The organism is Chryseobacterium sp. WG23, assembly GCF_024586575.1.
Taxonomy (GTDB): domain Bacteria; phylum Bacteroidota; class Bacteroidia; order Flavobacteriales; family Weeksellaceae; genus Chryseobacterium.
The window spans coordinates 288,358-403,700 of the sequence record NZ_JALCZE010000002.1; the positions used below are offsets into that span (position 1 = coordinate 288,358).

The 115,343-nt window shown below is 37.0% G+C and carries 100 protein-coding genes and 2 pseudogenes (2 of these 102 only partly in view); 33 read left to right on the forward strand and 69 right to left on the reverse strand.

Annotation, left to right across the window (positions count from 1 at the left end):
• The 3 genes from MP477_RS04040 to MP477_RS04050 form a co-directional block, all read right to left on the reverse strand.
• Positions 1 to 2,586 carry the 5' portion of a hypothetical protein gene (locus MP477_RS04040; protein ID WP_257189239.1) on the reverse strand. The gene continues 1,689 nt to the left of window position 1, outside the view, so the window shows 2,586 of its 4,275 coding nt (coding positions 1-2,586); its start codon is at positions 2,584 to 2,586; its stop codon lies beyond the left edge, outside the window.
• 243 nt (positions 2,587 to 2,829) lie between these two features.
• The gene (locus MP477_RS04045) at positions 2,830 to 3,720 is read right to left on the reverse strand and encodes a hypothetical protein (RefSeq protein WP_306552709.1); all 891 of its coding nucleotides are present in this window, start codon (positions 3,718 to 3,720) and stop codon (positions 2,830 to 2,832) included.
• A 204-nt stretch (positions 3,721 to 3,924) separates the two neighbouring features.
• Positions 3,925 to 4,569 (reverse strand): hypothetical protein, encoded by a 645-nt coding sequence (locus MP477_RS04050; protein ID WP_257189241.1) that lies wholly within the window; start codon positions 4,567 to 4,569, stop codon positions 3,925 to 3,927.
• Between the two features lie 891 nt (positions 4,570 to 5,460).
• Between MP477_RS04050 and MP477_RS04055 the strand changes: the two genes are divergently transcribed.
• The 13 genes from MP477_RS04055 to MP477_RS04115 are packed head-to-tail and all read left to right on the forward strand — an operon-like array spanning position 5,461 to position 12,765.
• The gene (locus tag MP477_RS04055; RefSeq protein ID WP_257189242.1) at positions 5,461 to 5,853 is read left to right on the forward strand and encodes a single-stranded DNA-binding protein; all 393 of its coding nucleotides are present in this window, start codon (positions 5,461 to 5,463) and stop codon (positions 5,851 to 5,853) included.
• A 40-nt stretch (positions 5,854 to 5,893) separates the two neighbouring features.
• Entirely contained in the window at positions 5,894 to 6,967 is a 1,074-nt protein-coding gene (locus MP477_RS04060) for a DUF932 domain-containing protein (protein WP_257189243.1), read from the forward strand.
• A gap of 54 nt (positions 6,968 to 7,021) precedes the next feature.
• Complete coding sequence (locus MP477_RS04065) at positions 7,022 to 7,432, forward strand: hypothetical protein (RefSeq protein WP_257189244.1); 411 nt, start codon at positions 7,022 to 7,024, stop codon at positions 7,430 to 7,432.
• Positions 7,433 to 7,482: 50 nt separating this feature from the next.
• Entirely contained in the window at positions 7,483 to 7,893 is a 411-nt protein-coding gene (locus MP477_RS04070) for a hypothetical protein (RefSeq protein ID WP_257189245.1), read from the forward strand.
• The gene (locus MP477_RS04075; RefSeq protein WP_257189246.1) at positions 7,890 to 8,336 is read left to right on the forward strand and encodes a hypothetical protein; all 447 of its coding nucleotides are present in this window, start codon (positions 7,890 to 7,892) and stop codon (positions 8,334 to 8,336) included. The genes MP477_RS04070 and MP477_RS04075 overlap by 4 nt, the downstream gene beginning before the upstream one ends.
• 5 nt (positions 8,337 to 8,341) lie before the next feature.
• A complete protein-coding gene (locus MP477_RS04080) occupies positions 8,342 to 8,692 on the forward strand; it encodes a penicillin-binding protein (protein WP_257189247.1) in 351 nt (116 codons plus the stop codon).
• Positions 8,682 to 8,891 (forward strand): hypothetical protein, encoded by a 210-nt coding sequence (locus MP477_RS04085; RefSeq protein ID WP_257189248.1) that lies wholly within the window; start codon positions 8,682 to 8,684, stop codon positions 8,889 to 8,891. Before MP477_RS04080 ends, MP477_RS04085 begins: the two co-directional genes overlap by 11 nt.
• A 3-nt stretch (positions 8,892 to 8,894) precedes the next feature.
• The gene (locus MP477_RS04090) at positions 8,895 to 9,260 is read left to right on the forward strand and encodes a hypothetical protein (RefSeq protein ID WP_257189249.1); all 366 of its coding nucleotides are present in this window, start codon (positions 8,895 to 8,897) and stop codon (positions 9,258 to 9,260) included.
• On the forward strand, positions 9,247 to 9,831 hold the full coding sequence (locus MP477_RS04095) for a prtrc system protein e (RefSeq protein WP_257189250.1): 585 nt from the start codon (positions 9,247 to 9,249) through the stop codon (positions 9,829 to 9,831). Before MP477_RS04090 ends, MP477_RS04095 begins: the two co-directional genes overlap by 14 nt.
• Before the next feature lie 16 nt (positions 9,832 to 9,847).
• Positions 9,848 to 10,066: a PRTRC system protein C gene (locus tag MP477_RS04100; protein ID WP_257189251.1), complete on the forward strand. Its 219-nt coding sequence runs from the start codon at positions 9,848 to 9,850 to the stop codon at positions 10,064 to 10,066.
• Between the two features lie 17 nt (positions 10,067 to 10,083).
• Entirely contained in the window at positions 10,084 to 11,235 is a 1,152-nt protein-coding gene (locus MP477_RS04105) for a hypothetical protein (RefSeq protein WP_257189252.1), read from the forward strand.
• Between the two features lie 10 nt (positions 11,236 to 11,245).
• On the forward strand, positions 11,246 to 11,956 hold the full coding sequence (locus tag MP477_RS04110) for a prokaryotic E2 ligase family D protein (protein ID WP_257189253.1): 711 nt from the start codon (positions 11,246 to 11,248) through the stop codon (positions 11,954 to 11,956).
• On the forward strand, positions 11,953 to 12,765 hold the full coding sequence (locus MP477_RS04115) for a PRTRC system ThiF family protein (RefSeq protein ID WP_257189254.1): 813 nt from the start codon (positions 11,953 to 11,955) through the stop codon (positions 12,763 to 12,765). The genes MP477_RS04110 and MP477_RS04115 overlap by 4 nt, the downstream gene beginning before the upstream one ends.
• Positions 12,766 to 13,072: 307 nt before the next feature.
• On the opposite strand, the gene MP477_RS04120 is transcribed toward MP477_RS04115, so the two are convergent.
• From MP477_RS04120 to MP477_RS04155, 8 genes are all read right to left on the reverse strand, one after another.
• Entirely contained in the window at positions 13,073 to 13,975 is a 903-nt protein-coding gene (locus MP477_RS04120; protein WP_257189255.1) for a hypothetical protein, read from the reverse strand.
• Positions 13,976 to 14,013: 38 nt separating this feature from the next.
• On the reverse strand, positions 14,014 to 14,793 hold the full coding sequence (locus MP477_RS04125; RefSeq protein ID WP_257189256.1) for a lipopolysaccharide assembly protein LapB: 780 nt from the start codon (positions 14,791 to 14,793) through the stop codon (positions 14,014 to 14,016).
• Positions 14,794 to 14,820: 27 nt separating this feature from the next.
• The gene (locus MP477_RS04130; RefSeq protein WP_156118463.1) at positions 14,821 to 15,540 is read right to left on the reverse strand and encodes a hypothetical protein; all 720 of its coding nucleotides are present in this window, start codon (positions 15,538 to 15,540) and stop codon (positions 14,821 to 14,823) included.
• Between the two features lie 15 nt (positions 15,541 to 15,555).
• Positions 15,556 to 15,888 carry a DUF4280 domain-containing protein gene (locus MP477_RS04135; RefSeq protein ID WP_257189257.1) on the reverse strand — a complete coding sequence of 111 codons (333 nt, stop codon included), beginning with the start codon at positions 15,886 to 15,888 and terminating at the stop codon, positions 15,556 to 15,558.
• 1 nt (position 15,889) lies between these two features.
• Positions 15,890 to 17,998 (reverse strand): type VI secretion system Vgr family protein, encoded by a 2,109-nt coding sequence (locus MP477_RS04140; protein WP_257189258.1) that lies wholly within the window; start codon positions 17,996 to 17,998, stop codon positions 15,890 to 15,892.
• 476 nt (positions 17,999 to 18,474) lie between these two features.
• Complete coding sequence (ligD, locus tag MP477_RS04145) at positions 18,475 to 21,174, reverse strand: DNA ligase D (RefSeq protein WP_257189259.1); 2,700 nt, start codon at positions 21,172 to 21,174, stop codon at positions 18,475 to 18,477.
• A 98-nt stretch (positions 21,175 to 21,272) separates the two neighbouring features.
• Entirely contained in the window at positions 21,273 to 21,464 is a 192-nt protein-coding gene (locus MP477_RS04150) for a DUF3606 domain-containing protein (protein WP_257189260.1), read from the reverse strand.
• A gap of 128 nt (positions 21,465 to 21,592) precedes the next feature.
• Entirely contained in the window at positions 21,593 to 23,332 is a 1,740-nt protein-coding gene (locus MP477_RS04155; RefSeq protein ID WP_257189261.1) for an AraC family transcriptional regulator, read from the reverse strand.
• A 251-nt stretch (positions 23,333 to 23,583) separates the two neighbouring features.
• On the opposite strand from MP477_RS04155, the gene MP477_RS04160 reads away from it, so the two are divergent.
• Both MP477_RS04160 and MP477_RS22805 read left to right on the forward strand, forming a co-directional pair.
• The gene (locus MP477_RS04160; RefSeq protein WP_257189262.1) at positions 23,584 to 23,832 is read left to right on the forward strand and encodes a hypothetical protein; all 249 of its coding nucleotides are present in this window, start codon (positions 23,584 to 23,586) and stop codon (positions 23,830 to 23,832) included.
• 59 nt (positions 23,833 to 23,891) lie between these two features.
• Positions 23,892 to 24,338 (forward strand): MauE/DoxX family redox-associated membrane protein, encoded by a 447-nt coding sequence (locus tag MP477_RS22805; RefSeq protein WP_373567401.1) that lies wholly within the window; start codon positions 23,892 to 23,894, stop codon positions 24,336 to 24,338.
• Positions 24,339 to 24,735: 397 nt separating this feature from the next.
• Here MP477_RS22805 and MP477_RS04165 read toward each other — a convergent pair whose 3' ends face one another.
• The 5 genes from MP477_RS04165 to MP477_RS04185 form a co-directional block, all read right to left on the reverse strand.
• Positions 24,736 to 26,166 (reverse strand): peroxiredoxin, encoded by a 1,431-nt coding sequence (locus tag MP477_RS04165; protein WP_257189263.1) that lies wholly within the window; start codon positions 26,164 to 26,166, stop codon positions 24,736 to 24,738.
• An 11-nt stretch (positions 26,167 to 26,177) separates the two neighbouring features.
• Positions 26,178 to 27,539: a RagB/SusD family nutrient uptake outer membrane protein gene (locus MP477_RS04170; RefSeq protein WP_257189264.1), complete on the reverse strand. Its 1,362-nt coding sequence runs from the start codon at positions 27,537 to 27,539 to the stop codon at positions 26,178 to 26,180.
• Positions 27,540 to 27,548: 9 nt separating this feature from the next.
• A complete protein-coding gene (locus tag MP477_RS04175) occupies positions 27,549 to 31,082 on the reverse strand; it encodes a SusC/RagA family TonB-linked outer membrane protein (protein WP_257189265.1) in 3,534 nt (1,177 codons plus the stop codon).
• A gap of 113 nt (positions 31,083 to 31,195) precedes the next feature.
• Positions 31,196 to 32,371, reverse strand: a complete 1,176-nt coding sequence (locus MP477_RS04180) for a FecR family protein (RefSeq protein ID WP_257189266.1) — start codon at positions 32,369 to 32,371, stop codon at positions 31,196 to 31,198.
• Positions 32,372 to 32,432: 61 nt separating this feature from the next.
• A complete protein-coding gene (locus tag MP477_RS04185; RefSeq protein WP_257189267.1) occupies positions 32,433 to 33,017 on the reverse strand; it encodes a sigma-70 family RNA polymerase sigma factor in 585 nt (194 codons plus the stop codon).
• 279 nt (positions 33,018 to 33,296) lie between these two features.
• Between MP477_RS04185 and MP477_RS04190 the strand changes: the two genes are divergently transcribed.
• Positions 33,297 to 34,082: a hypothetical protein gene (locus tag MP477_RS04190; protein ID WP_257189268.1), complete on the forward strand. Its 786-nt coding sequence runs from the start codon at positions 33,297 to 33,299 to the stop codon at positions 34,080 to 34,082.
• Positions 34,083 to 34,102: 20 nt separating this feature from the next.
• Here MP477_RS04190 and MP477_RS04195 read toward each other — a convergent pair whose 3' ends face one another.
• Positions 34,103 to 37,150: a DNA polymerase III subunit alpha gene (locus MP477_RS04195; protein ID WP_257189269.1), complete on the reverse strand. Its 3,048-nt coding sequence runs from the start codon at positions 37,148 to 37,150 to the stop codon at positions 34,103 to 34,105.
• Between the two features lie 12 nt (positions 37,151 to 37,162).
• Positions 37,163 to 38,311: a DNA polymerase IV gene (dinB, locus tag MP477_RS04200; protein ID WP_257189270.1), complete on the reverse strand. Its 1,149-nt coding sequence runs from the start codon at positions 38,309 to 38,311 to the stop codon at positions 37,163 to 37,165.
• Positions 38,312 to 38,388: 77 nt separating this feature from the next.
• Between dinB and MP477_RS04205 the strand changes: the two genes are divergently transcribed.
• Positions 38,389 to 39,171: a LexA family transcriptional regulator gene (locus MP477_RS04205; RefSeq protein ID WP_257189271.1), complete on the forward strand. Its 783-nt coding sequence runs from the start codon at positions 38,389 to 38,391 to the stop codon at positions 39,169 to 39,171.
• Between the two features lie 96 nt (positions 39,172 to 39,267).
• On the opposite strand, the gene MP477_RS04210 is transcribed toward MP477_RS04205, so the two are convergent.
• From MP477_RS04210 to MP477_RS04255, 10 genes are all read right to left on the reverse strand, one after another.
• Positions 39,268 to 39,450 carry a hypothetical protein gene (locus MP477_RS04210; protein ID WP_257189272.1) on the reverse strand — a complete coding sequence of 61 codons (183 nt, stop codon included), beginning with the start codon at positions 39,448 to 39,450 and terminating at the stop codon, positions 39,268 to 39,270.
• 70 nt (positions 39,451 to 39,520) lie between these two features.
• Positions 39,521 to 40,156, reverse strand: coding sequence for a hypothetical protein (locus MP477_RS04215; protein WP_257189273.1), 636 nt, complete (start codon positions 40,154 to 40,156; stop codon positions 39,521 to 39,523).
• Between the two features lie 138 nt (positions 40,157 to 40,294).
• Positions 40,295 to 41,320 carry a hypothetical protein gene (locus tag MP477_RS04220; RefSeq protein ID WP_257189274.1) on the reverse strand — a complete coding sequence of 342 codons (1,026 nt, stop codon included), beginning with the start codon at positions 41,318 to 41,320 and terminating at the stop codon, positions 40,295 to 40,297.
• Between the two features lie 25 nt (positions 41,321 to 41,345).
• Entirely contained in the window at positions 41,346 to 41,666 is a 321-nt protein-coding gene (locus tag MP477_RS04225) for a hypothetical protein (RefSeq protein ID WP_257189275.1), read from the reverse strand.
• A gap of 20 nt (positions 41,667 to 41,686) precedes the next feature.
• Positions 41,687 to 42,460: a DUF2314 domain-containing protein gene (locus tag MP477_RS04230; RefSeq protein WP_257189276.1), complete on the reverse strand. Its 774-nt coding sequence runs from the start codon at positions 42,458 to 42,460 to the stop codon at positions 41,687 to 41,689.
• A gap of 139 nt (positions 42,461 to 42,599) precedes the next feature.
• Positions 42,600 to 43,574 (reverse strand): hypothetical protein, encoded by a 975-nt coding sequence (locus MP477_RS04235; protein ID WP_257189277.1) that lies wholly within the window; start codon positions 43,572 to 43,574, stop codon positions 42,600 to 42,602.
• Positions 43,575 to 43,600: 26 nt separating this feature from the next.
• On the reverse strand, positions 43,601 to 44,110 hold the full coding sequence (locus MP477_RS04240; RefSeq protein WP_257189278.1) for a hypothetical protein: 510 nt from the start codon (positions 44,108 to 44,110) through the stop codon (positions 43,601 to 43,603).
• 30 nt (positions 44,111 to 44,140) lie between these two features.
• The gene (locus tag MP477_RS04245) at positions 44,141 to 44,506 is read right to left on the reverse strand and encodes a DUF2185 domain-containing protein (protein ID WP_257189279.1); all 366 of its coding nucleotides are present in this window, start codon (positions 44,504 to 44,506) and stop codon (positions 44,141 to 44,143) included.
• A complete protein-coding gene (locus tag MP477_RS04250; RefSeq protein ID WP_257189280.1) occupies positions 44,496 to 45,764 on the reverse strand; it encodes an RHS repeat domain-containing protein in 1,269 nt (422 codons plus the stop codon). The genes MP477_RS04245 and MP477_RS04250 overlap by 11 nt, the downstream gene beginning before the upstream one ends.
• A 25-nt stretch (positions 45,765 to 45,789) precedes the next feature.
• Positions 45,790 to 46,902: a transglutaminase family protein gene (locus tag MP477_RS04255; protein WP_257189281.1), complete on the reverse strand. Its 1,113-nt coding sequence runs from the start codon at positions 46,900 to 46,902 to the stop codon at positions 45,790 to 45,792.
• Between the two features lie 908 nt (positions 46,903 to 47,810).
• Here MP477_RS04255 and MP477_RS04260 point away from each other — a divergent pair.
• From MP477_RS04260 to MP477_RS04280, 5 genes are all read left to right on the forward strand, one after another.
• Complete coding sequence (locus MP477_RS04260) at positions 47,811 to 48,335, forward strand: RNA polymerase sigma factor (RefSeq protein ID WP_257189282.1); 525 nt, start codon at positions 47,811 to 47,813, stop codon at positions 48,333 to 48,335.
• Positions 48,336 to 48,428: 93 nt separating this feature from the next.
• Positions 48,429 to 49,259 (forward strand): FecR family protein, encoded by an 831-nt coding sequence (locus MP477_RS04265; RefSeq protein ID WP_257189283.1) that lies wholly within the window; start codon positions 48,429 to 48,431, stop codon positions 49,257 to 49,259.
• 150 nt (positions 49,260 to 49,409) lie between these two features.
• A complete protein-coding gene (locus MP477_RS04270) occupies positions 49,410 to 52,487 on the forward strand; it encodes a SusC/RagA family TonB-linked outer membrane protein (RefSeq protein WP_257189284.1) in 3,078 nt (1,025 codons plus the stop codon).
• Between the two features lie 10 nt (positions 52,488 to 52,497).
• Entirely contained in the window at positions 52,498 to 53,874 is a 1,377-nt protein-coding gene (locus tag MP477_RS04275; protein WP_257189285.1) for a RagB/SusD family nutrient uptake outer membrane protein, read from the forward strand.
• Positions 53,875 to 56,397, forward strand: coding sequence for a S9 family peptidase (locus MP477_RS04280; RefSeq protein WP_257189286.1), 2,523 nt, complete (start codon positions 53,875 to 53,877; stop codon positions 56,395 to 56,397).
• Positions 56,398 to 56,429: 32 nt separating this feature from the next.
• Here the strand turns inward: MP477_RS04280 and MP477_RS04285 are convergent, their stop codons facing one another.
• From MP477_RS04285 to MP477_RS04380, 20 genes and pseudogenes are all read right to left on the reverse strand, one after another.
• Complete coding sequence (locus MP477_RS04285) at positions 56,430 to 56,699, reverse strand: DUF6520 family protein (protein ID WP_257189287.1); 270 nt, start codon at positions 56,697 to 56,699, stop codon at positions 56,430 to 56,432.
• A gap of 24 nt (positions 56,700 to 56,723) precedes the next feature.
• On the reverse strand, positions 56,724 to 58,262 hold the full coding sequence (locus tag MP477_RS04290; protein WP_257189288.1) for a MauE/DoxX family redox-associated membrane protein: 1,539 nt from the start codon (positions 58,260 to 58,262) through the stop codon (positions 56,724 to 56,726).
• Between the two features lie 123 nt (positions 58,263 to 58,385).
• A complete protein-coding gene (locus MP477_RS04295; protein ID WP_257189289.1) occupies positions 58,386 to 59,144 on the reverse strand; it encodes a helix-turn-helix domain-containing protein in 759 nt (252 codons plus the stop codon).
• 285 nt (positions 59,145 to 59,429) lie between these two features.
• Positions 59,430 to 59,906, reverse strand: a complete 477-nt coding sequence (locus tag MP477_RS04300) for a DUF3872 domain-containing protein (RefSeq protein WP_373567402.1) — start codon at positions 59,904 to 59,906, stop codon at positions 59,430 to 59,432.
• Positions 59,907 to 59,919: 13 nt separating this feature from the next.
• A complete protein-coding gene (locus tag MP477_RS04305; protein ID WP_257189290.1) occupies positions 59,920 to 60,477 on the reverse strand; it encodes a conjugal transfer protein TraO in 558 nt (185 codons plus the stop codon).
• 11 nt (positions 60,478 to 60,488) lie between these two features.
• Positions 60,489 to 61,376: a conjugative transposon protein TraN gene (gene traN, locus MP477_RS04310; RefSeq protein WP_257189291.1), complete on the reverse strand. Its 888-nt coding sequence runs from the start codon at positions 61,374 to 61,376 to the stop codon at positions 60,489 to 60,491.
• A gap of 14 nt (positions 61,377 to 61,390) precedes the next feature.
• A complete protein-coding gene (gene traM / locus MP477_RS04315) occupies positions 61,391 to 62,749 on the reverse strand; it encodes a conjugative transposon protein TraM (RefSeq protein WP_257189292.1) in 1,359 nt (452 codons plus the stop codon).
• The gene (locus tag MP477_RS04320; protein WP_257189293.1) at positions 62,730 to 63,017 is read right to left on the reverse strand and encodes a nitrogen regulatory IIA protein; all 288 of its coding nucleotides are present in this window, start codon (positions 63,015 to 63,017) and stop codon (positions 62,730 to 62,732) included. The genes traM and MP477_RS04320 overlap by 20 nt, the downstream gene beginning before the upstream one ends.
• 87 nt (positions 63,018 to 63,104) lie before the next feature.
• Positions 63,105 to 63,728 carry a conjugative transposon protein TraK gene (traK, locus tag MP477_RS04325; protein WP_257189294.1) on the reverse strand — a complete coding sequence of 208 codons (624 nt, stop codon included), beginning with the start codon at positions 63,726 to 63,728 and terminating at the stop codon, positions 63,105 to 63,107.
• Between the two features lie 2 nt (positions 63,729 to 63,730).
• Entirely contained in the window at positions 63,731 to 64,750 is a 1,020-nt protein-coding gene (gene traJ, locus MP477_RS04330; protein ID WP_257189295.1) for a conjugative transposon protein TraJ, read from the reverse strand.
• Between the two features lie 15 nt (positions 64,751 to 64,765).
• Positions 64,766 to 65,371: a DUF4141 domain-containing protein gene (locus tag MP477_RS04335; RefSeq protein WP_373567406.1), complete on the reverse strand. Its 606-nt coding sequence runs from the start codon at positions 65,369 to 65,371 to the stop codon at positions 64,766 to 64,768.
• Between the two features lie 59 nt (positions 65,372 to 65,430).
• Positions 65,431 to 67,998, reverse strand: a pseudogene (locus MP477_RS04340) (TraG family conjugative transposon ATPase).
• 33 nt (positions 67,999 to 68,031) lie between these two features.
• Positions 68,032 to 68,670 carry a hypothetical protein gene (locus MP477_RS04345; RefSeq protein WP_257189297.1) on the reverse strand — a complete coding sequence of 213 codons (639 nt, stop codon included), beginning with the start codon at positions 68,668 to 68,670 and terminating at the stop codon, positions 68,032 to 68,034.
• Positions 68,654 to 69,004 (reverse strand): DUF4133 domain-containing protein, encoded by a 351-nt coding sequence (locus tag MP477_RS04350; protein WP_257189298.1) that lies wholly within the window; start codon positions 69,002 to 69,004, stop codon positions 68,654 to 68,656. The genes MP477_RS04345 and MP477_RS04350 overlap by 17 nt, the downstream gene beginning before the upstream one ends.
• Positions 69,005 to 69,081: 77 nt before the next feature.
• On the reverse strand, positions 69,082 to 69,393 hold the full coding sequence (locus tag MP477_RS04355) for a DUF4134 domain-containing protein (protein ID WP_115970893.1): 312 nt from the start codon (positions 69,391 to 69,393) through the stop codon (positions 69,082 to 69,084).
• A 189-nt stretch (positions 69,394 to 69,582) separates the two neighbouring features.
• Positions 69,583 to 70,380, reverse strand: a complete 798-nt coding sequence (locus MP477_RS04360) for a hypothetical protein (protein WP_257189299.1) — start codon at positions 70,378 to 70,380, stop codon at positions 69,583 to 69,585.
• A 208-nt stretch (positions 70,381 to 70,588) separates the two neighbouring features.
• On the reverse strand, positions 70,589 to 71,194 hold the full coding sequence (locus MP477_RS04365) for a hypothetical protein (RefSeq protein ID WP_257189300.1): 606 nt from the start codon (positions 71,192 to 71,194) through the stop codon (positions 70,589 to 70,591).
• Between the two features lie 6 nt (positions 71,195 to 71,200).
• Positions 71,201 to 71,497 carry a DUF3408 domain-containing protein gene (locus MP477_RS04370; RefSeq protein ID WP_257189301.1) on the reverse strand — a complete coding sequence of 99 codons (297 nt, stop codon included), beginning with the start codon at positions 71,495 to 71,497 and terminating at the stop codon, positions 71,201 to 71,203.
• Positions 71,498 to 71,503: 6 nt separating this feature from the next.
• The gene (locus tag MP477_RS04375; protein ID WP_257189302.1) at positions 71,504 to 71,905 is read right to left on the reverse strand and encodes a DUF3408 domain-containing protein; all 402 of its coding nucleotides are present in this window, start codon (positions 71,903 to 71,905) and stop codon (positions 71,504 to 71,506) included.
• A gap of 12 nt (positions 71,906 to 71,917) precedes the next feature.
• Positions 71,918 to 72,685, reverse strand: coding sequence for a ParA family protein (locus MP477_RS04380; RefSeq protein WP_257189303.1), 768 nt, complete (start codon positions 72,683 to 72,685; stop codon positions 71,918 to 71,920).
• 676 nt (positions 72,686 to 73,361) lie between these two features.
• Here MP477_RS04380 and mobA point away from each other — a divergent pair.
• Together mobA and MP477_RS04390 are read left to right on the forward strand one after the other, a co-directional pair.
• The gene (gene mobA / locus MP477_RS04385; RefSeq protein ID WP_257189304.1) at positions 73,362 to 73,787 is read left to right on the forward strand and encodes a conjugal transfer protein MobA; all 426 of its coding nucleotides are present in this window, start codon (positions 73,362 to 73,364) and stop codon (positions 73,785 to 73,787) included.
• Complete coding sequence (locus MP477_RS04390; protein ID WP_257189305.1) at positions 73,787 to 75,073, forward strand: relaxase/mobilization nuclease domain-containing protein; 1,287 nt, start codon at positions 73,787 to 73,789, stop codon at positions 75,071 to 75,073. The genes mobA and MP477_RS04390 overlap by 1 nt, the downstream gene beginning before the upstream one ends.
• A gap of 45 nt (positions 75,074 to 75,118) precedes the next feature.
• Here MP477_RS04390 and MP477_RS04395 read toward each other — a convergent pair whose 3' ends face one another.
• The 5 genes from MP477_RS04395 to MP477_RS04415 form a co-directional block, all read right to left on the reverse strand.
• Complete coding sequence (locus MP477_RS04395; RefSeq protein WP_257189306.1) at positions 75,119 to 76,027, reverse strand: hypothetical protein; 909 nt, start codon at positions 76,025 to 76,027, stop codon at positions 75,119 to 75,121.
• A gap of 2 nt (positions 76,028 to 76,029) precedes the next feature.
• A complete protein-coding gene (locus MP477_RS04400) occupies positions 76,030 to 77,127 on the reverse strand; it encodes a DUF3696 domain-containing protein (RefSeq protein WP_257189307.1) in 1,098 nt (365 codons plus the stop codon).
• Complete coding sequence (locus MP477_RS04405) at positions 77,124 to 78,191, reverse strand: DUF262 domain-containing protein (RefSeq protein ID WP_257189308.1); 1,068 nt, start codon at positions 78,189 to 78,191, stop codon at positions 77,124 to 77,126. The genes MP477_RS04400 and MP477_RS04405 overlap by 4 nt, the downstream gene beginning before the upstream one ends.
• Positions 78,192 to 78,457: 266 nt before the next feature.
• Positions 78,458 to 79,144 carry a hypothetical protein gene (locus tag MP477_RS04410; RefSeq protein WP_257189309.1) on the reverse strand — a complete coding sequence of 229 codons (687 nt, stop codon included), beginning with the start codon at positions 79,142 to 79,144 and terminating at the stop codon, positions 78,458 to 78,460.
• A gap of 547 nt (positions 79,145 to 79,691) precedes the next feature.
• Positions 79,692 to 79,946, reverse strand: coding sequence for a hypothetical protein (locus MP477_RS04415; protein WP_257189310.1), 255 nt, complete (start codon positions 79,944 to 79,946; stop codon positions 79,692 to 79,694).
• Between the two features lie 232 nt (positions 79,947 to 80,178).
• Between MP477_RS04415 and mobC the strand changes: the two are divergent.
• A pseudogene (gene mobC / locus MP477_RS04420) lies at positions 80,179 to 82,217 on the forward strand (conjugal transfer protein MobC).
• 165 nt (positions 82,218 to 82,382) lie between these two features.
• Positions 82,383 to 83,222: a hypothetical protein gene (locus MP477_RS04425; RefSeq protein ID WP_257189311.1), complete on the forward strand. Its 840-nt coding sequence runs from the start codon at positions 82,383 to 82,385 to the stop codon at positions 83,220 to 83,222.
• Between the two features lie 72 nt (positions 83,223 to 83,294).
• Here the strand turns inward: MP477_RS04425 and MP477_RS04430 are convergent, their stop codons facing one another.
• From MP477_RS04430 to MP477_RS04455, 6 genes are all read right to left on the reverse strand, one after another.
• Positions 83,295 to 88,628, reverse strand: coding sequence for an N-6 DNA methylase (locus MP477_RS04430; RefSeq protein WP_257189312.1), 5,334 nt, complete (start codon positions 88,626 to 88,628; stop codon positions 83,295 to 83,297).
• A complete protein-coding gene (locus tag MP477_RS04435) occupies positions 88,615 to 89,052 on the reverse strand; it encodes a DUF1896 domain-containing protein (RefSeq protein WP_257189313.1) in 438 nt (145 codons plus the stop codon). The genes MP477_RS04430 and MP477_RS04435 overlap by 14 nt, the downstream gene beginning before the upstream one ends.
• 172 nt (positions 89,053 to 89,224) lie before the next feature.
• On the reverse strand, positions 89,225 to 91,309 hold the full coding sequence (locus tag MP477_RS04440) for a type IA DNA topoisomerase (protein ID WP_257189314.1): 2,085 nt from the start codon (positions 91,307 to 91,309) through the stop codon (positions 89,225 to 89,227).
• A gap of 11 nt (positions 91,310 to 91,320) precedes the next feature.
• A complete protein-coding gene (locus MP477_RS04445; RefSeq protein WP_257189315.1) occupies positions 91,321 to 92,727 on the reverse strand; it encodes a DUF3945 domain-containing protein in 1,407 nt (468 codons plus the stop codon).
• A gap of 72 nt (positions 92,728 to 92,799) precedes the next feature.
• Complete coding sequence (locus MP477_RS04450; protein ID WP_062648270.1) at positions 92,800 to 93,099, reverse strand: helix-turn-helix domain-containing protein; 300 nt, start codon at positions 93,097 to 93,099, stop codon at positions 92,800 to 92,802.
• Positions 93,100 to 93,391: 292 nt separating this feature from the next.
• On the reverse strand, positions 93,392 to 94,234 hold the full coding sequence (locus MP477_RS04455; RefSeq protein WP_257189316.1) for an RteC domain-containing protein: 843 nt from the start codon (positions 94,232 to 94,234) through the stop codon (positions 93,392 to 93,394).
• Between the two features lie 487 nt (positions 94,235 to 94,721).
• On the opposite strand from MP477_RS04455, the gene MP477_RS04460 reads away from it, so the two are divergent.
• On the forward strand, positions 94,722 to 94,928 hold the full coding sequence (locus MP477_RS04460; protein WP_257189317.1) for a hypothetical protein: 207 nt from the start codon (positions 94,722 to 94,724) through the stop codon (positions 94,926 to 94,928).
• Positions 94,929 to 95,808: 880 nt separating this feature from the next.
• Positions 95,809 to 96,168: a nuclear transport factor 2 family protein gene (locus tag MP477_RS04465; RefSeq protein WP_257189318.1), complete on the forward strand. Its 360-nt coding sequence runs from the start codon at positions 95,809 to 95,811 to the stop codon at positions 96,166 to 96,168.
• 479 nt (positions 96,169 to 96,647) lie between these two features.
• Here MP477_RS04465 and MP477_RS04470 read toward each other — a convergent pair whose 3' ends face one another.
• From MP477_RS04470 to MP477_RS04480, 3 genes are all read right to left on the reverse strand, one after another.
• On the reverse strand, positions 96,648 to 96,866 hold the full coding sequence (locus tag MP477_RS04470) for a PTS sugar transporter subunit IIBC (RefSeq protein ID WP_257189319.1): 219 nt from the start codon (positions 96,864 to 96,866) through the stop codon (positions 96,648 to 96,650).
• A gap of 355 nt (positions 96,867 to 97,221) precedes the next feature.
• A complete protein-coding gene (locus tag MP477_RS04475) occupies positions 97,222 to 98,328 on the reverse strand; it encodes a tail fiber domain-containing protein (protein WP_257189320.1) in 1,107 nt (368 codons plus the stop codon).
• Positions 98,329 to 98,383: 55 nt separating this feature from the next.
• Positions 98,384 to 99,499 (reverse strand): tail fiber domain-containing protein, encoded by a 1,116-nt coding sequence (locus tag MP477_RS04480; RefSeq protein WP_257189321.1) that lies wholly within the window; start codon positions 99,497 to 99,499, stop codon positions 98,384 to 98,386.
• A gap of 227 nt (positions 99,500 to 99,726) precedes the next feature.
• On the opposite strand from MP477_RS04480, the gene MP477_RS04485 reads away from it, so the two are divergent.
• The 3 genes from MP477_RS04485 to MP477_RS04495 all read left to right on the forward strand — a co-directional run bounded on the left by MP477_RS04485 (position 99,727) and on the right by MP477_RS04495 (position 105,457).
• Complete coding sequence (locus tag MP477_RS04485) at positions 99,727 to 102,702, forward strand: ATP-binding protein (protein WP_257189322.1); 2,976 nt, start codon at positions 99,727 to 99,729, stop codon at positions 102,700 to 102,702.
• A 7-nt stretch (positions 102,703 to 102,709) separates the two neighbouring features.
• The gene (locus MP477_RS04490) at positions 102,710 to 103,324 is read left to right on the forward strand and encodes a response regulator transcription factor (protein WP_257189323.1); all 615 of its coding nucleotides are present in this window, start codon (positions 102,710 to 102,712) and stop codon (positions 103,322 to 103,324) included.
• 504 nt (positions 103,325 to 103,828) lie between these two features.
• On the forward strand, positions 103,829 to 105,457 hold the full coding sequence (locus tag MP477_RS04495; RefSeq protein ID WP_257189324.1) for an AraC family transcriptional regulator: 1,629 nt from the start codon (positions 103,829 to 103,831) through the stop codon (positions 105,455 to 105,457).
• A gap of 121 nt (positions 105,458 to 105,578) precedes the next feature.
• Here the strand turns inward: MP477_RS04495 and MP477_RS04500 are convergent, their stop codons facing one another.
• The 3 genes from MP477_RS04500 to MP477_RS04510 all read right to left on the reverse strand — a co-directional run bounded on the left by MP477_RS04500 (position 105,579) and on the right by MP477_RS04510 (position 110,418).
• Entirely contained in the window at positions 105,579 to 106,097 is a 519-nt protein-coding gene (locus MP477_RS04500) for a DUF2911 domain-containing protein (RefSeq protein WP_257189325.1), read from the reverse strand.
• Between the two features lie 24 nt (positions 106,098 to 106,121).
• Complete coding sequence (locus tag MP477_RS04505) at positions 106,122 to 107,813, reverse strand: sodium:solute symporter (protein WP_257189326.1); 1,692 nt, start codon at positions 107,811 to 107,813, stop codon at positions 106,122 to 106,124.
• A 100-nt stretch (positions 107,814 to 107,913) separates the two neighbouring features.
• Positions 107,914 to 110,418: a PIG-L family deacetylase gene (locus tag MP477_RS04510; RefSeq protein ID WP_257189327.1), complete on the reverse strand. Its 2,505-nt coding sequence runs from the start codon at positions 110,416 to 110,418 to the stop codon at positions 107,914 to 107,916.
• Between the two features lie 211 nt (positions 110,419 to 110,629).
• Here MP477_RS04510 and MP477_RS04515 point away from each other — a divergent pair, with 211 nt between their 5' ends.
• Complete coding sequence (locus MP477_RS04515) at positions 110,630 to 111,487, forward strand: LysR family transcriptional regulator (RefSeq protein ID WP_257189328.1); 858 nt, start codon at positions 110,630 to 110,632, stop codon at positions 111,485 to 111,487.
• On the opposite strand, the gene MP477_RS22740 is transcribed toward MP477_RS04515, so the two are convergent.
• The 4 genes from MP477_RS22740 to MP477_RS04540 all read right to left on the reverse strand — a co-directional run bounded on the left by MP477_RS22740 (position 111,479) and on the right by MP477_RS04540 (position 114,800).
• Positions 111,479 to 112,450: a GNAT family N-acetyltransferase gene (locus tag MP477_RS22740; protein ID WP_306552710.1), complete on the reverse strand. Its 972-nt coding sequence runs from the start codon at positions 112,448 to 112,450 to the stop codon at positions 111,479 to 111,481. The genes MP477_RS04515 and MP477_RS22740 overlap by 9 nt on opposite strands.
• A gap of 3 nt (positions 112,451 to 112,453) precedes the next feature.
• On the reverse strand, positions 112,454 to 112,915 hold the full coding sequence (locus MP477_RS04530; protein WP_257189329.1) for a GNAT family N-acetyltransferase: 462 nt from the start codon (positions 112,913 to 112,915) through the stop codon (positions 112,454 to 112,456).
• A 407-nt stretch (positions 112,916 to 113,322) separates the two neighbouring features.
• The gene (locus tag MP477_RS04535) at positions 113,323 to 113,871 is read right to left on the reverse strand and encodes a hypothetical protein (RefSeq protein WP_257189330.1); all 549 of its coding nucleotides are present in this window, start codon (positions 113,869 to 113,871) and stop codon (positions 113,323 to 113,325) included.
• 257 nt (positions 113,872 to 114,128) lie between these two features.
• The gene (locus MP477_RS04540) at positions 114,129 to 114,800 is read right to left on the reverse strand and encodes a hypothetical protein (RefSeq protein ID WP_257189331.1); all 672 of its coding nucleotides are present in this window, start codon (positions 114,798 to 114,800) and stop codon (positions 114,129 to 114,131) included.
• A 148-nt stretch (positions 114,801 to 114,948) separates the two neighbouring features.
• Between MP477_RS04540 and MP477_RS04545 the strand changes: the two genes are divergently transcribed.
• On the forward strand, positions 114,949 to 115,343 hold the 5' portion of the coding sequence (locus tag MP477_RS04545) for an ATP-binding protein (RefSeq protein WP_257189332.1). 118 nt of this gene lie beyond the right edge of the window; the window shows 395 of its 513 coding nt (coding positions 1-395); its start codon is at positions 114,949 to 114,951; its stop codon lies off the right edge, out of view.

Genomic DNA, 115,343 nt, shown 5'->3' on the forward strand with positions numbered 1-115,343 from the left:
ACCAAAGACCAATGGTGTTTCATCATACAAGGAATATGGAGAAAGGTCTAAATATTCACCAGCAAAAGCAATAAGAGCGTCCTTTACTGAATACGAGCCACCATCTTTTACTTTTAAAATAAATTCTTCATGGTGATCTAATCCAGACCATTTTTTATCTCGTTCAAAGGTGGTACTCCGCTCTTTTAAAACATTATGAAGAAAGAGTCCACCGAATGGATTTCCATTAAAACGACTCGCAGGCATAATTAAATTAGTAAGGACATTAAATTGATTTTCTCCAGGACTTAATAGCATTTCTTCGACCTCCGCCTTATATTTTTCCACCTGTTCGCCCTTAGCATTGACAAGTGCTGTTAAACGCAAGGAACTAATTTTTTCCTGTGCGACCCCATCAGTCAGAAATCCATCATCACCAATTAGCTTATTCTGTGAAATAAAAAGACGGTCGACCGTAGACTGTAAAATTAATTGGGCAGAAATTGTTTCTTCACCCCCCAATTCCTGACCTATATTTTTAAATTCAGTTGGAATATTAGATATTGTACCATTTGAAATGTCGCTGGCAAGTCTTCCTGCAATAATCATTTCAATTACAGAATTACTAAGCATTCGGTAGACCCATCTTTTCTTTTTCATCCCAATTCCCTGATCAATTACCTCCGAACGGATTACCATTCCATTATTAACTAGAAAATCAATTAGAACCTCAAAGGAAGACAAATATTCACCCACATTCGGTTTTAAGACATTACTCAATTCAGTATGATCCAGCTCACTTTTTGTACAAAAGGCATCTGAGACCGCCTCAAGGGCATCCCTGACGGGAGTACGGCCCTGACTGAATTGTTGTTCACTAATTGATTTAAAAGTCTCCTCTATGCGGTCGATTTTTCTTTCAAGTAGATCCATTGTTGCAGTAAGGATATCTTCCTCCTTTTCAATAGTCTGACCTTGATACTCTTCACAAAAGAGCCTCAAAGCAAATAATGAATCAATTCCACGTACTTTTGTGAATGAGTCGATCCGGATATTAAAATGCTCTTCACTAAAATATTCTTCAGCAACACTCCATACTGGTACATCACCCTCTCTAGGCAGAAAAACAGTTGCAAAACCTTTCCCTTTTGGAATTTTCGTTTTCTGATAAAAGTAACTTCTAGCAGAAAAAACAAACTTAAGCCTTGGATAAGTACGCATAAAAACTTCTGCCTCTCGCATACGGGCATACCATATACCCTCCTTGCCGAAATCTTCTTCTAGTCCATCAATACAGATCAATATCTTTGTGTGCTCAAAGTCTGGGTCTGATTTATTTGTTGCCCGCTTATGTTCAGATTGTATTGCGAGTGCCTGAAATGCAGAAAACATTTGATCCTTCGTCCATCCCGGCAGGGAAAGAGATGAACTTAACAGACTTGTCCAGTCATTGGACTTTGCTCCTTTGGCTTGGATAATAATAGCTGGAAAACCTTTCTTAATATGAATGTCAACAGCATTTGTCAATCCGTGTGTTTTCCCTGTTCCCGGATCACCTAGGATAAGACGCATTGTGGCTGAAAAGGAAGATTCGATGTCTTGCTCCTTAAAATCAGTATATTTTACAATTAGGTCTATCAAATCAGAAACAACTCCATTTTGTCCGTTTAAAGGAACGATGCGCTTAAGTTTGCTCAATATTCCATCAACATCATAATTATTTTGACCTTCTACTTTAAATAGATCATTCCCCATATCAAGGGCATCAATCATTGCTTTTAAATGCGAGATTTCCTTTTCAAGATGTAAAATAAAATTTGTTAATAGGTCTTGCTCTATTGATACACTTGCTTTATTTTTTATAAATGCTTGTATTCTTTTTATGATCTGGTTAAGTAAGTCCTTAAATTCAGCGAGATCAGCTGTAAAAGCATTTCGAAATTCCTGTGAAAAAGATAATTCCTGAATGGTCTTATGGATTACACCCTGTGCATGTAGTTCTGGTATATAGCGTTGTTCCAGCCATCCTACCCTGCTTAATTCAAAAAGTTCTTTTAGATAATCAAGTGAAACGACTTCCTTTTCAAACCAGAACTTATACATTCCCTCATTTCCAAATTGTACAATCTGGAAATCCAGATCATGGTCAAACCACCATGTAATCTTTAATTTAGGATACTTTTCTTGCATTTCTTTAGTAAATGCTTCTACTAAATTATCTTCATGTTCTTTTGCAGGTTGCTTAGGTTCACCTTTTTTGCCTCTTACAAATTTTAAGGAAGAAAGATCCCTCGGGATACATACAATATATTCAGTTATTTCAGGACGCAGTGTCAATGCTGTTCTAACAGATTCTTCAATTTGATTAAACTGTGTTTTAGTCAATGGCGCTCTGAACCACTTTGCCTGCACCGCTAAAATACGTCCGTCTTTCAAAATTCCGTAAGCCTCAATACCTCCGTCCCCTGCAGCGCCATTTACAGCCCTAAATTTAATGAGGTCATCCCCATAATTACGTTTTAGATAGCTTTCAAATAGTTGATTACAGAGCATTTCAAAGGCCGCATCATTATTGTTTCCGTACGTCAGAAAGTTATTCCAATTCATATTTCAGTTAATAGTTTCAATTTTGATCTTTGGACTTGGGTATTCCTTGGATCTAAACAATCAATAGTTCTCCTTAAATATATAAAAAATCAAGAAATTTACTTGCCATTTTTCCCTCAATTTACAATCATCAATATCAATAATACAGTAGAACGAGCACAATCAATTATTAATATTTCCAGAAAACAGTCTTAAGCAATAATCCTTTTGTATTGAATTATTAAAACTTTAGTTTGTCATTTCTTAAAATCCCTTATTCTTAAGTTTAGTGTAAGTATTTATTGAATTTAATAAGGTGTAGAACACCCACTCCAGTTGTTCAGCATGTAAAAGATCTTTTGTTGTTTCCTTGTTATGTCTGATATCAAAATTGTTGACAATCTGGAAGAAATCGGATACATCTCGCGCAGCAAGAAAGGTTGTTAGTTCCTTTCTTAAGGGCTCCAAAACATAACTTAGTGTTTCACAAGCTGAACGCATCTTATCCATTGACTGTGGTTCATCAAAAAATAATTGACGTGCATGGTTTATTTTTTTATCAATTTCAATATTTCCAGTAGATATTTCTTGACTCACAAGCCCAAACAATGGCATTTTGGGTAGTCTTTTTCTTACTTTTTCTTTTCCCTCGTTTGTAAGCTTCACTCCCCGATACAAATTCCTTCTTTGAGAAAGATTATTCGTTGCTCTTATTTTTAGAAAATTATCTTGCACCAGCTGATCCATAATTCTTTTAAATTCCTCAGGATCTGCAAAGGCTAGAGTAAAATCCTTACTGGAATAAAACTCAAATTCTTTGTTTTCCATGCCACCAGCCTGATATAGATACATAAGGAAGGAAGCGCATTTTTCCTCAAACGCTGTGGGTGGATTTAATTTTTTATAACCCTCCCTAATAAAGTTGCTGTCAATTAAGATTGGATCTTCACCTTTCAGTGTCCTATCCTTACATATTCCAGCAATTAGATAACGTTCGAAATCTCCCTTAAGAAGTTCATCATAGGCCGGCAACGTTATTTTTACCCGCCCAACTATCTCTGTTTCATATTCCATAAAAGGCCCAGTTACAGGTTTCAAATTTTCCTCTGTCAGAGCATACCCTGTAAGTGCACATCGGTCAAATGTCATGTTCATATTTATTTGTACTTTTTGTTAATATATTAGCCCTAGTCTATCAAAAAAAATGATTAAGGTCATTTATCTTTCTACATAGCAAAACTATATGACATCTGCGCAGTCTTTTTGCGCAATAATTAGGTCAATCCGAAATAGTGAGTTTTTATTTCATGTTAGATGAGAAGAGATATGAGCTGTATAAATTTAACGAAATATTTCTACCTAATGCATCCGTCTCCTCTTACTATTGGTTGCCTTTATTTTATAATAAGCATTCTTTAGAGCATTTCGCAACTTTTTCGTTATTTCAGACATTTTTACAAATGTGAAATGTGGGGGAAATGTACCCTCACGTTGAAATTGCCGCACCTCCTGTACCATTGCGGCACAGCCTAACTGACGGTCGAAATAGCATCCATATTCACCATTTCTGTTAAACCACATATTTGGTCTGTTCAACACATTGTATGGATTGTCCTTTTCCCTGAACAGACGATAGTCCTGGTCATACATATATTTTATCCCCTCAATCGCCACCTCTACCGTTATTGATCGCATAAATGGTTCACCTTCATACTCCCACAGAAGTTTGGCTCCCTCACGATCATAAATTTCAAGATGATGCATGTAAATTTGTAGGTACCTGTCGGGTCTGGCTTTAAACTTTCCTGGATTTCCCAAAGCCAGATTTCTTGTATATCTGTCAAAGACAGCCTCTAAGCTATCTTCATCATGATTCATTTTTCGTGCATCGATTATATTGCTATGATTCTGTGTATCTATCAGGATTTGGTTTACTGCGTCCACATAGAAATCAGCATCACGGTCAACTTTAATGACCGGCAATTTTCTAATATCTCGTTCCATTTTTCTATTTATTTTTTTTCTAACAGCATATTCATGTCCTAAAGCACACATAGTCTAAGTAAGATCTGAATTCGATCCCACAACGCTTTTTACGACCGCTTCGCTTACTTCTTTTTTGTAACACTACATGTAAATGGTCAAATAAATACATTTCGGGTAGATAAAACATGTGAGCGTAGTAGGATGCGTATTTAAGCCTATTGTTTCCAAATTGAACTTAAGCCGCTAGTTCAAATACATAGTAATTGTATAAGATAGCGTGCCCCGTCAAGTACTTCTTCATTCCTTTTCCAAAGCACTTACGGGCCGTGCTATTCGCAATATCTGTTGCCCTGCAAAAAGATTCCGCTACTGGCCCTCACACAGGAGATATCTTTCACGAATAATCAATCTTTTTAAACAGGTATATTCTTCCTTTCCCATCACAGGCAAAGCACATTTACCACCTCTCTGTGGTCAGCACAGTAAAAGAGCTTTATGCTTCCCAACCATAGAAGATTGGCAAATGGAAATCCAGTGCTAGTACCCTATTCCATTCCCCAATCCCCTATCGAATTTATAATTACTTGTACAGCTATAAGCTTTCTCTTATATCAATGATTTTTCACACTTGGATGTTTTTCTGAATTAACTGCTGTTAATCATTTCCCCAAAGAAAAAGGACTAAAAGGCAGCCAAAGTAGTGTAAAACCGCTTATTTCCGAGTGCATAATGATCCGCTACGCGTATCACCCTTCGGGACTTATAACTCTCCAAACGCGCTTTTCCCCTAATTGTCTGCTTTCTTTTTTTCCTTTTTTTCTTTTGAAAAAATGATTCGGGGCCGAGCCTCGGGAGGACTGGAAGACGGACAAACGTAACAGGATTGTACAACAACTAAAACAAAAAGTTATGAACATCACAGGGAGACTGACAGCAGATGCGAAAGTCAGCAAAACAACAAAAGGTAAAGAGGTCGTGAACTTCTCCATCGCTGTCAATGACAGCTACAAAAAGGACGGACAGCGTGTAGAACATACCGCATATTTTGACTGTGCATACTGGCGCGCAACAAAGGCAGTGGCGTGGCTTCAAAAGGGGTTACTGGTCGAATTAACAGGACAGATAAGCGTAAGGGCATGGAATTCCAAGGACGGGACTGCAAAGGCAGGAATAAATTTTTATACCGTCACCATTAAACCCCTAGCAAGGAGCGCAAAGAATAACGATTCCGTACAGGACAGTACAGAAAGCAAAAGTGGCAGGACTATGACAGGTCAAGACGAGGACGATCTACCATTCTAAACCAAATCAAAAAATCAGTAAAACCTTAAAATTTAACATCATGGCACACAATCTTAATTTCAACAACAGAACAGGTAAATATTCATTTTTCAGCGTAAAAGAGAAAGCATGGCACGGCTTAGGGCAGATCGTAGAAGACTACCCGACAAGTGCAGAAGCCATCAAACACGCAGGACTGGATTATGAGGTCGAAAAAAGTCCCCTATTTACCAAGGGATCAGGAATCGTACAGATTTCAGAGGGCATTGTCATACAGGACACCGAAATCGAAGTTCCAAACTACTTTGCCAATGTCCGTACAGATAACAATACCGTACTTGGTGTGGTGGGTAAGGATTATCATATCGTTCAAAATAAGGACGCATTTACATTTTTTGATTCCATTGTAGGTGGTGGAAGTGGCATATTGTACGAAACAGCGGGCGCACTTGGGCAGGGAGAACGTATTTTTATTACTGCCAAACTCCCGAATTATATCCGAATTGGCAATTCCGATGATGTGATTGAAAAATATATCTTCCTGACAACCTCCCATGATGGAAGCGGAAGCATAACGGCAGCCTTTACCCCTATCCGAATCGTTTGTCAAAACACGCTAAACGCTTCACTCCGTAACATGAGCAATGTTGTCAGGATCAAGCATACCGCTGGGGCAAAACAACGCCTGAACGATGCACATAAAGTTATGGGACTGGCAAACAGCATGACAATGCAACTGGACGGCATTTTCAACAACTGGACTAAGGTAAAAGTCAAAGACAGTGAAATTCGCAAACTCATACAGGTTGCTCTTTGCCCGAATAAGGAAACATTTGACCTATTGAAAAAAGGTGCGGAGGACGAAATTTCAACGATGTTCAAAAATACCGTTGACGATGCATTTGCATACGCTATGATCAACGATACCCAACAGCTCGAAACAACAAAGGGAACATTGTTCGGAGCCTATAATGCCGTAACCGGATATTTTCAGAACGTACGGAACTACAAGGATTCAGAAGCCAAATTACAGAGTATCGTTTTGGGCGGTACTGCGCAACAGAAAAGTCAAAAGGCGTTTGACCTCTGTACCTCTTACGAAAAGGTGGGAGCAGATATTTTCCAGTTTAATTAATCTCAACTTCAAAAGTGGCAGTGTCACCACTGCCACTTATTAAACTTTATCAAGATGAAACCATTACACGAAATGAATACCACGGAGAGAGCCTTTACACTCGCTCAGATGTTTCCCCAACACTTGGAGGAACTTGTAAACTTTATCAAAAAGGAAATTGAACATCTTAGGGAAAAAGAGCAAGGTATAAGACTTGTTTGGCAAAGCACCCAAATAACTGTCGACCATTGGTACAACGTGATCGATGATGTTGAACAGGTCATAAGGAAATTTAATGTTACCCTGTACCGAAGCCCCCGAATTTTTTCGGATCAGCTTTTCTACGGTCATCATGCAATGTTCATGATCCATTGCCTGATTAGATATTACGCCTACAGTCCACGACAACAGCTCTCCGTTGCAATCAAACTCCTGTTTGGAGATGAAAAAGTAGTCACCATGCAATTTTCAACCGAGCAGATTTGAAACATCGAGAAAATAGAATCATAAACGGATAAAAGTAAAAACGTATCAAAATGAAAACACTGGATAAAATGTCAAACTTAGATAGGGCCTACCTGCTCGCACAGTTATTTCCCGATGAGCTTAAGCAATTAACAGAGTTCATCAGAAAGGACGCAGAACGCTATACTGACAAAAGAGAATATGTCTATTCACAATGGACGGACGGACTGATAACCGCAGAATTTTGGTACAGGTTGGTGGAAAACTGCAAGCGTGCCTGTATCAACAACGGTTCAAGACTGTACAGAAACCCAAGGGTTTTTCGGGATCAGTTTTTTGACGGTTACGATGCGCTATTCAGCATCAATGCCCTAATCCATTTTACGGAGCAGGCAGAATGTAGTAGAAAGCTAAAATATGCGATCTACTTCCTGTTTGGAGAAAGTAAGCTTGTCATGATCGAACTAAAATCTGAACCATGAAACCAACAGCGAAAATAACAGACTTTCTGTTTCTAAAGGTTTACAGTGAAATAGGACGGAGCAATTTTGAAATTGCAATCGTCAACCTGACTAAAGAGTGGATCACGAGAACGAAAGAGACAATGGAACTTGTAGAAATGCTAGATATCAATCCCATTGCGGGCTATATCGCAAGGAAAGAACATACAGTCCAATTCCTGGTTCATAAGACCACGCAGATACCTTTTTATGAGCGATGGTTCGGTGAAAATGAACTGACTTTTGTACAAGCTACCCCGCACGAAATCGAATGGCTCTGTAATCAGAACGGCTCTGTAAAAAGTGATGTCCTGCTAGTCCATTCCAATGGAATGGCTCGGTATCAAGCGTTTGAGGATATGCATTTCAGGACATCCGAGTTCGACCTGAAACTGATTCAGGAAATATTAACCTTTCAAAATTAATTATTATGACACGTTCAAATCTTCATATCACTTTAAGCAACGGCGAAGAAATAATTTGCGTCGCTGATAGCTCAAGCGCACCAGAACAGGGCTATATCGTAGAGGAAATTCTTTCGCCATTACTAGCACTCAGCAATAGCAAAAGGGAGCTTTCATTAATCAAAAAGCACTGCACAATGGATGAAAGACGGGCAAACGCATCGTATAGATACTACATCAACCTTGTCACTAAAACAGTTACCATGTTCGAGGAAAATTTTAACTATCGTACAGAGCGATTTAGAAAAGGTAAAGATTTAACGGAACGCTATACAAGCTACGTAGAAACACTAAATGTACAGGATCATGAAAAATAACATTGATACAGAATATCAGGCTTTGTGCATCATTTCAGAAATGATAAAAAAATTCGGGTTACTTCATGTTCTGAACATTTCAGAACATGACAGAATCACCCTGCAAACCGTAAGGGAGGATCTCGAAAAAATCATTCAGGCTAATGGCTACCGAATGAATTATGACAAAAATATAAAGAACACAATCATCAAATTATAAGCAATGGATATTCTAGCAAAATACAAGTTTGCAGATTGGTTATATAATCGATTTGTAGAACACTACAGAAAATCAGAAATCGCAGAAGCTTTTATGTATCTCGATGTTTTGACACGGTACAAAAATTTCGCACTAGAAATACGTAAACTTTCAGACCAACGCAGACATATCAAAGAACTGCATTCAAAAATTACGAAAGCGTTGAAAGCTGAAACTGTACATAAGCTATTACTCGCAGGTGATGAGGGTATAGCGGAATTTAACAGGGAAATGAAGGAATTTGAAGACTACTTAAGAAAAATCGGTCTTTCCGAAGAATATATAACTGAAGCTGTTAGCGATAAAAAGATGAATTATGGAACCAACTAATTTTTTCACACAACTTGCGCAATTGGACATCAACGGACAGATTGTGCTAACAATAGCAAAGGGAGCAGAAAACAATCTGATAGTTTCGACATTGATCCGTCCCTTATCCCCTGCTGATGCAAATAAAAGCCCAATCATACCCTATAACCTGACAGCTACAGCAGAGGAACTGAATAACTGCTATTTCGAGCGAGTAACAACTCCGCTCACAAAGGCAGGGGAAATTATCGACAATATGGACGAGTACATGAAATCACTGGAAAATCTCACCACCACGTCCCACAGGGAAAAAGCCAAAACGGGAAAACCACAGGGCGGAACGGACAAAAGGGTTCAAAAATATGAAGAAGCAATGAAAAAGGCGGATGATCTCGAAAAACAGGGGAAATATAGCGATGCATGGTCAGCACTTCCAAAAGCGTCCGAATACCCTGAACATGCTGAACTCATCAAAAATAGGCAGTCCTATTTTGAACAGCAGATCTGGCCTGACCTGTTCGGAAACAATAATACCGATAGCACCAGTAATGCTGGGAACGAAGTCGATAATTCGGAAACTGAAAATGTTTAACTAAAATTTGATAACAATGCTACTAGCAACACAACTAAAAAGAGTATTCATACTCGTAGATAAGGGAAACGAAATCACTCTATCTGACCCCGAACCAAAATGGGCAGAGCAGGATGTTTTATTTTTTTATTCCAATATGTACCCGATTCTAACAACTGCAAAAATCTCTGCTCCTGTTATTCAGGATGATCAGGTTGTTTACAGATTTGAAACCGTTATCGGAACAAAGGGCTAACTAAAAATTTTAATACAATGAGTCATGCAAAAACAATATGCCGACACGGTAAAACTACCGAGAAAAGAACAGCAACGTCAACTGCATCGGACGTTGGGGGAATACCAAAATTGGCTAAAACGCACAAAGGATGCAGGCGAAATACGCAAGGACAAGCGTCAGTCAGTGCCCCCTGCCATGTTACCAATGCCTTTTTAAGAATGCAGTTCTTACCTCGATTGCAGGAAACAGAAGTAGTGCAGGATTGTGACAAAACTAAATTAGAAAGGGAATTTTATAATTCCCTTTCCATAGTCACCAAGAAATACGGTATAACTATACAGGAAAATAAAGCCATGCCTTTCCCCTATAATATTTCTGCTTCATTAGCTGAGTTAAGAGAGAAGCTAAAAAAAACAACAGAAGATTGGAGGGAAATCAGATTGATACATTACAGAAATAGGACATTCTTTGCCCGTGAAGACAGATTCAGCACAGGTATGACTTTATACTACATTCCCGTAGTGCCACTTCATACTATACTGGAGGATAATCAAAACTCACAAACTGGCTTACTGATATTGTCTATTTACTCCTATCTATATCAGGTTTTGGGGATTCCTTACTACAGAAATGACGATTGCTATCTCAATTCAACTTATGAGTCCTATGAGGAAATGATAGTTGATGAGGAAAATGAAGACGAGGACATCTTGACCGAACTTAAAAATGCCAAAATCGTAGGGGATTTAATGAAAACTAAAATCGCTGACCCCAAAAATTTAGACCTATTTGGAACTCGGCTAAAAAGCTTTAAGCCCAACAATGATTTTGATAAAAAAGCATTTAAAATAGCGAAACAGGTTTACAAGATTCATACAAAATATCCAAAGGAACGCATTGATCGTAAATATTACCCCTTACGGTTCAGGGAAGATGTAACACATGATAGTTACTTCGTAACTATGGATAATTATGTTTCTTTCTGCGCATCAATTAAGGGAAATCTGTTTGAGTGTATGTGTCAGTTCATCAATGAGGATTTACAGGAATACGGTGATATAGATGAACCAACACGCTTTTTGCCTTACGACGAAAGTGTAATTAAAGGAAACAATTTTGATTTTGAAAAACAGGTTTTCGACAGACTTGACGACTTGATAGAACTTTGGCAATGTTCAACCTTATAAATATAACATCATGAAAGATATTACAAGCAATTTCGCAACCTACTATCATCCTAAATCAGCCCTGATCTTTTATCAGGCCGATGGGGATGCCAGTAAATCCTATGTTGAGCATTACGACATGGACAAGGGGGGTACTCCAATAAATGCTCATCCCCTGACAGTTCGTGAAGCCAGAAAACTGGCGGAGTCTCTTCATATTGATGAAGAAAAGGACAGACTATTAAAATCTGACGGGATTTTGGATAGCAGTATTTTATCCTTTGACGCCAAACTTGGTAAGGTCATTTGGTTCACAAAAGCACAGTACCGTCCGCTACATTTCAATAAGGGGTTAGGTATCGTATCGGGCAACGCCCACACTCCTGCCCTGTTATGGGTCGCTGACAGGGAATCACTTTCTCTATTTGCGTTATCTTCAAACAGAAGACCAACACCCAATACAGAACTTTATCATGCGCCTTTCTTTAATGTGTATCAAAATGGAAACGTCTGCATGGGTACAGTGGAGATCGAAGCAAACGAAACATCATCCATAAGGGAACTAACAAGATTATGGGAAGCATATTTTTTCAATAGTTACTTTTCACACCTAATGTCTGAACACAACCCTATCAAAGGAAACTGCGTTATGCTGTGGGAAAGTTTGGTCAATGCAGATAAATTGTTTCCTAATGAGGTTCTTCTTAAAAACAATCAAAAACTTAAAGATATATTGCTATGAAAACGGTAAAAAAGAATGTTCATTTTCTTCACAATGAATTATTACGCCCAGCAAATCCTATCCTCGTCAATGTAATTGGCGCAGGTGGAACAGGCTCCAAGTTTATGACCGCCCTAATGGAGATTAATCATAGCTTACTGGAACTCGGACACAGTGGTTTGGATGTGCATCTATGGGATGATGATATCGTAACACCTGCGAACGTTGGTCGCCAACGATTCGCAGAATCTGAAAAAGGTCTTTACAAATCAATTGCGATTATCAACCGTTTAAACAGATGGTCAGGATTTAACTGGAAAGCGGAAACCCAAAAATTTGAACGGGATAGCCTCGGTAATATTCCTGAAAATGCCTTGGCAACAATTTACATATCCTGTACGGATAATGTAAGATCGAGATTTGAAATTGCTGATATAGCACGCACGCTAAAAAAACAGTACTCTTATCTCAGGGATTCGCCAAAGTATTGGCTAGATTTTGGGAACAGTAAATTTTCAGGACAGGTCGTAATGTCCACAATTGGCAAAATTGAACAACCCAGGTCAAGAATGTTTACCACAGTAGCAGAACTTCCATTTGTTACGGATGAATTTTCTGACCTGCTAAGAGCATCCGAAAAAACTGATGATACACCAAGTTGCTCACTTGCCGAATCTCTTGACAAACAGGATCTTTTTATTAATGCAACATTAGCACAAATGGGGGCATCCCTCTTATGGAATCTCTTAAAGTCAGGTATGACCGAACATCGGGGGATGTTCCTTAATCTTGAAAACTTTAGAACCCAACCCATCACCGTCGGCAGTTGAAAAATTGCCGGCGGCCAAAAGCCGTTGGCTTTTGGCGCAAAAATCGGCTGCAAAGGCTGTCCCCATTTCCCTATCCTATGCTTTGACAGCCATTGCGGGCTATTTGTGGGATACACAGTATCCCAGAATGCTTCGCAGAAAAGTTTTAATCGCTTTTACAAATCTTGAAAACCTTTATTCTGATGAAGGCTAATTATCAAAAATCAGTCATTTATCATTCTTTATATCTTTTATGAATTAGTTTGTACTCTCACAAATTCTACATCATTTCTGCTTTTAAAAAACTTAATTTTCCGAGTTCAAAAGGCTATTCGACATTGTCCCAATCCAAATTGGAGAAATTTCGCCCGGGCTTTCTCTGCTCACGCATGTACTGCTCCCAATCTTCCAAAGTGTACTTTTTGCCATCGTGGATTTTATGAATATCACCGCGATAACTGTCAAAATCTGAATCTACCATGTAAAAGATTTCCTCGGAAAGATCCTGTTCACCTTTAATGGAGGATTTAAATGTGATATGCTTTATGACATTAGCAGCATTGTCAATGATAACTGTAATTTTTGAATCAATCGAGAAATCACGTGATATATGATAATCTTTAGCCTTACCCCTAAATCCCTGATCCGTAAGCAATCTATCCAGATCTGCCTCTTTTAAAGTGACCCAGCCCTCAAGGTGAGTTTCTTTTTCATTATGTTTCCTACACTCAAAAATAGTTTCTAATGGCAGATCCAAAGGCATTGCGAGGTAATCAAGCCCCTTATAATGCATTCCCACCTGATAAGTACCATCAGAGTCTATAAAGAACGGCAAGTAAACACCATTTGAAAAAGTATCATGCTCCATACCTAATGGTGTATTAAAATATAATTTCTCAATGACCATCAATAGAACCCTGTTAGATGGATTGCGATACTTATCCCTAAAACGATTCCACTTAGGTTTAAAATTCTTTTTATTGGTAATTGCAGCAATCCCTATATCACGAACATATTTCCACTCAACCGGACTGAACAATAAAGGATCGTTGGTGTTGCTGCTCTTATAGCTCAAATTGGTAAACGTAAAGTTTTGTTCGTCAGCATTCGCACCCACTTTTTCTAAAGTGAATGTACCGCTGGATTCTATGTTAAATAGCGATTTACCTTTGTAGGAACTCTTCTTGTGAAATGAGAATCTATATTCTACAGGGTCTAAAAGTTCAGACATGTTTTAACAATGGATGAAAATCATCCGATTTATACGGTTTATACAGTATAGTTATCTGGGTTAGCACTTTCTATATAACCCTGCTCAACATCTTTCTTCATCGACTCAACTACGTCTAATGGAACCATATAATGGTTTAGCATTTTTTCTTCTGATTCCTTCATCTTTTCGGTTTCTTTCGCAGCATGGTATAACTTGAACAATAACTCATCTTCAGAAAGAAACTGATACGGGTCTTTAACGTAATTACTTCTGAATGCAACATACTCGTTTATTTTGTCAGCTGCTTTTTCAAATTGCCCAGTCCGTATCAGTGATGAATAAAGTCTGTTGTACGCAAAAGATAGCCATTGCGCAAAGATTTTCCTTTGATCTTCTGCAGGGTATTCATTTCGGCTCTTATCAAAATTAGCAAGAAGGTATTCAGCCTGCTCAATTGCCTCATCATACCGTTCAAGCTTATAGTATAACAGTACAAGTCGCAAATACCCCATTTTGAATGGCTTCTCCTTGGAAACTGATTCTTTATAGTATTTTTCAGCCAGCTCATTATCGCCCTTCTTTTCAGCGATAAGACCTTTAATTTCATGCGCTTCCGCGTAATCAGGATCGATTTCCAAAGCCTTTGTACAATATTCTTCGGCCGTATCCATAGAATCCGCATCAAAATATGCACTTGCCAAAAGAGCTAAATACTTCTTCTCTTTTGGGAACTCGTTATTTAAAATATGTAAGTTGGCGATAGCTTTCTCTGTCTCACCAAACATCTTTTGATTACTTATTTTCTGCAATAATTTATCTACTTCTTGCTCTGTCATTATTCTAAATTTAAATTATAAACAATACTATCCTCTAAAAGTGTTACCGGGAGGAAATTTGCCATGTGTTGCTACATAGCTATCGATCAAAGAAACTTCTTCGGCATTTGCAGTGGCATAGTTCACATTTTGTACATACCATTCTTTCGGTAACAATTTTCCAGAAGATAGACTATTTAAGATATATTCATCTTTGTCTCCATTATATAATTGGAAAATTACTAAATATCGCGCATATACAGATTTAAAAGATGTTAATCCATATTTCCATATTGCACCGCTCATCATAAACTGATTTACAAATCCTGCTCCATAAGTGTAATTTCGTAGTAGACCAGGAGTACCGACGTGGAGATCATAAACATTATATATGTCTTTTTCCCTTCTTCTTGTCCTTGGTTTTGTCTGCGGTACCGTGATCGGCGGTGCTATCGGAACTGTAATAGGCTCTTCGATTGGTATATCTGCGGGAGGAGCGACGGGCTTGGGCAGCTCTTCATCTACCGTCGGCGGCGGTGCTGTCACAGGAGGTGCAGTGACAAACTCCCACACCACCTTTGCAGCAGCAGCAATACCACTGCCCACCGATGAGAAAAAGTCACATATATCATCCCAAAAATACCATATTGCAGCAATCGCCACAACAGCTAATATGATCCATCCAATAGGATTCCATGACATTGAAGTGCCTGCTGTTGTTGCGCTTGCAAAAAATCCAGTGGCTCCGCCTGCTATTGCTAATTCCATAATTTCATTTTTCGTTTATAGTTGCCCCGAGTTTTTACAGCTGATAACACCACCGTAAGGACAGATGCATTTTGACGCATCAGATAATGGCTTTTGATCCAAAACTTTGATCTTTGGTACTGTCTTGACCCATGTGAGTGGAACTCCCGACAATTCTAGGTTAAGCCTACAGATCCCTTTCAAACCACAAAGCCCGAAATGGGGAATATTTAATCCGGCGATATTGTCCTTGTCAGTCGCAAACTTTCCTTCCCGGAGTTTGATCTTTGGATTGGAAGTAACAATTAATGTGGAAGTCAATAGTCCCTTATCACAATCCAGTATTGCTTGGTCTTTAAGATATTCCATTTTATGTCAATTTTACCTCTATTCCACCTTTCACGTGTATATTCTGGTCATTACTGATCGTAATATCACCGCCTTTGGATGTGATAGCTATAGTTCCTGCACCTCCTCCCTTTTCTGATGGAGTTGCATGCATTGCCAGATTGTTACTTCCAGTTACAGTTATATCTTTTCCTGAAAGGCTGATCGTCCCATCATCCTTCATCGTAAATGAACTATTACCGATCGTAATAGTAAGACTCTTTTTCCCCTTAAAGCTTATATTGCCCTCTTCATCCATATCAAAGACTGACGTAGCGGGACTGTTTTCTTTCGCCCCAACATTGATTGAACTCTTACTTCCGGCGTTCACAACATGGTTTAAATTTGCATCTGTAGTTGCATTTCCGGCGCCATCAAAATGCATTTTTGCCCCTCCTTTGTCTTTCAGGTTCATGGAACCTGAACCATTGTCATATTTTAGTTCGGCTCCGCTACGTCCACTAAAAGACATCACATTATTGCCCGTTCCGCCACCAGCTCCGATCTTCCCATGAAACATTCCACCCATCACAAAAGGACGGTCAGGATGTTGATGCACAAAATTTACGATGACTTGATCACCTACCTCAGGAACAGACATAAAACCTCTATTCGTTTTTACGTCCTCACTACTGCCAGCATCAGGAGTCATAACTCGGATAAATTCAGAAACGTTCTTAGCACTTTGCCAGTCAAATTGAACTTGTACACGGCCCTGGTTTAAAGGATCAGTATTTGAAACTACCTTAGCGAACTGAGGTTCTGCTTTTGGGATTGTAAATTCAGGTCTTGGGATGTAACCGGAGTCAGCAGCTATTGCTTCAAAACTTCCATTGTAGTAACCTCTTGCGTCAACTTCATGTATTACTTCCGTCAATAAAAGTCTGGTAAAATAGGACGTTTCATTGCTATCTGTCTTTCTCATTTCTATATCTGCAATACATCCCGGATATAAGAATGGAACCGTAGAAATACCAGTAGTCACAAACACCTCAGCGGCTTTACTTCCTGCTGTACCTTTCTCTGAGGCTTGAACATCCAAAAAAGAATTAACCTTTATGGGAGCAATTCGTAGGGATGGAGTTTTAAATGTACTTTCCGAAATTTCATAAGCTCTGCGGGCAATATCCGATGTATGTTTAATATCCGGATTTCCACCTGCAAATTTCTCATTTTTACGACTATTATAACCATAGAATGAAGGCTTAACATGTTGTGCTTTCATCCGTATTTTCACGTCACTTAAATTTCTTCCGTAAACCAGTTTCACCGGATTTTCTGATGGTGGGAGTTGTCCAAAATGCAATACCTCACCATCGTAGTAGAATTGTTCACCGTAAGCCTCCGCGATTCGGGCTAAATAATTGTAATGGGTTTCTTCATACTGCGAGCTATAAGCCAGATTACCGTAATTTGCATCTACCCTGAAATCAAACTTACTTGAATCCAGACCTTCACCGATCACCTGTGAAGCTATGCTGTTTAGACTTATTTCCTGTGACCCTCCAAAACTTTGAACATGTGGAGCAGCATCCAGCAGAACCGTTGGACTAGAACCGATAAGTACAATGTTTCCGAGGTTTCCGTTGTCCTGGCTAAAGCCGACTTCCGTCACTACCCCAACAAAATTTCTTTCAGGGCTTTCATCTACGTCCTTATATTTGAAAACGACAGTAATCCTTTTACCAAGAAAGTTTTGAGCCTTCTCCAAATTATGGTTTTCTGCCTCCCCCAACGTATCGTGGGCCAGGATAAGCTCAAAAGTATGATGTTTGACGGCGCTTTGTTGCAGCTTAAAATGCTTAAAAAAACGAATCGGTTTACCCTCAATAACTATTTCAAGCTTAACCAGTCTATTGATTCCGTTGACTTCATTTTCTGAAATCCCCGCAGCGTTAAATATTTTTGAGGTTGGCTGGTTATTCCATAACCGATCTTCGGTGACGGATTTAGTATTGGATACAACTGGTTTATCGAACATTTTACCAGTTGTATTAGCTCCCTGAAAAGAAGATTCAAGTGAAGTAGCTGTTTCTATACCCTTCTTATCATTGTTTGTAGAATCTAAATGATCCATATCTTTTTGAAACATGCATAATTATTTTTTTCATTTATGTAATTGCTTTGATAATCCACCGATAAATGGTGATACTAATATTTCAGGGGAACAGTCGCTGGGTTCCAATATCTAATGAAGTCAAAAAATGTTGGTGACTGCTTCTGAGAATGGTCGATCAAATTTCTATGGAACTGAAATTCTTCTTATAGCGCTGAAATACGCTACTTAATATGGGGTTGTTTTTTATTTTTTTTCATAAGGTCTTTAGTGATTTTGGTTTTGCAATATAATACCTTAGAAATTCACAGCAAAATGAATTAGGTACTTTTTTAAAATTTGTAGTAATTCTACGAATCAATACTTTACCTAGTTCTTAACAGAAAATTATGTATCTAGCCATTCAAAATGAATGCGCTAAAATGAAAAATTTAATAGCTAATGGTTAGGCAAAGTACTGATCTTTTCAGACTAAACTAGATAATGTACGGATTTAGTACTGTGTACGTCTTTTATTTTGCGCCATAATTCTCAATTACTTTTTTTAAATCTATACCTTTGCCAAGCACAGGCTTAAAGATATCCCCTACACTTTCTATCCGCTCTATCGCATTAAAAATTGTAAAATCACTCATTTTAAGCCCTTTTTTTACTTCCTCCCAGTGCAAGGGCATTGAAACTGTAGCGCCCGGTTTCGGACGAACAGAATAAGCTGCCGCAATAGTAGCATGAGGTCTATTTTGAAGAAAATCAAGATACATTTTACCTTTACGATCCTTAATGGCCCTTTCAAGACTAGTATATGCAGGAAGTTCATTATGTACCAATGTAACGATAACCCGCGCAAATTCTTTGGATTGTTCATAAGTATACTTGTTACCCAAAGGAATATAAATGTGTAGTCCTGTTGATCCGCTTGTTTTGCAATAAGACTCTACACCCATATCATCCAAAATCTGTTTCGTTACCTGAGCAGTCTCGATCACCTGGTCAAAGGAATTCTTATCAGGATCTAGATCAATAATGCAAAAAGTCGGATGTTCCGGCTTTTTGATTGTACTGCTCCACGGATTCATTTCAATGCATCCAAGGTTAGCCATGTAAAGCAATGTTGCATCATCTTTCCCCACTAAATAATGTTTGTCTTTATTATCTGAATCACTTTTATAAAGGTAAGTTGTAGCCCAATCTGGAGCAGTATCCGTTACGTTTTTAAAGTAAAAGCCCTCTCCTTCTATTCCGTTAGGAAAGCGGTTCATGCTCTGTGGTCTATCTTTTAAATATGGTAGTATAAACGGTGCAACTTGATAATAATAATTGATCAAATCACGCTTTGTAATTTTATCCTTCGGCCAGAACAGCTTATCAAGATTTGTAAATTTTAGTTCCGTCCCCTTGATCTTTTTGACCTGTGTTTTATCGTTTGGATTCAGCAACGTTTTTCTTTTCGCCTGACCCTGCGGAGATATTATGTCGTCGTCAGAGCTGGAAACAATATTTGCGGTTGACACCTCTTTTTCAAGAACGATATTTTTTGGATTTTTATCTTCACGCATACCATCAAACGAAGGATGGCGCATCACTCCGTCCGTTGTCATCTCCGTAAAACTTACTTCACAGATGAGTTTTGGCTTTAGCCAAGTTGCGTTTGCGTGTGGAGGATTCGGTCGGAACCGCGAAGGTTTGTTTACGTCAGGCTCGTTGCTGAATGGAGATTTATCAGTTATTAATTCCTTAAACTGTTCCATCATTTCCTTTTGCATTCTATCATTAAAACCAGTACCTACCTTCCCGGTATAGACCAATTTTTTTCCTTCGTAAACTCCAACAAGTATGCTGCTGAATAATTTACTGGAGCCTTCGTTTTTGGTAAAACCACCGATGACAACTTCCTGTCTTTTGTTTGCTTTAATTTTAAGCCAGTCCTTCGTTCTATTCTTCGTATGATATAAGCTATCCTTCCTTTTCGCCATGATACCTTCAAGCCCCATTTTTTTTGCAGCTTCCAAAAACCGGATGCCGGAAGTAAAAAATGACGTACTTATCTTAATACTGTCGCTATCTGGCAATACCTCTTTCAAAATTTCTTTTCGTTTACACAATTCAAGGTTAGTAAGATCCTTCCCCTTATACCACAGGATATCAAAAACAAAGTATAATAGGATACCATCAGCTTCACTACGCCAATTTTGCAACGCGCCGAAATTAGCCTGACCATTCTCTCCAACCACTACTATTTCGCCGTCTAAGATAGCATCTAGATCCATTGTTTTCAGCTCATCAAAAATCGGATAGAATTTATCGTTAAAGCTTTTATCATTTCTGGATTTTATCTCAACCTTATGTCCTTTTAAAAAGGAGACAGCCCTGTAACCATCCCACTTGACTTCATAAAGCCAATCATCACTGTCAAACGGCTCATCCACAAGGGTGGCAAGCATCGGTTCGACATTGTCATAGAATGTCTGCTTGGGAGCCTGTTTCAGTATCTTTGCAATATCTTGTTTAGGCCCAGCTTTTTCTTCAGAAGCTGCAAGTTGCTCATCAATTACTGCTACAGCTTTATTCTTAGCCGCAGGCTTATCCTTAACTGTACTTTCTTTCCGTATAATCTTTTCGCCGTAAACTTTATCAGGGGACTTCTCCATCTGCGCAATACTCTTTTTTGAAATCACAGATTTGTCTTTCAATGTTATGTCGTCCTTGCTGGCATACTTATCATCCAACTTCATTAATAACCAGCCATTCTCGCCCCTTCCATAAGCCTTTACCAATGCAAATTCTCCTTTCAACTTCTTCCCGTTGAGTTTGAACTTTAATTTACCTGAATATAACTGATGTATTAGGTTTTTCTCCTGCTTTTTCAAATCACCGTCAACTGGATCAGCTGGTTCATAAGTACCTTCGTCCCAGACGATCACAGTTCCCCCTCCATATTGACCCTTGGGAATGATACCTTCAAAATCTCTATAATCATACGGATGGTCTTCGACCATCATCGCCAGGCGTTTGATATCCGGATCGAGAGACGGACCTTTTGGAACCGCCCAGCTTTTGAGCACTCCATCCATTTCCAGACGGAAATCATAATGCAGATGCGACGCATCATGCTTTTGCACCACGAATCTCAACTCTTTTCCCGAAGATTTACCACCAAAAGGTTCAGGTGTTTTGTCTTCAGACCGTTTTTCACGATATTGTTCTAAAGCCATAATTCAAAGTTTTTACAGGATTGGAATGACATTGCAGAAATAAAACACTAGGCTAATCACAAGGAGAAGCCTTAGAAACAACAGAACACTGTTCAATTTTATTTCTTATGTCGTTTGGTTAAGTATGCCTCCAGAACTTTTCGTTCATTGGAACCAGTAGCTCTTATAGCACCAACGACTGCTTGAGAACTAACATTCATTTTATCCTTGAAATATTGGATTTCGTAATTCTCTGATCCACTTACTTTACTGCGGTCCTGTTTCCCTTTCTTTGATTTGTCGTCTGCCATGATATTATATTTTAATGATTTGTAAATTAAAGTTTGCAAATATTAAGCCGCAACTACATACGAATCAATCTACTGCATAAAGACAAGAGTTGACAAAAAATGGTTTTAAAGAACTTCCTTCTTAATTCTTAAATTACTGTCTCGATGGAAAGATTCTGCTCTTTATTGATATCTTTTACGCGCCTCTTGATGAAATCTGCTGGCCCGATCCCATTAATTTCACGAAATAGCTTCGAAAAATTATTCCTTGATGCCATACCACATTCTTCAGCAAGAGTTTCGATCTTATACTTGCGGTATTCTGGGTCATTATACAGCTTATCAGTTATGTACCTAATTCGCAATTCTATGAGATACTTCGTAAAATTCATGCCTTTGTACTCGTTTACGATTTGAGACAGATAATAATGATTTGTATCAAATCGATCCGCCAGCTTATGTTGTGTAAGGCCGTTTTCCCTAAAACCGCCCTTGTTCTCAAAATCATTTAATTTTTGCAGTATTTCTTCAACAATCTTTGGATCGATTTCAAGCTTATTATCCTCCTGCTTTTCATGTGTAATGATAGCCAAATCAGCATTATCTCTAGCGATGATCTTCTGCTCCAAAACGGAGTATTTGCGGCGGACTTTTTTTTCCCTTCTCTTATAAAATAACATCGTTGCTGCGAAACTAACAGCGACAGTACCTAGACCCCACTTAGCTAATTTATCTCTCGCGAATTGCTTTTCAAGCCGCTTCTTATCTTGTTTCAGCAAACGTGTATCATATTCTTTACTCATCTTCCGCAACAAATAATTGAAATCCCTGAATAGGACACTATCTACTTTTATCAGCTGATTTGTATAGTATAACTGTTTCTCTATGTCATTGTTCGCTTTGTACTCGTCAATTAGAAGCTCAAAGGTATCTCGTACTTCAGGAACAATAAAACCATGCTTCTGAAAAATAGAATCAACTTTTTCAAAATTCCTCAAGGCATGGGATTTATCCCCGAGACCAAGGTAGGATTTGCCTAAATAAGAATAGTTTACAGCTAACCAGGCAAAATCATTAATTTTCGAAAGGGCTACCGAGGAAGCTGAAAGGGATGCAAGGGCTGTGGAATAATCTTTTTTACGAAACTCGGAAATACCTTTTTCTTTCAGAAAATATCCGAATTCCTGCCGATGTTCTTTGTTAGGACCTATTTCTGTAAGTCCAACGTTAACAATTGAATCGGAAAGACCAAATTTCCCCATATTGCGATAACAAATAGCCATCTGGTGGAGACTATTATAATAGCCTCTTCGAGAATCATATATAATGTTCGGATGTTGTTGTTTGCTTAGTTCGTTCGCAAAATAATTCCTTGTTTTAATAAATATCGGCAATGCTTCGTCGTAGTACCCAATATAGCTTTTAACAACGCCGATCAGATAATTTAATCTGTTTCTATAATACGGATCTGTATCCTTTTCCGCATACGGAACTGCGACAAGAAATTCGTTCAATGCCAATTGGTATTTTTTAAAGTGGAAATAATAGACAACTCCTTTTTCGAGGTACGCAGAACTTACTAGCGAATCTTTCCGTGATAATTTGGCGGCAATTATTGTACTGTCCGCAAACTTGAGTTTTATGTTACGATCGGAGGAGAATTCAACTCCATCTGCATATCCCTGATATAATTTTCCATAATCCTTGTCCTTTTTTGCTTCTGCAATGTACTGTCTTATGAACGGAAGTGCCCTGACATCATTCTCTGAAAACACTTCGTAATTTTTCCTGATATAGTAATATTTACTGTACTCTTCTTTTTGGGCACAGAGCAATTCAGAGTGCAATAAACATAAAACAATTATGATATGAAAAGCGGAGAATTTCATAGGTCAAGTTTATATAAAATTACTAAAATTCGCCAAATCATGAATTATCAAAAACGAAAATCCCCAACATACCATAAAAACAGTTTAAAATACTGAATTTCAATACAATAACAATGCTCAAATTGAACAATTTGCGCATTCAAATTGTTCAACGGGCGCACCAAACAGTTTTTCCGTGTTCCAATGCCCTCTACCTTCGTTCACGAATTCGAAATAACCGGCCGGGATAATTCTTAAAATTTTGAAACAAAATGAAAACTATTATCTCAACAATATTAATCATCGCAGGTGCTGTCATCTTACACTCCTGTAGAGAATCCGAAATTGAGGAACCGTTAGAACTGAAAAAACAGAATATTGTCAATTCAAAAACAGAAATGTCAAAAAATAACGATACAATTCAGACCGAAGCTTTTTCCACTGACCCAGACCCTGAACTGGATGAATCGATAAAAGACCCACCAATCAGACACGGTGGTCAATGGAAAACCTCGAAATAAAATTCGATTTAGAGAAGAACTGAAACACGCTTTTTCAATAACCTAAAAATTCTGATGCCATGCGAACGAAAAACTTGATAGCCGAAATAATTATATTCTTACTCCTACTCATGTGGGCTTATACATTTGTTAGTAAGGTACTTGATTTTGATACTTTCAGAAGGCAGATCAATGGCGCATATCTTTTATCATCCTTGGGTTCACCCTTACCCTATCTTTTACAGGTACTGCATTTCTCACTTGTTGTACTGCTGATAAAGAAGTCTTGGAGAAAGATTGGACTTATTACCTCGCTATCACTACTTGTGTTATACACAGGATATCTGATCTACATTTTAAAGTTTGCACCAAGCATACCATGTTCATGTATCTCGCTTTACAGCAGGTTGAATTGGGACGATCAACTTTTGATCAACTTCGCGGTGCTGGCACTAAATATCATTGGTCTGATCATGTTTTCGTTTAAACGGCCACCACACAGTAGTCATATTCAGACCACATACTAAATTTAAAACTAATAATTAAAAACAGGGGAAGCCGAAAACCTGAAACCCAGAGTAGGCAAAAAACTAAAGTTTAGCTTTTTGATTTATAAAAGCACCAAACATCATGAAATCAATTAGATTAACACTTGGAGTTGCAGCAATTGCACTAGGTACGTTTACAGCTTTTTCATTTGCTCCGGCGAATCATGCGAAAGTAGACACAGTTGCCGACTTTTATGTAAATGCAGACGGATCAATGGGTGCACCGGTAGGTAGTTCTAACCAATGCCAACCCACTCGCCCGACTTTATGCTCACAAGAGTATAATATAGAAACGGGGCAACCTACGGGAAATCATAAAATAAACGGTGCAAGACCGTAAGCAAATTGAGGTCGCAATTTTAGCGACCTCATTTTTTTACATATTCTTTATAAACCTAATAAATTCAGCTTCACTGCTTCTCGGATCTGGTGGAATTCCTGCTAGATTTCCTTTTTTATCCACAACAAACAAAGCTGGATACCCCAAAATGTTTAAGGACTTAATGATTGGATGATGAAATTTTTGTTCCATTGTGTACAACTGTAGAGAACCACTGCTGCTATATTGGCCAATACCTTTAAGCCAAGTCTCTTTTTTATCTACATTTATGGAAATAAATTCAATATTAAGGTCTTTAATCTTTTTCTCTAACAAGTCCAGTGCGGGAGCCATCTGTCTACAGCCACTGCATCCGGTAAACCAAAAGTCAATAATTAAAATCTTCCCTTTAAAATTGGACAAGGAATGAATTTTGCCAGCTGTATCGGCAAGACTAAAATTAAAGAAAGGTTTCCCTACTTGTAAAGATTGCTGAGAACGATTATAAGTATTGGTTACCTCGGCTAAAAATGGATTATTTTCATCAGTATTTTTAACATAAAAGTCGTATACTTCCTCGCTGCTTTTATTAAAAATTCTAGAATTCAGATACGAAACCATTATTTTAGAAAGTAGATAATTTTTGACGTTTGCGGTACTTCCAAAATATTTAGTTATAAGTTTACTGTAATTACTAATACTATCTATTCTATATTGATCTCCAATATAAAGGATAGGATTTTTATATTCACTTAGTAGTATAAACTCTGATAGTAAACTACCGCCCGAATAGAAAACATTTTGCCCCTCACAGAATGGTTTCATTCTATCCTTTTCAATAATAAAGTGGTTGAAATAAGTATTCAATGAATCGTTGTCACTTCTCATTGCACTAATAAATAAACTTTCTAGCACACTTTCATATAACCCTGCTCTAATCTGACTCTTTACATCTGCATCTAAGTTTCCATGGTAACTATTGTATATGGAATCTATAACGGTAAGTTTTCTATCTGTTGTTAAAAACTTAAATAGTAAATTTTGATCCTGATATTTGGGATCGGTCTTATAAATTGCTAAAACTTCTTGAAGAATGCTCTTCTTAAAATCTACTTTCTCAATTCCTCTTCCGGAAATTTCTAGATTTAAAATCCCTAACTTTTTGGTATCATTGATAATTATATTTAAACTATCATTGGGAGAAACTACTAATTCAAACGTTCCCGGAAAAAAAATTGAATGTCCTGCAATTTCTATACTTACATTCATTGATTTCTGAATCCTAAAATTAAAATCAAAATATCCATTTGTTGTTACAATGGTGTCTTCTATGATCTGAGGATTATAAATAGATAAAGGATCGTAAACAGTTAGAACCAATTCCTTGGGATTGTTAACTGCATCTTTTATGAAGCCAGCAATTTTGGTCTGAGAATGACAAAGGAGTGACCAACATACCAAAATGCAAATGATACTTAATTTTTTCATGATAATTCAGTTTAATACGTATTCTGAGCAATATGGTTATAATTTATAATGTACTGTGGTATTCGCATAACGTATCTCGGATCATTGGGAGGAAGTGTATAGATATCGTCACCGATCTTCCTAATAAGAGTTTTGGCAAAATTAGGATCATTATTTAGCCTTTTGAGATCCTGCCAACGAAGACCTCTCGTTACTAGCTCTTTTCGGCGTTCCATTAAAATGTATTCCAAAATATCATTTTTTTTATGCAAAGGCATCGGGATTTCAGCTGATGTTTTAAAACGATTTTGTAATAATAATTTTATTCTTTCCATTGCGCCGTTTAAATCTCCAAGTCTTGCCCTGCATTCTGCACTTATTAGTAAGATTTCCCCTGTGGCCGTTCCCGAAAACAGCCCAGCGGTAAAGCTCCCCTTGAAGGTATATTTCCCGTCGTCTTGCAATTTGAAGAAAACCTGTTTTCGAAGGTCGTTAGCATTATAGCTTTCTATAAGTGATTGGTTTATTCTGCCTGTAATACCATTCGGAGAATATTTACTTTGCATGCTATAAATATGGATTTCTTTTGAAATGTCATAAAACGGATAATCATTTGCTAAATCGATATTGTTAAAATTCTCTATATATGGATTATATTTAAAACTTGAATCTGCGGATGAAGATGCTTGCTTATAATCATCCATATACAAAAAAGTCCTAGCAAGCAACCCATAAGCTCCACCTTTACCAATCTGCGTATTTAATTGTGAGGTATTAGGCAATAAGATAACAGCTTCTTTTAAATCCGAGAGAATTTGTTCATAGGTATTTTCTAAGGTACCCCGGTCAATATCTTCATCGATATCCTCCGCCAATTTAAGAGGAATACCCAAGTCTGTTTTTGCGGTTTTAAGGTCGTAATATTTACAAAAAGTTAGCGCGAGATTTAAGAACTGCTTAGCCCTATGATACAATGCGGTTCCTTTAATTTTATCGTATTGTTCTCTATTATCATTTGTACGGGTAATTTTCGATAAACCGTTAAGTACTACGTTACATATTTGAATCTGAGAATAAGCTATATCCCATTCGTCCCATTCTAAAATACCAATCCTTGGAAACTCTTGTGTTTTCCAAACTACCAAATCTCTATCAAAAGCATAATAGAGCGCATTATACTGTTCAGTAGTAAATTCGTAGTCATCGCAGGAAGTTTCTGTCGCACCACGTCCGTCATTCTGAAAATTATCAGCGTTCAACAATAAATCCATATCATTTAAAGTTGTTGGAACGATTAATTTTATATCCCGTTTTTCTTCAAGCCAGTTTTTACTACAGGAAATACTCAGATAAGTAGAACCCACAAAAACAATAAATATTATTAACTTATTCATAATCAATATTTAAAAATTACAATTTAGCCCAAATGCTATAGTCCTAATAGGTTTGGTAGTGGGAAAATCCGGATCTAATCCCGATTTATCTTTTTTCCAAATAATTCCGAGATTATTAACATAAGTAAAGACCTTAAGATTCTTTACGGAGCATTTTTTCAATACAGCATCACCAAAATTATATGACAATGAAATATCCTGCAACCTTATGTGATCACCTTTTCCAACAAGTATTTCGGAATTTTTATAATAATTATCAGCCACTCCATTGCCCGGGAAAATCATAGCTGGCACATTTGTAAAAACTTCATCACCCGGATTTTTCCACCTTTTGTAATAGTCACCATGACCGTAGTATGTACTATAAAGGGAACTGTACATTATGGAATTACGACGAAAATAATAGCCAAATCGATATGTTATATTAAATGACAATTCAACTCCATCTTTTACGATCGTATTTCGCATAGCTCCATAATACGGCGGCAACGCATTTCCGTTGTAAACAAGATTGTTTTCGGGATCTTCCGATAAATACTGTGTGATTTTCGAATATTCCATTGATGGTTGTCCATTTAACAGACCTTGAACTTGCCCATTTTCAGGATTCAAGCCAGCAAATGGATAGGAATAAATACTAAAAAGTGGTTTCCCAACAACAGGTGTATATCCGGATGTTAACCGCAATATTTTATAACTATCATCAACAAAACTAGAAAGGCTGGTTTGCTTTTGATATTTGGTAACCTTATCTAAAGCATAGGAAAAAAGAAATGTTGTATTCCATATGAAATTCGATTTCTTAATATTTGTCGAGTTTATTTCAATGTCTAGTCCTTTTCCTTTCATATTAGCAAGATTACCGCGATATGAGATATATCCAGTAGTAGGATCAATATCACCATTACCGATAAGGTCCGAACCTTTTCTTTGGAAATACTCGATGCTTCCAGATAAGACGTTTTCTTTCGTAGCAAAATCAAATCCCACATTCAACATTCTATTTTTTTCCCACCGCAAATTCTTATTTGGTGGATTTTGTAGTTGAGCACTAGGTAACCTATTAGTAGAATTAGTTACAAAGGTTGCAGTTGTAAATGCTGTTATAGTTCTATCAACATTTCCACTGTAACCTATTGTTGTTCTAAAGCTCAAAACTGGTAACCATTCAACATTATAAAACGGTTCTTTTGACATATTCCATTTAGAACCAATTGACCATAACGGTACGGATTTTTGATTAGTCTTTACGCCAAATAAATTAGATTGATCAACCCTAGCACTTGCTGAAATAACGTAACGTAAATCATAATTATAAGCACCATTTATGTAATATGAACGTATACGGTCAATAGTTCCTGAGTAGCCATCATTGGTCGGAATCTGTGAGGAGCCACCTTTACCATATTGGCTAAATCGTGTTAAATAATCTACTAAGACACTTGAACCAACATTGGGATCAAAACCATATAGTCTGGAACTTATACTGTTCGCTTTCGTTTCCCTAACTTCAAATCCAGCAATAGCATTTATCTGATGTTTATTCCACTGTTGATCGAAGTTCATTTGAAATCGGCCATTTAAGGCGTTTAACTGGCCATTTGTATTATCTAATCTCCCACCCAGTGGAATATTTCGGGTCAAAATACCATTATTAAAAGTAGTATACCTATTAATTTGATCTCGCATTACATATGTTTGTTGATCGAAAAAGTTCCTGCGCCTTCCCTGTTGATTCTCGTATTGTAAGCGGACTTCGGCTGATAATGAAGGTATAATGGCATATTTTATCGCAGTATTTAAACGGATTTCTGATTGTTTAAACCGGTTGTCCTGCATATTCAGTTCTTCTAAAGGCACAAAATCCCAATTCAACAAACCGGCACTCAATGCTTTTTGCTTGAGCACTGTGCTATGATCTTTAGTCACTACTACTGGCTTTCCATCATTATCAACAAGTCTTGCATACGGGTACATCATTTCTTGTCCCATATTAGTAAGCATAGAAATTACATTGGCAGTAGATTGATTATTCAAATTGTAGGAAAGTCCAGCAGAGATTTCTAGTTTTTCAACTGGTCGAAATACCTGATTGCTGTTCAAACTTACCCGGCTGAAACCACTCTCTTTTTCAGAATTTTTGTTTTTATCAAATCCTGATGAAAAGTAGTAACTGTATTTCTTTGAACCACCACTTATATTTAATGCATATTGCTGTTTAACGCTTTGTTGATAAAGATATTTGTTAATATCATCACGTAGGTCGTACTTCCTTAGTACATCTATTCTTGAAGTCGCTTCCTCTGCTGTAAGTAAGCCATTTTTCTGATCATTGAGGATACTGACTACAGGCGAATACGGTCTATTTGATGAAGTATTGCTAATAATAGTATTGTAAAACCCCTTATCAAATAACATCTTCTCGATGTCGATGAAATCTGTAGATGCTATCTTGGGAATGTAATAAAGATCAGGTTTTTGCCCTATCGTAACATTACTGGTTATCCCGATGTTCATGGCCTGGTCTTCTCGTCCTTTTTTAGTTTTTATGACGATCACACCATTACCAGCCCTAACTCCCCAGATTGAAGCGGCAGCAGCATCTTTCAAGATATCAATATCCTCAATATCGTTCGGATTAATGTTGTTGATGTCGCCCTCATATGGAAAGTTGTCAACAACAATTAAAGGTTGATCATTGCCAAAGATCGTTGCTTGTCCACGTATGGTTAGCTTTGGACTTCCCGAACGCTCATCAAATAGTATAGAAGGTGCTATGCCTTTCAATCTACTGATCACGTCCGTTGATACCTGTCTATTAAAGGTCGCATTGTCTACCTTGGAAAAAGACCCCGTTGCTCTTTCCTTTGGGATGGATTGGTATCCACTGGCAACAACGGATACCTCATCTATAACATTGCTATTGGTTGTCAAAGTTATGCGATCAATATATTTCGCTGAGACTGACAATGGCGCATAGCCTAAAAAGGTGATCCTTAGTTCAGATTCAGCATACTCCGCAGGCAATTCAAAATTACCATCATTATCAGAGTTCGTTACAAAGTTATTGCCCTTAACCTGAATAGTTGCCCCAGCTAATGGAAGCCCCTTTTCATCGACGATCTTTCCCTTTATGGTTTCCTTTTTTTTTGGATTGGGGGTATTAGTTGCTTTCCGCTCCTTTAATATGATAATGCCATCTGCTATTTCAAATACGATCGGCTGATTTGCAAACAGCACTTTTAGCGTTTCTTCTAATGATGCATTTTTCAGGTTAATAGTAATTGGTCCCACCTTTTTTAGCAGGTCATCATTGTAGACAAAATCATATTTTGTCGCTTTCCGAATTTCTGTAATAGCAGTTGACAGGGGTGCTTTTTGCAATGACAGGCTGATCTGTTGCGCCTTAATTGCTGTTCCGCTGGCCATTAGCATAAAGAATAAGGTACTCTTTATGCCAAGGCGCAGAAGTTTTCTCCTGTGGGAAAACATATCCACCCAAGGTGGGTTGTTTTCCTTGTTGGAAAAATCATGTTTTTTCATAGATTTGTGTAGGGTTAATTATACTTAGTTTGTCCAAAACTTTTAAATAGACCCAATGGCCGGAGTGCGCTAACACTCCGGCTTCATTAAGCCAACATATGAAACTATAAATCTTATCTCTTAACTTGAATCCTCCTTCCTTTCGATAGATCAATTTGTAAATCTGTAATCTTTTCAAGTGCATATAACACACTTGAGAGTTTCTTTTCTCTTGAAATAGTTCCGTTCACTTTGATAGCCGGAATGTTGCTGTAATCTACCTCAACATCATACCAGCGTTCAACTTGTCGAAGTACTTCCTTTAAAGGAGTACCTTTAAATTGGAAATCATTTCTTGTCCATGCCGTAAATATTTCGGTATCTACATTATTTACCAAGAATACGGAGGATAGGGAGAACAGTTCTCCTTGTTGTCCCGGTTTTAATAGCACTGGCGTATTATTCTGTGTATTGGTGAGTTCAACTTTTCCACTTACTAGTGTTGTCTGGATTGCAGTTTCGTTCTCATAGGAATTGATGTTGAATTTCGTTCCAAGTACTTTCAGTTTTTGATGTCTTGCGTTAACAATGAACGGTTTGTTCGCATTATGTGCCACTTCAAAATACCCCTCTCCTGTCAGTTCCACTACTCTTTCATTTTCTGTAAACTTATTGGGATACTTCAGGGATGATTCAGCATTGAGCCATACTATTGTCCCATCGGAAAGGGTGACTTTATACTGACCTCTGCGTGGTGTGGCGAGTGTAGCTAGCTGTACTTTATTTGGGGAAATTGCTGTACCATCTTGGTAGGAAGTTCCCTGCTCACCTACTTTGATAGCCTTTTTATTCCCTGCAAGATTGATAACCTGACCATCCTCAAACGTAAGTGTCGCTTTATCTGAGCCGGGAAGAATATCTCCAGTTAAAGTCGTTGTGGCCACTTCTGTTGGTAAAATCTTGTCTGACTGATAATATTTGTACAGCCATACGGAAATGGAAATGGTGAAAAGGACTGCTGCAGCGGTCATCAATCTGAACCAGATACCCATTGGTTCAGGTTTATCAAGAATTTTATTGAATTTTGCGAGTTCATCATCGGTCGAGGAACCCGATTCTTTCAGTTCAACAAGATCACTAGCCAAACGGTGCTGATCCACCAGCTGTTGAAAAATAGCACGATTGGATTCACTTTCTTCGATCCAGTCCTCAAGGAATTCCCTATCCCAATAAGGGAGCTTTTGTCCAGTAATATACTTATGGAGTAATTCCGTGATCTCAAATCCATCGAACAATTCTTCCTCTTTCATGTTTCCCGTTTATTATAGAAACCGGAAACTTATAGGGCTTGTCCAAAAGAAATTGAAAAAATTATAAAAAAAATGATAGAAATGCTATTCCTTTATTTGAAAGGGTCTTTTTGAGTATAGAAATAGCCCGCGCCTTTTGGCTGTTCACTGTACTGACACTGATATCCAGTTCCTCGGAAATCTCTTTGGGTGTGGCTCCATCCATCAGTTTTTGCATGATAATCCGGCATTGCTCCGGTAAAAGCTCGATCGAATGGCTTAGTTCCCGAAGTACTTCGGTATGGATCATCTTGCTTAATATATTCTCCTCTTCAAGTTCTTCAAATCCCTGCGTATACTTGTGAAGACGATTTAACCTCACTTTCTCTTTCTCAATAAGATTCAGGCATCTATTTTTTGTGGAAATATACATAAATGCCTTAACGCCCGCATAGCTCTTAAAGGTTTCCCGTAGCTCAAATGTTTTGAGCATAACATCAAGAACGACCTCCTGTGCAATGGCCTGATCAAAATTGAAAAGTAGTCTGTTGGCAAAAAAGATTAATGCTGGATGATAGAGCTGAAAAAGCGTATTCATTGCACCCCTATCACCGCTTTGGAATTTTGTTAGCAGTGCCTTTTCTTCGATCTCGTGTCTGGATGTCATAATAAGGCTATTGATAGAAGAGTAAAGTTAAGTAATTTTAAGTCTATACGGAAATTTTATGGCTAAAAACTAAGACCCCAATCGATCTCATTATATATATTCCAAAATTTAATTATGTATATTTGGGCATATAACAAAGACATTACCTAATTTTACTCAGACCTATAATAGTGTTAATTCTGGGGTTTTTACAAGTGCTTTCGCTTGGCACAACCAAAAGATAGTACGCGTCAAAATTTGAGCAGAAATAGCCTATAATAAAACTAGAAATTAAAATACATGCTTAAACAAAAATATATCTGGATAATTTCATTTTTGACACCGTTCATATTAGGATTTCTTTTAATATTGACCTATTGTCTTTTTAGGGATAACTATACTTTAAAATCTGTGGCCTTGAGTGACTGGCTGAACTATTTCGTGGCCAGTGGAACTGCGGGAGCATTTTTGAGTTTGATCATTGACAAAATTTCAAATGAAAGAAGTGAAAACCATAAAAAATGGCAGTCCGAAATTCCTGTTGTTACTTTGACTTCTCCTTGTGATCCCACCTCAAATTATTGTGATATTAATATAGTAGATTCTATTAGTGATTATGAGGAAAGAGGTAGCCAATATTTTTCAGTTATAAACATCGGTAAAACAAATGCATATGATCTGACAATAGAATTCTGCTCTGATATAGATTTTAAGACGAAGGTCTTTCATAGGCATTATATCCCCTATTTAGTTCCTCTTGCTAAAACTGAATACCAGAATCAATTTCAGGACTACATTTATTCAAAATATTCAGTTGATCCTCAGACTAAGGAAATCTCAAATAAAAATTTTGAAATATGCGGTTGTTTAAATGATTGCCTTATCTCTACAACAAATACAAATGAGAAATATTTCTTTGTAAAAATTTCTTATTATTCCAGTTTATCAAAGGAGAACCGCCATTTAATTACGACGATCTTACGGGTGAATTTAATCTGTGAAAAAATGATATTACCAGAGGTTAGTGTGAATGATAATATTGTCAAAATAAAAGGAATTACTATTCTTGATTATAAGTACTTATAATTCTATAACAGGATTGTAGCCTATAAAAATTTCCCTCTTGGAAGTCCTATCTCATGCTCCTGTGGATATGGGGCTCTGAAAGTCATACTCACATCTTCTTTCATACGTTGCTGTGCTTCGTATTTTTTATCCTCATCGTGTGCATATCTTGGATCAGGAATAAAAGGCATTTTTGCCATTTTGGTGATCGTAATGGTTGGAAAATGGAAGTCAACTTCCACTACTCCCAGCAATAAATAGCATCCCCCACCCTGAAATGGATATTTCTCAAGGCAATCTGGAAAATGCGCTGTATCAAAGTAGTCCCCATTAACATCGACCCAGGTACCGAAGTACATTGTTCCCCTTTTGGTAGGGACATGCTTTCTCGAAATCAGATAAGCAAGCATCTTCACCTGCTTTTTATGGTATTGCACAAGCTCATTGGCCATAACAGATCCTCTGTACTTTGTCTGCAACAGATCAAAGGGTGTACAGGACACTGGAAAACTTAATATCTCGATCTCGTCAAAAGCATCTTCAAACAGGTTTCTTTTGAGTTCCGGAAATTTAAATTCCTTTACAGGCTCCTCAAACAACGTCTCAAATCGACGCTCTGGTTTAAAATCTCCAAGCAGCACCCTTGCTTTTAAAAGCAACTCGTTCTTGGGTATTTCTGTAAACCGAAATGCCCCAATGAAGATTAAAATCTGTAAAGTCTCAATACCGATCGGAACCCTTTTAATAAAATCCTCTAATGATTTATACGCACCATTCTTTCTTCTTTCGTCGGGGATCAATTGCCCCAATCTTGATTCAACTTTTTCAAGATGCATAAATCCCAAATAGATCTCATCACCATAGATTGTCGTTTGCTGTTCACTCCTATTTACGCAAGGATTCAATATCTTTCCACCAGACATCCTTGCTTCGTGAACATATACCTCCGTCCGATAAAAACCGCCCATGTTATTGATCACGGAAACCATAAACTCCAACGGATAGTAAACTTTCAGATATAAACTCTGGTAGCTTTCCACGGCATAGGACGCGGAATGGGCCTTACAAAAAGAATACCCTGCAAATGATTCAATCTGCCTGTAGATTTCTGTGCTCAGTGCTTCTGGGTGTCCTTGCTGTTTGCAAGATGCAAAGAAATCATCTTTTACTTTTTGAAGTGCACTTAATGACCTTCCTTTTCCTGACATTGCTCTTCTAAGGATATCCCCATCAGCAGCCGAGACACCTCCATAATATAACGCGATCTTGATGACATCTTCCTGATATACCATAATGCCATAGGTTTCACCAAGCTGCTGTTCAAAAACTGGATGGAAATATTCGAACTTATCCGGATTGTTGTGACGAAAAATATATTCCCGCATCATCCCCGATTGCGCAACCCCAGGACGTATAATGGATGATGCAGCAACAAGAACCTTATAATTATCACATTTCAATCTTCGGAGCAGACCTCTCATTGCAGGTGACTCGATATAAAAACAGCCTATTGTCCTCCCCTGACTTAAAAATTCATTACATTTCTGTTCATCCTTGGAGATTCTAGTATCTTTAATATTGACTTTAATCCCCCTTTTTTCTTCCAGAAGCCGCACTGTATCATTGATTGTACCTAGACCCCGCTGAGATAAGATGTCAAACTTTTCAAATCCGATATCCTCGGCTACATGCATATCCCATTGTACGATCGGAAATCCCTTGGGTGGCATTTCCAATGCCGTAAAATTGGTTAGGGGTTCTTCTGAAATAATGATTCCACAGGAATGCATAGATCGTTGGTTCGGAAATTTTTCTAATAATTTTCCGTATTTCTGAACTTTCTGTACAATCTCATCCCGAAATACTCTTTCGGGATATTTGGACAGTTCATCAAGTTCTTCTTTAGGCATCCCAAAAACTTTTCCAACCTCCCGGATAATCGACCGATACTTGAATTCAACATTTGTTCCACAGAATGCAACATAATCTTTGCCATAACGGTCAAAGATATACTCCAGAATAGTGTCACGTTCTTGCCAGCTCCAGTCAATATCAAAATCCGGTGGGCTTTTTCGGTTCTCATTCAAAAATCGCTCAAAATAAAGGTCTAGTTCTAATGGGCAGATGTCAGTAATTCCAAGACAATAGGCTACAATACTATTTGCTCCGCTCCCACGGCCGATGTGCATGAATCCCATACTGTTACTGTATCTGATGATATCCCAGGTGATAAGGAAATACCCACTGAAATTCAGTTCATCAATAACTTTCAGTTCCTTTTCAATTCTTTTTGTTGCCTGTTCGTTATTCTTTCCATAACGTCTTTCCAATCCTGCAAAAGCTAACCGTGTTAAAAGCCGCAAATCATCCTTTTTTGAGCCGGTATAAAATTTTCTATTACGTGGTGTCTCAAAAGCAAAGTCAAAACTACATTCTGCAAGAATTGTTCTGGTATTTTTTATAATTTGTGGGTAATTCCTGTATGCATCCAAGATCTCTTGTGGTGATCGAAAATATTCGCTCTTTGAGCATATTTCGTTTTCCGGTAATTTTGAAAGCAATAAATTATTATCAATTGCCCGTAAAATCCGGTGCAGATTGAACTCCTTCTTAGTACTAAAAGTCACAGGATGTAATATGACCATCTTGGGAATCAGCTTTTGAAATTCCTTTCTGAACAATGAATTCAATTCTTCTTCCCTGACACCAATATATTCATTTTCTCGCAGGTTGTTGGGAATTTTACTGAGTGGGTAGATTACAAAACAGTTTGAGAAATCTGGTTGTACAGGCAACTCAACGCCTTCACAATTAAAGGATGTTAAGGCCTTGTTCACCTCTCCTATTCCGGAGAACTCTTTTGCTATAACAATATAGAGCAGCTCGCTTCCCCGACGTACCTCAACACCGACAATAGGTTGTATATCTTTTTCTTCACATTTCTTTTTAAATTCATAAATGCCCGTAACAGTATTGATATCTGTCAGTACGAGTTCTTTAATTCCCAATGCCAATGCTTGGTTGACAAGATCATCGATGGATAGTGTGCCATAACGAAGGCTGTGATATGAATGACAGTTTAAAAACATACCTGTGCATTTTTAACGTAAAAAGTTATAGCCTACAGCCCTGCCAACCGCATCCTTTCCAAAACGATTCTTGATATTGTCCATCGCCTGGTAGAGATTGATAAGCTCTGCATTATCCTCAAACAAATTCATCTGATAACTTCCATGTACTAAGTCCGTGAACCGTAGGCCGACTAACCGAAGACGCATACGACGCGAATAAACCTTCTCAAAAAGTTCCAACGCAACTCTCGCCAACGTATGATCTGAGGAGGTATAGCTCACGCGGGATTGCTTGGTCTCGGTATCAAAATTTGAATATCGAATCTTAATGACGACTGTGGAGGTCAACCATTTCTCTTGTCTGAGCTGGTGCGCCAGTTGCTCTGCCATGCCTGAAATAAGACTTTTCACCTCAGCAACATCCATAGTATCACTATTGAAAGTTCTTTCTTTAGAGATTGATTTTCTCTCTGAATACGGTATGACAGGAGTTTCATCAATTCCGTTAGCTTTCTTCCAAAGGTCAACACCATTTTTTCCGATCATCTGTTGTAAAACTTCCATAGGCATTTCCGAGAGCGTACCTATTGTTCTGATACCAACCCTTGAAAAAAGCTGAAAAGTGGCATTTCCAACCATCGGCATTTTTTTAATAGACAACGGATTTAAAAAAGATTGGACACCAACGGATGGTATTTCACGATGTCCATGTGGTTTTGATTCGCCTGTGCCAATTTTGCTTACTGTTTTATTGATTGACAATGCATAACTGATTGGCAAACCTGTTTCCTTTTCAATCTTAGCGCTCAGTTCATTCGTCCATTTGTAAGCGCCGAAGAATTTGTCCATGCCAGTAAGGTCAAGATAAAACTCATCTATAGAAGCTTTCTCCATGACTGGGGCGTTTCCTTCAATAACTTCTGTAACAGTATGGGACATCTTACTATATAGCTCCATATCACCTTTGACCACCTTTGCCTGTGGGCAGAGACGAAGAGCCATTTTCATCGGCATGGCGGATCTAACTCCAAAAGTTCTTGCCTCATAACTACAGGAAGAAACCACACCTCGATCCCCTCCTCCAATTATCAATGGGATACCATTGAGCTGGGAGTTTACAAGCCGCTCACAGGAAACAAAGAAGGTATCCAAATCCATATGCACAATAGACCGATTCATATTTACTAAATTATTTAGCAAAATTGGTAAGTTTTATCACAATTTATATTACATTTGCTGTGATAAATTATCACAAAATGTCAACACTCTCTATTCTAGCGGATAACATAAGGTATTTGCGACTGAAGCAGGTGCCTAATCTCTCACAAGAAAAAATCGCTGAGAAATTGATGATTTCCAGGGATTCATACGCAAAATATGAAACAGCAAAATATACTCCGCCATTAGATGTATTATTAGCTATTTCCCGCTATTATCATATCAGCACCGACCTATTATTGACGGTTGATCTGAGAAAATATAAGCTGGATGAAATGCTCAATCTCCCTGATAACAGGATCTTACTTCCTATTAAAACGGATTCATTGGGAGAAAACAAGATTGAAATAGTTCCTTACAAAGCCAAAATGGGCTATCTTAAAGGATATGCAGACCCCGAATACATCGAAGGATTACAGACAATGTCTCTTCCTTTTTTAAGAAACGGGAAGTATAGGGCTTTTCCGGCGGAAGGTGATTCCATGCCCCCTTATAAAGATGGCACTTACGTTATTGGCGAATACGTAGAAAGTATTTCTGATATAAAAGTGGGCAAAGTGTATCTTCTGATAACCCGTACCGATTTTATATTTAAGCGGATAGAGAGCGTCAATAAAAAGTCCATCACAGTAAAATCAAACGAAAAATTCTATGAAAATTATGATATTCCTTTTGCTGATTTATGGGAAATCTGGCAACATGCCGGTAGTTATTCACCACAAGAATTAGAAGTTATCGACTTTGCAAACGATGATGTAAAATCAATGCTATTGCAATTAATGCAGGAAATAAAGGAATTAAAGTCCGCTATTAAGAACTGAGCAATTCACTCCCGAAAATGATAAAATGGCTTTTTATACAAAACAATCGGGACTGTCAAAATTGCAGTTCCCGATTGCTCTTTTAAGAATACACCTTTATTCTGGTTCATATTTAACCCAGGCACAACTCGAAATATAAACTGCAAAATCGGTATTTCCAATATGGCAGATCGTTAACTCGTCTTCCCTATCCGTATTGAATTTCTTGGTAAATTCTACACCACCAAATTTAAACTTTTTATTTTCTGGAAGCGATCCTAATGTTATTTCCTTCATCATTATCCCAAAAATAAAAAACAAAAACGAGAGATATTACGGTTTCCCGTATTTTATGTAAATAGCATTAGAGCTATAACTTGATAAGCTTTGATATAAAAGAAATATCTGAACTTTTAATTATAACCCTAACACCAGAAGGATATTCGATCATAACTGGAGTTTCAGTGATATTAGATTCTTCCGCAACGGTATTAACGTTCATTAATTCATTTCTCACAACCTCTAGCGTATGGGTTTGCTGTTGTGAAGAATCTAGAAAGGTTTCATTATCTTTTACCAGAACAGATGACATCTTATCTGATACTCCGTGATGTTCAAGGTATGGATTGACAGGTTTTCCACTTTCTTTGTGCTTTAAATATGCAAAATAACTGTAGGGACGTGGTGTAAAATTTAAAAGCCAAGCAGCCATTTCTATACTTAGCTCAGAGGTGTTCTTGTCTTTTTTCAGAAAATAAATTAAAGGTTTAAATTTCGCTGGATTGATCATTTTAACGTCCATAAGCGAAATCTCATCATTCATCGACTTATCCATGAAATTTTTGAGTGTCCGCATATCATAAGGGTTTGAGGTCTCAATATAGCTCATAACACACTCATTTCTTACCTTCGCTGGACCGAGATACAGCATATTATTTGAAATAATCCCTTGTTCTTTGAGCGCCAAGTAATGGTTTCTCACAGCATCTCTATATTCATTCGTCATAATTGAAATTATTATATGTTCTAACTATGATTTAAAGTTCATAATTTTTGACACAAATTAATAATCTCGGATGCTACAAAAAAAATTGTTACAGAAATTATTTGAGTTTACATTTAAAGAATAATAGTAAAACCCCAATTAACGACTCAGCCTATTGTCTTCATATTTTTTTCGTTCTGTCTTTAAGGAAACCAGCCATTCAAGATACATGCCTTCTGGCATATTTCGATATCCTATTTCATGAATATGTTTATATTCCTTATTAAGTGTAGAAAGAAGTTGCATAGCTTTTGGTTCAGTAGCAACTAATTTTTGATATTGTTCCTTATGAGTTTCAGCTTTTAAAATCAGGGCTGTTACTAAATAGGGATAAACCTGTAATGCTCTTTCCGCGCATTTCAAAGCGAACTTACCATCATTTTCGGGAAAAGATCTGTTGTATGCATTGGCAAGATCCACTAAACAAAGTGCAAGGCTTTCCCGATCAGTCAATGCTTTCATGTAAACGCCATTCTGTATAGCATCCAAATGAATAAATCCTGATGCCATGAGCCAAGCATCCTGCGGGAAGATACCACTTGTTAATTCCGTGTTATACCAGCCAATAGACTTTATATTATGCTTAATGTAAATATGGTTTGGTGCAAGCGCCAAATTCGCATCTGCTCCAATTTCTTCCGCCAGTATTTTATAAAGATATGGCAGAGAATTACAGTTACCTTTCTGTGTATTCACCAACTTGGAAACAAAAAGATTGGAGAGGTCTTTGTGCCCAAACACATCATTAAAATCATAGGAAAACGCTTTATACTGGAGCGTATCCCTATTAATAACAATTGGCGTTTCCTGACAGATAACAGAAAATATTGCAGCGTATTTACTTACAGCTGCTTTATCTTTTCCTTCATAGGTCAAGTCCCTATTTTCTATTATTTTTTTTGCAAAGTTTGCCATGAATTTTATTTTCCGGCTCACTTCTGCTGTATCTAGTTTACCCTGGTAATATGCTTCCTCCACGCTCAATACAGCAGTCTTAAAACTATAAGCCTGCTTATCAGTAAGCATATTGTCTATTGTGAGAAATGCATCATCATAAAAGCGGTTTTCCTGCGCTTTAACAAGATTGCTTAGCATTACAAATAAGGTTATAATAAAGTACTTCATAATGTAGGTCTGTAAATTAAGAATATTAGTTATTGTTAGTATCAAGATAATCAAGAACCTCAATTACCAATATATCATCATCCTTTTTAGAATATTTTGAAAGGAAAAAATTTATTAAATTATCTAACTCTCGAATTGAACAGAGCCTTTCATAATTTACATTGTTATCTTTTATAATTTCTCCGAACCCTCTTTTTGATTTAAAGAATTTATAATCGCTGTCAGCGCCAATAGAATATTCGGCATAGATCATAATCTTATCAAGATCTAGATCAACAAAATTTTCACTTAATAATTCCTCTACTCGGTTAATTCTTATGGCTTTAATTATTTCTTCTAATCTCATCGTTTATTTGCATTTCATAATTAGTTTTTCTCAACTAGGTTCAATACTTTCCAGCCAGAAGGACCAGAATTCCAAACCCATAGCTCATTTTTCGTAATTGCCCCATCCCTATAAATAACTTTTTCCTCAATCAAATGCTGATCTTCCCTTTGATCTTTCAAAGTGAATACTCTTTCTATACCTTCAAAATTCGGAAAACCACTTATTTCTAAATCATCAACAAAAGATGTTTTCAATGCGGCTGTTATCATTGTAAGATTCTTTTCATTAACCACTACAGAATGATCAATCATAATATTTTCAGCCTCCTTTCTGAAATCTTTGCAGGAAAATATGCCATCAAGGTCCTTATTGTTATAAAATTCTTCGATTCTTATAATTGCACCTTCCGGTGTAGTCAAATCTGGCCTAAAGAAATCATCTCCGTCATCAATTCGTGCCCCGCAATATATTTCAAAATTCAGTTTATCTTCTTCTCCAAGCATATTTCTATATTGTCTTATAGTATACCCCCCAAGCATCCTTTGGTTCTCAATAATTAGCCAATCCACAGCTTCACTGAATGGAACGTTTTCGGGATTACCATTTTCTGCCAAAACTCCACTGTAATAGCCATCCTCGATCCTGACATCCTCCAACCACACGAAAATTTCATCCTTATTTTTAAACTTTATAGAAGTATAGCCCATATATCCTTCTTTAATTAGTTTATTGAAATGCCAGATGGTATTTTTTGCTTTATATAATAAATAGAGATATTCTTGATTTTCCTCTAACTGAAAACTTTTATTCATGTTTCACAGGTGAATGTCACCGTTGTTTTAGGGTTATATTATTATAGTCGAGCAGACATCTTTTAATTTATAACTTTACACATCGCATTTTGGGTTATACAATGCAGTTCAAACAGATCAATTTATCGAGGATTATTCATCATAAAATAGCTCTTATCCACTGTGCCGATTTCAAAAATCGTTTTGCTGTATCATCCCCCCATTGCGCCCCATAATCAAACTCAAAGTTTTTGCAATTGTCATTTTTCAAAACTGTATTGGCGGTTAGTAAAAGCTTTTTACTATCAATAGTTCCTGAAAGCTCCTGGAATTTCTTTTTCCAACCTGCGGATGGATTAGCACCACGCCCAGTATCAAAGAAATTAATAAGCTGAACTTTAATGTCAAAATCATCCCAATCGTCTTCAGCAATTTCTAAATTAAAAATGCCATTCAAGATTTTATAACAGCCCTGCTGATTTTCCACTTGAAATTTTTTCAAATAATCAATTAATGCGACATCCTTAGGCGAAACCAATTTTAAAATCTTTTTAAAACAGATAATATCATGGTGAAAGGTCTTTTGCTGAATAATGTGCAATATATTTTTCAAAGTTGAAAACTTAACTTCGTTAGTAGCCTGTTTAAAAATTCCACGAACATGTTCTATTTTTAGAATGTCTTCTATGAAATTACTGTTGGGCGAAACGAAATAGTTATCTCTAAGATAAACAGTAATATGAAAAAAATCTTCTGGTGAATATACAATCATCTTGTCCTTTACAAATTTGCCTATCAAATTATCTCTGAGTAATGCACCTAATCTTACAACATATAATGACCTCAAAAAAGCATCATTGAATACATTGTTGTAATGCAACAACTTAGGAAGGATGTATTTGTAACATTTCCTTTCGATTTCTGATGAAATGAGTTGGTTGAATTTTGCTTCCAATTCTTTTTCTGTTTTTACCTGCTCCTTCATATCATGAATCGCTTGCTCATGTTTCAATAGCAATAAGTAAAACCAATTTTGAATTTTAATAAAATCACTTTCAGAAATATTTAGCTCTTTAGCTAAAATTTCAGATTTCGCCAGCTCCCCCTTTTTAAAAATTAAATATTGTTCTCCCATTCTTAAACATTACTTAGCACGAGTTTCTAATCAAAATCTGGGTAAACAAAATTATACTTCCCAGTCTTTATTCTTTCCACTACAGCAAAGGGAGGAATTACAATTCCGATCTCTGCTTTTCGATTTTCTCCTTCCAGTTTAGCAACCTTTGTAAAACTTTTATCATTGATTTTCCATACAAACCAATTTTCAGAAAATTTTATGGGCTCTTCCCCAACTTTATTACCGTAATCATTGGTATCTCTGAATAAGATATCTTGTGTTGCAGCATAAATAACACTACTCCCTTCTTGCTTATAATAATGTTGTTTTACTCCGATATTAATCATGGTATGGGCATGAAAGTCAACATCTCCCGCTAGAAGTTCCGAAAAATCAGGAATTTTATCCTTTGGATATTCTTTTCTGAAAACACGAATAACATCGCTATTCAGCTGTGTCAAATCATTTGCTATGTATTGAAAATATTTTTTTTTCCCACTATCTAATGTTATTGAAAATATATCTCCGATCTTAGTTTTCACTCTTCTCGCCATTTTTTCATAAGGTTGTTTTGGTTATATATTTTATGATTGTTGAGTATCATAAACTAATAAGCCATCATCGAACCAAACATCTTCATAGCCTTTATCGTCCATCAAAAAACGATTCCCAGGGGGAAGTCCTAAATATTTTACTATGCCTGGAAAAATTTCAAGTAAATGAAAAATATGAATTGGTTTAAAAAAATCATCAGATTCAGAGTAATCCCCAGCCCAAATGTACCAGCCTGAAGTATCTCCTTCTGGAAAATGTCTTAATCCATTTAATGGCATTTCACCACTACCAAAGTTATTAGACATGCCAATTTTTAAATCAAGACCAGTATTAAAAAATGCTTGATTATATTTAATACAAATCTCTTTTTGCTCTTCTATATATTTATTGTCCATTTGTTCTTTGTTGTATTACTTTTTTCATTTCCTTTGAGTATTTACTCATCGCTGCACCTTGCTGTGCAGAACAAGTTTGACACTGAGAATTAACAGCATTTAATGATCTCATTCGTTTTGTATCAATAGTTCCCGTCTGGTAATGTTCTTTGACAAGTTCATATTTATGATTCGCTACCATTTTTGTATCTGTAGCTCCACACGTAACACAAGGCTCTCCTTGAACTGCCGCTCTTTGTGCAGCGGTTGTAGCATTATTTGGTCGCTTATATAGCGTATTTGTGACTGGCTCTGTAATAGCATTTTTTGTGCCACTTGCTTCTGCTCCTAACAAGGGCGCAACGCTGCCTGCCATCTCAAAAGCCTTTCCAACTGGTGTTGTTGCGCTAGGGGTATTCAGATTCATATTTGGATCTGGACTAAAAGTCGCAATCATCCAAACATCATATATCCCATTAATTGCCGAACCCACTGCTGAAAGAGTAGATGAAATGGCATCCCTTGTAAAATTAGATAATTGAAGTGCCCCAGTAGCGCCACCAGCCGGAAGAGATTGTGCCTGTCCATTAAGGCCCAAGTAAACGGAACCTGCATCACCTCCTTGCCCTTGTATGGTTGCATTACTTATTACAGAACCGTCAGGTTTATATTCAGTAAATCCTCTTGATTGATAATTATCCGCCGTCAAATCACTCTGCCATTGCCAGACATTATCTTTACCCAGCCCCCATCCTAAACCTTCTCTCCCATCTGGGTCAATATTACTAATGGGATTGTTAAATACATAATTATATGGCGTCCAGCTTGAGAACTCCTCGCTTAATGGGTCAGGGCTAATCCAACGGCCGTGTGTGTCTCCAATCGGCTGAGCGTCGGGATCGTCTAGATCCACTTCCAAGAAATCGATCACTTCACCTTTTTTTACATTGAAGCGCGCTGATCCGATTGTGACAATACTATCTTGATCATGAAATTCAAGATATTTTCCTTTACTTAATGTTGCAACCTTAGGATAGTAGCCATATTTTTTGAAAGGGTTCCCTGCCTCAATATTCTTTCTTCTTCTCTCAGCTTCGTCCGGACTAAGACTATCTCTGGTTTTTAGTACCTCAGTCATGTAGGGCCGAGATCGCTCTTCCTTGGTCAGTTTAACGGGATTTACCCATTCCTTTTGCTTTGTGTTTTTTTTCTTTTGTTTTTCCTGAGCTTGTGAAAAGCATACTAGGAACAGGAAAACAAAAAATAAAATCTTCCTCATAATTTATTTGTTTTTTTATTGTTTTTTATAACCATTCTTTTGGAATCTTGTAAATCTTGGGGGATTCTTTTTTAGGTGTTACTGGTTTTGGTTTATTTTTGGCTTCTTTCTGCTTTTGAGCATTTATAATTCTCATCCTTTCAGCAATTTCGTCGCTGTTTTGTTTATTCTCGGTACTTTTTAACGAACCAAGCCATTTTTCATATTGATCAAGTGGCATCTGGGTAAAACCTGATTGATCTATATAATCAAAGGCCATATTTATTTGGCGAAATTGATTTTCCAATGGAGGATAATTACGGATGTTTTGAAGCTGCTCCTTAATTTGAGGATCGATTCCGAACCTACTACAAGCCTGCATGAAGCGTACCTGATCTGTGTTGCTTTTCCATAATGTAGCGTTGATATTATTTGGATTGAGAGCTAATGCCTTATCCAAGACTTTGGACACAAATTCGTCGTAACCATACTTGTGGATATATCCGCTAGCAAGATCAACATAGGTCTGTGACAAAATCTCACGCTTATTCAGATTTTGCATATAGAGCTTATTCTTTAACGCTTCTGCTTTGATATATCCCGAATTAAGCACAAAAGAATTGGCAGAGAACATTCCATTCGTAAGCTCAACACTTAGCATTTCACCATCAGCATCTTTAAATCGTATATAAGAATGATTGGGAGACATAACCAGGTAAGCTTCTGCACCGATCTGTTCAGCTAAAATAAGGTATAGTAAAGGCATTGAATGACACTGCCCCGAATTTGTATTCATCAGTTTAGAAACAAACATTTTTGAGTAGTCCTTAGCCCCCATATAATCATCAAAGTCATATTTTATGGCTTTGTGGACTACTTTTCCGTTTAGTTTACTGTCCTCTGCAAAGTATTTGAAAATCGACAAATTTTTAGAAACATTGTCAGTATCTTCAATTCCACTATTTTTAATATCCCTGCGGATGATATTAGTAGCCTTTTGAATTTGATCCTGATATGTAGAATGAAATTTTTTATCATTATTATTGTAAGCATTCTCCACCAGAAAGACTGCATCTGCAATTGAGTAACCTTCTGGATCAAGTTTTGATAGGTTTTCAAAAGCATTATAATAGGCACCGGTTCCCTTCTTATCCGACATTGATGTTAGCATAAAATTTCTGGAAAAGGATTCCGCCCGAATCTCTTCGATCTGACGTTCAACCTCCTTATTTATGTGCTCTTGATCTGACTGCGAACTAACTTTCTTATGTGGATATACAACGGTCGGGTAATTATTTGCTCTAGGAGTTAAATTGGATGTCCCATTCCGAATCACCGAAACGCTATTTAAATTGGCTTGCTGTGGAGCTTCAGGAAATTTGGGGATTTGTCCATAACTATAGCATGCTGCTAAAAAACAGTAAAGTAATATAATTTGTCTCATCGGTTTAAATGTGTCCTATAGGTTGATTTTGGCTTCGCAATATATTTAATTTTTAAAACTAAAACATAGGTATTTTCACGGAACTTTGAATAATTTCCTTTGTTTAGCTATTAGTTTCTACCTCTTTAAAAGCAAAATTAAACTGGGCTAACGCCAAAACCTGTCGTAATATAATTGAGTTATTACAACTTTGCCCTGATGTATTTCTAAGTGAAAAACACAAAAGGCATGGTACTACGACGCTATGTTAGAGAGGTACTGCGAGAACCCGACAACCATATAGACGACCTAGCCCATGCCCATATAGGGGTACACGGGCGTAAGTCTGTCAAAAAATGGTTGTAAAGAAGATTCGCAGTTTTCTCTAACCAGTTGACAGCTTACGCTTTTATTTTATTTCGATAAAATTTAGGGTGTAAATATATAAATATTTTTAAGACGAAATTTATTTTCACCGTTAATGGATGTAATTTCTAAATTTATACATAAATATTGAAAATATCACATTCAGCACAAAACTATTCGAATAATCGAAAGTTTAACTACAAATCTATTATAAAAATTAATTCATTCAATAAAATATAGTTAAATTTGTAAAGCGAGATCTCCGAAAAACCTAGTTAATGAAATTCTTCCCTAAGCATATAATTGATGTAGAAGATATGTATAAATTGATATATAATACATATCGCGAACGCATATTTCATTATATCAAAGGAAAAGTTAACAATAGGAACGATATCCGTGACATCTCACAAAATGTGTTCTTTCACCTGTGGGAATATAAAGAAGCATTGGGAGGTACAAATACCGAAAATATTATTTTTAAGACTTGTAACCAAGAAATTTCAAAGTTCTTCGCAGCACAACAAAAACAATCATTGGGAATTAATTTTGAAATTCCAGAAAATCCCGATGATTCTGTCGATCAGCTAGATGCTAAACTCATAAAAGAAGAACAGCTCAAAGCAGTGCAAGATAGTCTTGAGATGCTCCCTCTTTCAAGAAAACAAATGTTTACAATGAATAAGCTCGACGGCATTACCCAGGAACAAATCGCCTTCCAACTTAATTTGCCAAAAAAAACGGTGCAAAAACAAATCTCAAAGGCTATGATTTTTCTTAAAAATTTTCACAACAAGTCTTAAAATGCGTTAATCTTAGTTAAAAACAGTTAATTTTTTATTTCAAAGGGGGGCTTTTTCTCATTTCCCAGCTAAATGTAATAAAGACCCTTTCATATGAACAATAAAGATCCACACATTGAACCACTCTCGGCTCAAGAGGCAGAAGAGGATTGGATAGCCATCATCTCTCGTATAAGGGCTCATGAAGCCAAAAAGCGAAAAAGGAAAATCACCCGATTCGTATCTGCAATAGCAGCCTCAATTCTACTATTAATCGGTACTATCCTCACTTACGAAATGTATGTGCTACCCGATGTCTATTATGCAAGGGATAATGATCTGGTAATAACTTTAAAAGATAGTTCTCAAATTACCCTTTCAAAAGGTTCAAAACTAACTGTTGACAAAACATTTCCTTCCGATACAAGGGATGTTTTTCTCGATGGAAATGCCGTTTTTAAGGTCAGCAAATCAAAGATACATCCATTTATTGTACACGCAGGTTCCTATGAAGCTAAAGTGTTAGGAACCGTCTTTAAAGTGACACAAGCAGGCCGCACGTTTAACGTGGATCTTTATGAGGGAAAAGTCCAGGTGAGCAACTCTGCGAAACCCCAAGAATCTTATATCATCCGGCCAAGGGAAACATTCACAAATATGGGTTCCAAGCAAGTTGCAGCAGTAACTCCTACAATAAATAGAGGTTACAAAAATGAAAATAAAATCGCCACCCTAGGATTTACTGACTTCTACTTACAGGATGCCCTTAAGATTATTGAAAAAACATATGCAATTACAATAAAAATCCCTTCAGATAAAGCCTCGTCAAAAATATCTATTTTAAGTAAAGAAGCTACAGCGGAAGAACTGATTGAGCGGATTTCAGTACAACTAAACCTAAACATAAAGAAAACCAATGTTAATACTTTTGAATTGGAGGAGTAAACTCCGGTCTATGATTACTGCGGACAAGATCCCAGACATTTAACCTATGTGAAATTGGACGAAAATTGGACCGACGGTTGCACCCGTCGGTCCCGTATCCAACTAATAAAACTAAACGGAATTATTAATTTTTAAATACAATGCAAAAATATGAAAATTTTATGCACTGCAGCTGTATTTCTGTTATTCGGCTGGCAGGGGCTACAGGCCCAACAGAATCTCTCGCAAATGAGGGTCAGTTTTGAAATCGGTAAAACACCTGCACCAAAAGCAGTTGAAAAATTTCTTACCGAAAATAACATACAGTATAATTACTCCACGGACGATTTGAAAAATTATACTGTTCAACCTTTTAAGTGTAAGAACGAGCCAGTAATGGATTGTTTAAAAAAGATGCTAAAAGATATACCAGTCGAGACGTTAATGTATAACAATAGCATCATTATTCGTCCAAAAAAAAACAAGGCCATATCTGCTAATATTGAAGCACATACCCCGACAATTATAAAAGCTGATACCATACACGAAACATCTAATATTCATAACATCGACGAGGTGGTGCTGAACGCAGGTTACTATAAAGTCTCAAAAAAAGAACAGACTGGAAGCATTGCAAAAATCAGCGCTAAAGAAATTGAGAACCAACCAGTAAATAATGTCTTGTCCACAGCACAAGGTCGAATGGCGGGGGTAAGCATTACCCAGAACGGTGGTACTCCGGGAGGTGGTTATCAAGTTCAAATCCGCGGAAGAAATAGCTTGCGAACAGTATCCAATAGCGGAATTGATGGAAGTCTACCCTTGTATGTTGTAGATGGTGTACCTATCGGCGGTGAAGTTTCTTCACCTTATGGCGCATCTTCGTTACCATTTGCCTCAATTAACCCTTTAAACAGTATTAACCCACAGGACATTGAATCGCTAGAAATCCTTAAAGACGCTGACGCAACGGCAATATATGGCTCTCGTGGTGCAAATGGTGTTATTTTAATAACAACAAAAAAAGGAAAATCTGGAAAGCCACGATTGAACTTGACGACATCTTATGGCATTAGTAAAGCGATATCGAATCTGACATTAATGAATACGGAGCAGTACCTGAATATGAGACGTGAGGCATTTTCGAATAACGGTATTACTTCTTACCCAGTTTCTGCCTATGATATTAATGGAGTGTGGAATCAAAACAGAAATACTGATTGGCAAAAAGAACTTTTCGGTAAAACCGCAACTTTTTCAAATAACCTGTTGTCGGTTACCGGAGGAAGTGAAACCACCACCTTTTTGTTGAGTTTAGGTCATAATGAACAAACGACAGTATTTTCTGATAGGTTTAATTACAAAACCAATACTATTTCAGGTAACCTATCGCATCGGTCGTTGGATAAAAAATTCCAGCTAAACCTAAGTAATCTCTTTTCACATCAGAAAAACAATTTTGTAAACGGTGATGTTACAAGACAAGCTTATATTTTACCAGCCAATGCTCCAGCGTTATATAATGCTGACGGAAGTCTGAATTGGGAGAAGAACACCTTTACAAATCCGGCTGCAGCTTACAATGGAACATATTCCTACGAAAATCTTCAATACCTTACGAATCTAAATACACAATATGAGCTAATTCCCAATTTAATACTGAAACTTAATGCTGGTATTAACTATCAAACATTTGAAGAATGGGCATTAAGTCCTAACACAATTAATAATCCAGCATATATCTCAGGCCAATCCAGCGCATACTCAAGTGCGTCCAAAAGTAATAACAATCGCTTTTCTTATATCATTGAACCGCAAATAAACTGGAATTTCAGCAAAGGAATTCACAAGTTAGATATTCTTCTTGGCGCTTCTTATCAACATGAAAAAAATGGGACTAGCTCAATGCAGGGCTCTGGCTTCGAATCTAACGTCTTTATAAAAAATATCGCCGCCGCGAAATACAAAACAATAAATGATCAGATTACGACACACTACAAGTACGCTGCATTATTTGGTAGAATTAATTATCAGCTAGCTGACAAATATATTTTAAATATTACGGGAAGACGTGACGGAAGCAGCCGATTCGGAACCAACAACAAATTCGCAAATTTTGCAGCACTCGGAGCCGCATGGATTTTCTCTGAAGAAAATCTTCTTAAAGATAACAAATGGCTTAGCTTTGGAAAGCTAAGAGGCAGTTATGGAACAACTGGAAGCGACAATATAGGCGATTACCAATATTATGACACCTATAGTGTGACCAATTCCCAATATGATAATATTACCGGGCTGATCCCCTCCCGACTCTATAACGGAGATTTCAGCTGGGAAAAGACAAGAAAACTGGAAATTGCTTTAGAGCTTGGCTTTTTTAATAACCGGATTAACATAAATACAGCATGGTACAATAATAGATCATCAAACCAATTGATCGGCTACCAACTTCCCAATCTAACTGGATTTTCCTCTGTGCTTGCAAACTTAGATGCGACAATACAAAATACCGGACTGGAAATTGAATTGAACGCAAAACCATTATCATCTGCATCTTTTCGTTGGGAAACATCATTTAATATCAGTTTTCCAAGAAATAAGCTGATCTCTTTCCCTGGTCTGGAAGGCTCTACATACGCCAACCAGTTCGTTATCGGACAACCGACTTCAATTATTAAATTATATAATCTGGAGGGCATAAATCCAAAAACTGGCCAATATATCTTTACAGACTACAACAGTGACGGTAAAATTACAGCGGACGATAAACAGGCTGTAGAAAATATCGCGATGAAGTATTTTGGTGGCTGGAACAATTCATTTAAATACAAAAACTGGAATTTATCATTTCTCTTTCAGTATGTAAACCAGTCAAAAAGAAATTATAATGCGAATATGCCTTCTCCAGGGCTCATGAATAATTTACCTGTCGAAGCTTTAAATGTCTGGTCTCCTAATAATCTTGCCGGTATTTATATGCCCTATAGATCTTCATCAAATCCTATGCATTCACAATTCCAAAGTAGTACGGCATCTGTCTCAGACGGTTCTTTTATACGCCTGAAAAATGTAGAACTTGGTTTTACCATTCCGCTTAGGGAAAGTATCATCCGCGAGGTCAGAATATTCTTTCAGGGACAAAATCTCATAACGTGGACTAAATATTTTGGTGTTGATCCTGAATCAGGTTCGGGATCGTTTCTACCACCTTTAAAAACCTACACCTTCGGTGTAACATGTAATCTTTAAAAAAAAAGTAATGAAAACAATAAAACATATCATCTTTGCATTGATCCTTGCAATCATTCAATATTTATTAGTTTCCTGTGAAAAACTAATCGAAGTAGATTTACCTGAAAATCAAATTGGTTCTGAACAAGTTTTTGAGGATGTCGGTACAGCGAACTCAGCTTTGGCTGGACTTTATGCAGGCTTGTGGGATAATTCGCCGTTGGCGGGTGACCAATCGGGAAGTCTACTATCAATTTATACGGATGAAATGGACTTTTTTGCACTAAATTCCAATCCCGGAATGGCAGAAATTTTCCAAAATCAACAAATAGACAGTAATAATTCAATAGCAAATTATTGGGCAAATGCTTACCAAAAAATTTATCAAGCAAATGCAATCATTGAGGGTTCAGAAAAATCTTCTTCATTACCTGCAACTGACAAAAATAGAATAATAGGAGAAGCCCTGCTCGTGCGCTCTGTTCTTTACTATTACCTCAATCAACTTTTTGGTGATATACCTTATGTAATATCAACAGATTACCAAATCAATAAAAATATTTCCAAAACGAACGCGTCAGAATTACTCACTAAGCTTGAAAATGATGTGAGGAATGTGCTTTCTCTACTTACCGATCAATATCGAAGCTCAGAGAGAGTTATTCCTAATCGCAAAGTTGCACAGCTGGTCTTAGCTAAAATACTGGTTTTAGAGAAGAAATACACTGATGCTGAAATTCTTTTGAAACAAATAAATTCAAGCTCGCTTTATCAATTTCAACCTGATATTTTGAAGGTTTTTAAGAAAGATAATAATGGTATACTCTGGCAGCTTAAACCCCTCAATCAAGGCCAAGCAACCAAAGAAAGTGTACTTTATTTCTTTTCGAACACAGCTCCTCCTTCTTATGCACTGTCCAGCACTTTAATTAATTCTTTTGCACAAAATGACTTCCGTAAACAACAATGGATTGCCCAAGTTTCCGTAGGAGGGCAGACTTGGTATCGGGCTGAAAAATATAAAAACAAAACGGATAATGTTGATGAATATTCCGTAGTATTCCGTTTAGAAGAGGCTTATCTCCTACTAGCGGAAGTTCTTGCTCGTCAGGGCAAAATTGATGAGGCTCTCCCTTTTCTCAATGCTACAAGACTTCGAGCCGGATTAAATCCAATTACACAGCCGATCACCCAACAGAATTTCCTGAATGAAATTCTAATGGAAAATAATAGGGAATTTTTCACCGAAATGGGGCACCGTTTTTTTGACCTTAAAAAGGCCGAAAAATTGGACTTATTAATTTCAAGTAAACCCAATTGGAAAAATTTCCATCAAAAATGGCCATTACCGCAAAAGGAACTGCTTCTCAATTCAAATTTAAAACCTCAAAATTCAGGTTATTAAATGAAAACGCTTATAAAACTTCTACTATTGTTGGCATCCACTTTCTTTGGATGCCAGCAATTGATAGAACCCGAAAACATAAGTTCAGATAACTCTGCTAACTATACAATCCGAAATTTATTGACGTCAAAGGATGGAAGATGGCTAACGGTTAAGCAACAATATCCAAAAAACAAGGATACTCTCTTGATTTTTGACACCAACAAGCCCGAAATTCCAATCGCAAAACTGGCGGCAATGACTGACAGGCAATTATTTATGAAAAACGCCAAATTCCTGATTTCAGGAAAAAGTAAAGCTGTTTTATTAGATCTATATACATTGAAACAAATTGAATATCAAAAAGTAAAGACTGTAGATTATTTTCCAGTTCTTGATCGCTATTTAATTCTTGACGATAAAAATACCCTAACGGTTTATGATGGTTTTGGAAAGATTTTCGCAAAAATTGAACACATAAAAGGAAATATTCTTACAGATTCTAATAAAACAAAACTTTTTGTCACATCAAAAAATAAAAAGAATGAAGTTTTTGATTTAAGTGGAGAACTTCCCAAAATCATATACAGTTCCACTAACGAAATAGCACGAATAGACCTCTCTAAATCCGGAAGAATGATAATGATTTCTGAACGTGATGAACTTTTGCTCAAACCCGTATTCATAGATATAAAAACAGGTAATATTTACTCCATGAAGAATATCGGATTTCAAGAATTAGAATCTATTGAATTTACGGAAATTAAAGATGAGAAAGCATACTTAATACAGTTAAAAAGGAAACATAAAAAAAATAAAAGTCCGCAAATATGGTACGGGAAAGATGGAAATCTACAAGAAAATGAAGATGGCTTTTCTTCTCAATTCAAATTTATCTATTGGCGCCCTAAAGACGGATTACTCCTCAAACTACCAAATAACAATCCAAATCTAATATTAACTCCCTTCAACAATGACCGTTACTTATTAGCATTTGATCCAGTAAGCTGCCATAACTATGAAACTGAACAAAGAATAATGGCTGTTTATCTATATGATCTGGAGGAAAATAAGTATAGCCAAATATTCAGCAAAGTCTCACGGATCATTTATTCTCCTGATGGAAGTTATCTCTTAGCGCTGTCAGAAAAGAATAAAACAGATAAACAATGGGTTCTTATGGATATATGCACAAACGCCCATTTTAACATTAAATCCAAAGTAATATTACAAAATCCTGTTTTTAGCACAGGCAATAAGAATATATTCTTCGAAGGTAATACTGATGTTTGGCGCTATACAATTAAAAACTGTTTGTTAGAACAATTTAAATTATCCACTGGAAATCCATCCTTCGAAAAAATCAACAAATTTTCTAACCGTGGCGCACACACGTTTTTCAATATTCCTATTGAGTCAAATTATATAAATGCGGCTCAGCCACTTATTATCCGCACGAAAGATCAAGAAAACAAAACCGTATTTTTTTCATTGCAAAGAAATTCACTTAGAAAAATTCTTCCTAGCAACACTAATAGAATAAAGGAAATTCTGTTTGATGCTCAATTAAAAAATGTCTTTAGCATTGAGGAAAATTATAATACGCCACCAAAGATTGTTTACAGTAAACTGCCAAATGGAAAAAAAAGTACCATTTATACGTCCAATAAAAATGATACCCTTTCAAGGAAGCTCAAACAGGAAATTGTTTCTTACACCGACTCATTTGGAAATAAATTAAAGGGAACACTCTTTTATCCTGTGAACTTTGTTGAAACAAAGACCTATCCAATGATTGTACGGATATATCAGATGCAGTATACACAGGCAAATGAATTTTTAATAGCAGGAATGTCAAGTCCAATATATGATAAAAAAGCCTTGGTAGAAAACGGCTACTTTGTTTATGAGCCTGATATCCCCCCAAAACCAATGGGCTCAGGAGAAGTAGCTTTAAATTGTGTTAATCTCGCTCTTGACGCAATAAAAGAAAAAAAATATATAGACAAATCTAAAATCGGATTGACAGGACATTCATTTGGAGGTTATGAAACCAACTTTATTGCCACGCAATCAAAGAGATTTGCAGCATATATTTCGAGTGCTGGAATAAGCGATTTAATTGAGTCCTACTTTTCATACAATTACAATTTTCATTTTCCAGATTATGCGAGGAAAGAAAATAATCAGCATAATTTTCCGTCCTTCGCTGAAAACAAAGAGGTCTATCTCGCTAATAGTCCCGTTCTTTTTGCCGAAAAGGTGAGCGCTCCGATATTACTATGGTCAGGATTAGAAGATCAAAATATTCCCCCAAAACAGATACAGGAATTCTATATTGCCCTTAAACGAAATAACAAAGATGTCATCGCTTTATTTTATCCTGATGTTGGTCATGTAATGTTCAATGAAACTCCTGAAGCCGACGATCTGAAAATACGATTACAGCAATGGTGGGACTACTTTCTAAAAGGCAAAACAAATGTGGAATGGATAGATAACCAAATAAAACCAACCTGCAAAAATGAGAATTTTTCAAATTGAAAAGGATGCCAATTTTGGCATCCTTTCAAGTGTTAATTTTGAGGAACTTTAAAAAGTGGGTTTCCACACATTGTTCCTGAAGATGGCTGTTGTCGGAGCGTAATGGAAGTATTCTCTGACCATGTACATGCTTCGTCACTAGCCACTGTACTACAATCTTCATGTGTATTCACACATAAATTCTGGCTGTTATCGAAAACATAACCATCAACGATTGCTTTTGCTGCTTTGTCAGCCTTGCCTGCATAGGCTGCTCCTGCACCCATCAATAAGACGGCAACTGGAATTAAGATCTTTCTCATAATTCATTTTATTAAAGTTATTGCCTACTCTTTTACTATTAGGTTTTCGGCTTCCCCTGCATTATTTTTGTCATATAACGGTTTTCGAAAATAAAATCGTTGTAATTTATCACCTATGATTACATACAGGTACTTTTCAGTGACCAGCATGTCCGAAACACTTTTTCCGCTATCATTGTAGAGGTAAAAACTGCCTACATATTCCTGCCTGTCCATTCGATAAATATCAACCACCTTGGCATTTTTCCATGCTTCCTGGGATTCATATTTACCCATTAAATCAGAAATGATAAATATAAAATTCTTATTCGCAGCCGACTTACTATTGACACGCAGAGGCGGAGTGCTCAACTTATGTTGTCCGTCACTCAAACTCGCAGTGCTTATCTTTGCAATGCTGGTTGTATCGATTGTATTCAGCCTTTGAAGAACCTCCAAATTTTTATCAAGTACAATAAATTGATTCCGATATGAATATGTATAAATAAGATTTCCCATATTTTCTCCGCCGATCAATTTTCCATCGACATCGAAAAACCCGTCCACTTGCTTCTCTAATATTGCTGGGAAAAAACTTACTTTCGGTTTGCCGTAAAGGTCCAAACTTCCTATCACAAGGTCCTTCGTTTGGCTGCTTTGAGTTCTAAGTGCAAATTTGGATGAATCTAGTACAGCGAGCTGCGTAAAATAGGCATCTCCAAAACTTATAGTTTGTGCTTTAGTGTCACCAAGTTTTCCCCTGTATATCACAGGTACAGTTCCATCATAGAAATAATAAAATGGACTTTTTACCTGCACTTCAATCTTTTTAAAAGGATGAGCAAGATTATCAGGTAAAATCTTTAGTTTGTCTGTTTGTTCTAATCCTGTATCTACTGTAGTTAAAAGTTGAGGAAAATTCCTGTTTCCCAAGTAAATATGATCGTTGTCAGCACCAGCAAAATAATAAAAAGAATTATCCAATTTCAAAGAACCTTCCTCTATAATTGGGTACTGCAAAAAACGTCTAATAAAGCTATTTTCCACCTTCATAATATGTTCGGAGGCCACAAAAAGACCAACAACTATGACTATGTTAGTCAACATAATCCAACTTACATATTTAAACTCCCTTTTAATATTATTCTGTTTTGCCTTCGCATGTACGTAGAGCGCTACAACAGCAAGTAATAGAAAAAAGATATTGAAAATTAAATGCTCTCCCCATCCCATTTTTTCTAAAATCCCACCGCAGGAACAGGGTATAAAATCACTGAAAAGTAAAATGAGATAAATGTAAAAGGTAAAAGCTGTCATCAGACCTACCGATCCATATAGGCCTTGCCTATTTGTTTTGGGAAAAAGGAGCAGCACTGCTACCAGAACTTCGACAATTAGAACTGCGTAAGAAATAAAACCAGCGTATGCACTTAAAAGTGGTGACTGCGCAAGTTGAACTTGAAAAGCCTCAAATTCAATGGCCTTACTGAAAGCTGCATAAATAAAAAGAAATGCTAACAATGCGCTAACAATTTGAACGAAGTATTTTCTAATATATTTAATGACTATCATAATCAGTAACATTGATTATGACAAATTTCGCTAACATAGGAAATTAAAATATGGGCAATATCAAGAACTATATTCCAATATCAAACAAATTTATACCAAATATTAAAGGAAGTATACCAGATATTAAAAATAGACCTACAAATTAGCCAATCGAGGAATAAGCGTAACACTTACCTTATGTCGAACAAACGCTTTGTACATATTCGCATAATCAAGAAAATTATTCTTGAATGCGATCTCTTTAAGACTTAAATCCGTGAAAATTATGTCCCCAACTGCATCCATCATGTTCTTTTTTAATCTAAAACTATAAAAGGCATCACCAAAGCATAGTTTACAATCTCGCTGGAAATGACTGTAATTATAACCTTTACTTTCGATGAAATCCTTCACCGTTTGTTTTTGGTTATTGGAATAAGAATCAAAAATATCTTTGACGTACAACACATTTGACGAAACGTTCCTTATTAAATTCTTCGGCATACATAGATCAATTGCATGTAAATATCCATTTCTTCGATCATCGGGGCGAGCTATTCCCACGACCAGATGCATGTTTATTGTGTCAGTATAACGAAGATGAATGGGGAGTATATCATTATAAAATGGTTGTGTTTGATTTACTTTTTGCAAAATTTGCGTAACAGTTGGTTCATGCCCCTTTATATATAGGTTATCATAATGCCCTATATACTCCTCCTTCGTCACTTCATCAGGTAGAATTTCAAGCCTTTTAAAAAAGTTAAAATAGTAGTCCGCCACAGTTTTTAACCTTATAGACAGCTCTTGTAAGTCTGAAAAGAAAACTGCCGACTTCACGAAGTTTAAATTGCAGAAAAGATCGATATTCCGTTCTGCCATAGCATCCAATAATGAAACGATATAAAAATTCATTATAATCTATTGTTAGTTTCATAATTAAGACCGGCCGGGAGCTACAAAGATAAAGTTTCCGTATAGTGTAATTTATGGTCTATAGTTTACATAAATCTAACATTTTTAATCTAATAAAGAAATAATAACCAACAAATTACACACAATACCCTTGATAATTAATACTTCTCAGTTACGTATAACAAAAAAGGACGGCACAAAAGCCGTCCAATCGAGCATGATTGCATCCTGGTAGTGTAGGTAATTTCAATTGATAAATGTAACAAACTTTTCCAAATTCAAAAATTATCTAACTGGACCAATAATAATCGGGCCTAGCTTCTTGTTTTGAAACTGGAAAGAAAGTTGCTTCTCATTACCAAAACTATCAGCTATCCAAACATCGATATTTTGGGATACAAGCGACTCAGAGGTATAGTACAGGCGGAATTCCTTTTGGGCTAAGGGATATAGATCATTTGGAAGATAGGGTTTATGATCAAAATATCTCAAGGTTCCCTGTCCGTCATTTTGAAAATAACGTAAATAATAATTGTTTCCAGTGTAATCTCCATTCGAGATAATCGATATTCTTATTTCTGCTGTTTCACCCATTGCAATCTCTTTCGGTACTGGCATCACTTTTACCTCAAAAGGAAAATTCTCCTGAATATCCAAAGTTTCTTTTTCGCATCCTGCTAAGAAGAAGACTCCTAGTATTCCCATCAAACCGAGTATAATTGTAACAAACGACATTTGACTTTTATGCATTATATTTTTCATAACATTATATTTTTCAAAAGTTTATTCGCAAACCAACACCTGAAGATGGTCTAAATTGCTCCAAATCTGTTCCCCAAAGCACTCTAATCCTCCCCTGTAATAGCAGAACTACACGATCCGATAAGTAGGTCTCAAGAGACAACCTTCCTCCAGTCCCGAAAATAAATCCGCTTTTATTCAGTAATAGCGCACCATCTGACAATAGACTATCACCTCTATTCACCACTTCATATCCGCCAACACCGGTCAAGCCCGCATTAAGTGTAATAAACTTTTTCGCATCTGAAAGTAACTGAACACTATATCCAACCTCTCCCAAGTAATTTTCCAACGGAAGTACCAATTGTTTATAATCTGCTGTTCGTCGCTGAAATTCGGCACTCCAAATCCAGTAGTTTCCACGCCTCGCGTAGCTATTTAAAGTTAAGTTTACGTAGTAATTCGATCTTACCTCTTTTGTTGACAACAGTCCGGCACTTACTTCTAAGGCTTTTTGTTTATATACCATACGTTGCGAATATCCATGTATACTTATAAGTGTAAGTATCAAAAAAATGCTGTATTTTTTCATAAGATATTGTTTTACTGACTAATTTTGATTTTCATTTCCGATACAGGTTTGGCATTGACCAGATCCGAATTTTCTATTTCCAAGATCTGATTTCGGCCACCATTCTTCTCATACAATGCGATCCTTAAAATCTGGTTATCGGTGATTGTAAATTGATCGATAAGCACAACATTAGATGCGGAGGACTCATCGGAAACCATCTCCATCATGGGATATTGACGTAAAGGTGTAAGTTGCTTTTCCTGCGAAACGGTCCTCTTTCCAACCTGTTTATCCACAATCTTAAAAGTGCAATAATCAATCAGGTAAGGAACATTCGATTTATTTTTAACTTCACTGTGAAAGTAAAATTTACCATTGTGAACATATATTCCTTTGAGTATGAATTGAATTCCATAAGATTTAGATCCAATATGCCGGATGTATCTCTTGTCTTGCTGGTAGATTGTTTTCAGCACTTCTTCGGTTAACGATGGTGGATTGAAACCGAGCTCCTCGAACTGCACATTTTTTTGCTCGACACGTTCGCCATCCTTTTGCATTTTATACAAATCATAATTTAATGTTTGCGGATCAGCACTGTATGTCACATTGAAATTATAAAATTTGCCATCCTCTGTAATTACACTAAAATTCGTTTCCTCACTAAAATCTTTCTCTGTAGCCTTAACGCGAAGAACGTTTTTAGCATCTTCCGCAATTCCTGCGGTAAGCAGTACTGACCCTAGATCTGCATATCTTATCGAAAAAGGAAAAATTAAATGAGTTGTCTTGTTGTAGGTTACCTCAAGCCTAAACGGTTCAACCCTTCCCTTTTCAAGATCAGTTTGTTGTGCAAAAGTTTTTATAAATAACCCTACCAAAAGGACTATTACGACTGTATTCCTTATAATGTTCATCTTTTTGATTTTTGTTAATTATTTTTTTTTGTAACCAGCAACACTTGCTGCCCAGATTTAAGGGTCACTTTGACTGTCCTTATTTTTTTTGAAAAATAGCCCGATACGCCCTGTACAAGACCGCGTGTCAAGTCGCCTACAACTTGCTGCCCTGCGGATCGTGACATCGAAATGTTCATTCCTGAGCTCTGGCTCATGTTCGCGGCAATTTCTCCTGCAGCATTTATTTCGTCCGATCCCGGCACTGCTAATCCAGGCTGTCCATTCAAATCATAAGCAAGTATCTCGACAGGCACAATATTCCCCTGTACCTCAACTGATGAAACTTTTAAGTGTAACCTGTTCCCCTGAAATTTTGTACCAGCTTCCATTTCTGTCCCTTTCGGAATGCTGTACCCAGCAATTGTTGCATCTTCCAATAACCGAAGCTTAACAGAGCCATCCGCCGTAACAGTCTTTGTTTCGACAATGATGGCACGTATACTATTCCTTACAAACCCGATTTGTTCCCTACTTCCTACAGTTAGAAAGCCACGATTCTTTTCGGCTTCCAGGCTTGCTAAAAAACTGCTGTCATCCGGTTCACGATATAATGCAGTTACTATACTTTTACTTACTCGTTTTAAACTTTCAGTCTTTTCTGATTTACTTTGACTTGTTTGATTTGCATGATTTGATGAATCTTTAAGAGGTGATGGTACAGCCGTATTCGGTGCCTGTGTTCCACTTGGAAGATATTTGGAGGCCATTTGATACGACTTTTCCATTAGCGTTAACTGATCATTCAACGTAGTGGCAGCCGGAACATCTTTTTCAGAAAGCTTGTTTTGCAATTGATCAACTTTTCTACGTAGCTCTAGTTTTTCCCTGTCATCATCTTGATAAAAGGAACTCAGGGTACTCTGCGCATTCTTATAGCTCGTCAACGATTTATTCTGGTATCCTGGATTTCCAATATTCGCTGGCGTACTTCCAGAACTAGAATTTGGAACTGAACCTGAACTTTCTAGTGCTAAGGTGCTGTCACCGCTATTGTTCCAATAATCAGCCAATGATTGCATTGAATTTCTTTGTTGAGCCTCCTTTTCATCTAACATTTCTTTCTCATACGCTTTTTGTTTATCCGCCTGCAAACCTTTGTCCGTAGCTTCAGGAACAACATTTTTTAATCCCTCATCATTTATCCCTTCAGCAGATTTTTTCGGCTTGAAAATCAGAAATAAACAAGCAATGAAAACAATTCCCATAAGTCCAAAAATGAGTGGTTTCTTCAGCTTATCAGCTTTGGAGTTGTTATTGATTAGACTAGAATTATCAGCTCCAGCTTCATCATCGACGATTATACTTATCCGTTTATTCTCTTTCTCTTCCATTTCTAAGTTTTTTATTGTTATTCAGGATAGAATCTGCTCTTAATGACGTACCATCACCGATGGATGGAGATTCTATATGGCCAATTTCAATATGTCGATCTTCTTTTCCCAGATCATAGCACACCTTCACAAGAACACCAATCCCCATCGTGAGGTAAAAAGTAAAAAGAATTATGACATACTTGCATTGTGTCTTCAGCGGCAACGCCTGCCACCTGCTATCGAGTCTTTCCAACTCGCTTTCTATTGTATTTCTAAAATTTTTCATATATTTTATCCTTTTAGAACCGAAGCCCTTTTCATTCAGACAATCTCGAATATCATCCAAATCAAGGTTCTATTTCATTTTCAAAAACTACCGTTCTATAACTTCTTCGTCTTTATTAGATATTACCCCAAATTTCAAAATCTGGAATCCCTGTGGGTTGTTGTCTGATTTCACGCTGTTCAAGAGTGTACAGGAAGTAACCAAACTTCGTCTGGTCAGATTACTGGATCTAATTATAAACTGCTTTGCATATGTTGTAACTGCATAAGGGTAGCTATCAAAATTGCAAATGACACTATCTACTTCGATTCGCTGCTGCACATTACCGCTGATAATGCGATTATAGTAGCCCTTCTCAGCTAGATCATGGTAGTAATCGTAAGCACTTTTATCTGCCAGATCAAATGCGCGCTTCATATTGCTCTCGATTGCAGCTTTGTCTGGCGCAAGCGTAAAAAAAAGTTCATGGAATCGGCGAACATGCTCCCGAGCCTGCACTGGCCTATTAATGGCTGCATCCTGTGATAACGCAAGCATTAAAGATTTGCCTTGATCAAGAACGTAGATCTTTTCCCTTTGTTCATTTGCAAACGCGTACGACTTCCAGATCGAAAAACCAGTTATGCCAATGCAAAGCAGTGCAAAAACAATAGCATAGACTCTAATCTGTCTAAAGCTATTCTCTATATTTCTTAAAGTTTTAAACTCCATTACTATTTCGATTTTTGTCCACTTTGATTATTATTCATCAGCTGACCACCAACTTCGCCAATGGCAGCCCCAGCGCCTGCTGCTGCGACATTTCCGCTACGCATAGCCATCTGACTTACATTTCTGGTAAAGTTTCCAGCACCACCAGCCTGAATAATCCAGCCCGTCACCGTAGGTATTGTGAAGTAACCCACAATTCCAATAATCATGAATATCACATAAACTGTGTTACTGGTGTCGGGAATAAACGTTGGATCATTGAGCATTTCAATATCCCGCTCTAAAATCAAAGACTGGATTTTAGCGAGCATTGCACTGAACATATCGGCAACAGGAAGCCAGAGATAAACACTTATATATCTTGTTAGCCATTGGCTTAATGTACTCTGGAAACCATCCCAGACACTGATAGCGAAAGCAATTGGCCCTAGAATGGACAGTACAATTAAAAAGAATGTGCGTATCGTATCAACGACCAGTGCTGCCGCTTGAAAGAGGATTTCCAGAAGTTCCCGCAACCATTTTTTTGTAGCCTGCTCCATATTGTACGCTGTTCGATCCATGTACATTCCAGCCATTGTAACCAGGTCATTAGGAGCCCAACCGAGATCTTCTAACTTTTTGTCGAATTCCTCATTATTAACCAGATAGGCTGTCTCCGGATTCCTGAGCGTTGCTTCCTTTTCCAATAAGTCTTTCTGTTGTTGTAATTTATTCAGGTCTAGCACCTGATTATCCAGCATACTGTGTGTGCCTTGGACAATAGGACTTAAAACCGCATTTATGGTTCCCAAAACCATCGTCGGAAAAAACATGATGCACAAACCGATAGCAAATGGCCTTAGTAGCGGAAAAACGTCAATGGGTTCTGCCCTGCTCAATGCCTGCCACACTTTTAATGCGACGTAAAATAACGCACCCAAACCTGCTACTCCTTTAGCTACTGTTGCCATTGTCGCTGACATCGGCAGCATCTCGTCATAGAGCCCTCGAAGGAGCTCATGTAGATTATTAAATTCCATGATTTTTCTTTTGAATTACCAGTACTTCTGTCCTGCCGTGCCATATAATTCCATTACTCTCTTAGTATTATTCTGCTTTTTAGCCCGTAGAATACTAACCGAAATATTTTTACTCGTATAGTAGCGTACAAGATTGTGATACTCTTTGACCTCCTTATACACACGATCAATAATTTCCATTCGTTCCTTGTCATTTAAGGATAGGCTGCTTGAAGTAACGATCTGCTTTAAATCTTTAAGTAGTTCTGTACTCTCATTTAAAAGAGCTGCATAACCATTACCTATAGCCATAAGTTCATCCGCTGAAAAGTTTTTATCATTCAGCATTTTCCCGAAATTGTTGACGTAAATTGAACTAACGTCACCCACCAACAATACAGTTTGCTGAACTTTTCTGGCATCCTTCACAAGGTTGTTGACGGCTTTCAGCTTGTCGTAGTATTCTTTCCCTTGCTCGTAGACTTTCTTGACTTCATTAAAATTCTTGACAACATTTGATACAGTACTTGAGGTCTGTACAATCTCATTTGCAGAATTTAAAATTCCCGAGGCCAGATTGGTCGGGTCAGTTACGACCCACTGTGCTTGTACTTTTTGAGTAATGGCTACTGTTAACACCATTACCACTGTAATAATGAAATTTTTCATTTTCTAAATTTTTAGGATTGTTATTAAATAGTTTAATTGTCTTCTTTCGAGAGGCCCTTGATCTTTCGAAGGGATATTTTCTTGATCGCACCCTCAACATCGCCCCCCATTTCATGCGCAAGATTCATCACTTCTAGCTTTTCGGATTCTTCAGTCGTATAAGCAAGATATTCCTGTTGGCTTACTTCTGTGGCATACACTGCGGAATGAGTACCGCCTAATCCTATCCAGACTTCTTTGTAAAGGCGCGTGGGATCATTATCCTGGTTGATGGAGAGAATCTGGGACTTTTCACGTTCAGTCAGACCCAGCATTTTTTGAATGTCGTCGAATTTGTTTGCATATTTGCGCTGGTCAAGGAGAATCTTGCAGTCTGAATTATTGATGATACTTTCACGGACAATCGGTGAATGAATAATATCGTCTACCTCCTGCGTCACAACAACCGCCTCTCCAAAGAATTTTCTAACGGTCTTAAACAAATATTTCAAATATTCCGCCATACCTTCTTTGGCTATGGCTTTCCAAGCTTCCTCGATGAGGATCATCTTTCGGATACCCTTAAGCCTTCTCATCTTGTTAATAAAAACTTCCATGATTATTATCGTGACTACGGGAAAAAGAATCTTGTGGTCCTTTATGGCGTCGATTTCGAACACAATGAAGCGTTTATTGAGTAGATCAAGCTCTTTATCCGAATTCAACAGATAATCATATTCTCCCCCTTGGTAGTAGGGTTCTAACACGTTCAGGAAGTTCGCGAGATCAAAATCCTTTTCGCGGACTTCTTTGTCCTGCAGCACCTGCTTGTAATCAGTTTTGACATATTCGTAAAACCCATTAAAGCAGGGAGTTTCTACACTACTTTTTATCCTTTCGATATAACCCGAGACCGCATTAGACAAAGCGACTTCTTCACTTCGTTTTGGAGCTTCGTCATCGCGCTTCCATAACGTGAGGATCAAAGTCTTGATACTCTCCCTTTTTTCGATATCAAACACGTTGTCTTCCGTGAAGAAAGGATTGAACGAGATCGGGTTTTCCTCGGTATACGTGAAATAAACGCCATCTTGTCCCTTTGTTTTTCCTTTTATCAATTCACAAAGACCTTGGTATGAATTACCCGTATCAACTAATAGTACATGAGTACCTTGCTCATAATACTGTCTCACCATATGATTGGTGAAGAATGATTTTCCACTTCCATTTTTTTTGGAGGGTTGGCGGGCTATTTAATTAAAAATAGCCCGCCAACCCCCGCTAGGCCCTAAAATGAATTTATTTCTATTCGTTATAGTCCCTTTTTTCATAGGCAAGTCACTGATATCCAAGTGTATAGGCTTTCCTGTCAGTCTATCAGCTAATTTTATCCCAAATGGGGAAAGTGAGTTTTGGTAATTGGTTTCTTCGGTAAAAAAACAGAGAGCTTGTTCAATAAATGTATAAAAGGATTCTTCTGCTGGGAAATCACCAGCGTTCCCAGGTATACCTGCCCAGAATAGTGTTGCAGCATCAACCGTATTATGCCGCGGTTTACATTCCATGAGTGCCAATGCACTTCCGACATCATTCTTTACTCGCCTCAGTTCTTCACGGTCTTCTGACCAGGAAAAAACATTAAAATGTGCGCGAACAGATGGTGATCCATATGAGTGCGCTTCATTTAAATATTTTTCAATCCATTCCCGGTTAATTTGATTCGCGCGGCTATACCTTGCGAGGGAATGCATATTCCGTGCTGATTTCTCAAACTTCCGTAAGTTATCAGCACTATTGTCAATGAATAAATACTGATTATAAATGTGATTACAGCTCAACATTAATCCAACAGGACTTGCAAAAGATAACATGCAGTCACTTTTATCGGTCGATAGTCTGTCGTACCTTTGTGATTCTGAAACAGCACCGGGAAGATCGTCTGTATCTGAAAGCGTATGCAAGGCCATTCGCTTACTTCCAATTCGTAGCTCCTCAGCTCCTAGTCCCAGATCCTGCAAGGGGACATCTTTTTCGCGGGACAATGTGAAATACTGATCCAATAATCCGCTTGCATCTTTAGTTCCGACAATAGCTGATTCTTCGATCTGATCCATTTTAATATAGCCACTGTCGTTGATAATGCGCTGGAATTGTGCAACACTTTCTACGAATCGGCGCATACCTTCTTTATCCCTCACCTCCTTCGGAATTAAGGTTCCCTTACAGAGGCTACTAAAGTTACTTTGCGTCCGCATTTTGTCCTTTGTAGTTTTCGTTAAAAACAGGTAGCAATAATGGTTTAAAAAGGGCCTTTCATTAAAATGCATTTGGAAGGAACGTGACAAAAAACTGTGTTCCGAATTCTCAAAATCGGGTCTATATTCTTCTTTTAAGTACCAATCCTGCTTGTGTACAATGCTAAAATCAGGCAGCGTTTTTATCGCCTTGTTCCATGTCGAATGAATAGACTCATAGACATCAGCACCTATTGTGAAGAGCTCGGGAAGAAAAATTTGAAAACATAGGGTAATATCTCCTTCCTTTGAGATGATGCAGTTATTTTCAACGGCCAAGAGCGGAAACCTACTCTCCAATGTGGTCGTTTTGGCTATATTTCTCATAATATATGTTTCTAGATTATTTTTTAATAAGTTTTATAAGCGCTTCCCTTTTCCCTTTGAAACTTTTCTATTGATGTCATTTATCGCCTTCTGAAGCTTCTTATTGATTTCTGTCTCTGGTATAAAAGTGATATGGGACGGCAGCTTTTCAGTAGGATCGTATGACGGAATTTCATGCGGAAAAAGACTGAGCTTCTTTTGCGTATCGAAATAAAGCCCCCAAACATTACCTCTCTTATCCATTGAGCATCTGTATATCCGGTTATAGGGATTATCTTTCTGTTTCAATACCGTATTGTAATCGTCCCAAAAAAACTTTGTCCCACCAATGTCTACCTCCGGAAGGTCTTTGTTCTTGTTGGAAGTTGACGGGCTGTCCTGGTCATCACGGAGTCTCGCTCCTTCAATGTCATAGACTTCCAATGGACGAATCCACAGATATATATATCGTTCACCTCTTGGTGCTCTCCAGTCATCCCATTTAATATTCCGGTTCTTCTTATCGTATAAAAATTCGAAATGATCTTCCAAACTCATCATTTCCCCAGTGGACAGTGTATTATCCTTGTTTTCTGTGTCGATCAAAATTCCATTTAACGCATCCACATAAAATGTTGTCCCTGGAAACAATTCAACCACAGGTAGAATTCGATTTTCAAGCTGCTTTTCCATTTGCCTTACTTTCAGTGGTGAAACTATTTTTCAGATACCGATGCATTGGTTTACGACAGACTATGTATTTCGGGTGCATCCTTTTTGCCCCAAGTTTCATGAGCCCATGCTCGCCATATTTTTTATTCAATGCAAAGGTTTTCCAGATGATAAGTGATGCAGCGCCGATACCGAAACCAAGGCAGATATACATATGCAATCCAACCATATACATAATCATCACAAGGATTAGAACTGTGAGCAGACCGCCGGCAAAAACAAATAGGTATTGAGCTTTCAACCCTTTGAACTCGACTGTTCGGCCAATTCCTTTATTTATATTCCATTTATTCATGAGTATAGATTTAAAGGTTAAGAAGACCTTGAACTATGTCCAATCTTAATTCTCGTCATAACTAAGACTCTCATTGTTTAATCCAGGAAAAACGACCTTAAGATCGTCGCAGCGACGATCAGGAAAATACATGCGCCAAACCAAGAAGCAGCAGTTTTTGAAGTATCTGGATCACCACTGCTAAATTTGTTGTACACCTTCACTCCCCCTATCAACCCGACGACCGCACCTATCGCATAAATCAATTTTGTTGCAGGGTCGAAGTAGGAAGTCACCATTTGACTGGCTTTTGCGATACCAGCGATACCATCTCCCTCTGCAAAAACTTCATTGCTTAGGAACAACAATAGCCCAATTCCCAGCAGAAATTTAAATTTTCGATTTTTCATGTTTCATTACATTTTAAGTTCGTAATACCCGCAGCTACGGGCTTGGAAACAAAGGTGTAGCAGGAATGAAGGGCTATTGAGCAGAGTGGTATATTGAGGACTAAATTGGCGTAAGGTTTCCTAATAGGCATAACCTTTAGGCATAAAAAAACCGCCAAGTTTTAAATCTTGGCGGTTAAAAATATTGAGTTATATCTTCCTTCCTTTATTCTTCTTTGGAGCACTCATTTTTTCATTATCTGCATTCTTTATAGGATGCTTCAATCTATTTTCAGCTATCAGTTCGTCAATTCCGGTCTTGTTCCAAGGTATCGTCTCAGCCTTAAACTCAAGTCGAAGTCCTGTTTCTTTTAATCCTTCGGTTTCGCCCCAACCCCATTTTCGATTCCATCCTACAGGGTCAAGAATTCTCACCTGAGGGATCTCTACAAAAATTAAGTCTTTAGGATATTCTAGTATTTTCTCCCAGTCACGCTCGGCTATAGAATGGGTCTTGGGATCATAAGGGAATGCATATGAATCTTTACTTTCAACAAAGTAGTAATCCAAGTCCTCGAAACTTATTCCCATCGTCGAAAAATCATCTTTAGGTCGTAATAAGTCTAACCGTGCCTCGGCATAAAAAATATGACCTCCTATTTCAACCGTTGGAAGCTGACCATTTTTAATACGTCTTGACAATGCCTGCTGGTCGACCATAAGTTCAAAATCACTCAGCAATAGAACTTCTTCCACAGCTTTATTATATTTTCTCGCCATATCCTGGGGAGCTAAAGTCACAAATTGTGGAGGAGTGATGTACAGGTCTCTCCGAGTAGATTTGTCGAAATACGAGAAACTATACCCATCTTCTCCAAGATCAATCATGTCTTTTATCCCGAAACAGTTCTCAGGGTTAGCCTTTTCCCGAAATTCAAATTTATTTACATCCACTATAAATTCGATTCCATAATCTGGATCATTATAAATTGGCAGTTCGTTTTCCATAACACAGCTTTTTTGATATTAGTATTAAAATATTCACTGCGCTAAAGTCTTGGAAAAGATTACCGTTGCATTAAAAGTAAATTTTTGATGTACTATTTGACCTACAATATCTTAATCGTCAGCGCTCAACAAACAAGGTCATTCCTTAATACAATAATCAAACAACCATCTATGATTGTAAAAATGTAAACGAAAGCGCACACTAGTGCTATATAAAGTCATTGATATTAAATTCATCGGAATCGCCATTCTCACGATTAAAATGCGTTTGGTAATTGTTTTCCAAAGTTTGATCCAAAAGTAACGCTACCCTTTTGGAAGTGTCTGTAATGGAATTTTCCAAATAACTGTATAACTCAGTACCTTGTATTTTTTGCATTACATCAATTACTTCATTTTGCTGTTGGAACGCAAGATCATTCTGTTCAAGAAGTTTACCGACCTTCATCAGCTCGTCAAGCGAAACACCCTGACTGAACCTGTCATCATGAGGTGGAAACTCACTTTCAGACAATTCATCATCCTCAAATTCATCCATTGGTTCCATTTTTTGTGTAATAAATGCAACTTGAGCGCTATCTTTTTCGGATTCAAAAATTTTAAAACTTTGCCTGGATGAAAATATTTTGTCTCCTTGTAATTGCTGATTTCCTATATCCTTATTGACTTTTCCCATAATATCGGGCAACTGTGTCTCAGCCGGTTTTGGCTCTTCCTTTTTCTCGAACTTTACTATTTTAATCTTATCAATAGCAAGCAGAATGATCACGATAAGAAGGCAGACCAGTATTACAATTTGTATTAATGCATCCATAGCCTATTAAAAAAGTGGTTTACAGTTAGCATCAAATTCTTCTATTATCAATGTCTCAAAAAGATCAAAATGATGGGAAAGTATATTGTCCAGATATACATAAAGTGGAATTTTGTCTCCCCCTATTATTTGGGCAATCCGCGATAAGCGCTTATGATACTCTGCTCGCAAATAGATACTTTTTTCACCTCTCTTATCCATATTTCTTTGATCCAGGAACATCTTTCCATATGTTATTTTAGCAGTTCCTGTTTCTTGACTTACCTTGATTGTAACTTCAACTTTGTTATTTGTCTTTTTCATGGTCCTTTAGATTATTGGTTTAAAGCGGTCATTAAAGTAATTTGTAATGTCATCTCCAAATTCCCTGAAGTGATATTCCAAAATATTGTCTATATAGGAGTATAAAGTTACTTTATCTTCCCTCGTCAATTGTACTATCCTAAGCAAACGCTCATGGAATTCTGATCGGATATACACCACCTTTCCGGTTCTGCCAGAAGGAAAACTATTAACAAGAAACGTTTCCTCATAATCCACTATTTTAGGTGCTGTCGATCTTGCCCGTTCACGCGGTTTGCTCTCTTTTTGTTCGTCCTGTTTCTGCACAACCCTCTCTGAAGCTGGCTCATCCCCACTCATAATCTGCATGAGATAGTCTTCATCAACGATAGGTTTTTCAAAATCTTTTCGTCCCTTTCCTCTGTTCATATTCTCAAGTATTTATAGGTGGGTGATTTTAAGAAACTCCGCAATAAAAAGGTCAAGTCGAGTCAACTTTAATAGTTGTAACTCAGCCGGTAGAAGACTGGACCTAAACACATAATTGATCGTATCATCTGTTTCTTTTCTAAATCGTTTGCTATCTCGGATGCCCGTTTTCATGATAAGTAGATCAAGCTCATCGATCACATTTTGGTATGCCTTATAAAGACCTGTCTTTTCCCGGCCATCGACCTGATTCCAAAAAAGCCATAGTGCCAACGCTTTATTTTCATCATCGGATGGTGGAAGCTGCCGAAATGCTTTGCTGAATGCGAGTGTACTCTCCACAACGAGACGATCAGCTGTAATCGGAGAGAAAATAAAATCCATTGCCTTCAGCGCGGTTAATACTCCTTTGGTATTGGCTGTGCCTGGCAAATCAAAGAACACAATATCAGGCTCTACAGCAAGCTGGCCCATATTCGCAGCAGCTGTTTCCAATGCGGTGTCGGCCTTGCTCTTTATGATCGGATATGCTTTCTTGTTAATTGTCTGGAACTGCTTCATGGCTGCCCTTTTATGATGTTCACTATTCATGATACTCGTTTTATCCCTTTCTCTCATATTGCTAAGACTATGCTGCGGAAAATCACAATCCATAACTAGAACATTAAAACCTAACCGATAATGCAGGACACTTGCCAGCAAAGTCGTAATTGTAGATTTACCCACGCCGCCTTTTTGAGTATAAATGCTAACCTTTAAAGTTTTCTTTGTTTTTTCCATTGCTTACATGTTATTAATTGTTTTACCATTTTACTTCGAATTGGGAAATGCAGGAATTCGTTTTACCTTTTACCTTAAAAAATGACGAGGTATAAAACCTTGTCTAGACGTTTCTGCTTTACCTTTTTTATATTTACCAAACCGGCAAAATTGTTGTCAAATAAATTGTAGAACCACTTAGATGTTTACACAAAAGACATTTTTCCTATTTTACCGCTTTTATACTTTTATATTTTTATAGTTTTAAAACCTAATACTTTTATTACCTGAAAATTGACCTATTACCAAACCTCCAACAATGCAGTTTAACCAATCTTCCCGCTTTGTTGTAAAGAAAACCAGTTTTAAAAGAGATTAAGGCTGACTTGAACATAGCAGCCTATATTTTCCGTAATTGACCGAATTCTTTTAAGATTAGCAGCTATGCTAATACTTCTTACTATTTCCGTTCCCGTGAACGGAGCAAGTTGTGTTTTGAGTGCCTCAAAACTCGTTTTGTGCCTCAAAACGACTTGCTCCTGCAGAGAGCTTAGTGCATCCTCCGAAGTCGGATGCACCTATATTAATTTTTTATCGTTTATTGTATTCTTTTCGGCTATCAAAGGCCGAATTAGGAAAGAACGAGCAAAACTCCTGCTTCCTACAGTGAAAACAGATATATTTTGACAAAAAAGATATGAAAGCACTACACAGAGGCGGCAGAAATCCAAAATTGAACAGAGCTGTTCATCGTTATGTTTTTCGATTAACAGATATAGAAAACACGAGGTTCTTATCTCTATTCGAGCAGAGCGGACTTGATACAAAAGCAAAATTTATCGTATCATTATTATTTGAAAGGAGGATAAAATCAATAAAAATAGATGCCGGCGCAAACGAATACACAACAAAATTATCGCAGTTTTTCGCGCAATTCAGAGCCATTGGCGTGAATTACAATCAGGTCGTAAAGGTACTTCATACAAACTTCAGTGATAAAAAAACAATACTCTATATTGGTAAATTAGAACAGCATACCCTTGAATTATCGAAATTATGCAAAGAAATACTGATCCTCACCAAACACTTTGAAGCGGAATACCTCCTAAAAAAAGAAAATTGATGGTGGCAAAAATTGGAAGAGGAACGAATATATATGGAGCTTTACTCTACAATCAAATTAAAGTTCTTAATAATAATGGAAATATTCTCCACCTTCATAATATGAAGGAAACCGCTGATGGTAATTATACTGCAATGCAACTTTTGTCTTCCTTTGCACCTTATTTGCTAGCTAATAAAAACACCGAGAAAACAGCGCTGCATATTTCTCTTAATCCAAATCCAACAGATGTTATTTTAGATGAAGACTATGTAAAGATTGCTAACGAATACATGCTAAAATTGGGATATGGCGACCAACCATATGTCATCTTCAAACATACTGACATAGAACGTTCACATATACATATAGTCTCCACAACAGTAGACAAAAACGGTAATAAGATTTCGGATTCCTTCGAGAAAAAGCGTTCGCTGGAAATCTGTAGACAGATAGAAAATGATTATAATTTAACACAGATCACGGAAAAACAGCAGACTGCGAATGAAGCACTTTTTCGACCAATTGACGTCAGGAAGGGAAACATTAAAAGTCAGGTAGCATCAGTTGTTAGATATCTCCCTAAATATTATAGATTTCAGACTTTAGGATCTTATAATGCCCTATTAGCATTATTTAATATCACTGTAGAACATATCAAAAAAGAAGATAACGGTGTACTTAAAGATGGTTTGGTTTATTTCGCAATCGATAATGCCGGTAATAAGTCAAGCAATCCGTTCAAATCATCCCTGTTTGGTAAACATGCGGGGTTAGCTGCTCTAAAAGTGCATTTTGAAGAGAGCAAAAAAATAGATCTCGGAATTAAAGCCAAAACCATTCAGATTATTATAGAAGCTATGTCCGCAAGTTCGAATGAAACTGCTTTAAAAAAATACCTCACTCAAAAAGGTATTAACTTTGTCACCCATAGGAACGAAGATGGTCGTCTTTTTGGAATTACATTTGTTGATCACAATACAAGAAATGTTTTTAACGGTTCTCAATTAGGTAAACAATTCTCAGCAAATGCTTTTCAGGAATGGTTCTCTCAAAACAAACAAATTTATAAAACAGTAATCAAAAGGACGATACCTGATACAAAAATGGATACTAATGAAATTTCCATGACCAAAGTTTCAGAAGAAATCCATCCTATATTTTCTTTTATGTTTGATGCCTCAAAAATTATAGATGAAATTGGATTAATAGATGCTCTATTACTCAATACATTGTCAGAAGATCCGGAAGAAAAAAACTTCGAATTCAATATGAAGAGAAGAAGAAAAAAAATAAAAAGAAAGTAAATCTCAAGTTCGGACTACCAGCAAAATATAGCTATTTAATATATTCTAACTAACATTCAATTTATGTCCTTTAGGATCTTCAAGTATTTCCCCGTAGAAATTATACTCACCTCTGTGATTTCCCCGCCTATCATGAAGTTCGAAAGATACTGTCTCAGTGTCAATAGCCAAATAAACTGTATTGTTAAGTGCTTTAAACACTACTCTATCATTCTTTCTTGAAAGTTCCATATGGTGCTGCCATCCATTCATTTCCGCAATTACTTTTCCAATGGTTCTAGCCAAGGTCACTCGCTGATGATCATCAATATTTTGCATTTGTTCATCATACTTAATAGTGGTTAGATAATCTCGCATTTGCTCATGGAATCGGAACGGACTGGTTAAGGGAGTCCATTTACTATTTAGTTCAGCTTGCTTTAATTTCCAACGTGAAAGGATTTCATTATGAATTCTAAAATGTGTAGGTTCACTAATATTTCCAATTATTTCATCCGATTTGATTTGCTCATCATTATCGGCAAGAATAACTTTTTGGACATTAATTGTACTATTTTCAAAATCCAAATGTGTTCTAAAACTTAACACTGGACAGTTATGTGAATTGGCCGCCTTCAAAAACTCAGATTCTAATTCACGCCATTCGATCCAATATAATACTTCACCTTGATCACTAGATTGTATGATTTTAAATCTGTTGGCAAAAAGACTTCTGATCCTTGAATGAGTTGTGAGGTCGTCCTTAAATTCTTTATCAGGAATTTGGAAAAAGCTACTTGAAAAGGAAAATTCACGTCCTATATCCTTATTTAAATAATCAGCAGGCACAACAATTTTTTCTAAATAATATTGTTTTGTCGTGTCACAAATACTCAAAAAATCTACAATCATTTTTTCTTTATCCTCAACTACGAAAGTTCTTTGAAAAGAAAGATCATTAATATGCAATTCCATTATTAAATGTCTCTTAATAATTTACTCAACATATTATCCCATTCATCAAAAAAGCCCTGTGGCCACCTTTCAAGTTCACCTCCTTCTTGTATCTGAAATGATTGTTTCATTGTACCTATAAATTCATTGGTAAAAAAGTGTATCTGCGTATTATTTGGTGCTAATTGCTTTTGTTTTACTGCAACCCTTATTCCATTCAAAAGATGATCGCTGTGTGTTTCGATGATTATTTGAACTCCACTCTCAGCAGCTAACGCCAAAAGTTGGCCCATTCTTGATTGGCCTCGTGGATGTAAATGCGCCTCAGGATTTTCAACTATCAATATCGAATTTTCCTTAGCTGTGAGCACTGACAAAATAACCGGCAAAGCATAAGAAAAACCAAATCCTATATTCATAGGATTAAAGGTCTTAGTCGTTTGATCTTTAAAGGTATATTTTAGTTCAATAGCGGTGGTAGTTTTATTATGTGCTGTTACCTTTGAACCGGGGTATATAATTTCGCTAACCCAATAAGAAAGTAGATCATAAACTTTATTGCTAGGACTATTCTGTACCAAACTTTTTAATTCAACAACCTCATTATTTTGCAATGCCTCCAAAATTCTGTTAGCAACAAACTCTCCTTTGTAGCCAATTTGACTATGGGGCCTCTTGATTGTTAGTTTATCATAAGTTGGTCTTGGTCCAATACGTTCTGCATTGAGGTATTGAAAGGTACTCGAAAAAAGAGCAGACTTAAAAATTTTAGAATCTGCCATTTCGATTAAAGGAATATTATTTACATCTCCTTCTGCTAAAACCTTCCATCCTGCGGGCCCACAATCCTCATCTTCTATAGAGATGCCAACAACTGGAGTTGTAGCGTCAGCATACAGCATCTCATATGGACTAATAAGGTTTACTAGATCATCTTCTATTAAAAGAGTATTATAAGTTTGCAAAGCACCTTTATCAAAACTCTGCCTCAAAATCAATAAAGATTGAATAACGGACGATTTCCCCATACCATTAATTCCCGTTAATAACGTTAATGGAAACAATTCAATATGTTCATCCTTAAATTTTTTAAACTGAAATAACCTTAAATCACTAATCATTTTAACAAAAAATTTAATAAATTATTAACCTCTCCAAATCTGGTATACACAGCCTTTTTACTAGATGTACTAGAAGATATCGATTTGTGAAAATCAATATCATGAAATAACATCACAAAATGCGAAAAAACTCTTTTCTGCATATTCAGTAATTTCTTAGCATCATCATCACTCAAAAGGGCAAAATTTACCGAGAGTGTCTCAAACAGAGCTACATTTATTTTAGAACCAGTTTTGTTTTTGTTCCTATCCAATATGAAAAAAGCCTTATCCCCAAAAATCTGGGAACATAATTTCATACTTTTCTCAAATTGAATTTCAACTGTCTCAAGGTCATTCATTGACTCAATTTGCTCCATGGCAAAATCCAAAAAACCTTCCATCGGTGTACCATATCGTTCAAGAAACTGGTAAAAAGCGACAAAACGCAAAATCACCTCTTTATCTCTCATCCTGCTGGTGGGAACTTTCCCTTGAGTAGCATCCAGAAATGCTTTTGATGATGCTAGTTTAGAAATAAATTCCCTTGAAATTCCAGAATAATAAGCATTTCGAACTTCTTGATTACTCAGTGATTTACCACCTGTATTAATACGTTGGAATATATTTAATTTTACCCGGTTTGGAGTACCAGGATTGATGATATATGCCTGTAATACAGTCTCCTCAATTGCTCGTTGGTATTGATAAGGTAGATCAGAAAACTTATAACCCGTGAAATCTGTCATAAACTCAAGCCCTTCCAACCCCCATGTTTTTTCGAAAATATAAGAGTATAGAGTATTTAGACGATTTAATCCATCTATAACTTTCCAAGGTTCATCACTTCCGTCAAAATAAAATATTGGTAATGGAATCCTCATAATAATAGATTCAATTAATCTACTCATCTGTGCTTTATTCCATGAATTACCTTTTCTCTGATAATATTCCTCTCTCCACAATTCTATCCTATGATGTTCTATCATTTTAAGTAAATGAAAAACAGGGAATTGCTGCTGCCTTATATCAACATCATTAGGGTTATATGGAAATTGTTTGTCTATATTTAACCAATCGTTCATTATTGAGGAATATTTTTTTAACTATGTTATTCCAATCTGCTATTTACCACTAAATATCAGCTTCTGAAAAAAATCATGTTTTTTTAATTATCAAAGTGCATTGGGAGCTTATTCTAAAGCTGTAAAGATATTGTTTTTTATACATTCCTTCATTCGAAAAATCTAGTAAATCCAAATTTCCCTACTTCTTTAGTGATTTCTAATTTAGTAGAGAAAACAAGACTTAAATAAAAAGCTGGAACTTGAAGAGTCCCAGCATATAAATATTATTTAAAAAATATACCTTCAGTCTTAAATCCGTTAGGTTCAACAAATGGTAATTTGTCTAATTCAGCTTTCTCTCCCCGTCTTGAATACTCACGAGTAATGTAATCTCCACCGGATCCTTGAATATATTTCCCTGTTTCTCTTTCAACCCAGCCATGAACAACAACTCCAACGAATTTTTTGTAGTGTGCTATATTAGCTAGAGGGCTTGTACTACGAAAGTCTTCACGAGCATTACCTGTAAGGTTAGCTTGTGGATGCTTAGCGTGATCGTATTTCCACCAAATCGCTAATGATATTTCCCCATAACTAATCTCCCTCCATATCACAACGCTTGGATATCCAAACAATTCCACGAAAATGTGCCCTTCGTCATCATTCTTATTCTTGTCAATTTGTAAAAAATCTTTGTTTTGTTTTAAGATTTCATTCAGTCCAGCTACCAATAAATTACGATAAGGGTTTTTTGATTTTAAAATTTCTTGCTTTATTTCAGTTCTCAAATTTACGATAGTTGCCACACCAGATTTATTAAGCAAATTTTGAAAATGCTTCCAGCCATGAAATCCGTTTTGTTTTGAGGCAAGCTCGAGAGCCTCATGATGAGAAATATTTTGATTCTTTTTAATCGATTTTGCAATACGCTTAATATAATCAGCAGTATGCCCATGTACTTTTTTTTCCATGTTCTAACAATATATCTTGCATAGAAATAATGTCACCTGTCAACCAAAACCCCTTACAAGAAATTTGTTAAAGTGGGAATGAAAAGTAAAATACAGTGCTAAAATAGCTTCGCTATGACAAGTGGCAAGCTTCTGTAAAGCCTGTAACAAATATAGGAAAATATTTTGATTTTTATTCTTCATTTTATATGAGCTTTTTTATTGTTTAGAAATCAAAATCTATATCGAAGAGAAATCTGACGCCAAATATCAGAAGCAAGATCCGGATCGATCGAAGTTCTACTTTCCGTCCTTCTTGATCAAACATACAAGCCCACGGAAATTGTATTCGGTCAATTCAGCACAGTAATTCTTTCTCTTTATCCAAGATGGTTAATCATAACCCAGCTCGTTATCAAATTGGAATAGATAGATCCCTTTATAAAAAGAACAAACTCTTTAGGCATCTTTAAATCTATTTTCATAAAAAATCACTAAAGCTTTCTGTTGATTAAAGTATAACTTTTTTCATTGTTTTCGGAAAATATTCACTTGAAGCTCATGAATATTAGAACCTATAACGAAGAGCAATCTGACGCCAGATGTCTTCAGCCAAATCCTGATCCTCTCCATGTTCAAAGTGCCACTTGTCATTCTTCTTAAGAAGCTTTTGAACCAATCCGTCTAATAAAACCGAGAATTCTTCTTGTTCCTTTGTTAAATCCTTTTTTAATAATAATATTTGGAAATCACGGCCCTTAAACGTAATCCTAAAAGTCTGTTTACTAAAATGTCCTTCATATTGTCCGATTATACCTAGCATACCAAAATATCCACTTCCGAAATTCTTTATAAGAATATAAATTTTATCTCAAAATAGAAATTCTTTGTGAATATTCCTAGTTTAAAAAAATACCGGCCGCAATGCTATTAGATGAGATCCAAAGTGAAACTTTTATCCTTCATATAAGACATCAAAGGAAAACTTATACCGCTACCAACAACATCTCGGATTTTCATGCATACCGATATTATCTATGTGAAAATATTTACTTATGCAAGAAGACGATTTAAGAGGACTCGCAAAAATAATGGCATTTATGCGCGCAGTCAGCATCCTGTTGGTTCTAATGAATTTTTATTGGTTTTGCTATTCATTTTTTCATGGGAAAGGATGGACGCTGGAGGTGATTGAAAAAATACTTCAGAATTTTCAAAAGACCTCCGGTCTATTCAATAATTCTTTTAACAGTAAGCTATTCGCACTGATTTTATTAGCATTGAGCTGCTTAGGTACTAAAGGTGTTAAAAATGAAAAAATTAAATGGCAAAATATAAATATGTACCTTATTATCGGTTCTATCCTCTACTTACTAAATTTTCCACTACTTCAATTTTCAAGTACATTATACATGTTGACAACCTCCGCAGGATTCATATTGCTGATGGTTGCGGGATTATGGATGAGCAGGCTCCTAAGGAACAGGTTAATGGATGACCCATTCAATACGGAAAATGAAAGTTTTATGCAGGAGACACGTCTAATTGAGAACGAATATTCCGTTAACCTACCTACAAAGTTTTACTACAAAGGGAAATGGAATGACGGTTGGATCTCTGTTGTAAACGTTTTTAGGGCCTCCATCGTTCTTGGTACCCCCGGGGGTTGCCGGGCTATTTTTAATTAAGTAGCCCGGCAACCCCTGACAAAAATGGATCAGGTAAATCATATGCTGTTATAAACAATTATATCAAACAGCATATTGAAAAAGGTTTCGCGATGTACATCTATGACTTCAAGTTCGACGATCTTTCAGTCATCGCTTATAACCATCTTTTAAAACATTCCAATCAATACAAAATAAAGCCACAATTCTATGTAATCAACTTTGATGATCCACGCAAAAGTCACCGTTGCAACCCCCTCAGCCCAAAATTCATGACGGATATATCAGATGCTTACGAATCTGCTTACACTATTATGTTGAACCTCAATAAGTCGTGGATTCAGAAAAGTGGGGATTTTTTCGTGGAATCGCCAATTATATTACTTGCAGCAATTATTTGGTATCTGAAAGTCTATGAAAATGGTAAATATTGTACATTCCCCCACGCAATTGAACTGCTGAACAAAAAATATGCTGATCTCTTCACAATCCTTACCAGTTATCCCGAACTTGAAAATTACTTAAGCCCTTTTTTAGACGCTTGGGAAGGAGGTGCGCAAGACCAGCTTCAAGGTCAAATAGCATCCGCTAAGATTCCGCTTTCAAGGATGATTTCCCCGCAGCTCTATTATGTAATGACCGGAGACGACTTCTCTCTTGACATAAATAATCCCGCTGAACCTAAGATTTTATGCGTTGGAAATAATCCTGACCGCCAAAATATTTACTCAGCCGCTCTGGGCCTATATAATTCACGAATTGTAAAAATGATAAATAAAAAAGGAAAATTGAAAAGTTCGGTGATTATTGATGAGCTACCAACCATATACTTTAGAGGACTAGATAACCTTATTGCAACAGCGCGAAGTAACAAAGTAGCGGTATGCCTAGGTTTTCAAGATTTCTCACAACTCATCAGAGATTATGGCGACAAAGAAGCCAAAGTAATCCAGAACACTGTAGGGAACATTTTCTCCGGACAAGTTGTTGGAGAAACCGCAAAAAATCTTGCTGAAAGATTCGGGAAAATAGTACAAAAAAGGCAGTCCATCAGTATCAATAGAAATGACACAAGTTCCTCTATTTCTACACAGCTTGATAGCTTGATTCCAGCATCTAAGATTTCAACTCTATCACAAGGAATGTTTGTTGGAGCTGTCGCTGACAATTTTGGTGAGAAAATAGAACAGAAGATATTCCATGCACAGATTGTTGTTGATACCGAGAAAGTTGCAAACGAAACGAAGAATTATAAACCTATTCCCCAGATTCGATCTTTCTTATCCGATTCCGGTGAAGATATTATGGAACTGGAAATTAACGAAAATTATAAGAAGATTAAACAGGATGTGACAACCATAATTGAAAAAGAAATGTCACGTATACAGAACGATCCTGATCTCGCCCATTTGATCCGACAGGACTGATTACAAAAAAAGAAAAAAGTCAAAAAACATACAACTATGCTCGAACTACCAATCTCCGATATAACATTACCCTAACCCTGCTGATGGAAATTAAATTTAATGGTATCGAGGTTGGTTTTGGATTTTGTGTAAATCATCAAAATATTAATAAAAATTCGAGTAAATATGGATTCACCAACAATTAAACAACCTAACATCCACACCCTATATCATGGTACCAACATTGATTTTAATGAATTTTCCCTTGAGTATCTGGGACAAAATACTCAGCAGGAAAATTGTCACCGAGGTATACATTTTATAAAAGAGATCGGTATGGCCCAACTTTTCGGTGACAAGGTGTTAGAGTGCCACGTTAACTTAAAAAAACCGCTGAATTTAGACAAGGTATTCAATGCTGCAGATCAAGCTCCTGACATTGTGAATATTATATTTGAAGAAAATATATCCGATCCCGAGGAAGCTCTGGAATTTATTAATGAGGAGATTGGACTGGGAGAATACATGGAATTCATGGAAGCGTTTAACTCAGAAGATACGCAAAATTTGTTTAAAGAACGTGGTTATGATCATATCATATCAGGATTCGCTAGGGATAAGGTTGAATATTGTATTTTTGACCCTTCTACAATTACCATTACTAACAAAAATATTATGTCCAATTTTCCGCAGAGCGCATACCTTTCTGTGCTTCCGGCAAATAGTCGCCAGATAGAAAACATTCATAAAGCCCTGCATTCAAAAGACCAACGAGAGTTAAATTTACTTTGCAAGCAACTGCATAAAAGTCTTGCAAGTATTCCCAATAAAATTGATGGGTATGAAATAGATAATCTGAAAAAGCTGCATATACTGGCAGGAAAAGATTATACACATCATTTACTGTCCTATTCCATTAACAAAGGAAAACTATATAGGGAGCTACCAGGTGTATTAGTTGGAAAATCCCCCGTATTAAAGCTGTCAACAGATAAAATTAAATCGCTAGGAATGAGAATCAGATAACTATTTCGCAAAGACTAATCAGCACCTATGTGATGATTCATGCTGTTGGAGTTTAGAATCAAGTGTTATCAATTACAACCTATGTCTCATATTTACTTTATCATTGGAAGGCTTTTCTATGATCTGATCATTCTTTTCATCAACAACATTGTTTTTACTCTCGTCAAGAGAAATCTGGATACATCTTTCTACCGCCGCAAGCTCGGTTTTCAGCAAGGAAAGCAGCTTTTCCTTGTTCCAGGTTCCATTCACAATATCATTTAATACAAGTTGGTCATCTTTTAGTTGCTTGAGCTTTTTATCCTCTTCCTCAATAAGACCCGGAAGTTTCTGCAAGGCGTTAATAAAATTTGAACTCGCCCGCTCAGGATCATTTGCCATGATACCATTATTATGAGTATACTTGATATTCCCCTCACCGCAAACAAAAAATCTGTTATCCCTTTCAAGGAGGCCGGAACTATCCTTCTGTGTCATTTCAGTTTTTACAAGTAGCCGAAAACCATATAGAGATCCTATTTCCTCATAATCTCCACCGGTCCTTGAAAAAGCGGAAAGTTTATTGAGCTTAGCACCAATTTCCTTAATGTCTGCATCTTTTGATAAACCATCCAAAACAATCGGATTTAAAATACTCCCATCTTTTGCCCTTTGGAGACGCTTTTGAAAATTGTTCCAGTCTGCACCCAATCTTTCCAATCTGAAAGTCCTTGTTTCAACCTCTTCTAGTAAGCTTTCCAGTTTTGAGGAAGAGCTCCACTTCGACCGTAAAAAAGCATGTTTCTCACTTTCCAGTGCAGAAATCTTCTTTTCAATCTTTGCCTTTTCCAATAGATCGGTATTACCCGAAAGTAATGCCACATATTCGGAAAAGTTCATCCCAGAAACTTCGTCCATACCTCCTTCATCAAGCGTTCTAACAGTTATCGTACTGCTCTTCAATTGGCCTATAAAACGTTGTTTATTTGCTAAAGTATTGAATTTGTAAGCATCCAGGGATTTTTCAACTGCATAAATGAAGACATCGACCTTGTTTCCTGCAAAAAATTTAGCAATCTCGTTACCCTTTCGTACGGCACGACCATCCCGTTGTTCAAGATCAGAAGGGCGCCAAGGAATGTCCAGATGATGCACAGCAACTGCCCGTTTTTGTGCATTCACTCCTGTTCCAAGCATTTCTGTTGATCCAAAAAGAACCCTGATCTTACCTTCATTGGTAGCTTTTATCAGTTCCTTACGTTGATCTTCAGTCTTTGCTTCCTGAATAAAACGAATCTGATCACCTGGAATATCATGATCTTCGACAAGTTTTCGCTTAATCTCACTATAAATATTCCACTCACCAGGTTTAAATGTGCCCAAGTCTGAGAAGACAAATTGCGTTCCTTTTTGTGCATTAAAATCTTTATAATATTTTGCGATATTGGCTGCACATACCGACGCTTTGTTACCTGGATCGTCATCATATCTTGGAGAGATAAGTCTCATATCCAAGGACATTTTTCTTGCATAATCGGTTGCAATCAGCATCTTGGCTTTCTGCTCTGTCGGCGTAAGAGGCGCTCGACCAAGTAATTCAGCGTTACCGCTTTTTGCAAATTCCATCAACTTTTTGATGAAAATTTCCTGATCTGGTGTCGGAGGAATATGGTAAAGAACTTCGTTTTTTTCGGGGCGGTCAATTCCAATGTCAGCGGCAGTTCGATAATCGGTAATTTCTGTATAGAATTGTGATAGCTCTGGAACTTTGATAAAATGCCTGAACCGCTCCTTTTGAACGATATTATTAGCAACAGAGAATTCATAATCAATAGATTTCCGGGCATAAATTGCCGCCCAAGCGTCGAAACAGTTTATCCCTTGACGCTCAAGTGCTTTCGGTCGTAAATATTTAAAGAGACAATATAACTCTGTCAACGAGTTAGAAATTGTTGTTCCCGAAAGAAAGGTGGCGCCGAGATCTTTCCCACTCCGCTCCTGAATTGTCCGAATCGCAAAAAGAAGATTGAGCGCTTTTTGGCTTCCCTGTACGTTTCCAAGTCCTGCAACCCGCTCATGACGTGTATTGAACATAAGATTTTTGAATTTATGGCTTTCATCAACAAACAGGTGGTCAATACCCATCATTTTAAAATCAACTATATCATCCTTCCGATTTTCAATATCATGTTCTAGTGTCTTCAATTTTACATTTAAGTTCTTCTTCCTAATTTCCACACCTTTAAGCATTGCACCAGAGACATCTTTTCCCTGATTGCGCATTGCATCAAGATTCTGTTCAACCGACAAAAGTTCTGCTTGTAAGATCTCTTTTTGTAATTCAGGTGACTGCGGAATCATTCCAAACTGATCATGAGTGAGGATAATGCAGTCCCAGTCATTATTCTTGATGTCGCCAAAGATCTTAAGCCTTTTCTGTGGTGTGAAATCTTTCTTACCCGGGTATAAAATTTTCGCAAATGGGTAAGCTTTTCTATAGGTTTCAGCAATTTCGTGGACATTAGCTTTTAAGGCAATGATCATTGGCTTATGAACCAATGCCAGCCTTTTCATTTCCTGAGCACACGCACACATAATAAGCGTCTTTCCTCCTCCAACCTCATGGTCACAAATTCCTCCATTGTTGCTTTTCAACATGTAGATGGCATCTTTCTGACTGTCATATAGATCCTCTATTTCAACAGCACGTCGGTCAAGTCCCGGAAATGTTTGGTGACCACCGTCATAATGGGGTCTTACATGGCAATTAAAGAGCTCATTATAGCGCTCGGTAAGCTTAGCCTTGAAATCATCATTCTGCCTGTAGAGCCAGTCCGTAAATTCATTCCGGATCTCATCAATTTTTCCATTGGCTACCTGAATCGCATCCATATCTTTGACCTTTATTGCTGTGCCGTCCGCCAAGTAATCTGTTTTTGTGATGTCAGGTGTTGTATTCACCAATGCATGCCGAAGTAGGTTCAAGCCGTCGAATGTCCTGCTCTCAGATTTTATAGCATATTTCTCAGTAATTTTTATATTGCTAGATTTAGCATTTACCGAAAAATCATCACTGCTTTCCGAATAGTAGATCTTAACATCCGCATCAAAAAGATAGCTTGCAAAACTGTTGTAGATATCAGAACCGATCCAACGTTCGCCCAGATTAAAATCCAGCTCATCAAATTTTATCGGATCTGGCCTGACCTTTTCAAGGGCTTCCAGGCTTTCTTGAGCCTCTCCATCATCAGGATGAGTGGCAAGGTATTCTCCTACTTGTCTAGCCTTTACAATTACATTTCCAGCCAGGAACTTTTGAGAAACCTCCATGTTGCCGGAGAGTGGATTATAAAAAATCTGGCCCTTTAAGTTATCTCGTAGTTCACTTTCAGCAATACCACTAATCTGTGTCATATAGGATAAATCGACCTTACCTGACTGATTTAGTGAGGCAGACAAAGCCTCTGAAGCGCTGCTTACGATAATTTCCCTCGTTGAGAAGCTTACGGGATGGTTAAAAATGTCGGACTTATGGATCACACCTCCAACAGCTCGCTCCAAATACGGAACGTCATTGCCTGAAGCATCCATCTTGATGAATTTAATGTTGTCCGCAGCGTTTAAATTTCCAAACCGGTCAACAAAATCATCATAAGTATTATTCAGTAGAGTCCTGTTTTCTTTATCCTCCTGCTGGTTATTTGCTTCAAAATCATATAACACATGGTAACAATCCCGTAGCTTGATGTAGCTTTCTACACGCTTCTTGTCTCTAATCGATAAGTTGATAGGTTGAAAGAAATAAGATCCGTCACGGCGGTTTAATTTCAGCTGTCCTGCCCTGCCATCAGCTATAACTAAAGTATTATCTCGATAAAATGCTTTTCTTTGGCCCTCAAATACCTCAGGTTCTTTTTTATGAACCTTTTCATCGGGAATTTCATGGAATAATGAAGGAAATTCAACGTTTTTCTTTACAGCACTAGAAGATTGCTTATGAGGTTTTCTATTAACGTCATTTTCTATTAATTCACGATTCAGTTTCTCACTATTGTCCACTGAACCAATTTCATTGAAATCAAAAAAAGAAAGCTGCTTTGCATTAATAGCCTTATTTTGTACAGTTTTTCCGTTCTTCCTTTTGGTCTTTTTAACCGACATTTCATTGATTGCCTGCCCGGAAAAGAGACTGAGCTGTGTGGCTTTTTCCTGACCGATTGCTTGAACTTGTTTTTTTTCTGTTTGTATAGCAACCGGTCTTAATACAATTCTATTGGAATTAGCACCTACTTTAAATTGTTCAAACAATTCAATGTTGAAATACTGCTTGAAATCATCTGAGAGCCTTTTATACAGATCTTCAGAAATTGCTTCAATACCACCCTCATGAATATGTATTGTCGTTGGCTTTCCGTATTGATCTGTTTCCTGAAATGATCGTGTGGCAATGATATGATTAGGATTGTGAAATAGTAGGTTACAATTTTCCTTTATACCCATAAAATCAAGGGTTCGAATAGAAAAGGAACGCGATCGGGTGTTCTTTTGTAAAACAATTAGGTCGGTTCCCACGGATGTTCCACTTTCTTCGAATAGATTATTGGGTAAACGTAGTGCCGAAATTAGTTGGTGCTCCTGCATTAGCGCCTCTCGGATCAAGTAGTTGGACGGGCTATTGAGAATTCCCTGTGTTGTTATAAATGCAAGCAGCCCACCTTCCCTAAGCTTGTCTGTAGCCTTTAAAAAGAAATAATTGTGGATGCTCTGCGCAGCAAATTTTCGGGCTTGATCTTTTCCTCTGGAATAAGTTAGATCGTAAATGGCAGTGGTTCCAAAAGGAATGTTTCCTATTATAAGATCGTATCCGGAATCCTCTGCCTCGATGTTTTCAAAGCTATCAATACGAATATCCATATTAGAACCATGCAGACTTTGCAGGATCTTCCCGGTTAATATATCCTGTTCATAAGCCGTTATACAGATATCTTTGAGATCCTTAAACGGTGCTATAAATGCGCCTACGCCTGCAGAAGGCTCCAGCATGGTACTGATGGTTATTCCTGTTTCTCTGATAACATTTGCAATACTCTTGGTAACTGCCTTGGGTGTGTAAAATGCATCAAGGATAGAACCTTTAATTTTAGATATATACTCCTGGTAGATGGCTTCATTTTCTGAATTATCCTTAATGAGCATGAACAATTCCTGTGTCATGGGAAAGTATGGCATATCAGAAGCCTTCCATCGGTTGATGTGCTCCGGTAGGCCAACTGGATTTAATATAAACTTTAATCCACCGAATCCTGAAAAATTACTCATTAATAGTTTTTCATCCTCAGTAGCATCCCGCCCATCTTTTTCAAGGTTGAAGATTGTCCTGATTGCATCAATATTATGCCGTAAATGGTGCTTCTTATCGAATCCCATTTTGCTCAATCCATATAGCGATGAAACCAGTTAATTCAGTGTACAACAGATCATAATCGGTCGTATACGCGAAGTCATCAGTCAGCTCATATTGGCCGAAAATCTCATCACATAAAGACAGAACCTTTAACGCAAAATCCCTGAAATCAAGCTCATCAAATACATCAGGAAACTCATAGGTCAGTACTTCAAATAAGGAGTCAAACTTTGAAAAATGCAATCCCTCATAAAGGATATAATCTGCGATCTCATTGCATTTATTAATATGATTACCTGATCGAAATGCACCTTCATAGGCATTAGCTGCCCATCTTGCACGTTGCTGGATAAATTTAGTGTCTCCTAATCGTTCTGGAAAACTCGCCTCTATATGCTCTTGAAGCTTTAGTTGGTAGTAGGAAAAATCCTTTTGTTCTTTTTTCATGTGTCAAAAATTTACTTGTCATGTAAACCTAGCCACAGCGCACCTTTAAAAGCCTTTTGGTGGGTATTCTTACCTAAAATGTCCGCTGTTTTCCTAATTGAAAAATGCGGCAAAAAAAGAAGCCTGAAATCACCGTGGATCTCAGGCTTCGCACCAAATCACATCATGAAAACTATCTGAACCTTCTTTTCTTTTTCTGCTCAAACTCAAAGGAAGTAACACCCTCTTGCGACAACAAAATATAGGCATCAAACGGTTTTCCGCTACGGCCTACCATCTTTCTGATTAGTGGGGTTCGCTTCTTCGTAAGCAATGCTTCTATATCTTTATATGTCAGCTGTACTTCACACACCTTCCGAAAAAGCTTCCACTCGCAATCAATACTGCTACATTTAATTAACTTCTCACGTATATATACCTTATTGCCGCATAGTGGACAGCATAGATCCTGTTGTCCAACCTGTCCACTTTTCACTATTAGAAGTTCCTTGGTAATCTCTTTTGTTAGTGTTTCAAGTTCAATATGAAATTCCGTGGCAACCATTTCATTATTCTGGATCTTTTCAAATGCGAGCTCCCATTGCGCGGTCATTGCCACATCAGCGATCTTCTTATTCGCTACTATCTGATAAACAAGAAGCCCTTTTTCGGTCGGAATGATTGATTTCTTCTCCCGACGGATATAATCCCTTGCGAACAATGTTTCAATAACAGAAGCTCGCGTAGCCGGTGTGCCTATTCCTACACTTTTAAGAACCTTTTTCTCTTCAATATTCTCGATGCTGTTCCCGGCATTCTCCATTGCTGATAGAAGTTCAGCCTCAGTAAACAATGCTGGTGGCTTGGTCTTCTTGGACAGTAGCTTTGCATCTGTTACTTGCAAATGAGTACCCTTCCCAAGTTCTGGTAGGTCAAGGATAACTTCGTCTTCTTCATCATTAAAATTTCCGTTGATCAGCTTCCAGCCCGGAGAAATAATCTTTATTGCTTTAATTGCAAAATTATAATGGAGGATCTCTAACGTTGCTGAGGTAATTTCCCGGTGGCAGGCTGGTGAAATGGCTTCAAGAAGACGGCAGGCGATCATATCATATAATGCATTTTCATGAGCGTCCAATATGGTCGGTATATGCTCTGTTATTAATATTCCATGATGATCAGTTACTTTAACATCATTGACAATATGTTTGTTATACCTTTCCCATTTAACCTTTTCAACCTTTTCCCTGAAGATGCTTGAAGCTCCTAAAGCAATAATCAGATTTGGAATCTCGCTCCATACGTCTTCGGGAATATACTTCGATCCTGTCCGGGGATAGCTTATGAATTTCTTTTCATATAAACTCTGCGCTATTTCAAGTGTTTTTTCCGCTGAAAAACCCAACTTCTTGTTAGCTTCTTTTTGGAGGCCCGTTAGATCAAAAAGCAATGGTGCCTGCAATGAACTGGATTTCTTTTCAACTTCCACAATATTTACAATTCCAGCACGCTCAATCGATCTTATTGCAGATTCTACTTTGGTTTGCTCTTCCCATTTATCAACTGATAAACTCTTGAAAATAATGCCTTCTTTTTGATGCGCAAGCTCAATCTGGAAATAATTTTTTATTTCGAACGATTTATGATCTAAATATCTCTTACAGATAAGGGATAAAGTAGGTGTTTGAACCCGTCCCAAAGAATATAATCCATCCCCTACACTGATCGTCAATGCTTGGGTCGCATTGATACCTACCAGCCAATCAGCTTGTGACCGTTCACGTCCTGCATAATATAGACCATCAAAGTCAGCTCCATCCCTTAAATTATTTAAACCACTAATAATGGCTTTCTCCGTCAAGCTGCTGATCCAAAGCCGCTCAAATGGTTTTTGGCATCCTAGATATTCATAGATGTATCTGAAGATTACTTCGCCTTCCCTTCCTGCATCGGTAGCAACAATAATGCTATTGCACTTTTCAAAAACTCGCCCAATTATTTCCAGTTGCCGCTTCGAACCTTCATCAAAAACATATCCCCTAGAAGCCTTTACTTTTCTACAGGTCAGTATAAATTTATCAGGAATTATGGGTAGGGATTCCCTGTTGAATCCCTTAATCCCATAATCTTCCGGCATTCCCAGCCCGACAAGATGACCAAAAGCCCACGTAACAATAAAATCATCTCCAACAAAATATCCGTCCTTTCTTTCCGTAGCACCTACTATTCTTGCCAGTTCATACGCTACCGAGGGTTTTTCAGCTAAGATTGCTTTCATCACGAATTACTTTAATGTAGTTTTGGCCTTCTGGATGGAGTCTTTCTTTCCGGCGCATTTTTCGTTGCACTAATTCCCGCTGCTTGTTTTGAAGCCTCCTTTTGTACCAGAGCCTGCTGCTGTTTCTTATCTCCGTTGCCTAACACCTGCTCCAGCTGATTTTCCAAATTGGGTTTTTGAAATGAAAAATCAACTTTACCTTTTTCTTCATTATAAAAAGCATAACCGGAATATAACCTGTTCTGATCCTTATTGACCAGATCTTCCAGATAAACTGCTTTACCCTCTTTTAATAACTCCTGTTCTTTCTCGGATAGCTGTCGGTCCCTAAAGATGGGCGGAATTACCCTTGTTAACTGTTGTTCATTATTTAGCCCATCTTTACCACCAGCAAATACAATTTTTCGGTCGTCTGCACTGAACTGCAACATTTGATTAAACAGTTCGCCTGTTTTTGTATTCACCATCCCTTCAACAAGTATCGGCTTTCCCTCCATAAGGTCTTGTTTCTGTTCCTTATTTAATTTCACTCCACCAAATTTATCATTGATTTTAATCCATTCCACTGGATATGAAACTGGCTCTTTGGTGTACTTGTCCAAACTGATCAATGATTTCACTGAAATACCCTGTGAATTCCTCAATTCTACCGTCCGTCCCATATTACCAGTGTTCATCAGGTTCTCTTTATCTTCCCTGGTAAATCTGTGTCCATAGAAAGGAGATTCTAACGGAGCTTTATGTCTTATACCGTGTGTCAAAATAACGATTTTATTATCGACCTGTCTTAATGACAAACGCGCATCTCCTTTTAAAGCCAACCCTTCAAAGTTCCCCTCGATCTTAAATATCGTATCTGATTTGTAACCTTTTAACAATTTATCCAATTGTCCATTTTTCTCTAACAAATCCCTGTTCAAACCAAATTTGTGCGCTGTATTCCAGTCTATGTCATCAGCATTATACCGATAATTAGGTTTGGTATCTTCCCTACCATTTCCCCGATTAAATTCCTGTTTCGTTTCCATGTCTTGCTTTTTTTGTTTATCGTCATGTTTTACTTCCAATGCATCAAGAAGCTTGTTTCCTTCCGGGGTGGGATTATCAAGAGCAGCCTGTAATTTCTTTGCCACCGCTTCCAGATCAACGTCCGCAATTTTAAAGAACTTGTATCCTGTGGGATCATTCAGTTTTCGCCAGAAATTGGAAAAGAAATTGCTGAAAATATCGCTTTTATCTATACGCATAAAGTCCAGCAAATTTTTCTGTTTAGGCTCACCGGTTTGAAGTTTTCCCTCCTGATCAATGCCTTTTACAGCTTCTATCCTATTCTTAACCTTGTCAAGAACCAATAGGATATCGGATAGCGGCTCTAGGGCTTTGGCTACCTTTTCGTCAGTTTTTGATTGTTCATTCATAATATAAATGTTTAAGATGTTTCGAATGTAGAGCGGAAACAGTTGCATCTTTTTACTATTTCCTTCTGCAACCTATTTTTGCCTATACTTTCCGCCATGATAGCTATCCCTTATGAATTGCTGCACATCACTACTTTTGTAATAAATCTTACCACTGATCGTGAAAAATTTTATTCTGCCGATTGTGCGGTAACGCTGCAGACAGCGGTAAGTAATTTTTAGCATTTGAAGAACATCTTGATTATCGAGCAGTTCTTCACCGTCAATACTCAATCTCTTTTTGTCCCGGATTTCAAGATCCCCAGCGAGAATGTCAAATCTCTTCATGATACGATCCATCCATGCGAGGAATTCAACTCGATCTATATTCATAGCATTTACATTTGATTTACATTACCAAAATTGACCTTGATTTTCCATCAAATCGTACAAGGCTATAGCAAGGTCATACCAAGAGAAACAAATCTTTTTTTCGCTTTTTTTTAAGTATTTAGAATAATTGCCATTGGTATTCCATGACTACTGTCTTGGTACGTACAGAAGGTCATCTCCCGGCTAATGCAAGAATTAATTTTAAGTAAGCTAACTGGCAGCAATATTTTGGCAAAAAAAAACAGGTTATCGATTTGATTACCTGTCCTGTAAAAGTAACTCGCTGGATAACTCAAAGTTCTTTATCCATATATTGTTCTAAGGAGTTTTTAAGAAAAAGTAGATAACTCGTTTTTTCTCCTGCCCTGAACTTCATCTGATGGAAGGCATGATGAATATCTCCAAGGTTAACTTCAAAAAGATCCTCAAATAGCTTGCTCAATTTTCGCAAACCCGTTCTTCCATTAGATACGCTACCTGCCGCATGCAAGGCATAAATAAGTTCAATTAATGCATTCTTCGAATCCGTCCAGGAAAAACTGCCACTTTCAGAAGTAGAAGAAACACCAGTATAATTTGTATCTTTCTGATTAATTATCGACAAGAAATGTGAACAAAGGTGGTCCATTGCTATGATTTGAGCGACTTTATAGTCGTAATACGTGGAAAATTCTAAATCAACTTCAAAGAAGAAACTGTCTACACCATCGAAGAAATTGATATTCCCCAGTCTAAAATAAGAAAGATCCTTGTCGCTTCTCCCAGAACGATAATACCAGTAAAAATCTGAACTCTCCAGATGCTTTTTATACTCTTTATTTAAAAGCTTGATCTGGTCGCTATAATAAGCTTGTATCAGTTCATACCGTTCCGGGTTGATAACTTCCAAACGGACAAGCCTATTATAATAAATAAGTTTTCCCAAAATCTCTGGTTTGATAGTTTTAAAAAAAGCTATCTCTTCATCAACTGTGGCAAAACCGCTCGTAGCTATTTGTCTTTTAAGATCGCTCAATAATTTACGAAGAAAAGAGACCATATGATAGGCTTCTTCAATGGTGCTTTTCGATTTATGTCGTACATTCTTTTCCTCATGTTTGACTGATAATAGAATATTCTTATATAATTGTTTCATGGTGACTTTTTTAAAGTGATAACCCCCACACAGTCGTTTTCCCTTTAAATTATATCTCTCCACGTTGAGATATAAAATTAAATATACAATATATTTTTTTTCTAAAAATCAATAGAATAGGCCGTTTATTATTCGACGCCACTAAATCAGAATTCGTACGGATGTGCACAAAATGTGCATTTCCATGAAATATGTTTGCTCATTACCAAATTACTCTTTCTCAATAAAACAAAGATTATACTTTAAAATAGTGTGATAAATAGAATAATTAAATAATAGTTCTCTTATAATAGTTAAATTAACAACTTAATATTTGACATTAGTAAGGTCTTATTGCTGCTTATCAACTTACATTCCAAGGTTTCTTTCCTTTTCAAAATCTATTCCTATTTTTTTCACACTAACCAATGAATAAATTGACATATTTTTTTGTTGGTTTTATGGTTACCCGTAATTCATCTTTTTTTTATTTTTTTATCTTGGTGCTATGAAAATTCAATTACCAGGTTCTGATGCTATCAAGGCTCTCATCAGGGCAAAAGAAGATAATGATTGTATATTTATAACAGGATTTTTCTATAAATATGACGTCAAAATCAATGATTTAAGCATTGACATTGAACCGAAGGAAAACTTCGAGTACAATCCAACAGACATCTTCCATTTGGCATGGTATGTAAAAGAATACATTTAATTAAATCGCCCATTAAACAAAGTTTAAAGGGCGATTTAACAATATTTACAAAGGTTATGTTTAATTAATTCCACTTTCATCAAGATATTTTAGGATTCCTACAACAGGATACAAATAATATAATGTATTTAAAAAGTGGTATATATTATTTGCTGCGTTCTGAAAACAGCAGGTTTTATTTTCCAAATATGCAACTTTGCATTTAAAGAACCTGGCGATGGCTTTAAAAAGCAATGCGACCATAATTTCGTATAGGACACATAACGGAAATGATAGGACAAAATAAGTACCTAACAGAAGTCTATTCATCCCCACCTATTTTTCATAGAACTTTGAGGACATAATCTAAAATATGGAAATGTTAATACCGATACCAAAATCCTTTAAAGATGTCTCGTCATTTTAAATTGAATTTGCCAAAGTATTGCAAACATAAAGCAAACATTCACGAATATAAATATGGTAAAATATGGTCGTTGCTAATGTACATTAGAACTACGGAAATAATAGGTCTACTACTTCAGTGAGGATACTAATATTTTACTTTATCAAAAACTGAATATATACTGATATAATTATGCAAACATTAGAAGTACTAACTAAAGAGGACCTAGCACAGCTCAAAATGCAGTTACTAATGGAAATAGAAAACACTGCTGGGCGTGAAGTTGAAGGTCATCCTCCATACAAATGGTTCCGCTGCTGAATGGGTTCGCAGTAAAATCGCTCGTCAGTTTATGAGCATATCTCCAGCAACTATATTCCCTGTTGATACTGTATAAGACCCATAGCGAAGCTGTTTAGTAATTTCCCAACATGCGAATAAATTATCTACTGCAATTATTCGTATATTGTCCCTAACAAAAAATAACTGGATTCAATGAGACCAAAAGAGCTAGTAGAACGATGGATTGAATTATTTAATGCGGGAGATGCAGATAAGATATCTGAATTATATCATTTGGATGCTATCAATCACCAAGTAGCCAACACCCCAGTTGAAGGTAAAGCTGCTATTCAAGAAATGTTTTCGGCTGAATTCATTAATGCTGAAATGACATGTATTCCTGAAAATATTTTCGAAGATGGTGATTGGGCAATATTGGAATGGAAAGATCCCCTTGGGTTAAGAGGCTGCGGCTTTTTTAATGTGATCGACGGGAAAATTAAATTTCAACGAGGCTATTGGGATAAACTTTCATTTTTGAAAATGCATAATCTTCCAATCCCAATTGAATAACCCAGGATAGATTATCAAGCAGTTAGAAATGATGTAAACCCATACTCGATCCCTACCAAATTCGCTATTGCAACAAAGTCACGTTTTGGTTTTCTTTGCAATCCAAACACCAACTAAAATGTACACTAAAAAACTCACCAATACGGATAAAAATAATTGGAAGTAAGGTACGCATTTGATCAGAACCAAATATTCAAATTTTCAAAATCACAATCCCATGAAGATAACTTAACAGGAATCAAACAAAACGAATAAAATCGTAACAACCTTATTTTCAACTACATAAAAATAAAATATTGTCGATATCATTATAAAAATAGTGTGGATAGCCTACCAGCGAGTTCACTGAAGGAGACAACTATTTGATAGTTGTCTCTCTTTTTTTACACATAAAAACTCTATATCAAATTTTTACAGCCTGATATTTTATAGTTTGAATTTTTTGATGTGAAATCTCTAGTCCATTTGAAACAGACAGCCTAAAAGTGTTCTATCAGAGATTTCATCGTTATTGAAGCGTAGTTTGAAGTCTCATTAACGTTCCAGCATTTTTTCTCTTTTGGCTTATTGTAATTTTTTGATACTAAATATAGTAATTCCAATATAATTTTAGCTTCTTTCTCATTTACCTGAATGCCAGTTTTAGCCAGAATAATAATTGCTTGTTCAACTGAAACATTCTTATCAATAAAATTCATTTTTCTTATTTGTTTTTCGGTTACTTTTTTTTAATAATATTTTTGAAAATGCTTGATTCAAGTCCAAAGAAGATCTCCTGTTTGATAATCAATATCAACTGGTGGAATAAGATTCACAAGGCTTTAACCGGACCTCATTACTATCTCTATGATAACAGTGCTTCCATCCGACAAGAAAAAAACAGCGGATTTTACGAAGTATCAATAGTATTAATTAAAAAACAAGCGCTGCCGTATAGCAACGCTTATGTCATTTTTGTGTTATTAGAATATACGCCTGTTGTGTTAATAGATATGATTAATACTAGTAATTTTAATCAACTTTCTTAACTTTATTTAGGTTAAGGGGTTTACATTAAATCTTATTTTCCAGTTTTTTTATCTGTGCCTCCAGCTGCTCATACTCTACCTGTAGCTCCTGCGCAGATTTTATAAGCACTGGAATTAGCCTGCTGTAATCAACCTGCCACGGATTGACTTTTTCATCATCTCCGCCTGGAGTAACAGCCTGTGGATATATTTTATAAAGTTCCTGCGCTAAAACGCCGGTTGATAATGCCTTTTTTTCATCTGCTTTGTAATTGTAGTCGTATATCCCTATTTTCTTTAATGTTGATAAACCAAATTGAGAAGGACGAATATTTTCCTTGAGACGCATATCTGAAGTGGTACTATAAAGTATCCCCGTAGCAGAATGCATAATAGAACCAATTCCCAATCCGTTAATACCAAAAATAATCATTGACCCGTCTGTTGAACCCACAGACTTGCTTATGTGCAGAGGTGCACCTGTACCGGAACGCTGTATTCCAACCCAGGCATCTCCACTGGCAGTAGTAAAAGCCTCAAAACCAGTAAAATTAGAAGTACCGTTCCATACTGCTCCTGTTTGGGTTCCGGTTCCGGCCAAAGCCTTGATATTTCCTCTTACATCCAAACGTGCCTGCGGATTGGCTGTATTAAGACCCACAAAACCTGTATTGCCTGATGCCGCTGAGATTACGAAAGTATCACTCAACAAATTGGCATTTGCATCTGAAACCTGCAAACGGATATCAGTAGCTTGATTTCCCCTGAGAAAAGCATATTTATTTCCAGCTACGGAATATCCTAGAATTGTCCGGCCTCCGTTGACAATAATACTTGCCTCTTTATTATAATCTGCTCCGCCCACTGGATCAAATCTGGCAACAATATTAGAAGCTAATGGCTGAGAAATATCTGCATCGGCCTGTACATGAAGCATATTGAGAGGATTGCTGGTCCCTATACCTGTTTTTCCTTCAATGATCAATCCATCCGCAGGCGCCGGAATATTTGAATAACTGCTGCCAACAGAAGCATTTCCATTCACAGTTAAAGTGTTAGCAGGTGTCGTTGTATTAATTCCTACATTACCTGCCTGAGCGAAGGTTATCTTTAGTCCCGCTAATAAAGCGATTAGGAAAAAGTTCTTTTTCATTATTATTAAGTTTAAAATAAAAAGTGATCACGTTTACTACTTTTATGGTAGCTAATTATTTGGTTTTATTTCGCAATTCTGCAATTCTTGTTTTGAGCAGTTTATTTCTTATTTCCAGGTCTTGAATTGATTTTATAAGAATCGGAACAAGCTTACTGTAATCTACCTGCCAGGGTTGTGATTTTTCGTTTTCTCCACCGGGAGTTACTGCCATAGGATAAACCTTATAGAGTTCTTGCGCCAGGACGCCGGTTGATAATTCTTTCTTTTTGTCTGCCTTATAGTTGTAATCGTATATTCCTATGTTCTTCAATGCTGCCAATCCGGATTTGGAAGAACGAATGTTTTCCTTGAGGCGCATATCCGATATAGTATTGTAAAACACAGAAGTATTGTCATGTCTGATAGAGCCGATTCCGACACCATTTATGCTGAAATTAATAAACTCGCCGTCAGTGGTACCTGCAGATTTTGTAAGATGCAATGGAGCTCCTGGACCGGACCGCTGTATACCAACCCAGGCATCGCCACTCACTGCAGTATATGCTTCGAAGCCACTATAATTGGAAGTTCCGCTCCAGACCAGCCCCGTTTGGACACCGTTGTTGGCGAGGGCTTTTATATTATTGAGCCTTACATCGAGGCTTGCCTGGGGAAGGGGCGTATTAATACCTACAAAACCCGTGTTATTATTCGCTCCGGAAATTACAAATGAATCATTAAATAAAACACCTCCGGCATCTACAACCTGCAAGCGTAGATCTGTGCTTTGGTTCCCTCTCAAAAAAGAGTAAGGCTTCCCATTATTTGAATATCCCAGGATTGAACGGCCTCCGTTAATGATAATACTCGCGTCTTTATTAAAATCTGATCCGCCCAAAGGATCGAATCTGGCAATTATGTTAGGAGCGAGTGTTTGGGAAATATCTTCATTTGCCTGTACAGTAAGCATATTATAAGGAGTGCCAGCACCTATTTTGGTACTCCCTGCAATAATACTTCCGTCGGCCGGAGCCGCAGTATTTACATAAGCATTTCCAATAGATAAGTTTCCATTGACAGCGAGTTTGCTTGCCGGAGCGGATGTATTAATCCCTACATTCCCGCTTTGAGCAATTATCAAATAACAACCAGAAAAAACAGCAATAACAGATAATAATTTTTTTCTCATAAATAAAGTGTAAACGATTAATAAATACATCAGAATTGTTTTTGTACAATAAATCATCTAATTTTAGATCATTGCAATGGCTAAAAGCTTTCACAAATATATATCCTCCTCATCATCATTGGAAATAAAAACCATGCGATAATCTTTGCTACCACGTAGAAGTTATTCTACCTTTTTTTAGAATATATTTGCAAAAAGATTAGAAAAAACAGATTTAAAAATTTTGCATGAATAGGTGGGTGTTTATCTTTTTTTTTATTATTGTTCAGGTTCCGTCCCAAAATAGGTCCTCATGGTTTACAATGGATAATGGCCTTCCGCAGAACAGCGTTAAAGACATCGTCAAAGATAAATACGGGTTCATCTGGCTTTCTACAGACAATGGAATTGTTCGGTATGACGGCGCCGGTTTTCTTACTTACCGAAATCTACCTGTTAATAATTTTCATTTTGGAGGATTTTACGGGGATATCCAGCAGGACAATATTATGGTGTACAACGGTTATGAAGAAAATAAAATCCTGATCCACAAAAGGAATCCAAAAGCTATTAAAAAAAAAGATCCGGATACTACCGGCAGGCTTTTCTACCAAGTTGGTTCGCAATGGCTGAGGACCACAGATAACGAACTATTTTCAGATTTTAATTATTTAATAAAAACAGTTTCAGGAGATTATATTATATCCCATCGTACGGTCACTTACACAGATGATAAAACGCAGAAGAAACTTTTACTTTCGTTGGGTAAATCTGACACTTATACTATTTTCCTGTATAAGGATACACTCTATATCACAGATCCTAAAAACAGGAAAATACACCGAATCTTCAAAGGGAATATCATATCAGGAAAAAATCCTGCCCTCTTTAATGATCCGAACACAAAAATATATTGGCAGCAACTTACAGATCAAACTTTTATCGTCCATAATGACTACATTTATTTGGTGAACCATCATAAGAATGAACCTACACTTCAACTTTTAACCCACTACGAAAATTTTGGGAATTACCGGTTCAGATGTATTTTTTATGATGATAAATACAACAGGCTTTATATCGGAAGCTCCGTTAAAGGCTTAAATATCATTCAATTAACACAATTCCATACATCCCAGAAAAAAATTCCATTTGTTGATGACGTGAGTTATTCTTCTCTACCCTTCAGTAAATATACAATTATTGATGCACTCGGTTACGAATATGATAAACATGGCATAGTTAAAGAACATAAATTCGGTTCCAATGAAAAATACTATATGCTGTATGATGACGACGAAAATATAATGTATAAGCGCCAAAATACGATTGTAAGGAGACATAAGTCTTCGGGCTATACAACAGCTGATACTATTTTATTTAAAGGAAAAAGTTCCAACGGCTTTTTCAAAAGCTCAGGTCTGTATGGTATTTCTGAAACTGATTATATAAATTCTTCTTTGCATCTCTTTTCAGACAGTAATCTTAAAAAAGCGAAATTCAGTTTTCAATATCAGGGGATCATCAATGATTTCATTAAATTTAATAATCATGACCTTTTAATAGGTTCTACTTATGGGCTTTATCTGACGTCTTTAGATACGGGAAAAACGGTGCTAATCAAAAAAATCAGCGTAAAAAATATCGTAAAAACCAGAGACGGAAATATGTGGATTATGACAAATAAAGACGGTTTTTTTTTGCTGAAAGAAAAGAAACTATTCAAAATGCCGTTGGATGAGCAGCATTATCTGGGGTCCGCACATGATATTCTTGATGATTCTTTCGGGTATTACTGGATATCTTCCAATAACGGCCTTTTCAAAATACCAAGACGACAGCTTCTAAACTCTGTTGAGAACAATTCCCGTGCTTTATATTATCGCTTCACTAAAAGTGGCGGCTTATTAACCAATGAATTCAACGGCGGTTCTGTACCCAATGCGCATCTACTTCCCAACAAAGAAATGGTTTTTCCTTCCATGGAAGGGTTTGTTTTTTTTGATCCCGTACAGGTCCGCACCTACTATCCTGAAAAAAACACCACCTTTATAGAGCGTATAAGAATTGGCGGGGAAAAAATTATTCCTTTTCATCAAAATATCGTCCTTGAAAATGATTATAAATCAGCGGAGATTTTCATTGACCTTCCTTATTATGCAGATCCTGCAAACCTTAGAATTGAAGCCCGAATTGATAACCACGATCAGAAATGGGAAAAGATAGAAGCCGGAAATCAAAGGAAATATACCTTAAGAAGTCTGGGCCCCGGAAAATACACCTTAAGCATCAGAGTTTTACTATCTCCCAACGGCGAATATGAGTATCAAACGATAACGTTTGAAATTAAGCCGCTTTTCTACCAGACGAAATTTTTTAAGATCGTTCTGTTTTTAGTTTTATCTTTAATAGTGGTACTTATTATCCTAAAGACTACAAAATTTATAAGGAAAAAAAATAAAGTTCTTAAAAGAACAGTATCCCACATGAGCATGGAGCTGAAGGAGACCTCTCAGGATCTGGAAAATGCAAAAAAACGGATACAGAAGGAATCTGAATATCAAAAAAAGTTTTTAGAGGCAGTTAATCACGATATTACCACACCTGTCAAATTTATTGCAATGCTCGCTGAAAAATTAAATAAAGAAGAAGATACACAGGTTCAAAAAGAATATTTTGAAGGAATTCACCAAACCTCTGAAGAATTGTATAAATTTACATTAAACTTGAAAGAATACAATAATTTATATACAACCAGCCAAACATTTGAAGAAACCGGGCTTTTACTGAATGAAGTACTTGAATCCAAGCAAAGACTATTTGATATTATAGCAAAGAAAAAAAATAACCACATCGAAATTCTTAATAAAAATGATATCCGGTACTTTGTCAATAAAGGTATAATCGCTTGTATTATTCACAACATCATTGATAATGCTGTCAAATATTCCAGCAATAGTACTATTACAATTTCTTCTGAACAGACTGAGGAAAATATTGTATTAAAAATAGCAGATACCGGAAATGGAATGACCGAGAAACAGCTCCAGTATTATAACGCCATCTACTGGGATACCGATGATAAAAAAATGCAAGCCAAAGATTCTGGTCTTGGTCTTCATATGGTTATACACCTCATCAAAAAAATTAATGCTGAAATACATTTCACAAAAAACACTCCTAAGGGAACCGTCGTTGAAATAAACTTGAAGAATAAAAACTAATTAATTTATGAAAGGAAAAATTCTCATTGCTGATGACCACGCTGTTGTGCGTTTGGGAACAAAAGCAGTATTAAATTCAGAATATCCTGACATTGAAGTTGATCTGGCTGCTGATTATGATGCTGTAAAAGAAATACTGCAAGGTAATAATTACCGTCTTATTCTCCTGGATATCAATATGCCAGGAGCTCCGTTAACAGAAATGATACCGGAAATTAAGCGTTTACAACCCAACATACGGATACTTATCTTTTCAGGATATGATCAGGATATTGCTCTTCAGTATATAAGGAAAGGAGCTGAAGGATATCTGAACAAACAATGCAGTGAAAATGATCTTAAACACGCAGTTCATACCATTTTGAATACGGGTTATTACTATCCTGTAGAACTTATTCCTGTAATTATAAACAGTAAGGAAGAAAAAAAAGGTGTACAAGCTCTTACAGCTCGCGAATTTCAGATTTTTGAGTTTCTTGCCAACGGATATGGTAATCTGGAAATATCGAATATATTGGATATTCAGATCACTACAATCAGTACGTTTAAAAAGAAAATTTTCCGGAAACTTGGTGCCAGCAATGTTGTTGAATTAAGCAAGATTTACGCTAAAATACATTAACGACCTGTTAACAGCTGCCCTACGGATTTGCTTGTTGCCGTTTATTATTGAATGCACAAACATAGAACTTTATCTGAAGTAAAGTATTTTCATAGGTATTAAATGCGATACCTAAAATTCGAAGGGCCGATTCAGGTTTTCGGGAAACTGTATTAAATTCTGTCTTAACAAAATCATTGAAAAATGTGAAGGATGCTCTACAAGCATCCTTCTTTATTATGGCCAAACCTGTCTGAGGTTGGTATATCACCTCTGTTATCATTAAAATGTTCTATCTTTCACAAAACACTATCAAAAGTTACTGATTTGCACGACCGCGGCAGTATAATCTACCCAAATGGTGCAGGAACTGTGATCATACAGAAAGTATAGACAATAGCGACAGGTCCATAAATCAGCTTCTTTTACCCACACCATCCTTAATTATCTTTCATCCTCTTACAACAGCTAACTTGCCTGAAATATTATTATATTTGTCAGAACATCATTTTAAACAAATTACCATTGAATTCTAATCGAATAAGAGCTTATCAAGCTATTTTATTTCTCATCATCCTACACCTGTTCACTTTAGGAAAAAGCCAGAAAATATCCGAAGAACAATTAAAGAGCGAATTACACCAGATACAAAACAAGATCGGCAGCACAAGTGTCGTAAACAGCACTATAAAACAGCTGGAAAAAAGCTACAGAACAGCAAAGGAAAATAAATACAATGTTGCCTTTTCCATTGGTACTGAACTGATGAGAACATATTCAACATTGAATAATGCGGAGAAAGTCATAGAAGTATCAACGGACCTGGAAAGTCTTATCAATGAAGATTCATCTCCACAGGAAGTATCTAATATGTATAAGATGAAGGCGGGTTCATTGGGAGATTTGGGGTTTCTGGAAGATTCCCACAAAGCATACCAGGCTTCAAAAAAATATTTGGGAAAAATCAAGGACAATGATGTTCGTCATTATTACAGCAGCTTATTTTATTCCAACTATTCCGGTTATTTTGATCAGAGCAAAAAACAACCGGACTCCGTACACCTATACCTCATAAAAGGGTTAAACGAGGCAGAAAAAATATCCGAAAAAAAGTCCAGTATATCACTAGGAAAGAAATATGATTTGATTGTTTCCATACAGGCAAACCTAACATTGTATTATTTATGGATCATTCAGCCCGCCGAGCCAAGGACGGCAGAGACCTATCTTTTAAAATCATTGAAGATTGCAGAAAACAGGAAAATAAGCTCACTCAATGAAATGAACCTATACAGAACCGCAGGTAATTTCTATTTTGACCAAAAAAATAACGACAAGGCCATACACTACGCCCAGAAAGGCTTAGAACTGGAGCGGAAAATTTCATCTCCTTCCGGCCGGGAAATTTTCTACGAAATCTTAACGGAGGCCTATTTGGCTAAAAATAATACTATTGAGGGAAAAAAATACAATGAACTTCTTACAAACCTCAGGGACAGTATTAGAATTGCAGAAAAACATTCGGTGAATAAAGTTACCACAGCAATAAAAAAAGAAAAGGATAAAGAAAAAAATAACATCCTCAGAAACTACTTCTATGTATTCTTCATTTTAATAATGCTGGGATGTGGCGGTATTTGGTACTATTGGAAAAACAGGAATAAAGTCCTACAACAGAGATTTCAGGAACTCATTACAAAAATAAAGCATGAGTCAGAAAACCGAAAGGATGAAATGGATAAGGATGGAGAAAAAGCAATAAAAGCTCCAAATATAATTGCTGAGGAAACAGTCAATCAACTATTGAGTAAGATATCCAAATTTGAAAAAAGAGAGAAATACCTAAAAAGCGATATTACAATAGCCAGCATGGCAAGTAATTTTGGCACCAATACAAAATATCTTTCAGAAGTCATAAAATCCTATAAGAACAAGAATTTCAATCATTACATCAACAGCCTTAGAATTGAATACATTACCAGGAAACTGTATGAGGATGCAGTATACAGAAAGTATAAGATAACTTCTTTGGCAGAGTTATGTGGCTATGCCAATCATAGGGTCTTTCAGAATGCATTTAAAAAAGAAACAGGTTTAACCCCCTCGGATTTCATTAACAACCTGAAAAAAGAGACTGAACCGGAAATGCTGTAATACGAAACAATTTGAAGAAGTAGCAGCACCAATACACTGGAAATTTAAAATAGTAATCTTTGAAACAATATCAAACAAAAAAAATCCCGCATTACCGGGATTTTTTTTCTTATATTTAAACTTATTTGATCTCTACAGGAACTGAGATTTTATCCCAATCCATGGTGAATCCATTACTGTTTACTTTATACACTAAAGTTTCCTGTGTTGCTGGTAAAGCTTTTGTTTTTACGTCCACACGTAAAGCATCTTTAGATTCTTCGTATTTATAAGCACCCCACTGTTTTGGCTCTTTATTAAAAATGGCAGTCCAGGTTCCGCTTTTTTTAGGGATCAGGAAGAAGCTATATTTACCTGCAGGCAGCGGTTTACCCTGAACGGTAATATTTTTATCCGTTTCGAAAGTAGTTGCTTCATTGGCACCTGCACGCCAAACCTTATCATAAGCTACTAAATCACCCCATATGGTACGCCCTTTGACAGAAGGACTGCTATAGGCTATGGTAATGGCTGCATCTTTAATTTTTCCTGTAGCAGTAGCCGGAGGGCTGGCAGGTTTTTTAGTGTCCTGTGCAAAGGCATTTACTGACATCGTCATTACAGCAAAAAGTACGGTAACAGATTTGATCATTGTTTTCATAATATTTTTTTGTTTGTTGTTCGTTTACGAATTTACTGCTTTCGGCTTATAAAACAATAAACCAATTGCCGAAAATATAATGACTGCCGCTGCCCCAATGACGTTAAGCCAAAGGAAAGAAACGATATCAAAGTTATAAACGGCAATAACTGTAATTTCTGATAAAATGGCAGCAATAAATACATTGGAGCCGGTGATTTTTTTATAGTAAAAGGCGACCAGAAAAATCCCCAATATCGGGCCGTAGAAAAGAGAACCTAATACATTCACCGCTTCAATAAGGGAACCCATTTGAGTGGCAAACATGGCTACACCGATTGAGAAAATCCCCCAGGCTAGAGTGTGCAGGCGACTGTACTTCAATTCGGTGGCATCATCAGGAATTTCTTTTCTGAATATCAAATGAACATCTTTTAATGAGCAGGCGGCAAGGGAATTCAGCGCTGCGGAAATTGAACCCCAGCTGGCCAGAAAAATAACGGCAAACAGTAAACCGATCATCCCTACAGGCAGGGTATTTTTTACGAAATACAGAAAAATATAATTGGTATCCGTTTTCTCCGCATTATAGTTTGAATGATTGATCGCTTCCTCTACCCTGCCGTGCAATGCTTTCACCTGGGTTTGTGTGTTTTTAAAATCCTGAATTGTTTTTTTGAGTTGGGGAGAATGAGTTTCTTTTAACTTTAAAATTTCTTTCGATTCTGCATTAAATTTTGTTTGCAAATCCTGATGCTCTTCTTCAAAAACCGCAGCCTGTTCAGGTTGTGTTTCCTTTAAATGCTGATAAGAGCGCTCGTTAAAATAAATCGGAGCCGGTTTCAGAGAAAAGAATGCGAAAAGCAAGGCACCGATCAGGAGAATAGAAAACTGCATCGGAATTTTAACCAATCCGTTCAGCAGCAAGCCCATTTTTGCGTTGGTATTGTCTTTCGCAGTAATATACCTCCCGACCTGGCTCTGATCTGTACCGAAGTAAGAAAGCGCCAGAAAAAACCCGCCAATTAAGCCGCTCCAAATATTGTATTTATCTTTCCAATCGAATTCTGTGGTGATTACATTAAGCTTTCCGGATTTCCCTGCCAGATACAGTGCATCCTTCAAACCAATTCCATTCGGCATATTCTGAATAAGCAGATATCCTGCAAAAGCCATTGTTCCCAGAATAATAAGAAACTGTAATTTTTGGGTGTGAGCGATCGCTTTTGCTCCGCCAATATAGGTATAGATCAACAGAATACCACCTGTTAAGACATTGGTTAAATAAATATCCCAGTTTAAAACGCTTGATAAAATGATACTCGGAGCGTAAATGCTGATTCCTGTCGATAAGCCTCTGGAAAACAGGAAAAGCAGTGAAGTGAGTACTCTTGTTTTTTTATCAAAACGGTTTTCCAGATATTCATAGGCAGTATAAACATTTAAGCGCTGAAAAATCGGGATGAAAGTGATACAGATCACAATCATCGCCAAAGGCAGACCAAAGTAATACTGAACGAAACGCATCCCGTCTGTATACGCCTGGCCCGGTGCCGAAAGAAATGTAATGGCACTTGCCTGTGTAGCCATAATACCTATAAGCACAATGTACCAGGGCATTTTATTATCTGCTTTCAGGTAGGATTCGTTGCTTTTTTGGCCACGGCCGATCAATACGCCGTAAATAACCACTGCAACCAGTGTAAAAATAAGAACGGTCCAATCTATAGTACTCATGCCCAGGATTTAGTAAACCAATAATAAAATGCGATCTGGAATACTAATGCAACGGCTAATAGTATGTACCAGGTATTCCAATTTTTAAGTTGCTTGTTCATCAGTTTTTCTGTGCAGATAAAAAGTTAAAAAATAAACGTGCCGCCCCCACATTTCCTGCAGGCAGCTGTCTGAAAAATGCCAACGGGGTATAAATAAAATTACCCTTCCCGTATTGGGCATATAAAGTTGATCCCTGCAAAGGCTCTTCACCTGTATCGTGCATTTCAAAAAGCGGTTCATACGCTGCATCCCATTGAACAGGGAAATAGGCGCCGCGCTCCTGTACCCAGCCTCTAAAATCATCAGCAGTAATTTTGTTCGGAAAGTTCAGTAATTTATGATTTGGATTTAAGAACGTAACCGCAGCATTTTCTTCGGTAACCCTCTTATTGGCAATACTGAAATTGTACATCCCCAATTGGTCTACGGTTGTATCCTGATTGGTGTTATACTGCATCACCAAATTACCTCCGCCTTTTGCATAAGACCATAAAAAAGGCATCCAGCGACCGAGCTTTTTCTCTGTATTATTGGCACGAACACCAAGCACTATGGCATCATACTGCGACAGTTTGTTTTGACTGCCGTTTCCGCCGGTTTCATCTAATTTGCCATAAAAATCTTCGTCTTTCAGGACATCTACCTGAATCCCTGCCATGCGTAGGAACTCAGGAATGAAATCGCCAGCACCTTCTATGTACCCCACTTTTTTAACCTTCGCCTGAATATCGCCTTTCATTACGGTTACCGTGGCAGGCGCAAAATATTGTAAGGAGGGTAAATGCGGATACTGAATTAATATTTGTTTTTTATTATACGTTACTCCATCTGCAACAAAATTGGCATCCAATTGTAAGCGAGATGAATGTATTGCGGCAAGCTTAGCTTTTGGAATAACGTAATCGATGGTAGTATCTTTTCCATTAAGCGAACTTACATCAGCACTGCCTAACCGTTCTCCGTTATACATCAGGTTTACTTTACCGTTACTGAATTTTTTGCTGGAATTAACCTTAAGATCTAAACCCAAATGTAAATCTTCATTTTCTTTGACTAAATAAAGCGGTTGTGTAAATTTCATTTCCAATGCAGGAACAATGCGCAAGGCTTCTACCACATCACCGCGCACCGGGTCTAATTTCTTGAAAGATAAAGGAAGTTGAACCTGAAACTTTTCAGAACCGATTTTTAAACCAACCCAAACATTCAGTGGTGATTTTGCCTCAGGCAAACCGACTAAGGTATCATTCGGAACAGAGAAGGTTGCCGCGTTCGTGGCTGGTTTTGCCAGCCAGTAAGGTTCTGTGAGTGCGGCATCTGCAGGAATCTGAATGTCATGCTGAATGGTAATTAAAGAATCTTTTGACAGTTTTCTGTTGAAGCTTTCTGATTGGCTTAACCATTGTACATTGTCTAAAACGACAGGATTTGCAGCTCTTGAAATTAAATTTAACCTGAAATTGTAATGATCCCCGGCCACCGCTTCAGCCTGATTGGTAACGACCTCACCCATAAACCCGGCACAGCTTAAAATAATATTGTCGAGAGATTTAATTTTATCCTTTTTAAGGTCTCCATCAGGTAGCGCCATGACCTTTTTTCGCAAAGCAAGCAAAGCAGGTAAGCTAAGGTCTGGATTATTGAAATTGAAATCGGAAATAATTTTATCTAACGAATGGTCAATATCAGTGTTTCCTTTTGCGGTCCAGGTTTTAGCTATTCCGTCAAAAAGTGTTGCTTTGGCAGGCTCGCCAGTAACGTGGGCAAAATATTCTGTTCTGATCCCGGCTACAGACTGTGTTCCCGCACCCTGGCTTTTATGTAAACTTCTGCTTAATCCTGCCAGTTCACCATAGCCCATTCCCAGTTGCGCATCATATTGCCCAACAGTAACTTTCAGTTGATTTTCAGCTGTCGTATTGACCCCGCCAAAGCGGAAAGTATTCCACAACATGCGTTTTGGCTGCCATACATTAACATATTTCAGTTGATCCGGGAAAGCCGTTTTATCTCCTGCCAGCTTAAAAGCTTTTTCCGCCACCACGGCCGAAGCCGCATGTTGTCCGTGTCCTGCCGCAGCAGTAGGAGGAAAACGGCAAATGATCACATCAGGACGGAATTGGCGGATGACCCAGACTACATCCGCTGTAATGCTGTCTGCATCCCATTGTTTAAAGGTATCGGCCGTATTTTTAGAGAACCCGAAATCGATCGCCCGGGTAAAAAACTGTTGGGCACCGTCTAACTTTCTTGCCTCTAAAAGCTCATGTGTTCTGATTAAACCCAATGCAGCACCCTGCTCTGTACCTAATAAATTCTGACCGCCATCGCCCCTGGTTAAAGACAGATAGCCCGTTTCTACATTTTGGTCGTTGATTAACCAGGAGAGCAATCCTGTATTTTCATCATCGGGATGAGCCGCAAGGTATAAAACTTTAGGCAGCTGTTTAAGGGTTTTGAGTTCACGGTAAATTTCAGATGATTTTGAGGGCCGAACCTGTTGGGCCGAACAAAAAACCGTATAAAAGCCAAGAATAAATACAGTGCTTACTTTTTTGAACATTTGAATTTGCTTTGCGGGGTAAATATAAGTAAATCGTTTTTCTTTCAACCTTAAAAGAAAAAGCAACACTCTTTTTGCTATGTCAACTTCGATTGTTTTTAATGCTTAAAGTTAAATGGCAAGAAGTTTTATCAACAAGAAAATTTTTATTGACTAGTTTTTAATTCAATTTACTTGTTAAATTTGTTTAACTAATGATTAATTTGCATTAATGGACATACAACAGCTCAAATATTTTCTGGCATTGGCAAAAGAGCTTCATTTCTGGAATACGTCTGCGAAAATGAATATCACACAATCTGCTCTGAGCCGTCACATTCAATCTTTAGAGCGAGAACTGGGTGTTCAGTTGTTTTACCGCGATAAGCGAAATGTGAAGCTTACCCCTGCAGGAAAGTTTTTGCAGGAAAAATGGGGCGAAGAGCTTAGCCAGATGGAGTCTTTTCATCAGTTGGCCAGACAAATTCATTTAGGCGAATCCGGAACGATAAGAATTGCTCATCCCGATTCTATCTCTTCTTCAGTTTTACCTGATTTTATAAAAAAAGTTTCCGTAGCTTTTCCAAATCTTAATCTGGAATTGTTTCAGTTGACAAATGACATCCAGGAAGATTATCTTAAAAATTACAAGATAGATCTGGCATTTTCACGGGATATCAATACGTATTCAGCCATTAATGAAAAGAAATTGTGCCATGAAAATCTATCTTTCGTTGTTCCCGAAAACCATCATTTTAAAACCCTCGCTGATATTTCTGAAGAAACACTGAAAGAGCAAAAATTTCTTCTGACAACAGGCGATGACGGCAGCAGCTACAATGTACTGGTTCAGGAAGTGATCAATTTTTATAAAATCAATCTTGGCTCTTACATTCGCTGTGAGTTTGGATCAACCGTTATTTCATTGATTAAAAACGGATTAGGCATTTCGATTCTGCCGCATTCTTATCATCTTCACCAAAATACCGGAATCCGTTTTATACCCCTTCCCTTTGTTACTGATTTGTACGTCCAATGGCGAAAAGACGACCCTAATCCGATTCTAAAAAATATTCTGGAATTAGTTTAAAACCATTTCTATGTGCGGAATTCCGTCTTCATCGTAAGGCTCTCCTACTTCTTTGAAGCCTAGAGAATTGTAAAATTTCAACAGATACAATTGCGCACTGATTCGAATTGTGGATTCTTTAAGAATCTCTTTACAGTCTTTGACAGAATTTTCCATCAACTGTTTTCCCAGTCCCAATCCTCTATAATCCGAACCGATAACAACACGGCCAATTGAAGCGTCTTCATACGTTAAACCAGGAGGAACAATTCTGGTATATCCCGCCAAATTCCCATCAACTAAACACATCAAGTGGTGGCACTTTAAATCTTTATCATCGATATCCTGATATACACAATTTTGTTCTATAATAAATATTTCGCTTCTTAATTTTAATATTTTGTAAAGTTCAGTAGTGGATAATTCTTCGAATGATTTTACAAAAAATTCAATTTTCAATGTGTCGGTTTTCAAATCCAGTTTCATCATAATATCGGTCTGCTCTTCATTTCCAAGCCTGAAAATATGCTTATCAAATTCTTTAAATCCATTTTTCTTATAAAATCCGATAGCCCGTACATTTTTTTCCCAAACGCCCAACCAAACGTAATCTACTTTCTTTTCTGTAGCAATGGCCATCGCTTTGTCATAAAGAGCCTGCCCCACTTTCTTTCCGTGAAAATCTTTAGAAACATATATCCTTTCAATTTCAAGCGCATTATGACCTTTAATTTCAGTTTGTGAAGAGCCGGTGTTGAGCTTTACATATCCGATAACGTTATGATCTACCCTTGCCAGGTAGAATTCGGAGTTTTTATCGTTCACTTCAGCACTAAGCTTTTCTGTTGCAAAACTTGTTTCAAGATATTGCGCCATACTTTCTTCCTTATTATTCTCAGCGAATGTTTCAGAGAACGTTTTTTTGCCAATCTCCTGTAATGCTGCTATTTCGTTTTCTTTAATTTTTGTTATGCTAATTTCCATTTTCTATACATTCCATTCGTAATTCAACCAATCCTTATTTTCTTTTGCACCAAGACGATGATAGAATCTTTGTCCGGCATTGTTCCAAGGCGCAACGGTCCATTTTATTTGCGAGCAATTGTTTCTTTTCGCTTCGGCTTTCAAAGCATCCATAAGCTGTTCGCCAATTTTCTGACCCCGGTAATTTTTATCTACATAAAGCTCTTTCATATAGATCGCAGGTTTATTTTGTGCCGTGTAAGGAAGAAAATAATACACCAATATTCCTGCAATTTTACCTTCATCTTCTGCAACCCAACAATAAAAATCCGGCGGACTTTTTCTAAAGCCGGATTCTTTTACAGTTTCAGGGGTAATTTCAAAACTGTCAATATATTTTTCGAAAATCGCCAGTTGCTCCATCAAAACCCAGATTTTCTCACTATCGGATTCTATTGCTTTTCTGATAATAATATTTATACTCAACTTAATCAATTTATTGCAGCAAAATTAATGGACTGAATAATGCGAAAAAATGCTATTTTTTGATTATTTGATTTGATTTTTGCATTAAAGAGTTTTCCTATTGGTTGGGTTTATATGGCAATAAAGATTTAAATTATTCTCAGCTGTTTTTGATTGATTACAAAGATTAAACGCAAAGTTTCATTACTAATTCCGCTTTATTGTAAGTGGGCAAGGAAATGATCTTATTTACTAGCTCAAAGTCGGGAAGCCTTTGCGTGGCAGAGAGGAAATCTTCATTCACATGTAAAAAGCTCCCGAAAGAGGCTGAATACATTAGATAGTCGATTATTCGAGTAATCGACTATCTAATGTATGAAAAAATCCCCGGATCTCTCCGGGGACATATACTCTAACAATATATTTTTTTAATATGAATGAAAGGTAATTCCTTCATAAGTCCACCCATTTCCACCAGTACCAAGTTCAGCAAGATTTTTTGTGTAGAAATGACCATTTTTTGAAGATCTGTAATACCTGTAAACAGGAAAGGTTCCGGGTGCTCCTGGTTGTGCAGGCCAGCCTAATTCTTCTCTTAATACATAACCTGATGCCTCTAAGTAAGTTCTATCGTGAATGCTTACAGCTATTACCATATCTAGATTATTTGGATTCACATATAATGCTAAACCATACAAAGTAGTAGGAGCCTTTGAGGTTTTAAATGCCAACCCCTCATTGGACCAATTATGCTGACCAATCGGGCCGGTTTGGGAGCCATAATAATGTTTCATTAGTGAATTGCTATAGTATCTATAAATATAGTTCTGGTCAAATATATCCTTTAAAGAACTATCCTCTTTTTTTGATTGTAAGGACGCAATTGTTTTTTGATTTTCGGCTTGGATCTCAGATTCCTCTCTTCCGCATGATAATAATGTTAATGCACAGACTGATGCAAAAAATAGTTTTTTCATAGTTATATATAGTTTTTAATACGCTGCAATAATACGAAAAATAATACTTTATATCATACATTAGGGAATAATAGAAAAGATAAGTTCCCCTATGCGTCTGGAATCACGCTCTCCTAAATCTCCTGACTTTGGAACAAGTTTAAGGGAAATGATCTTAATCACTAGCTCAAAGACGGGAAACTTTACGCAGCAGAGGAAAAAACAACACGATTTTTGCTGCTAATAAATTAGAATTCCAAGGAAAATATAAAAACCACTTATGTTTTTCTAATTTCATTCCGCGTAAGATAGATATAATTAAGCATGCAAAATGTTGCTATTGCCCCGAAAGTATGCCATAAAAAGTGGGTTCCGAAACTCAGCCATTCCCATTTGTCGGCTATACGGAAGGTCAATGCAAGAACAAACGACAATAAAGCAAAGCCTACCCATTTACCAGCTTTCCATTGGGTATACATCAAATACCTCAATACCGAGAAAAGTACAAATGAGGCCATTATTGCATAATTGACGTTGATAAAAAGAGAAGTATTATTAATTAAAATCCAGTTTCTCAAACCCAACATAAGTACCAGATATCCCAGAACCATTACAACAGCATAGTACCATCTGGTGCTCTGAGCTACAAAATAAAATCCGGCAGATAAACAGAGCAACATAATGGGCATCCAATCCATCATAATAAATATCGGCCATTGTCTGAATGAATGGTAAACAGTTCCCCCTATGGCACCAATATATAATAAAACTAAGCAGTAGGTTAAAAAAGGATATTCTTTAAAATTACCCTTCATTTTAAGGGTCCAAAAAATAGCTATGGCTAAAAATAATACAGCAGTTATTGCATTGAATGGCTCAGGGAAAAACTGAGCCATATCTGTTTCTTTATATAACAGGCCTCCATCCGGAGGTAATGGGTTTATTGGCATTGTCTTTTTTATATTATATTTATATACTTGTTCTAAATATAGAAAAATTATGGTATTAAATAGAAGGCAAAATTCTATACAATGGACGCTTAAAAAACAGGCACGAAAATCTCGTACCAGACTTATGGATTACAATATAAACTGAAATATGAGAATTGCAATAATCGGCGCTCACAAAGTCGGTAAAACCACATTGGCAGAAGAACTTCTGGAGAACCTTCCCGGATACACCCTTGAAGTAGAGCCCTATTACCAGATGGAGTCTTCAGGGTATGAATTTTCGGAAGAACCTCATCCTGACGATTTTCTTGAACAATTTAATTATTCAGCCAAACTGGTCTTCAAAAGCGGAGATGATGTCATATTTGACAGATGTGTCATTGATATCTTAGCTTATCTTCATGTTCTTGATTCTGGTCGAAATATCCAGTTTCTCTTTGAAAAAGTTCAAACCATCATCGATGAAATTGATGTTTTTGTTTTTGTCCCTGTTGAAGAACCCGATCTGATATCCAACCATCAGATAGAGCTGCCAAAACTCAG

What these genes read in the sequence shown, in the direction of transcription:
- dinB (WP_257189270.1), bottom strand. Translation starts at nt 38,311, where the DNA reads ATGAATCGGTCTATTGTGCATATGGATTTGGATACCTTCTTTGTTTCC.
- MP477_RS04295 (WP_257189289.1), bottom strand. Translation starts at nt 59,144, where the DNA reads ATGAATTTTTATATCGTTTCATTATTGGATGCTATGGCAGAACGGAAT.
- MP477_RS04270 (WP_257189284.1), top strand. Translation starts at nt 49,410, where the DNA reads ATGAAAATTTTATGCACTGCAGCTGTATTTCTGTTATTCGGCTGGCAG.
- MP477_RS04355 (WP_115970893.1), bottom strand. Translation starts at nt 69,393, where the DNA reads ATGAAAAATCGAAAATTTAAATTTCTGCTGGGAATTGGGCTATTGTTG.
- ligD (WP_257189259.1), bottom strand. Translation starts at nt 21,174, where the DNA reads ATGGCTTTAGAACAATATCGTGAAAAACGGTCTGAAGACAAAACACCT.
- MP477_RS04260 (WP_257189282.1), top strand. Translation starts at nt 47,811, where the DNA reads ATGAAATTCTTCCCTAAGCATATAATTGATGTAGAAGATATGTATAAA.
- MP477_RS04510 (WP_257189327.1), bottom strand. Translation starts at nt 110,418, where the DNA reads ATGTTCAAAAAAGTAAGCACTGTATTTATTCTTGGCTTTTATACGGTT.
- MP477_RS04390 (WP_257189305.1), top strand. Translation starts at nt 73,787, where the DNA reads ATGGTGGCAAAAATTGGAAGAGGAACGAATATATATGGAGCTTTACTC.
- MP477_RS04380 (WP_257189303.1), bottom strand. Translation starts at nt 72,685, where the DNA reads ATGGAAAAAACAAAGAAAACTTTAAAGGTTAGCATTTATACTCAAAAA.
- MP477_RS04305 (WP_257189290.1), bottom strand. Translation starts at nt 60,477, where the DNA reads ATGAAAAAATACAGCATTTTTTTGATACTTACACTTATAAGTATACAT.
- MP477_RS04045 (WP_306552709.1), bottom strand. Translation starts at nt 3,720, where the DNA reads ATGAACATGACATTTGACCGATGTGCACTTACAGGGTATGCTCTGACA.
- MP477_RS04440 (WP_257189314.1), bottom strand. Translation starts at nt 91,309, where the DNA reads ATGAAAGCAATCTTAGCTGAAAAACCCTCGGTAGCGTATGAACTGGCA.
- MP477_RS04150 (WP_257189260.1), bottom strand. Translation starts at nt 21,464, where the DNA reads ATGGCAGACGACAAATCAAAGAAAGGGAAACAGGACCGCAGTAAAGTA.
- MP477_RS04190 (WP_257189268.1), top strand. Translation starts at nt 33,297, where the DNA reads ATGCTTAAACAAAAATATATCTGGATAATTTCATTTTTGACACCGTTC.
- MP477_RS04210 (WP_257189272.1), bottom strand. Translation starts at nt 39,450, where the DNA reads ATGATGAAGGAAATAACATTAGGATCGCTTCCAGAAAATAAAAAGTTT.
- MP477_RS04435 (WP_257189313.1), bottom strand. Translation starts at nt 89,052, where the DNA reads ATGAAAAAAGAACAAAAGGATTTTTCCTACTACCAACTAAAGCTTCAA.
- MP477_RS04155 (WP_257189261.1), bottom strand. Translation starts at nt 23,332, where the DNA reads ATGAAATTCTCCGCTTTTCATATCATAATTGTTTTATGTTTATTGCAC.
- MP477_RS04360 (WP_257189299.1), bottom strand. Translation starts at nt 70,380, where the DNA reads ATGGAAAACGAACTGCCAATTTATAATGATCCAGATTATGGAATCGAA.
- MP477_RS04050 (WP_257189241.1), bottom strand. Translation starts at nt 4,569, where the DNA reads ATGGAACGAGATATTAGAAAATTGCCGGTCATTAAAGTTGACCGTGAT.
- MP477_RS04170 (WP_257189264.1), bottom strand. Translation starts at nt 27,539, where the DNA reads ATGAATAAGTTAATAATATTTATTGTTTTTGTGGGTTCTACTTATCTG.
- MP477_RS04335 (WP_373567406.1), bottom strand. Translation starts at nt 65,371, where the DNA reads ATGGTGTTAACAGTAGCCATTACTCAAAAAGTACAAGCACAGTGGGTC.
- traK (WP_257189294.1), bottom strand. Translation starts at nt 63,728, where the DNA reads ATGGAGTTTAAAACTTTAAGAAATATAGAGAATAGCTTTAGACAGATT.
- MP477_RS04450 (WP_062648270.1), bottom strand. Translation starts at nt 93,099, where the DNA reads ATGAATATAGATCGAGTTGAATTCCTCGCATGGATGGATCGTATCATG.
- MP477_RS04135 (WP_257189257.1), bottom strand. Translation starts at nt 15,888, where the DNA reads ATGGAATATCTTAAAGACCAAGCAATACTGGATTGTGATAAGGGACTA.
- MP477_RS04110 (WP_257189253.1), top strand. Translation starts at nt 11,246, where the DNA reads ATGAAAGATATTACAAGCAATTTCGCAACCTACTATCATCCTAAATCA.
- MP477_RS04105 (WP_257189252.1), top strand. Translation starts at nt 10,084, where the DNA reads ATGAGTCATGCAAAAACAATATGCCGACACGGTAAAACTACCGAGAAA.
- MP477_RS04455 (WP_257189316.1), bottom strand. Translation starts at nt 94,234, where the DNA reads ATGAAACAATTATATAAGAATATTCTATTATCAGTCAAACATGAGGAA.
- MP477_RS04180 (WP_257189266.1), bottom strand. Translation starts at nt 32,371, where the DNA reads ATGAAAGAGGAAGAATTGTTCGATGGATTTGAGATCACGGAATTACTC.
- MP477_RS04290 (WP_257189288.1), bottom strand. Translation starts at nt 58,262, where the DNA reads ATGTTACTGATTATGATAGTCATTAAATATATTAGAAAATACTTCGTT.
- MP477_RS04250 (WP_257189280.1), bottom strand. Translation starts at nt 45,764, where the DNA reads ATGAGGAAGATTTTATTTTTTGTTTTCCTGTTCCTAGTATGCTTTTCA.
- MP477_RS04220 (WP_257189274.1), bottom strand. Translation starts at nt 41,320, where the DNA reads ATGAAGTACTTTATTATAACCTTATTTGTAATGCTAAGCAATCTTGTT.
- MP477_RS04090 (WP_257189249.1), top strand. Translation starts at nt 8,895, where the DNA reads ATGGATATTCTAGCAAAATACAAGTTTGCAGATTGGTTATATAATCGA.
- MP477_RS22740 (WP_306552710.1), bottom strand. Translation starts at nt 112,450, where the DNA reads ATGGAAATTAGCATAACAAAAATTAAAGAAAACGAAATAGCAGCATTA.
- MP477_RS04365 (WP_257189300.1), bottom strand. Translation starts at nt 71,194, where the DNA reads ATGGATGCATTAATACAAATTGTAATACTGGTCTGCCTTCTTATCGTG.
- MP477_RS04515 (WP_257189328.1), top strand. Translation starts at nt 110,630, where the DNA reads ATGGACATACAACAGCTCAAATATTTTCTGGCATTGGCAAAAGAGCTT.
- MP477_RS04280 (WP_257189286.1), top strand. Translation starts at nt 53,875, where the DNA reads ATGAAAACGCTTATAAAACTTCTACTATTGTTGGCATCCACTTTCTTT.
- MP477_RS04185 (WP_257189267.1), bottom strand. Translation starts at nt 33,017, where the DNA reads ATGACATCCAGACACGAGATCGAAGAAAAGGCACTGCTAACAAAATTC.
- MP477_RS04415 (WP_257189310.1), bottom strand. Translation starts at nt 79,946, where the DNA reads ATGCTAGGTATAATCGGACAATATGAAGGACATTTTAGTAAACAGACT.
- MP477_RS04115 (WP_257189254.1), top strand. Translation starts at nt 11,953, where the DNA reads ATGAAAACGGTAAAAAAGAATGTTCATTTTCTTCACAATGAATTATTA.
- MP477_RS04255 (WP_257189281.1), bottom strand. Translation starts at nt 46,902, where the DNA reads ATGTCGGATAAGAAGGGAACCGGTGCCTATTATAATGCTTTTGAAAAC.
- MP477_RS04245 (WP_257189279.1), bottom strand. Translation starts at nt 44,506, where the DNA reads ATGGACAATAAATATATAGAAGAGCAAAAAGAGATTTGTATTAAATAT.
- MP477_RS04100 (WP_257189251.1), top strand. Translation starts at nt 9,848, where the DNA reads ATGCTACTAGCAACACAACTAAAAAGAGTATTCATACTCGTAGATAAG.
- MP477_RS04235 (WP_257189277.1), bottom strand. Translation starts at nt 43,574, where the DNA reads ATGGGAGAACAATATTTAATTTTTAAAAAGGGGGAGCTGGCGAAATCT.
- MP477_RS04060 (WP_257189243.1), top strand. Translation starts at nt 5,894, where the DNA reads ATGGCACACAATCTTAATTTCAACAACAGAACAGGTAAATATTCATTT.
- MP477_RS04230 (WP_257189276.1), bottom strand. Translation starts at nt 42,460, where the DNA reads ATGAATAAAAGTTTTCAGTTAGAGGAAAATCAAGAATATCTCTATTTA.
- MP477_RS04425 (WP_257189311.1), top strand. Translation starts at nt 82,383, where the DNA reads ATGGATTCACCAACAATTAAACAACCTAACATCCACACCCTATATCAT.
- MP477_RS04085 (WP_257189248.1), top strand. Translation starts at nt 8,682, where the DNA reads ATGAAAAATAACATTGATACAGAATATCAGGCTTTGTGCATCATTTCA.
- MP477_RS04205 (WP_257189271.1), top strand. Translation starts at nt 38,389, where the DNA reads ATGTCAACACTCTCTATTCTAGCGGATAACATAAGGTATTTGCGACTG.
- MP477_RS04345 (WP_257189297.1), bottom strand. Translation starts at nt 68,670, where the DNA reads ATGGAAAAGCAGCTTGAAAATCGAATTCTACCTGTGGTTGAATTGTTT.
- MP477_RS04405 (WP_257189308.1), bottom strand. Translation starts at nt 78,191, where the DNA reads ATGAACGATTGGTTAAATATAGACAAACAATTTCCATATAACCCTAAT.
- MP477_RS22805 (WP_373567401.1), top strand. Translation starts at nt 23,892, where the DNA reads ATGCGAACGAAAAACTTGATAGCCGAAATAATTATATTCTTACTCCTA.
- MP477_RS04475 (WP_257189320.1), bottom strand. Translation starts at nt 98,328, where the DNA reads ATGAAAAAGAACTTTTTCCTAATCGCTTTATTAGCGGGACTAAAGATA.
- MP477_RS04470 (WP_257189319.1), bottom strand. Translation starts at nt 96,866, where the DNA reads ATGAATTTTATTGATAAGAATGTTTCAGTTGAACAAGCAATTATTATT.
- MP477_RS04240 (WP_257189278.1), bottom strand. Translation starts at nt 44,110, where the DNA reads ATGGCGAGAAGAGTGAAAACTAAGATCGGAGATATATTTTCAATAACA.
- MP477_RS04215 (WP_257189273.1), bottom strand. Translation starts at nt 40,156, where the DNA reads ATGACGAATGAATATAGAGATGCTGTGAGAAACCATTACTTGGCGCTC.
- MP477_RS04225 (WP_257189275.1), bottom strand. Translation starts at nt 41,666, where the DNA reads ATGAGATTAGAAGAAATAATTAAAGCCATAAGAATTAACCGAGTAGAG.
- MP477_RS04165 (WP_257189263.1), bottom strand. Translation starts at nt 26,166, where the DNA reads ATGAAAAAATTAAGTATCATTTGCATTTTGGTATGTTGGTCACTCCTT.
- MP477_RS04175 (WP_257189265.1), bottom strand. Translation starts at nt 31,082, where the DNA reads ATGAAAAAACATGATTTTTCCAACAAGGAAAACAACCCACCTTGGGTG.
- MP477_RS04485 (WP_257189322.1), top strand. Translation starts at nt 99,727, where the DNA reads ATGAATAGGTGGGTGTTTATCTTTTTTTTTATTATTGTTCAGGTTCCG.
- MP477_RS04375 (WP_257189302.1), bottom strand. Translation starts at nt 71,905, where the DNA reads ATGAACAGAGGAAAGGGACGAAAAGATTTTGAAAAACCTATCGTTGAT.
- MP477_RS04445 (WP_257189315.1), bottom strand. Translation starts at nt 92,727, where the DNA reads ATGAATGAACAATCAAAAACTGACGAAAAGGTAGCCAAAGCCCTAGAG.
- MP477_RS04140 (WP_257189258.1), bottom strand. Translation starts at nt 17,998, where the DNA reads ATGTTTCAAAAAGATATGGATCATTTAGATTCTACAAACAATGATAAG.
- MP477_RS04195 (WP_257189269.1), bottom strand. Translation starts at nt 37,150, where the DNA reads ATGTTTTTAAACTGTCATTCATATCACAGCCTTCGTTATGGCACACTA.
- MP477_RS04130 (WP_156118463.1), bottom strand. Translation starts at nt 15,540, where the DNA reads ATGGAATTAGCAATAGCAGGCGGAGCCACTGGATTTTTTGCAAGCGCA.
- MP477_RS04480 (WP_257189321.1), bottom strand. Translation starts at nt 99,499, where the DNA reads ATGAGAAAAAAATTATTATCTGTTATTGCTGTTTTTTCTGGTTGTTAT.
- MP477_RS04160 (WP_257189262.1), top strand. Translation starts at nt 23,584, where the DNA reads ATGAAAACTATTATCTCAACAATATTAATCATCGCAGGTGCTGTCATC.
- MP477_RS04285 (WP_257189287.1), bottom strand. Translation starts at nt 56,699, where the DNA reads ATGAGAAAGATCTTAATTCCAGTTGCCGTCTTATTGATGGGTGCAGGA.
- MP477_RS04540 (WP_257189331.1), bottom strand. Translation starts at nt 114,800, where the DNA reads ATGCCAATAAACCCATTACCTCCGGATGGAGGCCTGTTATATAAAGAA.
- MP477_RS04080 (WP_257189247.1), top strand. Translation starts at nt 8,342, where the DNA reads ATGACACGTTCAAATCTTCATATCACTTTAAGCAACGGCGAAGAAATA.
- MP477_RS04410 (WP_257189309.1), bottom strand. Translation starts at nt 79,144, where the DNA reads ATGGAAAAAAAAGTACATGGGCATACTGCTGATTATATTAAGCGTATT.
- traM (WP_257189292.1), bottom strand. Translation starts at nt 62,749, where the DNA reads ATGGAAGAGAAAGAGAATAAACGGATAAGTATAATCGTCGATGATGAA.
- MP477_RS04300 (WP_373567402.1), bottom strand. Translation starts at nt 59,906, where the DNA reads ATGAAAAATATAATGCATAAAAGTCAAATGTCGTTTGTTACAATTATA.
- MP477_RS04265 (WP_257189283.1), top strand. Translation starts at nt 48,429, where the DNA reads ATGAACAATAAAGATCCACACATTGAACCACTCTCGGCTCAAGAGGCA.
- MP477_RS04125 (WP_257189256.1), bottom strand. Translation starts at nt 14,793, where the DNA reads ATGACAGAGCAAGAAGTAGATAAATTATTGCAGAAAATAAGTAATCAA.
- MP477_RS04400 (WP_257189307.1), bottom strand. Translation starts at nt 77,127, where the DNA reads ATGATTAGTGATTTAAGGTTATTTCAGTTTAAAAAATTTAAGGATGAA.
- MP477_RS04500 (WP_257189325.1), bottom strand. Translation starts at nt 106,097, where the DNA reads ATGAAAACAATGATCAAATCTGTTACCGTACTTTTTGCTGTAATGACG.
- mobA (WP_257189304.1), top strand. Translation starts at nt 73,362, where the DNA reads ATGAAAGCACTACACAGAGGCGGCAGAAATCCAAAATTGAACAGAGCT.
- MP477_RS04120 (WP_257189255.1), bottom strand. Translation starts at nt 13,975, where the DNA reads ATGTCTGAACTTTTAGACCCTGTAGAATATAGATTCTCATTTCACAAG.
- MP477_RS04320 (WP_257189293.1), bottom strand. Translation starts at nt 63,017, where the DNA reads ATGAAAAATTTTAGAAATACAATAGAAAGCGAGTTGGAAAGACTCGAT.
- MP477_RS04095 (WP_257189250.1), top strand. Translation starts at nt 9,247, where the DNA reads ATGGAACCAACTAATTTTTTCACACAACTTGCGCAATTGGACATCAAC.
- MP477_RS04070 (WP_257189245.1), top strand. Translation starts at nt 7,483, where the DNA reads ATGAAAACACTGGATAAAATGTCAAACTTAGATAGGGCCTACCTGCTC.
- MP477_RS04460 (WP_257189317.1), top strand. Translation starts at nt 94,722, where the DNA reads ATGAAAATTCAATTACCAGGTTCTGATGCTATCAAGGCTCTCATCAGG.
- MP477_RS04430 (WP_257189312.1), bottom strand. Translation starts at nt 88,628, where the DNA reads ATGGGATTCGATAAGAAGCACCATTTACGGCATAATATTGATGCAATC.
- MP477_RS04350 (WP_257189298.1), bottom strand. Translation starts at nt 69,004, where the DNA reads ATGAATAAATGGAATATAAATAAAGGAATTGGCCGAACAGTCGAGTTC.
- MP477_RS04535 (WP_257189330.1), bottom strand. Translation starts at nt 113,871, where the DNA reads ATGAAAAAACTATTTTTTGCATCAGTCTGTGCATTAACATTATTATCA.
- MP477_RS04055 (WP_257189242.1), top strand. Translation starts at nt 5,461, where the DNA reads ATGAACATCACAGGGAGACTGACAGCAGATGCGAAAGTCAGCAAAACA.
- MP477_RS04065 (WP_257189244.1), top strand. Translation starts at nt 7,022, where the DNA reads ATGAAACCATTACACGAAATGAATACCACGGAGAGAGCCTTTACACTC.
- MP477_RS04395 (WP_257189306.1), bottom strand. Translation starts at nt 76,027, where the DNA reads ATGGAATTGCATATTAATGATCTTTCTTTTCAAAGAACTTTCGTAGTT.
- MP477_RS04505 (WP_257189326.1), bottom strand. Translation starts at nt 107,813, where the DNA reads ATGAGTACTATAGATTGGACCGTTCTTATTTTTACACTGGTTGCAGTG.
- MP477_RS04075 (WP_257189246.1), top strand. Translation starts at nt 7,890, where the DNA reads ATGAAACCAACAGCGAAAATAACAGACTTTCTGTTTCTAAAGGTTTAC.
- traJ (WP_257189295.1), bottom strand. Translation starts at nt 64,750, where the DNA reads ATGGAATTTAATAATCTACATGAGCTCCTTCGAGGGCTCTATGACGAG.
- MP477_RS04370 (WP_257189301.1), bottom strand. Translation starts at nt 71,497, where the DNA reads ATGAAAAAGACAAATAACAAAGTTGAAGTTACAATCAAGGTAAGTCAA.
- MP477_RS04490 (WP_257189323.1), top strand. Translation starts at nt 102,710, where the DNA reads ATGAAAGGAAAAATTCTCATTGCTGATGACCACGCTGTTGTGCGTTTG.
- MP477_RS04465 (WP_257189318.1), top strand. Translation starts at nt 95,809, where the DNA reads ATGAGACCAAAAGAGCTAGTAGAACGATGGATTGAATTATTTAATGCG.
- traN (WP_257189291.1), bottom strand. Translation starts at nt 61,376, where the DNA reads ATGAACATTATAAGGAATACAGTCGTAATAGTCCTTTTGGTAGGGTTA.
- MP477_RS04275 (WP_257189285.1), top strand. Translation starts at nt 52,498, where the DNA reads ATGAAAACAATAAAACATATCATCTTTGCATTGATCCTTGCAATCATT.